Here is a 113,101-nt window from a genome sequence, read left to right as displayed (position 1 = left end):
CCACCTGAATCCGCTGAAACTCGCGCTCGGCCTCGCGCAGACGATCGAGCGCGCGGGCGGCCGCATCTTCGAGCAGAGCCGCGTGCTCGACTGTCGTGAGACGCCCGGCGGCCACATCGCCCGGACGGCGCGCGGCGAAGTGCGCGCGGACGTGCTCGTACTTGCCTGCAATGCGTACGTCGACCGGCTCGATCGCGACCTGGCACGCCGGCTGCTGCCGGTCGGCACGTACCAGGTCGCGACCGCGCCGCTCGCGCCCGACGTCGCGCGTGCGCTGCTGCCGCAGAACAGTTGCGTGATCGACAACCAGTTCGTGCCCGACTACTTCCGGCTGAGCCCCGACCACCGGCTGCTGTTCGGCGGAGGCTGCACGTATCTCGGCGGCATCCCGGCCGATATCGCGGCGGCGACGCGCCCGCACCTCGAGCGCGTGTTCCCGCAACTGGCCGGCGTGCCGCTCGATTACGCGTGGGGCGGCCATATCGACATCAGCATGCGCCGCACGCCGGACATCGGCCGCCACGGGCAGCGTTTCTGGCTGCAGGGTTTCTCGGGGCACGGCGTGCTGCCGACGCTCGCCGGTGCGCGCGCGGTCGCCGACGCCGTGCTCGGCGACGAGCGCCTGCTCGCGCAGTACCAGCGCATCCGCAACCCGCGCTTCCCCGGCGGCGACCGGCTCGCCGCGCCGCTGGAAGCGATCGGCAAGGCCTGGTACCGTTTGCGCGACACCGTTTGACCGTATCGGAACCCATCATGAACGAACAGGAAGAGATAGAAAGTCTGGCGATCCTGATCCGCGATCTGCGCAAGCATCGCAAGGTCACGCTGAACGACCTCGCCGAGCGGATCGGCCGCTCGGTCGGCTTTCTGTCGCAGGTCGAGCGCGGGCTGTCGCGCCCGACGGTCGCGGATCTGACCGCGATCGGCGAGGCGCTCGGCGTGCCGACCACGTATTTCTACAGCCTGAGCAAGCCGCGTAGCGTGCCGTGGGTCACGCGGCCCGACGAGCGGCGCACCGTGTATTACGCGGCCGGCATTACCGACATCCTCGTGTCGCCGAACATGCGCTCGCGTTTCTCGATCCTCGAAAGCCATCTCGCGCCGGGCGCGAGCAGCGGCGAGCGACCTGTCGACGACAGCGACGAGCAGGGCGGCTTCGTGCTCGAAGGAGAACTGACGATCTGGATCGACGGCGACGACACACCCGTCACGCTCGGCGCGAACGATGCGTTCCAGCTTCCCGCGCACAAGCGGTTCCGTTATGCCAACCTGACCGACGCGCCGACGCGCGTGATCTGGGTGTTCACCTGAGTTGTCGGCGGGGCGGGCGGTGTCGCAGGCCGCCGCGCCGCGCAGCATGTTTGCAGTACTGATTGAAATGCGGCATGGGTTGCCCGGTGTGCCGCATGAATCCGGTTCGCCGCGCTGCGGCACCGCCATACAAGACATGGAAAGGATGAGACATGGCTGACGTCGTTCCCGCGCTGGTCGATGAAGTCCGCGCATTCCGGCAGGCGCATCCCGAGATCCGTTATGTCGACCTGATCTGCCTCGACCTGCCCGGGCACTTCTACGGCAAGCGCTATCCGATCGATGCGCTCGAGAAGGTTGCGACGGGCTCGCTGCTGAAGCTGCCGCAGAACTGCGTGCTGCTCGGCACACAGGGCGGCCTCTACAAGATCGGCGACTACTGTTTCAACGACGGCGACCCCGACGCGCCGCGCCGCCTGATCCCCGGCACGCTGAAGCCCGTGCGCTGGGAGCGGCAGCCGCTCGCGCAGATGCTGATCAGCTCCGACGGCACGGATGCGCCGATCGAGTTCGAGCCGCGCGAGGTGCTCGCGCGTGTGCTGCGGCGTTTCGCGGCGCGCGGCATCCGGCCGGTCGTCGCGTTCGAGCTCGAGTTCTACCTGTTCGCCGCGCAGCTCGCGGAAGGGATGCCGCAGTATCCGCGCGACCGGTTGAGCGACGACCGCGACGATCAGCCGAACATGCATATCGAGCGCCTGTCGCGCTTCTCCGACGTGCTGCACGAGATGGTCGAGGCCGCGTGCGAACAGGGCGTCGATGCGACCGTGATCACGGCCGAGCTCGGGCCCGGCCAGTTCGAGATCAATTTCGGCCATACCGACGACGCGTTGCGCGCGGCCGACTGGTCGGCGCTGTTTTGCCGCAGCACGCGCGGCGTCGCGTTGCAGCACGGCTATCGCGCGAGCTTCATGGGCAAGCCTTACCTGCATGCGCCGGGCAGCGGGATGCACGTGCACGTGAGCCTGTACGACGACGCGGGGCGCAACCTGCTCGCGGCGGACGGGCAGCGGCCGCTGCGGCACGCGGTGGCAGGGTGTCTCGCGCTGCTGCCGCATTGCATGCCGGTGTTCGCGCCGAATCACAATGCGTTCCGGCGCTACGGGTCGATGGTGAACGCGGCGAGCCGCGCAAGCTGGGGTTTCGAGGATCGGGATGCGTGCATCCGGATTCCCGAATCGGATGCGCGCAACCTGCGGATCGAACACCGGCTCGCGAGCGCGGATGCGAATCCGTACCTGGTGCTCGCGGCGATTCTCTCGGGGATGGAGCACGGGCTCGATGCACGGATCGAACCGATCGCGCCGCTCAACGAGGATCGCGGCAGCGGGATCGATTTTCCGAAGGAGATGCTGTCGGCCGTCGCGGCGATGCAGGATCATCCGGCCGTGCGCGAAGGGCTCGGCAGCGAGTTCGTGATGGTGTATTGCGAGAACAAGCGGCAGGAGGAGCTGGATTTTCGTAACGAAATCAGCGCGCGGGAGTATCGGTGGTTTCTGTGATTACGGGAGTGCACGCCAATAGCACACTTCCTCGATTGGCGTGCCGTCGATCTCGAAGGTCTTGATGTCGTTTTCGGCGACGAAGCCCTCGCGTTCATAGAACGCTCTCGCACGGCGGTTTTCGACGAGCACCCAGAGCGATACCCATGCATGGCCCGCGTCGTGCAGCGATCGGCATGCATGGTCGACCAGCGCCGTGCCGATGCCTTGCCCGCAATGCGACGGATGCAGATAGATCGCTTCGATTTCTCCCCACGTGCGATCCTTGTCGGTGTCGCGTGTCGGACCGTAGGCGATCCAGCCTGCTGCGTCGTTGCCCGTGAATGCGAGCGCGACGCGCGGGCGGCCGACGTCGAGCGCACAGCGCCAGAAGGTCGTGCGCTTTTCGACCGAGAGACCGGCGAGGAACGGGGCCGGCATGATGTTCGTGTAGGTTGCCTGCCACGACGCGACGTGGATGTCGGCGATCACTGCGGCGTCGGCGGACGTGGCAGCGCGGATGTCGATCGTCATCGTATTCGGTGCCATGTGTGGTCCGCCCGATCGGTTGTTGACTGTCGCGGTGCCGCAGCGGACGGATCGCAAGTGCACACCGTACCGTGCCGCGAAACGCTTCGCGGCACGGCATCTTCGAAGCGCTTACTCGCCGAGCTTCGCCGCCACGCACCCCGTGCTCGTGCATTCACGCTCGCGCTCGCGCAGGAACGACAGTCGCGACGCCGTCATATCGGTCGCGCACTGGAGATCCACGAGGTAGCCGTTGTTGCGGGTTTCGCTGCACTGCGCGTCGCGCTGTTTCAGCCACGCGAGCTGGCCGGCCTTCAGCGTCGCCTGCTGGTCGCCGCTCAGTTGCTTGCGCAGGCGGCCGTATTCGTCGTTGAGTTCGCGGTCGGTCTGGGAGAACTGCGTGCTGCTGCAGTACACCTGATCGAACGCGCTGTGCGGCTTCGCACAGCCGGCCGCGTGCGCGGCGAACGGAACGGCAAGCGCGAGCAGCGCGCAGGATGCGAACAGCGTCTTCTTTTTCATTTTGATGCTCCTGACTGGGTGAAAACCGTTGGGCCCGATGGGCGATACCGTCATTTCGGCGCCGTGCATGCGTCGACTCCGCCCGCAATCGCGGCGGACAGGCGCTGGATCGTCTCGCGCCGCGCGAGCCGCGCTTCTTCGTCCGGATTGACGATCACGCCGGCCTCGACGAGCACGGCCGGAATCGGCGCGGTGCGCAGCACGACGAGATCGTCGAAGCGATGGATGCCGAGTTGCGGGTCGATCAGCGGGCGATTCTCGCCGCGAATCGGCTGCGCGTGATACAGCGACGGCCGTTCGCCGGCCGCGACTAGCCGCTCGGCGATCGCCTTCGCGCAACGCAGGCTTTCCGCGTAGTGCGGATTGCGCTCCGACACGAACACCGAGAAGCCGCGGAATTCGCGCTGCCGGCCCGCATCGATGAACTGCTGCTGCATCGAGTCGTGATGGATCGACACGAACAGGTTCGCGTCGGGCGCCTGCGTCGAGCGCTGGTCGAGCGCGATCTCGCGGCCGTCTGCCGACGTGCGCAGCACGCGGTCGCCGTGCGCGGCGAGCCTTTCCGCAACTGCGGTGGACAGGTCGAGGTTGTACAGGTATTCGACGCGGCCGCTCGCGCCGGTGGAGCCCGGGTGCGCGGGCGTATGGCCGGTGTCGACGACGATGTAGCGCGCGGATGCGGGCTCGGTGCTGGTGCCGGCGGTGTCGGCCGCATGCAGCGCGAGCGGTGCGCCGAGCAGCGGGGCGCACGCGAGCACGCGCGCGGCGGCGCGCACGAACGGGCGAAGGCGTCGGATGGTTCGGTTCGTCATTGTTGTTGTCGAGGAGGGCATACGGCGCGTCGAATCGCACGGCACCGTCGGCCTGCTCAATGCAGTCGGAATGTCGCGCGATTATAGCGGGCGACGGCGGCGCCGCAATGACGCATGGCGACAACGCCCGACGACGCGGCCGTGGCGCGTTCGAACGCATCTGGAAGGAGGTAACGCTGACACACCGGACCGCGCGGGCCGCGCGCCAGTGCGTGTCAACGCGGCAGCGCTTCGGCTTCGGCCCAGCGCTTGAACGAATCGAGACGCCGGCGCGTCTGCACGAGATAGAACGCGCCGATCAGCGGTTCGAGCAGCCAGCGCAGCCACGACGGCTGAACGCGGAAGTTGTACGTGAACTTCACTTCGGTCGAACCCGGCGTGTGTTCGGTGAAGTTCCAGCTACCGCTGAAGCGTTCGAGCACCTTCGGCCCTTCGACCATTTCGACGGCGGCGACCTGCGGCGGACGGTACGAGATATAGCGCGACACCATCGTCGCGCCCGACTGGCTGCGGCAGAACGCGTCAACGCCGACGTCGGCAGTCGTTTCGTCGAGCAGATAGGCGTCGGTGAGGAAGCTGTCCCACACGAGCCGCCGCGCGTAGTCCTGCGACCACGTGAAGAGGCGTCTGCGATCGACGCCGACGGTCCGGCTGACAGAGATCCTCATGATGGCGGGCGCCGTGGCGCGGATTGGGATGAAATCGAGTGTAACCCGCCAATGCCGCGCATTTCTTCAGACTTGGTCAAGTCGAGCGTGTGCTCGATTGACGCACTCCGGGATTTCCCCTAGGATTCAATCCAACCCTTCGGGAAAGACCCGAAGCGTTTCAATCTCTTGAGGGAGCCTCATGAGTACGCAACAGAACCGGCGCTTCGACGCGCTCGTTTTCATTGGTCGTTTCCAGCCCCCGCATCGTGGTCACCTGAACGTGTTGAAGTCGGCACTGAGCCGGGCCGAACGCGTGTGCGTGCTGATCGGGTCGACCGACAAGCCCCGCACCATCAAGGATCCGTTCTCGTTCGACGAGCGCCGCCAGATGCTGACTTCGCTGTTCGACGCGTCCGAGCGCGACCGCGTGACGATCGCGCCGTTGCAGGATTCGACGTACAACGACGGCGACTGGGTGCGCTGGGTGCAGGACGCCGTCGCGTCCGCGCTCGGCGACGTCGCGCAGCGCAAGGTCGGGCTGATCGGCCACGAGAAGGACGCCACGTCGTATTACCTGCGGATGTTCCCGCAATGGGAGCTCGTCGACGTCGATGCGACCGAAGACATTTCCGCCACCGAGATTCGCGACCAGTATTTCGCCGAACGCACCAACAGCTTCGTGCAGTGGGCCGTGCCGGAACCCGTGTTCGGCTGGCTCGAGCGTTTCCGCACGCAGCCGGAATTCGCGCAACTGAAGTCGGAAGCCGAATTCATCGCCGCGTATCGCAAGGCGTGGGCGGCCGCACCGTATCCCGTCACGTTCGTGACGGTCGACGCGGTGGTCGTGCACTCGGGCCATATCCTGCTGGTGCGCCGCCGCAGCGAACCGGGTCGCGGCCTGTGGGCGCTGCCGGGCGGGTTCGTGAACCAGGACGAGCGGCTCGACGCGGCCTGCATCCGCGAGTTGCGCGAGGAAACCGGCCTGAAGCTGCCGGAGCCCGTGCTGCGCGGGTCGATCAAGGATCGCCAGGTGTTCGATCACCCGACCCGCTCGCTGCGCGGCCGCACGATCACGCATGCGTGCCTGTTCAACTTCCCGACCGGCGAGCTGCCGCGCGTGAAGGGCAGCGACGACGCCGACAAGGCGCGCTGGGTGCCGCTCAACGAATTCGCGCAGATGCGCAACGTGATGTTCGAGGATCACTTCGACATCGCGTATCACTTCCTGGGGAAGCTGTGATCCGCTGATTCTCCGCATTCCGGTCCGCCGCGACAGACGCGGCGGCACGTCAACGGCCTAGAGGAGCTCTAGCCATGCAAAACGATCCCGGCGGCTTTGCCGCGGTTCTCGCCAATCCGATCCTCAACACGGATTCGTACAAGGCTTCCCACTTCCTGCAATATCCGCCCGACGCGTCGGCGATGTTCTCGTACGTCGAATCGCGCGGCGGCCGCTACGACCGCACGCTGTTCTTCGGCCTGCAGATGCTGCTGAAGGAATATCTGTGCAAGCCGGTCACGCACGCGATGATCGACGATGCGCGCGATTTCTTCACGGTGCACGGCGAGCCGTTCAACGAAGCAGGGTGGCGTTATATCGTCGAACGCTACGACGGTTATCTGCCGGTGAAGATCCGCGCGGTGCCCGAGGGTTCGGTCGTGCCGGTGCACAACGTGCTGATGACCGTCGAATGCGACGACCCGCAGGTGTTTTGGCTCGCGTCGTATCTCGAGACGATGCTGCTGCGCGTCTGGTATCCGGTGACGGTCGCGACGCGAAGCTGGCACCTGCGGCAGACGATCCGCCGCTTCCTCGAAAGGACCGACGACGATCTCGCGCAACTGCCGTTCAAGCTGCACGACTTCGGCGCGCGCGGCGTGTCGAGCGCGGAGTCGGCCGCGATCGGCGGCGCGGCGCACCTCGTAAGCTTCATGGGTTCGGACACGGTGCTCGGCGTGCTGGCCGCGAACCGCTTCTATCGCGAGCCGATGGCTGCGTACTCGGTGCCGGCGGCCGAGCACAGCACGATCACATCGTGGGGGCGCGAAGGCGAGGCCGATGCGTACCGGAACATGATCCGCCGCTTCGGGATGCCCGGCGCGATCGTGTCGGTCGTGTCGGACTCCTACGATCTGTTCGCCGCGCTCGATTTGTGGGGCGGCGAACTGCGGCAGGCCGTAATCGATTCGGGCGCGACGCTCGTCGTGCGACCCGATTCGGGCGACCCCGTGAAGATCGTGATGCAGACCGTGCGCGCGCTCGACGCGTCGTTCGGCTCGACCGTGAACGGCAAGGGGCGGCGCGTGCTGAACCGCGTGCGCGTGATCCAGGGCGATGGGGTCGACGAGCTGTCGATCGACGCGATTCTTTCCGCCCTCGACGACGCGGGTTATGCGGCCGGCAATGTCGTGTTCGGCATGGGCGGCGCGTTGCTGCAGCAGGTGAACCGCGATACGCAGCGCTTTGCGATGAAGTGCTCGGCGATCCGGCGTGGCGGCGTGTGGCACGACGTTCGCAAGGACCCGGTCACCGATCAGGGCAAGCGCTCGAAGAAGGGGCGGCTCACGCTGCTTCGCAATCGCCGCACCGGCGAGTACCGGACGACGACGCTGCCCGTTGCGTGGGACGATCGTGCGCTGGAAGGCGAATGGGACGAGGCGCTCGAGACGGTGTTCGATACGGGGCGGTTGCTGGTCGATGCGTCGTTTGCCGAAGTGCGGGCGAGGGCGCACGCGGGGGAGGGTTGAGGTAGGCGACAGGCGCGAACGGGGCGGCAGTGCGCGACGCCACCGCCCCGTTCGCGCTCAGGCGGCGCGGGTGACGAGCGTGCGAAGCACGGCGTCCACCTCGATTTCCCCTTTCAGTACATCCGCGCGTGCCGACGCGAAATCGATCCAGCCTTCATTGAAGCCGTCGAGCATGCACATGCGCGGTTCGGGGTAACGCATCCGTTGCGAATCGAACAGGGCTGCCCATGTGTCGCGCGGTACGGCTTCGGCGTGGACGGCGTGCCCGAGCACGCGGGCGAACGCGGCCGCAAGGTCGTTCGGGCTGACACGACGAGGCCCTTCGAGCTCGACAATGCGTGCGCCGGTCCATTCTTCCTGGAGCAGCGCGGCGGCTACGCGGCCGACGTCTTCGGTGGCGACCATCGGCACCGGTCTGTCGAGCGGCTGGAGAAAGCTGCGGATGACGCCGTCGTCGCGTGCCGTCGCGACGTCCCATGCGGCGTTTTCGACGAACCACGCGGGGCGCAGGAACGCGATGGGCATGGGCAGGTCGCCGAACGCCTGCTCGATCATCGTCAATTGCGTCAGCAGGTTCACCTGCGTCGCCTGCGCGCCGATCGTCGACAGACAGACAACCTTGCGCGGCCGCGCGGCTCGCAACGCTGCGCCGACTGCGTCGATCACGGCGCGTGTTTCGGGAAATCCGGGGGAGGGATCGAAGCACGGCGGCAGCAGGACGAATACGCCGGCCGAGTTCGAGAAAGCCGTCGTCAGTGCGGTGGTGTCGGTCATGTCAGCGAGTGCAACGTCGCAGTTGCGCGCGGCCCAGGGCGCAGCGCGCTCCGCGGTGCGCGCGACGGCCCGCACGCGCTGGCCAGATGCGAGCAGCGTTCGGGCGAGCGCGCCACCGACCTGTCCGGTGATGCCGGTAATGGCGTACATGGTTCGAAATCCTCATCGAAAAATTGGAGGGGCGCGCGCCGGAACAGCCGGGTGGCGGATCTGCCTGTCGTATTCGGCATGCCGCCGGTGGGGCTTGCCGTCGCGATGCATCGGGTTGCATGATAGGGAACGGCGATTCCTGATGGAATCGAATCCATGTCATTTGATTGGTGATTTTTTGTCATGAGTGAAATCATGGGCATCGACGGGCGGATTCTGGCGAACGTGGGCGTGCTGGCCGCGATCGTCGAGGGCGGCAGCTTCGCGCGCGCGGCCGACGCACTCGGCATGTCGCCGTCCGGCGTCAGCCGGGCCGTGGGCCGGCTCGAGGCGCGTGTCGGCGTGCGGCTGCTCGATCGCACGACGCGGTCGGTGACGCTGACGGACGAAGGGCGGAGCCTGTATGAGGACATCGGCCCGCTGCTCGCCGGCATCGGCGACGCGGTCACGCTGGCCGCCGACTCGGTCGCGACCGTGCGGGGCAGGTTGCGCGTGAATGTCGACGCCTATTTTTCGCGGCGGGTGCTGGCGCCGCATCTCCCCGCGTTTCTTGCACGCCATCCCGACCTGTCGCTGGAATTGGCGGCACGCGAGCAACTCGGCGATCTGGTCGCCGAGGGATTCGACATCGCGGTGCGGTTCGGCGAACCGCCGTCATCGTCGCTGGTGGCGCGCAAACTTCTGGAGACGCGTGCGGTGACGGTCGCCGCGCCCGAATACGTGAAACGGCACGGGCGTCCCGAGACGCCTGCCGATCTTGTCGATCATGCATGCATTCAGATGCGCAACACGCTGACCGGCCAGCCGCTCGACTGGGTCTATCAGCTTGGCCGCAAGCGCGTGCCCGTGAAGACGACCGGCAGGCTGCTCGTCAACGACGCCGGCACGATGCTCGGCGCATGCCTGGCCGGTGCGGGCGTCGCGCGCTTCAAGGCGAGCGGGGTAGCGGGGCTGATCGAGCAGGGGCGGCTGGTCGAGCTGCTCGCGGATTGGCGCGGTGAGGCGTTCCCGCTATTTGCGTACTATCCGTCGCGACACCTGCCACCCGCAAAGGTGCGGGCGTTCATCGATTTCGTGGCCGAGATCGTGGCGATCGGTAGTTAGCGCGATCGCCTGCGACTACGGTTCGCCTGCGAGTGCGCGCGTTCCCGCGTCCGCCTGCACGCCGCCACGCTCCGCCGCCCGCACCGCCTCCATCGCCCGCGCCAGCGCATCGAACACCGCCGGCCCCTTGCAGCGCGACACGTTGAACCGCAGGTACGACGTCGCGCTATGCGACGCGCTGAACACATTGCCGGGCGCGAGCACGACGTCATGGTCCAGCGCGTGGCGCGCGACGCGCGCGGCGTCGAGCCCGTCCGGCAGTTGCGCCCACACGAACAGGCCGCCGCGCGGCTCCGTCCAGATCCCGAGCCCGGCGCGCGAGAGGCGCCGGATCGTCTCGCCCATCGCATCCGCGAGGCGCGCGCGCATGCTGTCGAGGTGACGCCGGTACGTGCCGTCGACAAGCAGCCGGTGCACGACGTTCGCGCCGATCTGCGCGTTGCCGAACGAAGTCGCGAGCTTCAGGTCGACGAGCGCCTCGATCCATTCCGGGCGCGCGGCGACGTAGCCGCAGCGGATCGCGGCCGACAGCGTCTTCGAGAAGCTGCCGATCGAGATGACACGCGACAGCCCGTCGAACGCCGCGAGGCGCGGCGCGGGCGTGCTTTCGAAATCCGCGAAGATGTCGTCCTCGACGATCAGCAGGCCGTGCTCGGCCGCGAGCGTCAGCAGCCGGTGCGCGACGGGCGGCGCGAGCGTCGCGCCAGTCGGGTTGTGCAGCGCCGCGTTGGTGATGTACAGGCGCGGCCGGTGCTCGGCGAGCACCTGCTCGAAGCGCGCGAGATCGGGCCCGTTCGGCGTGTACGGGACGCTGACGATCCGCGCGCGGTGCGCGCGCAGTAGCGCCTGGAAGTTGAAGTAGCACGGATCGTCGAGCACGACCGTGTCGCCCGGCTCCAGCAGCAGGCGGCACACGAGGTCGAGCGCGTGCGTGCCGCCGTCGGTCAGCATGATCTGCGCGGGTTCCGCGTGGACGCCGTGCTGCGCGAGCCGCCATGCGAGCTGCTGGCGCAGCGCGGGCAGGCCGAGCGGTGTCGCGTAGTCGGTCAGCGCGTCCGATTCGTCGCGCGACACGGCGCGCAGCGCGCGGCGCAGGCTCTCGTCCGGCAGCCACGACGACGGCAGCCATCCACAGCCGGGCTTCACGGTCGTCGGCGCCGCCTCGAGCGACTGGCGCGACAGCCACAGCGGATCGAGTTCGCGGTCGAGGCGCGGGCCAAGATCGGCGAGCGCGAGCGGCGGCGCGTGGCCCGACACGTAGAAGCCCGAGCCGCGCCGCGCGACGAGCACGCCTTCGCTCGCGAGCCGCTCGTACGCATCGACGACCGTCGATTTCGACACGCCGAGCGCGTCAGCCATCATCCGGATCGACGGCACACGCGCGCCAGGCATCAGCGCGCGGCTCGCGATCCGCGCGCGCAAGGTATCCATCACGGTTTCGACGCGCGTGCGCGACGGGGCGGGCGGAACGGGAATCGGGGCGATATCGCTCATCGTGAATTGAACTGTACGGCCGGTTGTCCAATACAGTTTGTCCAGATTGTATTGGGCTGTAGCTTACGCGCTTTTCGCGGGCGGCGGATCATCGGTCATCCACTTTCCCCGTTCAGGATTTCCCGTGCAAAAGACGACCGACGGATGGCTCAGCGGCTTGCTGGGCGTGATCATCTTCAGTGGCTCGCTGCCTGCGACGCGTGTCGCGGTGCAGGGGCTCGACCCGCTGTTCCTCACGTTCGCGCGCGCGACGATCGCCGGCGCGCTCGGCCTGCTGCTGCTGGTCGTGCTGAAGCAGAGGCGGCCGACGCGCGCCGAGGCCGTGTCGCTGGCGATCGTCGCGCTCGGGGTCGTGGTCGGCTTTCCGTTGCTGACGGCGCTTGCGCTGAAGCATGTGACGTCCGCGCACGCGATCGTGTTCGTCGGGCTGCTGCCGCTCGCGACCGCATTGTTCGGCGTGTGGCGCGGCGGCGAACGGCCGCGGCTGCCGTTCTGGATCTTCTCGATCGTCGGCAGCGGCGCGGTGGCCGCGTTTGCGCTGCGTAACGGCGGGCAGGCATCGGTGGTCGGCGATGCGCTGATGCTGGCTGCAATCGTCGCGTGCGGGCTCGGCTACGCGGAAGGCGCGCGGCTGTCGCGGCAGCTCGGCGGCTGGCAGGTGATCTCGTGGGCGCTCGTGCTGTCGCTGCCGCTGATGCTGCCGCTCACGTGGCTTACGTGGCCTGCGTCGTTCGACGGCGTGGATGCCGCCGCGCTGTGGGGGCTCGCATACGTGTCGCTGTTCAGCATGCTGATCGGTTTCGTGTTCTGGTATCGCGGGCTTGCGCTCGGCGGGATCGCGGGCGTCGGCCAGTTGCAGCTGCTGCAGCCGTTCTTCGGCTTCCTGCTGGCGGCCGGGCTGCTGCACGAGACGGTGCCGCGGTCGATGGTCGTCGTGACGATCGTCGTGGTCGGCTGCGTGGCGGGCGCGAAGTACTTCTCGAAAATGGCGCCCGTGCAGCGCGCGGGGTGACCCGCGTTCCGGTCCGTGCCGTCGCTCGACGGCACGGACCGGCCCGCTTACGCGACGTGCGCCACGTCGTACTGCGAGGACAGATATCGCCGGATATCGGCCGGTGAATCGATGAAGCGCCGGCCGTTGTGCTCGCGAATCGCGAGTGCGCCGTCCTTCGGTGCATGCCCGTCGCCGAGCACGAGCACGGGCGCCGACTGGTTGTCCGCGCCGATCAGCGCGACGATCGGCTGGCGCGGCCGCGGTGCGTCGATGTATTCGACGTCGACGGCCTCGCGAAGCTGCGGGTAGAAGCTCAGCAACCCTTCGACGGAAACGGAATCGCCGCAGTAGAACGGACCTTCGGAGTCCTTGAAAAAACCGGGGCGAAGAATGAACAGCGTGTCTTTCATGATTGTCTCGCTATGAGAGAGGGACGAACGTTGAAGAAAACGTGATGCGGGGTGGCGTGTGCGACGTCGCCGGATTTCAGGCTTCCGCGAGTGCGGCGGCGCGCATCCTCGCGAAACCGGCGGTGAGGTCGGCGATCATGTCGTCGGGATGCTCGAGCCCCGCGTGAATCCGCAGCAGCGGGCCGGCCGCCGTCCATTGCGTGGCGGTGCGATGGCGCGACGGATTGGACGGGACGATCAGGCTTTCGAAGCCGCCCCAGCTATACCCCATGCCGAAGCATGTCATCCCGTCGAGCAGCGCGCGCACCGCCTCGTCGGGCTGCGGATGCAGCACGATGCCGAACAGGCCACAAGCACCGGTGAAATCGCGCTGCCACAGCGCATGGCCAGGGTCGCCGGGCCGCGCCGGATACAGGATCTGCGCGACTTCCGGCTGTTGCGCGAGCCATTCGGTCAGCACGTGTGCGTTGCGCTGGTGCCGCTCGAGCCGGACCGACAGCGTGCGCAGGCCGCGCAGTGCGAGATACGCGTCGTCGCCGCTGACGGTCATCCCGAGTTGGCGGTAGAAGCGCGTGACCTTCGGCGCGAGCGCCTCGGTCGTCAGGATCGCCCCCATCAGCACGTCGGAGTGTCCGGCGATGTATTTCGTGGCGGCATGAATCGACACGTCGACGCCATGCGAAAACGACCGGAAATTCAGCGGCGTGCCCCACGTGTTGTCGAGCAGCACGACCGCGCCGTGCCGGTGCGCGACGCGGCTGATGGCCGGGATGTCCTGCACTTCGAAGGTCAGCGAACCGGGCGATTCGGCAAAGACCGCGCGCGTGTTCGGCCGCATCAGCGATGCGATGCCTGCGCCGATCGCGGGATCGTAGTACGTCGTCTCGATGCCGAGGCGCGCGAGCGTCTCGTCGCAGAACGAGCGGGTCGGGTCGTACACGGAATCGGCCATCAGCAGATGGTCGCCGGGATTCAGCACCGCGAGCAGCGCGGTCGTGATCGCGCTGAGGCCGCTCGGTGTCAGCAGCGCGGCGTGCGCGCCTTCGAGGCGCGCGAGCGCCTTCTCGAGCGCGCGCGTGGTCGGGCTGCCGTGACGTCCGTATGCGAGCGGCGTGCCGCGCACCGCGTCGAGCGCGTCGGTGCCGTGAAAGAGCAGCGTCGATTGGCGGTACACGGGCGGGTTCACGGGCGAACCGGGCTGGCCGTGCGAGCGGCCTTCGTGGGCGAGAACGGTGTCGGTCGAATGCAGGTGGTTCAAGATATCGTCCTTTGAGGGGCAATCAATCGAAGCAATTCAATGCGGCCGCCGCGCGGTCAATGCAGGATCTTGTCGAGGAAGTCGCGTGCGCGTTCGGAGCGCGGCGCGGCGAAGAACCTGTCGCTGGCCGCGTCCTCGACCACCGCGCCCTGGTCCATGAAGATCACGCGATGCGCGACCTTCCGCGCGAAGCCCATTTCATGCGTGACGCAGACCATCGTCATCCCGTCGCGCGCGAGCTCGACCATCACGTCGAGCACTTCGTTGATCATCTCCGGGTCGAGCGCCGAGGTCGGCTCGTCGAACAGCATCGCGACCGGGTTCATCGACAGCGCGCGTGCGATCGCGACGCGCTGCTGCTGACCGCCGGACAACTGCCCCGGATACTTGTGCGCGTGCGCCCTCAGGCCGACGCGATCGAGCAGCTTCATGCCGTTCTCGACGGCCTCGTCCTTGCGGCGGCCGAGCACCTTGATCTGCGCGAGCGTCAGGTTCTCGGTGATCGACAGGTGCGGAAACAGCTCGAAGTGCTGGAACACCATGCCGACGCGGGCGCGCAATTGCGCGAGTTTCGCGCCGGGATCGCCGAGCCGCGTGCCGTCGACGGTGATGCTGCCTTTCTGGAACGGCTCGAGACCGTTGATCGTCTTGATCAGTGTCGACTTGCCGGAGCCCGACGGCCCGCACACGACGACCACTTCGCCTTTCGAGACCGCCGCGCTGCATGCCGAGAGGACCTGATGCTTGCCATACCATTTGGATACATTGTCGAGCGTAATCATGTTCTGTCCGTCGTTGAGGTTCGGGATGAAAGTCCGGCACGCGCTCAATGCGTGGACGGCAGCGAAAGGCGTGTCTCGACGCGGCCCTGAAGCCGCGTGAGCAGCGTGCTCAGCACCCAGTAGATCGCTGCGGCGGCGAGATAGAGCGGCAGCGGCTGGAACGTCGCGGCGATCACTTCCTGCGTCGAGCGCAGCAATTCGGTGACGGTGATCACCGAGACCAGCGACGTGTCCTTGATCAGGCTGATCAGCGTGTTGCCGAGGCTCGGCACCGCGAGGCGCAGCGCTTGCGGGCAGACGATGTGGCGCAGCGTCTGCATGTGCGTGAGGCCGAGGCTGTGCGCGGCCGCCCATTGCCCGCGGCCGATGCCGAGAATCGCGCCGCGCATGCTCTCCGACAGATAGGCGCCCGCGTTGAGCGTCAGCGTGAAGATGCCGGCCGTCGTCGGATCGAGCGTGATGCCGAGATCGGGCAGCCCGTAGTAGACGACGAACATCTGCACGAGCAGCGGCGTGCCGCGCATCAGGCTGACGTAGCCCTGCGCAAGCCCGGCCGCGAGCCGGTTGCTGCCGATGCGCATGATCGCGATCACGAGCCCGACGACGAGGCCGAGCGCCATCGACGCCACGGCGAACTTCAGCGTGAGCACCGCGCCCTTGACCATCACGGGCAGGGTATGAACGACCAGTTCGAGTGCTTCCATCACGTGTCTCCTGATTGTGTGCCGGACGGCCCGCGCGTTCGTGCGCGCGGGCTCGGGGCGGGCTGCGTTATTGCGTCACCGGCTTGGTCGTATCCGTGCCGAACCACTGCATCGAGATCTTCTTCAGCGTGCCGTCCTGCTGCAGCGACGCGACCGCATCGTCGATCGCCTTCGCGAACTTCGGGTTGCCCTTGCGGAACGGGATGCCCATCCGGTCCTCGCCACCCGCGAGCACGGAGCCGGGGCGCAGCGGCAGGTGCGAGTTCTTGATCAGGTAGCTGAGCATCAGGCGATCGTTGACCGCCGCGTCGATACGGCCCGCCGCGAGGTCGCGCAGGTTTTCCGGCGTGCCCGGGTAGACCTGCAGGTCGACTGCGGGCACGGTCTTGACGAGATCGACGTAGTTGCTGCCCATCGTCACGCCGACCTTCTTGCCCTTCAGTTCGTCGAGCGACTTGAATGCGCGCGTGTCGTTCTGCCGTTGCAGCAGTTGCGCGGACGAATACACATACGGTGCGCTGAAGTCGAGCGCCTGTTGTCGTGACGGCGTGATCGCGACCTGGTTGACGATCACGTCGAACTTGCCGGCCTGCAGGCCGGCGAGGATCCCGCTCCATTCGGTCGTGACGAATTGCGGCTTCACGCCGAGGCGCGCGGCGACGGCCTTCGCGACGTCGACGTCGAAGCCTTCGAGCTGGCCGTCGGCATTGCGGTAGTCGAACGGCGGGTAGGTGCCTTCCAGCGCGATCTTCAGGACTCCGGCCTGCTTGACGGTGTCGAGCAGGTCCGCCGCGTGCGACGTCGTGGCCACGATGCAGAGGAGGGCGGCGGCGATGCCTTGCTTGAGCGTCGGGGTGAAGTGCTTCATGGTTGTCTCCGTGGTTGTTGTCGAAAATTCAGGGTGTGCGAAGCCGCGGCGACGGGCGGCGTCGCCGTGAGCGGGAAGTCGGTGGAGCGTGTGGCGGCGTGTGTCGTTAGCCGCCGTGCGTGATGCCGTGCGTTACGGCATGCGTTCGCGTGCGATGGTGGATCGGCGCGAGTGCGGATGAAGGCGCGAGAAGCGCGAGCGGTCGCAGCGTGACGCGTGAGCGGGCCGCGTGGCATACGTGTCGAACGTGTTCCGGTGTGCGGCGAAGAGTTCAAGCATGCTGTTCATGATTGCCCGTGCAGCGTTGCGAGAGTGGTAGGCCGGTGCATCGTCGATGCGTATCCGGCGACAAGAATGCTGTGCGACTGAGGGCAATCTTAGGTTTATCAAAAAGGAATGTGTTTCCAAAGATGCACGCACTTTCTACGCGCTGTGGAATGTTTTTCTCTGCGTGCGAAAGGTGGCGCAAGCGATCTGCTGCGGTTGCGCGCCATGCGAAGCATCAGGTGCTACGGTGCGGCCGGGCGGTTGCTCCAGACCGTGAGCCGGTGCCCCTGCGGCGTGCCGAAAAGCAAAACGGCCAGGCTGCCGGTAGCGGCAAGCCTGGCCGTTGGCCTTCGTATCGACGAAAGCGTGTTACTCGAACGTCTCGAGCGCGAGCAGTTCGTCGATCGTCTGCCGGCGGCGGATCAGCCGCGGCGTGCCGCGATCGACGAGCACTTCCGGCGCGAGCGGCCGGCTGTTGTAGTTCGAGGACATCGACGCGCCGTACGCGCCCGCGTCGTGCAGGAACAGCAGGTCGCCGATCTGCGGCTGCGCTAGCTTGCGGTGCGTGACCACGCCGCCCGCGTCCTGCGTGAACACGTCGCCCGATTCGCACAGCGGCCCCGCGATCGCGAGGTCGACGAGCGGCCGGCCCGCGGGCAATTCGCCGTCGTGCGTGTGCACGGATACCGCGTGGTAGCTGCCGTACATCGACGGGCGCATCAGGTCGTTGAAACCCGCGTCGATCAGCACGAAATCGTGCTTCGGCCGGCGGTTGACGGCCTGCACTTCGGTGACGAGCGTGCCGGCTTCGGCGACGAGGAAGCGGCCCGGTTCGATCTCGATGCGCACCGGGTGGCCGAGATGCCGTTCGATCCGCTTGCGCGCGGCGTCCCACTGGCTGAAGTAGTGGCCGACGTCGACGCGCGGTTCGCCGTCGCGATACGGGATCGACAGGCCGCCGCCGGCCGAGATCGCGTCGATGTCATGGCCGAGCGACGTGACGAGATCGACCATTGCGTCGCACACCTGCGACAGGTGGTCGTAGTCGACGCCCGAACCGATGTGCATGTGGATGCCGACGAGCTTGAGCCCGTACTGGCGCACGATCTCGATTGCGCGCGGCACGTCGTCGATCCAGATGCCGTGCTTGCTTTGCGGGCCGCCGGTGTTGGTCTTGTTGCTGTGGCCGTGCCCGAAACCGGGGTTGACGCGCAGCCACACGCGGTGGCCCGGCGCGTGTTCGCCGATGCGCGCGAGCATGTCGAGCGAACCCGCGTTCACGGTCACGCCGTGCTTCAGCACGGCTGCGAGCGTCGGGCGGTCGATCAGGTCGGCCGTGAACACGACGCCTTCCGGCTCGCCGGCTGGACTGAACCCGGCCGCGAGGCTGCGCTCGATCTCGCCGAGCGACACCGCGTCGACGCACGCGCCTTCCTCGCGCATCAGCTTCAGGATATGGATGTTCGAGTTTGCCTTCTGCGCATAGCGGATCACGTCGAACTGGCGAAGTTGGGCGATGCGGTCGCGGATGACGTCGGCGTCGTACACCCACAGCGGGGTGCCGTATTGCTGCGCGAGCGTCGCGAGCTGGCGGGAATCGAGGGACATGGCGGATGAATCAGGTCGAATGAACGGATAGCGTGAATGATGCGCCTGTTCGGCTATACAGTAAAATGCCTGTTATTCGACATTCGATTCATTCCTGATATAGAAGATCATGCTCACGCATCGTCATATCGAGGTCTTTCGCGCGCTGATGGTCACCGGCAGCACGACGCGCGCGGCCGAGATGCTCTATACGTCGCAACCGACGATCAGCCGCGAGCTCGCGCGGATGGAGCAGGTCGTTGGTTTCGCGCTGTTCGAACGCACGCACGGTCGGCTGCGGCCGACGATGGCCGCGCTCACGCTGTTCGACGACGTGCGGCTCGCCTATGTGGGGCTCGAACGCGTCGCGGCGACGGCCGCGCGCCTGCGCGAGTTTCGCGACGGCCAGCTTTCGGTGATTGCGCTGCCGGCGTTCTCGCACGCGATCCTGCCCGGCGCGTGCCGGCGTTTCCACGAAGCGCACGCGGGCGTCAGCGTGTCGGTCGCGACGCAGGAGTCGCCGGTGCTCGAGGAGTGGCTGACCGCGCAACGTTACGACCTCGGGCTGACCGAGCACGACGTCGCGCCGGCCGGCACCGTGCTTACGCCGCTGCTCGAAGTCGACGAAGTGTGCGTGCTGCCCGACGGCCATCCGCTGCTCGCGCAGGACGCGATCGATCTGCCGGATCTCGCCGATCGCCCGTTCGTGAGCCTGTCGCTGAACGATCCTTACCGCATCCTGATCGACGAGGCGTTTGCGCAACTCGGCGTCGCGCCGCGCTCGGTCGTCGAAACGCCGTCGGCCGTGTCGGTGTGCGCGTTCGTGCGGCAGGGGCTCGGCGCCGCGATCGTCAATCCGCTGACGGCGCTCGATTTCGTCGGGCGCGACCTGCACGTGCGGCCGCTCACGCGGTCCTTCCCGTACCGGGTCAGCATGATCGTGCCCGAGCACCGGCCGAAGAACCTGCTCGTCGATGCGTTTGCCGATGCGCTGCGTGGCGAGGCAAAGGCGATCCGTCGCCGGCTCGCCGCACACCTCGGTTAACCGCGCCGTATGATGGCCGTTTCGCCGCCATCGTCCTCACTTTCCGGAAATCCGTCATGACCGACGCTTCATCTTCCGTCGAACAACCGACCCTCACCGGCGCGCGTGTCGAACTGCGGCCGCTCGAAGCATCCGACCGGCAGGCGCTGCTCGATGCCGCCGCGGACGGCCAGTTGTGGAACCTGAAGGTCACGGTCGTGCCGGGTGCGGAGACGATCGACGCGTACATCGATACCGCATTGCAGGGGCGCGCGGCCGGCACCGTGATGCCGTTTGCGATCGTCGATCGCGCATCGGGCCGCGTGATCGGCAGCACGCGTTTCTGGAAGATCGACCGCAAGAATCGCAAGCTCGAGATCGGACATACGTGGCTGAGCGAATCGGCGCAGCGCACGCGTGCGAATACCGAAGCGAAGTGGCTGTTGCTGACCTATGCGTTCGATACGCTGCACTGCGTGCGCGTGCAGTTCACGACCGACGAGCTGAACGAGAAATCGCGCGCGGCGATTCTGCGGCTCGGCGCGAAGCAGGAAGGAATCGTGCGTCACGAACGGATCATGCCGGACGGCCGCAAGCGCAATTCGGTGCGCTTCAGCATCATCGACGAAGAATGGCCGGACGTGCGTGCGGGGTTGATGGCGAAGCTCGCGACGTAACGCATAGCGCGTGACGGGCAGCGCGCGCGTTCGCGGAGCGGATGATCAGACGTGCATCGCGCCACCGGCAAGGGGGCGGCTGCGCGACGAGAGGGGAAAGCGGTGCGCCGCGCACGTGGCGCGGCGCTGCATCGTTATTGCGCCGATGCGAGGTGGTGACGCTCCGCGAGTTTCTGCGCGTCCGCGTAGTGCTTCTGCAGGATCGGCAGCGACTGGCGTGCGACTTCCTTCAGCTTCGTGTCGCGGCCCGATGCGATTTCGGCCTGGAAAGCCGAGATCGTCTTCTGCTCGCCGGCGAGCGCGACCTGCTCGATATACGCCTTGTCGAACTCGGCGCCGCGCAGGCTCTTGATGCTGTTCAGCACGGCCGTGTCGGGGTCGTTGGCCGGCACGTCGACGCCGCGCGGGCTTGCCGCGCGCATCGCCTGGATGATCTTTTCGTCGTCGGCCGACACGCGTTGCGCGAAGGCCTTCACCTGGCTGTCCGACGTGCGCGCATCGGCGATGCGTGCCGCGTCGTGCTGCGTCGACACGGTTTTCGTGCCGTCCGTGATGAAGGCCTGGTCGGCTTCGTGAATGCGCGTCGCGGCGGCGGCCGGCGCGGCGGGTGCCGGTTGCGCGGTTTGTGCGGTCGCCGTCACGGCGACGAGAAGCAGGCCAGCGGCAGACAAGGCAAGGCGCGAGATGTGGGGAAAGCGGTTCATGGGACCTCCTTTCGAGCGGGGCTCTGGTTAAAAGACGGATGACGTGATCCGTAGCTGTGCGAGAGACCGGGCGCGCCCGGGCCGGATTCGACCGCCGCTCTGCCGCGGCGCCGGTCGAAGTGTTTCCCGGCCCGACTGATTCTAGGAGAGCGGTCGGGTAGCAGGTGCAACCGTGCTGTGGTTTGTGTAACGGTTGGTAAGACGAATCGATGAGCAGGTCTGCGTACCGGTATTGCGTACCTGGTGCACGCGCGGCGGCGGCAATTTTTGCGTGTGTGCGGCGTGCGGGATGCACGTGCGTGTCATCTGTATTTCATCGTTGTGCCGCTGTTGCCGTGTCGTGCGCGCCGAGCGACGTGCGGACTCGCGCGTGCAATGCGCTGAAGGCGTCACACGCGATCGAGCAGTGCATCGAGGCGCGACAGCAACGGCGTCGCGCAATGCGCCTGCAACGCGTCGGGTGCGGTGTAGCCCCACGCGACCCCCTGGAATGCGATGTGCGCGCGTCGTGCCGCGTCGGCATCGCGGATTTCGTCGCCGACGTACAGCACCTCATCGGCGCGCACGCCGGCCTCGCGAACGAGCGCGCGCAGGCGACGTGCCTTGCCGAACAGCGGAATGCCGCACGCGAAGGTGTCGACGCGGCCGCTGGCGCGCGGGCCGAGGCGGTCGCGCACGATGTCCTCGCTGTTCGACGTTGCGATCGCGATGCGGATGCCGCGCGCGGCCAGCGCGTCGAACGTGTCGTCGACGCCGGGGAACAGCATCACTTGCGCGACGCGCGGCCGCATCAGGCGGCGCATGTCGATCGTCACGCGCGGCACTTTCCACATCGGCACGTCAAGCGCGCGGATGATGTCGCGCGCCGACATGCCGCGCAGCGCCGGGCGCAACTCGGGCGTGGCGTCGCGAAAGCCGTGCAGGCGCGACGCTTCCGACAGCGCCGCGAGAAAGCTGTCGAGCGAATCGGCGAGCGTGCCGTCGAAGTCGAATGCGATGAGGCGGTAGGGCATGACGCGGTGTGGCGGGTTTATTGGGTGGGCGACATTGTCACCGAACCTTGATCGGCCGGTCGAGCGCGTAGCCGACCATGATCAGCACGTCGGCTTTCTCGCCGCGCGCGAGGCGGTTCGGAATCGCTTCCTTCGACTGGCCCATCGACGGGCCGGAGATCATCACGCGCGGCTCGGTCGCTTCGACCGGCAGCGCGGCGGACGCGAGTGCGACGGCGGCGAGCCAGAATGCGGCGCGGCGGGGGAAGGGGCGGTGAGTGCAGCGCGGTTGCGCATCGAGGTGTCTCCTTCCTGTCCGTCGTTGGCAGCGTGCGCGGTTGTGAAAGGCCGGCACGGGCTACATCATCCACCGAAATGCGTGTATGGGTAAGCGGGTAAGTGCGACGCGCGTTGCTGGCCGGGGCGATGATGAAAGCCCGGCCGCTTCGGCTGAAGCGTTGCAAAGGCTGATCGCGCATTGCCGGCGCCGTGAGGAGGAGAGGGCGATGCGCGGGACTCGGCGCTACTCGTAGTGATAGCGGCAGGACACGATGCTGATCTGAAGGTCGTCAGCCTCGTAGACCAGGCGGTTCGTGTCGTCGATACGGCGCGACCAGAAGCCGGAGAGATTGGCCTTCAACGGTTCGGGTTTGCCGATGCCTTCGAACGGCGTTCGCTGGGCTTCGCGAATGAGCTGGTTGATGCGCTTGAGCGTCTTGCGATCCTGCCCTTGCCAATAGACATAGTCGTCCCACGCGTCGGAAGTAAAGAGCACGCGGCGTACGCTCATTCATCATCCTCTGCGAGCTTGTGTTCTTTCGCCTTGCCCTTGCGCAGTTGCGCGATCGAACGTTCGAGATGGGCGACGTTGGCCGGCGAGCGCAGCAAGTGAACCGTCTCCATCAGGCTGTCGTAGTAGTCCTGCGACATGATGACGGCGTTCGGTGCATCGCGCCGCGTGATGAGCGTCACGTCCGCATCGTCGACGACCTGGTCGATGACGGTCTTCAGATTGCCGCGGGCATCCGAAAAATGAATCGTGCGCATGATTTGCCTCACTTGTACATATAATCGTACAAGTATAGCACGGTAGATGAATATGTACGGGTTATCGTACAAGTTGTTCGGTGAGTGTATGTGGTTGCACGCCACCGTCCGGCAAGAGGATTCTCACCTGTCGTGCAGCAGCGGCGTGGTGGTGCTGCTTGTAGCCCGCCCCACAGCGCGGTATCGTCGATGCTCCGCCTTCCGCCCCCCACCGGAGAACAGACGTGCCCGCAGCCACCCCCGCCACGCTGAGATTTTCCACCGACAAGCGCGAACTCGACATCGACGCGATTTTCGACTTCCTGCATCGCGACGCATACTGGTCGCAGGGCATTCCGCGTGATGTGGTCGAGCGTGCGATCGAGGGTTCGCTGTGTTTCGGTGCGTATGTCGGCGACCGGCTCGTCGGGTTCGCGCGGCTTGTCACCGATCACGCGACGTTCGCGTACCTGTGCGACGTGTTCGTGCTGCCGGCCGAACGCGGCAACGGCTACGGACGCGCGCTGATCGATCACGTGTTCGCGCAGGAGATGGTGCAGCGCCTGCGCCGCATCATGCTCGTGACGACCGACGCGCACGAGTTGTACCGGCCGGTCGGCTTCGGGCCGTTCGCGAATCCGGAGCGGCTGATGGAGATCCGCCGTCCCGACATCTACGCGAAACGCTGACGCGCGACGCAGCGCATACAATACGCGCTTTCCGTTTTTGCCGAAGAGAAACTCATCATGACCGAACAGGAAGCCGAACAGCTCGCGACGCACCGCCACTACAAGGGCGGTTTGTACCGCTACATCGGCGTGGCCCGCCATTCCGAAACCGAGGAATCGGTGGTCGTGTACGAGCATCTGTGGCCGCATGCGCGCGGGCTGTGGGTGCGGCCGGAGGCGATGTTCAACGGCAATCTCGAAGACGGCACGCCGCGTTTTCGCAAGCTGCGCGACTGAGCGGGCGGCACCGGAGCCGGTGTCTAGCCGGCGCCGCCCGGCTTGTCGTGCGACGCCGGTTGCCGCAGCGCCATCGTGAAGAAGCGCCGGATTTCATCCATCAGTTCCGCGCGGGCCGACGCGAAATCGAACGCGCGCCGGTTTTCGTGCGCGTAGCGCCGGCGCCAGTCGTCGGCCGCATGCCGCGCTTCGCGTGCGCGCAGATCGTCGAGTTCGGGCGTGCGCAGCGCGTGGTCGGCGATCAGTGTCACGCCGTCGCGGCTGACCTCCAGCACGCCGCCCGCGACGAGGAGGCGGCGATGCTCGCCGGTCGACGCATCGACGAGCGTCACGACGCCGGGCCGGATCCTCGTGAGCAGCGGCGCATGGTGCGGGTAGATCCCCAGTTCTCCGCTTTCGCCCGGGACGACGACGAAATGCGCGTCGCCGGCATACAGCACCGCTTCCACGCTCACGATGTCGAGCCTCATCGACGTCTTCATGCGCACTCCTTCAGACCGCCGCCGCGCCGGCGACGATTTCGCACAGCTCGGTGGTGATCTGCGCCTGTCGCGTCTTCTGGTACAGGTGCCGCAGTTCGCGCAACACGCGGTCGGCGTTGTCCGTCGCGGTCTGCATGCTGAACATCCGCGCGCATTGCTCGCACGCATAGTTCTCGACGACGGCCTGATAGAGCGTTGCCTCGACGTAGCGCAGCAGCAAAGTATCCACGACCGGTTTGGGTGCGGGTTCGTACAGATAGTCGGATGCCTCCGCGCCGTCGGCCGGCGCGCCGGTGTCGAGCCCCGCGATCGGCAGCATCGCATCGATGCGCGGCTCGTACGCGAGCGGGCTCGTCAGCCGGTTGTAGGCGACGTGCACTTCGTCGAGCTCGCCGTTGACGAACGCGGTCAGCGGGACGAGCAGCGCGCCGAGCAACTGTTCGAAGTGCGGTTCGGCGGCCAGGCCGCTCGCGCGCGCCGTGATGGTCGCGCCGTGGCGCATCAGCGGCGCGATGCCGCGCGCACCGATCACGCTCAGTTCGCACGCGACGCCGGTGCGGTCCCAGCGTTCGAGCGCATCCACGCATTCGACGAGCAGCCGTGCATTGAGCGGGCCGCACAGCCCGCGATCGGTGCTGACGACGATCAGGCCGACACGGCGCACGGGATCGCGTCGCGCCATCAGCGCGGACACGTGGTCGGGGCGGTCGCGCAGCACGCGTTCGGCCATGGCCCCGATGCGCGCCGCATACGGCCGGAACTCGCGCGCGCGGCGCTGCGCGCTCGCCATCTTGGTGCGCGCCATCATCTCCATCGCCTTGGTGATCTTGCGCGTGGACGACGTACTGGCAATCTTCGAGCGGATTTCGCGTATGTGCATGTCAGCGGGGCGTCGCGGCCATCCGGATGTCATCGTGTGGCTTCATGCTATCGGGACTTCACCTGAAACGATTGACGAGAGTCAAACGATTTCGCCCGGTCTCGCACCAGAATCCGTTCACGTGATTCTCGCGAAGGGGTATTCGATGACCGATTTCCGCCCGCACCAGAAGTACGACGCGCTGATTGCGCGTTGCCGCTCGCTACGCCCGGTGACGGTCGCGGTCGCGCATCCTTGCGACGAGGTATCGCTGCACGCGGCCGTCGCCGCCGCTCGGGCCGGGATCGCCGTGCCCGTGCTGGTCGGCCCGGTGGCGCGCATCGCGGCGCTTGCCGCGACGCTCGGCGTCGACCTGTCCGGCTACCGGCTCGTCGATGCGCCGCACAGCCATGCGTCGGCTGCGCGCGCCGTCGAGTTGGTGCGCGCGGGCGACGCGCAGGTGCTGATGAAGGGCAGCCTGCATACCGACGAGTTGCTGGAGGAAGTGGTGCGCGCCGATACGGGGCTGCGCACCGGGCGGCGCCTGAGCCACGTGTTCATCATGGACGTGCCGACTTATCACAAGCCGCTTTTTATCACTGACGCGGCCGTCAATATCCGTCCGACGCTCGAGCAGAAGGCCGACATCGTGCAGAACGCGATCGACCTCGCGCACGCGCTCGGCATCCGCCAGCCGAAGGTCGCGATCCTGTCGGCGGTCGAGACGGTCAGCTCGAAGCTGCCGTCGACGCTCGATGCGGCCGCGCTGTGCAAGATGGCCGAGCGCGGCCAGATCACCGGCGCGCTGCTCGACGGGCCGCTCGCGCTCGACAACGCGATCAGCCCCGAAGCCGCGCGGCTCAAGCATCTCGGTTCCGCGGTCGCGGGCGATGCGGACATCCTCCTCGCGCCCGACCTCGAGGCGGGCAACATGCTCGCGAAGGAGCTGACGTTCCTCGCGAACGCCGATGCGGCCGGCATCGTGCTCGGCGCGCGCGTGCCGGTGATCCTGACGAGTCGCGCCGACAGCGAACGCACGCGCCTCGCGAGCTGTGCGGTCGCGGCGCTCGTCGCGGAGGCGGCGCGCGCCACGGCGGCGCCGTCGGCCGCACCGGCCGTTGCGGCCGATGCGGCCGATGCACGCTGACGGGGCCGCGATGCGACATCCCGTACTGGTACTCAATGCCGGCTCGTCGAGCCTCAAGTTCTCGGTCTACGACACGCGCGAGGATCGCTCGCTCGATGCGGGCCTGCACGGGCAGGTCGAGAACCTGCATGGCACCCCGCATCTGTTCGTGGCCGATGCGCACGGCGCGACACTCGCCGACAACCCCGTCGCACGACCCGGACATCAAGGCGCGATCGAAGCGCTGCACGCGTGGTTCGCGGCTCACGTCGGGCGGGAGGCCGCGTTCGACGGCGTCGGGCACCGGGTCGTGCACGGCGGTCCGTATTTCACCGCGCCGGTGCGGATCGACGCGCGCGTGCTCGATGCGATAGCGTCGCTTTCGCCGCTCGCGCCGCTGCACCAGCCGCATCACGTCGACGCGATTCGCGCGGTCGCCGCGGTTGCGCCGAACCTGCCGCAGGTCGCATGTTTCGACACCGCGTTCCATTCGACGGTGCCGGCGCTCGAACGGGAGTTCGCGCTGCCGCGCGCGCTGACCGGGCAGGGGATCGTGCGCTACGGTTTCCACGGGCTGTCGTACGAGTACATCGCGACGGCGCTCGCGGGGCTCGATCCGTCGTGGGCGCAGCGCCGGACCGTCGTTGCGCACCTCGGCAACGGCGCGAGCCTGTGCGCGCTCGCGAACGGCCGCAGCGTGGCGACGACGATGGGATTCACGGCCGTGGACGGGCTGCCGATGGGCACGCGCACCGGCGCGCTGGACCCGGGCGTGATTCTTTACCTGCAGCGTCACGAGGGCCGGTCGCTCGACGAGGTCGAGCATCTGATCTACGAGGAATCGGGCTTGCTCGGCGTGTCCGGCGTGTCGAGCGACATGCGCACGCTGCTCGCGAGCGACGCACCGTCGGCCGCGCATGCGATCGAGCTGTTCGCCTATCGCGCGGCCCGCGAACTCGCCGCGCTGGCCGGCGTGCTCGGCGGTCTCGACACGCTCGTGTTTACAGCGGGCATCGGCGAGCACGCGCCGCGCGTGCGTGAACGAATCTGCAGCCGCGCGGCGTGGCTCGGCATCGCGCTCGACGACGCGGCGAACGCCGCCGGCCTGCCGGTGATGTCGAGCGACGCGTCGCGCGTGACGGTGCGGGTGATCCCGACCGACGAGAACCTGATGATCGCGCGGCACACGCGCCGCGTGCTGGACGACGCGATCCCTTCCACGCCGTATCCGACCCGGTGAGACCTTCGATGACAGCAAGCCACACGTCTTCCCCTGCCGTCAGCGCCCCCGCGCTGCCGATTTTCTGGCCGATGGCCGCCGCCACGGCGTGGTTCGCGGCCGGTTCCGAGATCGCGGCGCGCAATCTCCGCTTTCTCGCGGAAGAGGAGAAGCTCCATTTCGAAGCACACCCGGCGCTGGCCTCGACGAACCGGCCGTTGCTGGAACTGCGGACGATGACGTTTCGCGATTATTCGGCCGCGCCGGCGCACGGGCTGCCGACGATCGTCGATGCACCGTATGCGGGGCACAGCGCGATGATCGCCGACTACCAGCCGGGGCAAAGCCTGATGCAGACGCTGCGCGAGCACGGCGTGACGCGTCTGTACCTGACCGACTGGCGTTCGGCCACCGAGGACATGAAGGACCTCGAGATCGACCAGTATCTGGCCGAGCTGAACGTGTGCGTCGACGAACTCGGCGGCCGCGTGAATCTCGTCGGGCTGTGCCAGGGCGGCTGGATGTCCGCGATGTATGCGGGGCGTTTCCCGCACAAGGTCGCGAGCCTCGTGCTGGCGGGTTCGCCGATCGACACCGACGCGGGCGACGGCCCGATCAGGGGGATGGTGCACACGTATCCGACGTCGTTCTACGAGGAGCTCGTTGCGATGGGCGGCGGGCTGATGCGCGGGCGCTTCATGCTGCGCGGCTGGAAGAACATGCATCCCGACCAGCACTATCTCGCCGAGCACGTCGACCTGTACGAGCATCTCGACGATCCCGAATACCTGCGCAAGCGCGAGGTGTTCGCGAACTGGTACGAAAGCCCGATCGACCTGCCGGGACGCTGGTACCTGCAGGCGATCGTGCAGATCTTCAAGGAGAACCGGCTCGCGAAGGGCACGTTCGTCGCGCTCGGGCGCACGCTCGACCTGAAGGACGTCGCGTGCCCGGTCTATCTGCTCGCCGGCGAGGCCGACGACATCACGACGCCGGAGCAGGTGTTCGGGGCGCGCGACCGTCTCGGCACGCCCGCGTCGCGGATCGAGAGCCGGCTCGTGCCGGGCGGCCATATTGGCCTGTTCATGGGGTCGCGCACGCTGAAGACGGTGTGGCCGGACATCGCGCGCTGGATTGCGGCGCAGCGCTAGGCCGGCGCGGATCGACACGGGGGGCGGCATGACGTTGCGACACAAGCGGGGGCTCGTCGTCGGCATCGCGAACGAGCAGAGCATCGCGTGGGGATGCGCGCGTGCGTTTTGCCGGGCGGGTGCCACGCTCGCGGTGACCTGGCAGTCGGAGAAGACCTTGCCGCACGTCGAGCCGCTGTTCGCGCAACTCGATGCGCCGATCCGGATGCCGCTCGACGTCGGGCGGCCCGACCAGATGGCGGCGGTGTTCGACGCGATCGCGGTGCAATGGGGCGCGATCGATTTCGTGCTGCATTCGGTTGCGTATGCACCGAAGGCCGATCTGCACGGCCGCGTGGTCGACAGTTCGCCGGAAGGCTTTTCGTTGGCGATGGATACCTCGTGCCATTCGTTCATCCGGATGGCGAGGCTTGCCGAGCCGCTGATGACGCGAGGCGGGAGCCTGATGGCGATGAGCTATCTCGGCGCGGAGCAGGTCGTCGCGAACTACGGGGTGATGGGGCCGGTCAAGGCCGCGCTCGAATCGAGCGTGCGGTACCTGGCGGCCGAACTCGGCGGCAGCGGCATTCGCGTCAACGCGATTTCGCCGGGCGTGCTGCCGACGCGCGCGGCATCGGGCCTGCCGGACTTCGACCGGCTGCTCGACGACACCGCGCGCCGGGCGCCGCTGCATCACGCGCTGGACATCGACGACGTCGGTGCGTTCTGCGCGTTCCTGGCGAGCGACGGCGCAAGGGCGATCACGGGCGGCACGCACTATATCGACGCCGGCATGCACATGCTCGGCTAGCGTGCCGGCGGCACGCGGCGTCAGGTGCGCGCGAATGCCTGCACGAGGGCCGGCGGCGCGTGCGCGACCGCGACCTCCGGCGTGCCGTGCCACGCCGCGAGCTTCTTCACGGCCTTCGCGACGTCGGCCGCGAGCCCCGTGCCGAACCGCACGCCCGGCTCGACATGCACGGCCTTCAGTTCGAACGTGCCGAGCGTGCGGTGCGCTTTCGCGTCGACGCGGCCGACCAGCCGGCCGCGATGCAGCACGGGCAGGCAGAAATAGCCGTAGCGCCGCTTGTGCCCGGGCGTATAGCACTCGATCGTGTAGTCGAAACCGAACAGCGTCGATGCGCGCCGCCGGTCCCATACGACGGGGTCGAACGGCGACAGCAGCGTCGTGACCGTCGAGCGCAACGTGTCGGCAGCGGCCGCCGGCAGCAGCGCATCGAGCGAGCGGTGCACGTAGGCCGGTTCCTTCCAGTCGCCGATCTCGACCGGAATCAGGTCGCCCGCCTCGGCGAGCCGCTCGAGTTCCGCGCGATACGAACGGCGCGGCAGCCGGTAGTAGTCGGCGACCCAGTCCGCGCGGACGACCCCAAGCGCGCGACACGTGTAATCGAGCAGCGCGGGCAGCACGGCTTCGCGCGGCGGCAGGTCGCGCGTGTCGTCCCAGCCGGGCAGCACGCGCTCGCGCACGTCGTACACGCGCTGGAAATTGCGGCGTTCCGACACCATCAGGTCGCCCGTCGTGAACAGCACTTCCAGGTGACGCTTCTCCGGCTTGCGGTCCCACCAGCCGTTGCCTTTCGCGCCGTCCTCGCGGACGAAGTCCGCCGATCGCACCGGGCCTTCGTTGCGAATCCGCGCGAGCAGACGCTCGATCTCGTCGCGATTCTGCGCGTGCCAGTCGGCCGCGTATTTCCAGCCCATCCCCGACGGATCGAGCATCTTGTAGCGCATCAGGCCGAACTGCTCGACCGGCAGGAAACACGCTTCGTGCGACCAGTATTCGAACAGGCGCGCCTCGGCGAGATGTTCGTCGAGCCACTGCGGCGAGAAATCGCCGAGCCGGCTGAACAGCACGAGATACGGGCTGCGCGCGACGACATGAATGGTGTCGATCTGCAACTGCGCCATCCGGCGGATCGTGTCGAGCACGTCGGCCTTGGTTGCCTTGCGGCGGGGCGGCGTCAGTAGGCCCTGCGCGGCGAGATGCAGTGCGCGGGCGGCGGCGGGCGAGAGCGTAAGCATCGGAATGGCGGCTGAGGGTGACGATCGGCGACCACTTTAGCGCGAAAGCGGCGCGCGCGTGCGACGCGCCGATGCAACGTGTCTGACAATGGTTGACAGATGCATTTCGCAAGTTTCCCTATAGTGCAGAGCATGGCGCGACGATAAGTGCGCGCAACGATTCCGCTTCCGACGCACATACGTCAATGGCACGCAGGAAGCGAAGCCGGGATTCTCAACCCCCATCGGGAGACCCGGAGCCCTGAGCGGACATCCATGCGGCTGTGCACCGGCCCCGTGTGGATGTCCGCTGATTTTTTTTGTATTTCCGTTTTTTCGCCTGCTGCCGCGCGACGCGTCATGGTGCGGCACGCGTTTCCCCGGGCCGCAGCGCGCGGGACAGATCGCCGTGTTTTGCCACGCCGCAACGCGGCGAACCGACGTGCTTGCCGCGTGTTGCCGCCTATTGCCGCTTGCCGCGCGCGACTTCGTCGCCGGCGCCGGGCGGCAGCCGCCGCGTGATCGGAATCGACGCGAACGAGCACAGCCCGACCACGACGAACGCGGGCCAGAAATCCGACCACACCATTGTCTGGTGGCCCTGCAGCCAGTGCGACACGTGCAGCACGATGCCGGCGACCGTCACACCGAGCCCGAGCGACATCTGCTGCACGACGCTGCCGAGGCTCGTGGCACGCCCCGCGTCGCGCGGCGAGATGTCCGCGTAGATCATCGAGTTCAGGCTCGTGAACTGCAGCGCGGGGAAGAGGCCGCCGACGAGCACGATCAGCCAGATCGCCCAGGTTGCCATGCCGGGATGGAACACGCCATAGGCGGCGATCGCAAGCCCCGCGAATGCCGCGTTGTAGATCAGCACCGTGCGAAAGCCGAAGCGGCGCAGCGTATGCGTGGCCGTCGAGCGGCTCACCGCGCCGCCGAACGCGGACGCGCACGTGATCAGCCCCGAATGGAACGCGCTCATGCCGAGCCCTTCCTGCAGCGCGAGCGGCAGCAGGAACGGCACCGCGCCGAGGCCGATGCGGAACAGCGACCCGCCGACGACGCTCGCGTGGTAGGTCGGGATCTTCAGGAAGCTGAGGTCGAGCACCGGGCGCTCCTTGCGGCGCGCGTACGGCACGTAGAGCGCGAGCAGCGCGGTGCCGGCCACGCACATCACGATCGCGTTCGAGCGCGACGTGAGCGAGCCGTCGAGCAGCGTGAGGCCCATCAGCAGCGACGCGGCGCCGCTTGCCGACAGCAGGAAGCCGAACCAGTCGAGCGGGCCGGGATCGGGCTCGTGCGTATTCGCGATGTGCTTGCTCGCGAGATAGATCCCGTAGATGCCGATCGGCACGTTGATGAAGAAGATCATCCGCCAGTGCAGGTAGGTCGTGATGAAGCCGCCGACGAGCGGCCCGACCGTGGGCCCGAACAGCGCGGGAATCGCGAGGTAGTTCATCGCGCGCACAAGATCTGAGCGCGGCACCGCGCGGAAGATGATGATGCGGCCGACGGGCACCATCATCGCGCCGCCGACGCCTTGTATGAAGCGCGCGAACGTGAGCACGCCGAGGGAATTGGAGGCCGCGCACATCAGCGAGCCGACGACGAAGATGCCGATCGCGGTGCGGAAGACGGAGCGCGCGCCGAAACGGTCGGCGAGCCAGCCGCAGATCGGGATGAACACGCCGAGCCCGACCACGTAGGCCGTGATCGCAATGTTCAGTGTGACGGGGTTGTGCCCGAAGTCCCTTGCCATCGCGGGCAGCGCGGTGACGATGATGTTCGCGTCGACGCTTTCCATGAACAACGCACAGGCAACGATGAGCGGTGCTAGAAAGACGGGCGACATGGGCTGGGCGCGCGGTAAAGGTGCCATTATGCCCACAATGTGGTCATTGCGTCACGTGCGACACCGGTCGTTCCGCATGTTGCGACAGTCGTTCCTGTTTCCGCGCACGCAAGAAGAGACGACTGCCGCGCCGGCTGCGGCGCGTGACATGACACATGACATCGACCCGTTGCAGCGGCCGCGAAACTTGCGTGCGGTGCGCGTTTCGTGCGACAGTCGGACCCACTCGCAACACTACACATGACGCGCATCGATCGAGGGCCATCGAGACGAGCGCGCGCGAACGAGACCTCGTGCCGGGCCACTCACCATCGAAAGGAGGGGACACGTCATGACGTCACGTCGTGCCGCATCGATTGCATCTCGCTTCCCGCGTCATCACGCACCGCGCCGCGCATCACCTGCGCCGCGTCTTCGCTGGGCCGCCGCACTGGCCGTCGCGTATCTCGCCGTCGCCGGCTGCGCCGCGCAGGCCGACAATGCGAACCAGGCCGCCGCGCAAGCGGCCGCCCAGTCAGCGGCGCCGGCCGCGGCTGCGATTGCCGGCCCCGCGTCGGCCACGCTGCTGCCGCCGCCGAGCCAGCTCTACGGCGACCTGTTCGTCGCGGTGCAGACCGCACAGATCTATCCCGACCAGAAGACTTTCGTCGACGCGACGCCCGATACCGATCCCGCGACGATCGTGCAGTTGTATCAGCAACAGAAATCGCAGCCGGGCTTTTCGCTGAAGGCGTTCGTCGGCCAGCACTTCACGCCGCCCCCGGAAGGCGGCGTGACGCCGCCGCCGAACCAGACGCTGCGCCAGCACATCGACTGGCTGTGGCCGCAGCTCACGCGCACGAGCGTGACGGTGCCGCAGTACGGTTCGCTGATTCCGATGCCGAAGCCGTACGTCGTGCCGGGCGGCCGCTTCCGCGAAGGCTACTACTGGGATACCTATTTCACGATGCTCGGGCTGCAGGTGTCGGGGCGTGAGGATCTCGTGGACGACATGCTCGACAACTTCGCGCATCTGATCGACACGATCGGGCACATCCCGAACGGCAACCGCACGTACTACGTGAGCCGCTCGCAGCCGCCGTTCTTCGCGTACATGGTCACGCTCGCCGCGCAGGCCGAAGGCGACAAGGTCTACCAGAAATATCTGCCCCAACTGCGCAAGGAACATGCGTACTGGATGCAGGGCGAAACCACGACGCCGCGCGGGCAGGCCGCCCGCAACGTGGTCGCGATGCCCGACGGCGCGGTGCTGAACCGCTACTGGGATGCGAGCGACACGCCGCGCGACGAGTCGTATCTCGAGGACGTGACGACCGCGAAGTCGGCGCCCGGCCGTCCGGCGAACGACGTGTACCGCGACCTGCGCGCGGGCGCCGAAAGCGGCTGGGACTACAGCTCGCGCTGGTTCGGCGACGGCAAGACGCTCGCGACGATCCGCACGACGTCGATCGTGCCGGTCGACCTGAACAGTTTGATGTTCCATCTCGAGACGACGATCGTGAAGGGCTGCACGGTCACGCGCGATGTCGCGTGCGTGACCGATTTTTCAGGGCGCGCGGCGCGGCGCGCGGCCGCGATCAACCACTATTTGTGGAACCGCCGCGGCTATTACGGCGACTACGACTGGCAGTTGCGCAAGCCGCGCGACGCCGTAACGGCGGCCGCGCTGTATCCGCTGTTCGCGGGCGTCGCGTGGCCCGAGCGCGCGAAGGCGACCGCGCGCGAGGTACGCAAGACGCTGCTGCAGCCGGGCGGCCTCGCGACGACGACCGAGAATACGGGCCAGCAGTGGGACGCGCCGAACGGCTGGGCGCCGCTGCAGTGGATCGCGATCGACGGGCTGCGTCGTTATGGCGAACCGGCGCTCGCGAAGGACATCGGCACGCGTTTCCTGTCCGACGTGAAGCATGTGTACGCAACCGAAGGCAAGCTCGTCGAGAAATACGTGGTCGAAGGCGCGGGTACGGGCGGCGGCGGTGGCGGCGAATATCCGCTGCAGGACGGCTTCGGCTGGACCAACGGCGTGACGCTGAAACTGCTCGGGCTGTACGGCGAGTGACGCGCGGCGCCCGCGGCGTGTTGAGCGCGCTGCAGGCGAACGCACGGGCCGGACTGTCGCGCAAGCGGCCGTCCGGCCCGTTTTCGTTTCCGTTTTCGTATGCGGCTTGCGTCAGAACGTGATCGTCGTGCGCACGCCGACCACGGTTTCGTCGCCGATGCGCGCACCGGCTGCGTTCGGGTTCGGGATGCCGCCGCCCGGACGGAAGAAGTGCTGCAGGTCGGCCTGCAGTTGCCACCACGGCGTGACCTGGTACTGGTAGGTCGCCTCGACGACGGTTTCCGCGCGGCGCACCGGATAGCCAGGCGTCGTATAGGTGCCGGTGTCGCCGTCGAAGCCGCGCGCATGCGAACCGATCTTCGCGTAGCCGACCGCGATGCCCGCGACGTCGTTGTCGCGTCCCTTGAACGGCGCCTTCAGCGTCACGCCTGCATTGGCAGCGAAATCGACGATATTGCGATCGCCCGGCGCGCCCATCACGCGCGCGAACACGCCGACCGAGCGCGGGCTGTCGGCCGACGGCCGCCAGACCATCTGGTCCGCGACTGCATAGAACCCGTAGTTGCCGCGATGCGTAGCCGGAATGCCGTTGCTTGCCGGATTCGCGAGCGACAGGCCGTCGGTGCCGTAGCGCGGATCGTTCGCATGCTGCGACTGATACCAGAAGCCGAGCTTGTAGGTGCCCGGCAGGCCGGCCGGTTGCGGCGCCTTCGGGTCGGCCGGCGGCGCGTTCAGCGCGTACTGCACTTCGCCGATCACGAACGCACCGCTGCGCAGGTTGAAGTTGGTGCCGTGCGCGTTCAGCACCTGCACGTCGCCGTCGGTGCGGCCGGCCGGGTTGCCGTCGAATACACCCACCATCGCGGTCCATGCGTCGGCCGGCTTCACGCGCAGCCGCACGCCGAGCGACGACAGCGGATACGCGGGGCCGCCGGCCGGCAGGTCGGTGGACGGCAGCACGGGCCAGCCGAACGTGGCGTTCATGAAGGTCGCTGCGTTCTGGCTCACCATGAACTCCTGGTCGACGCTCTGCTGGCCGACCTTCACGTCGACCTTGCCGTCGAGCAACGACTGCTGATACCAGAGTTCCCACAGGCGCGTGGTCGAATTCGCTTCGATGCCGGTCGCGGTCTGCAGCGTCTGCAGGTAGCGCTGCGTGAGGTTGGTGCCGTGGATCTGCAGCGCCGACACGTTGAACGTGCCGCCCGGCAGCCCGATCGCCTTGCCCGTGTCGACGTTGAAGCCGAATTGCGTGAGCCCCTGGTACGCGCCGCCGCGCTTCGTGCCGCCGGACGTGTTGTACAGGTACTCGCTGGTTTCCTGCAGGCTCAGCGTGACGCCGCGATCGCCGAGCAGGTCGCGCAGGCCGCCCATGTTGCCGAGCAGGTTCGAGCGCTCCCAGAAGCCGGTGGGGGCGGGCGCGGCAGCATCGGCGGCCTGTTGTGCGGGGGCGGCGGCGTCGCTCGCGCCGGCCGCCGGTTCGGCCGAGGCGGGCGACGACGATTGCGCGAACGCGGGCACGGCGGCGAGCGACAGTAGCAGCGCGGCGAGCGCATTGAGGCGCGGCTTGCGCGGAACGGGTTCGAGGTAGTGCTTCATGTGGGTTCCGTTGGCGATTTGATTAGTTAGACTGAAGAAACGAAAACGTGACGCGGGAAGCGTGGCGAGGCGGTCGCGCGGCGGCACATGGTGCGTGGCACCGCTGCGCGACGACGGACTTACGGCAGCCAGCCGCCGACGCGCCACACCTGCGCGAAACCGAGGCGTGAAGCGGACGTGCACAGCAGCGCGGCGAGCGCGACCGCGGCCGCCATCGCGACGACCAGCACGCAGTCGAGCGGGCGAGGTGCCGCCGGCACATGGGCGAGTGCCGCGCCGCGCCAGTTGCCGAGCGCGTGGGCGAGCGGCGAGAGGCAGGAAACGAACGAGCGGTCGCACGCGACGTGCACGATGCGCTTGAGTCTGACCGCGAACGATTGAAAGAACATGACGCTGCCTCCGTCCGGTCCGGCGGATGCCGGACGACGTGATCGAGCGCGGGCGCATGACGCGGCCTGCGATCGGAGGGTGGAACGTAACGGAGCGTGCGACTGACGAACCGGCGATGGCCGGCCCGGAAGGAAGCGCGCTAACCCGACGAATGCGAGTTAGCGGCGAAAGACATGCGTCTGGCTGCTATCTCGCGATGGCTTGGCCGGCCTGGACCGGCATCGAACTGCAACTAGAGCATGTGTCCACGGAGGGACTCCCTTGATGAATTGGGGCGGATTGTAGTCGCGACTTTTGCTGCGGTGCAAGTAAAAAACGCATAAAAAGCGATGTGTGTGGTGTGCGCGTCGCGGCGGGCCGCTGCGACGCGGCAGCGGCCCGGGACAGGTATGAAGAGACGATCGCGGGGCGCCGCGTCGTTGTTCATACACATCGGCAGGTGAGCGCGTCGTGACGCGCTGAAAGGTTTCGTCACGCCATTTCAAGGGCAAATCTTTCAGTGCCGCGAGACGGGAAATTTATTTCGGGAAATGGGGTTTCGAGGGGTTGACTTCACTTTCGGGCGGTTCATAGAATTCGGCATCTTCACTCTTGGGGCCGCCGCCTTGGACGCCTGCAGTAGTCGATCTTCGAACGAAATCTCCGCCTGAGCGACCGACGTCCGCGCCTCATCGAAGCCGCCGTTTGTCTCCCAGGCAAACGGTGCGCGCAGCAGTACTCCGCAGTAATTCCCTACGTGCACCCTGATTCGCGCCGGTTAGCGTGATGCGTTTTCGCATGCGCCGTCCGGTTTCTCCGCCGCCTGGCAGGCGGCCGTGTTCGCGCATGCGTCGTTGACGCTCGCGAATGTCGGCCCGCAAGCCGGACGGCGGTCAATCGTGTTCCCCGGAACACCGCACAGGAGCCGCCATGAACGACAGTGACAGTTGTCCCTTATGCCCGTTGCACGCACAGACCCTTTTGAACCCGGGTCGCAGGGACACTCCGGCCGACTAGCCTGACACGTCGTTCAGGCCCCCGGACTGGCCCCGCACCCATTACGCGGCCGGCACGCCTGCCGTTGCCGCACGGAGCCAGACCATGAACTTCGGCCTTCTGCTGTCGAACCTTCCGCACGTCACGGAATCGCGCAATCAGTACGACGCGATGCTGACGCTCGACGCCCATCCGCGGGTGTTCTCCCGCCTGTTGAACCAGTTGAAATCGTTGATCCGCTGAAAGAAGCGCCGAGCGCGCCTCGGCATGCGCACGCGCGGCCACCAACGAGCGGCCGCCCCGCGCGCATTCCAAGGTCACACGCTTATTAGATAACCATTAGCCGTACGGAACGAATCATGTCCACGCCATCCAACGTCTCTCCACCGATCGCCGCAGAACGCAGCGCCGTGCTCGACGAAGCCCACGTCGGCGACATCCGCGGCGCGCTCGGCACGATCGCGCATCACGACACCGCCGCGCGCGGCACATGGTGGGCGCGGCTGCGCACGCTGCTCGCGATCATCGGCCCGGGCCTCATCGTGATGGTCGGCGACAACGACGCCGGCGCCTTCGGCACCTACACGCAGGCCGGCCAGAACTACGGCACGACGCTGCTGTGGACGCTGCTGCTGCTCGTGCCCGTGCTGTACGTGAACCAGGAAATGGTGCTGCGCCTGGGCGCGGTCACGGGCGTTGGCCATGCTCGCCTGATCTTCGAGCGCTTCGGCAAGTTCTGGGGTGCGTTCAGCGTGATCGACCTGTTCCTGCTCAATGCGCTGACGATCGTCACCGAGTTCATCGGCATCACGTTCGTGCTGGAATTCTTCGGGCTGCCGAAGGTGGCCGGCGTGTGCGTGGCCGCCGCGCTGACGATGGCCGCGGTGAGTACCGGCGATTTCAGGCGCTTCGAGCGGTTCGCGATCGGGCTGTGCGTGCTGAGCCTGCTGCTCGTGCCGGTGCTCGTGTCGATCCATCCGCCCGTTTCGCAGATGACGCGCGATTTCTTCGTGCCGAACTGGCCCGCGCACGCGAAGCTGTCGGACGTGATGCTGCTCGTGATCGGCATCGTCGGCACGACGGTCGCGCCGTGGCAACTGTTCTTCCAGCAGAGCTACGTGATCGACAAGCGCATCACGCCGCGCTTCATGAAGTATGAGAAGGCCGACCTGTGGATCGGCATCGCCTTCGTGCTGGTCGGCGCGGTCGCGATGATCGGCTTCAGCGCCGCGCTGTTCAACGGTCATCCGGAAGCCGGCAACTTCACCGACGCGGGCGGCATCATCGCGGGCCTCGAGAAATATGCGGGCCGTACCGGCGCGACGCTGTTCGCGGTGGCGCTGCTCGACGCGTGCATCATCGGCGCGGCGGCCGTGTCGCTGTCGACCGCGTATGCGATCGGCGACGTGTTCAAGATCCGCCACTCGCTGCACCGCGGCGTGTCCGATGCGAAGGGCTTCTATCTCGTGTACTTCGGCATCGTCGCGGCCGCGGCGACGCTCGTGCTGATCCCGGGCAGCCCGCTCGGCCTGCTGACCGAGGCCGTGCAGACGCTCGCGGGCGTGCTGCTGCCGAGCGCGACGGTGTTCCTGCTCGTGCTGTGCAACGACCGCCAGGTGCTTGGGCCCTGGGTCAACTCGACGAAGCTCAACGTGTTTACGGGCGCGGTGATCTGGGTGCTCGTGCTGCTGTCGATCATCCTGACCGCATCGGTGATGTATCCGGACATCAGCGGCGAAGCGATCGTCGACGTGCTGGTGGGCGGCACCGTGCTCGCGATTACCGGCTATCTCGCGACGGTGCTGATTCGCCGCCACAAGCGCGTCGTCGAACCGGCGCTCGATCGCTCGCTGCGCGACACGTGGCGCATGCCGCCGCTCGACGCGCTCGAGCCGCAGAACATGACGCTCGCGACGCGGATCTGGATGGCCGTGCTGCGCGGCTATCTGGTGATCGCGGTCGGTCTCGTGATCGTCAAGGTCGTGCAGATGACGCTGCTGAAGTAACGCGGATCGTCTGCCAGGATGCGGCGCCGGACCCGGCACCGCGCCGCAACCCGCCCATGCCGGCCCGCGAGGCCGGCATGTGCGTTTACACGTTGCACGTTCGCTCGTCGCAAGCGCCGAGCTGCCGTCAGATCAGTTCGAGCTTCGACGTCAGGTACGTGAGCTGGATCCGGTTCGCGACGCCGAAGCGCTTGCGCAGTTTGCGCAGGTGATAGTCGACGTTGTGCGCGCTGGTGTCGAGGCGCCGGCCGATCTCCTTGTCGGATGCGCCTTCGGCGATGCCGAGCAGCAGTTCCTGCTCGAACGGCGTGAGCCCGTTGACCGTACGCTCGCGCGACGTCGCGATCAGTTGCGGCGATGCGAACTTGTGCACCGACAGCCCGATCGACAGCGCCTGCTCGATCGTCGCCGGCGTGATCCATTCGCGCGTGCGGCGCGGCGCGGTGAAGCTCATGAACGCGTGCAGTCGCGTGCCGGGCACGGCCATCGAATACATGATGCCGCTGCACATCCCGTCGTCCTGCATCGTCTGCAGGAAACCGTCGAGCGCGGCCGGCGTCACGCACGGGCCGTCGTCGCGCTCACGGTGTTCGCGGCGCAACTGCTGCAGGTCCCACACGATCGGCATGTTGCATACGCGCGCGCCGAGCGTGCGCGGATCGATGTCGTGATGGTTGTGCCGCACGTAGTCGCCGCGATAGGTGGCCGGCGTGAATGCTTCATGAAGGTAGAGACTTTCGACACGCTCGCGTTTGAATTCGAGCGCGAAGTACGCGAACGTCGAGAAGCCTGTCAGGTGCAGCAGGCTCGTGACGATCCGGTTGCGCTCGGCCGTGCTCTGCGCGAGCGCGAGCGTATCGGCGACGCCGAGCTTCGGCGCGTGCGGCTGCGTAACGTCGCCGCGCTTCACGTCGTCGCACCAGACGACCTTCACCGCACGCTCCCGCAGTGCGTCCGCGCATGCGCTCAGCCCGCGCGACGGGCGGGAAATGGTTGGGGCGACCGCTTCTTCTTGCAATGCAATTTCGGACATGAGCCATCCCTCGGAATCGACGCGCATCGCCTGGCGGCGGCCGTATCGTGTACGGCATTCGCGGCGGTGCGATCGAGCATCGTTTTTGATATGCGCCGATCGTCATCCCTGACGAAACGCGGGGGCATTGTACAAAAATGCCCGTGTATGCGTAATATGCCGTAATACGAATGGCGGCGAAAGGTTCATATTCGCGCGCATATAACGACGACCAGAAAATCATAAAGAAAAGACCAGATCGTGACGGGGCGCAGTTTCACATATTGGGAAAGGGCGGGCTCCTCATGACATATGCTGACGGCGCACCACGCGTCGAGTGGTTTTCACAAGCCGATATAGCGGCCGCTGCTGCTTATTCGAACGAATATCAGGCAATCGAGCGTGACGTTTTTACCGGCATTCAAATTGCACCCGGTAAAAGCGACCTTGCTCCGGTCGATTTCGCGCAATGCCATGCGCGATTGCGGCAAATCGGATTCAGTACGCTCGGTTACGGCGCCTACGAAATGATCGGGCGGCGCGTCCTGTGCGCGCATCTGCTGCGCGACCTCGCGCCGGCGACGTTCATGCAGCCGTTTATGGAAGGGATGCTGTACGACAGCGACCCGCGGTTCGCGCAGGTGCGGCAGAGCGGCTTTCCGGTCGCGTGGCAACTCGACGAGATCGAGTCGGCCGCGCAGGGCAGCGGCGACCGCAAGGTGCTGGCGCTCGCCGGCCATCTGCGCGCGCACGCGATGAACAGCGGCGTGATCTTCAGCCTGTCGGCGCCGCGCCTCGACCTGCGCGTCGCGGTAACCGTGACGTCGGAGACGCACGGCACCGAATGGATCGACGATCGCGTGATCGGCGGCGCGCTGTCGGTCAGCCTTGCCGTGCATCGCGTCGCGCTGCCGTTCCTCGAGGCGCGCATCGCGCGCATGCGCGGCTTCGCGCTCGGCGACGAACAGCAGCAGGTGCTCGACCGTCTCGTGCACGGGCTGTCCGACCAGGAAATCGCGAGCGCGCTGCGCACATCGCTGCACAAGGTCGGCCACCACATCCGCTCGCTCGAAAAAATCTTCAACGTGCAGAACCGTGCGCAGCTCGCGTACCTCGCCGCGCGGCGCCTGCAGCCCTGACGTGATGCACGCGCCGGCGGCCCGGCGCGGGATGGAAGCGGTTCCGGCGGCGTGTTCCCGAACGCGCCGCCGGGTTTCGTAGTCCGATCCGACCGTCGCCGGAAAACGCGCTTTCACGCTACGAGGTACATCCCTTTTTCCATCGATCCGCATCGCTACACTCGTCCCATTCAACGGTCCGCGCGGGACGGGGCAGGGTTGCCCGTGCCAGCCGGCGATAACGACGACAGGACAACGGCACGATGGCAGAACCGAAGGCGCTCCCCCGCGACTGGCAGCGGTTGTTTTCCGCTGGCCGCGGCGTGTCCGGACGGCGTCTCGGGGGCGCTTCGCCGCGCGCCGACCTGTTCATCGCCGCGTTCATCGTCGCGGTCGTCGCGCTGTTCATCCTGCCGCTGCCGCAGGCCGCGCTCGACGGGATGATCTCGCTGAATCTCGCCGTGAGCGTGGTGCTTCTGACGGTATCGACCTACGTGCCGTCGGCCGTCAGCTTCTCGTCGTTTCCCGCACTGCTGCTGTTTACGACGCTGTTCCGGCTCGCGCTGAACATCGCGTCGTGCAAGCTGATCCTGCTGCATGCGAACGCCGGCCACGTGATCGACGCGTTCGGGCGGCTCGTCGTCGGCAACAACGTCGTGGTGGGCGGCGTGGTGTTCCTCGTGATCGCCGTCGTGCAGTTCATCGTGATCGCGAAAGGATCGGAGCGGGTGGCCGAAGTCGGCGCGCGCTTTTCGCTCGACGCGATGCCGGGCAAGCAGATGAGCATCGACGCGGACCTGCGCGCGGGCATCATCAGCGCGGACGAAGCGCGCGAGCGCCGCGAGAAGCTCGAGCAGGAATCGCAGATGCATGGCGCGATGGACGGCGCGATGAAGTTCGTGAAGGGCGACGCGATTGCGGGCCTCGTGATCGCGTTCATCAACATCGTCGCGGGGATCGCGGTCGGCACGCTGATGCACGGGATGGATATCGGCGCGGCGCTGCAACGCTACGCGATCCTGACGGTCGGCGACGGGATGGCGTCGCAGATTCCGTCGCTGCTCGTGTCGATCGCGGCGGGCATCGTGACGACGCGCGTCGCGACGCGCGATGCGCGGCAGCGCCAGCTCGGCGAACAGCTCGGCGAGCAACTGGGCGCACATCCGCGCGCGCTGCTGATCGCGGCGCTGGTGCTGGCCGGTTTTCTCGTCGTACCCGGTTTTCCGAAGTGGTCGTTCGCGCTGATCGCGCTCGGCCTCGGCGCGTTCGCGTTCTCGCAGATGAAGCACAAGACGACCGCGCCGAGCTTCAACCTGATTCAGATCGCGGGGCGCGTCGGCACGGCCGACGACGGCCAGCCCGCGAAGGTGTCGCACGCGGCGGGCGTCACGTCGCTGATCGCGGTATCGCTGTCCGACGACCTGCGCACGAGCCTGAACCTCGCGCAACTGCAGGCCGCGCTGTCGAGCGCGAAGGCGCGCGTCGACGCGGACATCGGCACGGTGTTTCCGCGCATCACGCTGAACGACGATGAAGGTGCGACGGCCGGCACGTACCGGATCTACCTGCAGGACGTGCTCGCCGCGCACGGCGCGCTGAAGCCGGGCTGGCTGCTGTGGGACGGCGTCGCGCCGCTGCCCGAGCGCGCGGAGCGCCAGCCGGCCGAGGCGTTCGGCCCGTTCGCGACCGCGCTGTGGATCAAGCACGACGGCGCCGCGCCGGACGGCAAATGGCTGTCGAGCGAAAGCGCGCTTGCCGCGCACGTCGAGCAGATCGTGCGCCAGCATGCGGACGAATTGCTGGGGATCCAGGAGACGCAGGCGCTCGTGCATCTCGTGCGCCGCGAACACCCCGAACTCGTGGGCGAGCTGACGCGGCTCGTGCCGCTGCAGCGCGTGACCGAAGTGCTGCGCCGGCTGCTCGCCGAACAGGTGCCGATCCGCAACCTGCGCGTGATTTTCGAGAGCCTGATCACGTGGGCGCCGAACGAACCCGACGACGTGATCGCGCTGGTCGAACTCGTGCGCGTCGACCTGCGCCGGATGATCACCGACCGCCATGCGGGCACGACGCGCCAGCTGCGGGTCGTGCTGTTCGAGCAGAACCTGCAGGAGCGGATCGAGAGCGCGGTGATGCGCACGAAGCAGGGCAATTTCCTCGCGCTGTCGAGCGCGATCAAGCAGGACATCGGCGAGCAGGTGCGGGCGATCGTGCAGGCCGCGCAGGCGGCCGGCCCCGGCGGCCACGGCAACGCACAGGGCGCGGCGCGGCTCGCGGTGATGGTCGCGCTCGGCGCGCGCCGCTACGTGAAGACGATCCTGCAGCCGGTGCTGCCCGAACTGGCGGTGCTGTCGTACCAGGAGGTCGAGGAGGACGTGCAGCTGCACACGGTCGGCTGGGTGAAGAACCCGCCGGACGACGGCTCGGTCGGCGCGGGCGCCGACGTGCGCGTGCCGGGAGCCGTGTTATGACGAGCTCGACGATCCTCGACCTGACGCGCCAGGCGCTGATGCTCGTGCTGCTGCTGTCGCTGCCGATCGTGCTGATCGCCACCGTCACGGGCTTGATCGTCGCGATCCTGCAGGCCGTCACACAGGTGCAGGACGCCAACATCGGCATCGCGGTGCGGCTGATCGCGGTGATGGTCGCACTCGTGCTGCTGTCGGGCTGGCTCGGCGGCGAAGTGCTGCGCTTCGCGCAGCAGGCGCTGGAACGCATGTTCGTTTCTTCCACTGGAGTTTTTTGATGCATCGACGCGTCGCCCCGATCCGGTTTCAACCGCGCAGCCTGCAACGGGCCGCGCTTGCCCTGTGCGCGACCGCGCTGCTCACGGCGTCGCTGTGCATGGCGCCCGCGCAGCCGGCCCGCGCCGCGGACCTGCGCTGGCGCAACAAGCCGTTCACGATCGTCGCGAACGGCAAGAAGATCGGCGACTTCATTCGCGAACTCGCATCGTCGCAGGGCGTGACGGCGGTGATCGACCCGAAGGTCGACGGCGTGATCAGCGGCCGCTTCTCGGGCACGCCGCAGCAAACGCTCGACACGATCTGCTCGACCTACGGGCTCACGTGGTACTACGACGGCTCGTTCCTGTACGTCGATCCGGCCGACCAGTCGCAGACGCAGATGATCCCGATTCCGCCGAATGCATCCGGCGAAATCGGCCGCGCGCTGCAGGCGATGCAGATTCCCGACAAGCGCTACACGCTCGTGATCAACGATCGCGCGAACAGCGTGTACGTGGCCGGCCCGCGCCGCTACGTCGAGCTCGTGCGGCAGGCGGTCGGCTCGGTCGGCGATCCGTCCGCGAACGGCGCGCATGCGGATATCCGTGCGTTCCGGCTGAAGTACGGCTGGGCGTCGGACTTCACGATCAACCGCTCGGGCAAGGAAGTGACGGTGCCGGGCGTCGCGACGATCCTGCGGAAGCTGTTCGGCAAGGACGGCGGCACGAATGCGCTGCCGTCGAGCACGCCGCTCGGGCAGGCCGCGCGCCAGGTGAAGCTCGGCTCGGGGCTGACGATCGCGGTGCCGCGCCTCGATTTTCCCGATATCTCCGGCGGCCCGCGTTCGGGCGGCTATTCCGGCGACGGCAGCGCGACCAGCGGGTTCTCGCCGTTCTCGAACGGCGGCGGGGGCGACACGCTGCCGCAGATCGTCGCCGATCCGGCGATCAACGCGGTGATCGTGCGCGACCTGCCGGAGAACATGTATCGCTACCAGTCGCTGATCAACCAACTCGACGAGCGGCCGCGCATCGTCGAGATCAACGTGACGATCATCGACATCAACGAGGATTCGCTCGACAGCCTCGGGATCGACTGGCGCCTGCACACGACGCACGGCGACGTGCAGATCGGCAACGGCGCGAATCCGCTGACCGGCAACACGCAGTACAACGGCGTCGGCAATCCGCCGCTGACGTTCGGCATCGGCACGTCGGAAACCGGGCAGACGGGCACCTTCCTGCCGACGGGCATCGCGCTGACCGCATCGATCGGCGGCTCGCTGCGCAACTACCTGCTGACGCGCGTGAACGCGCTCGCGCAGAAGGGGCAGGCGCAGTTGCGTTCGAAGCCGAAGGTGCTCGCGCTCGACAACACCGAGGCGATCCTCGAGAACCTCACGCAGTTCTACGTGCAGGTGCCGGGCTACCAGGATTCGTCGCTGTACAGCGTGACGACCGGCACGAGCATCAAGGTGACGCCGATGATCGTCAACGAGGCGATCCGCAACGCGGCCGCCGTGTCCGGCAACCCCGAGAGCGTGATGATGTCGATCGACATCCAGGACGGCAACATCGTGCAGGGGCAGGCCGTGTCGAACATTCCGGTGATCCAGCAGCGCAACATCGTCACCAAGACGATGATCGACGAAGGCAAGAGCCTGCTGATCGCCGGCTTCAACGACGACGAGGTGAAGCTGAACAAGAGCGGCGTGCCCTGGCTGTCCGACATTCCGCTGATCGGCAACCTGTTCAAGTACACCGACAAGTCGGGCAACCACATGGAGCGGTTCTACCTGCTGACGCCGCGCGTGGTGACGAACGCGTCGATGTACGCGCCGGACGGCTCGCCCGTGAACCCGGGCGCCGACGGGCCGGCGAATCAGGAAGGCATGTCGATGTATCGTCCGCCGGACAACGACGTCGCGGTGCCGCTGACGCCGAAGCCGCTGCCCGGCACGAAGTTCGGCCCGCCCGCGCTGCCTCCGCCGCCGAAGGATGCGGCGTCGCAGCCGGCGGCGACGACCGCAGGAGCCACCCCCCATGTCGACGACCATCATTGACCCGCACGGCGACGGCGCATTGCCCGGCGGCGCGGGAGCCGCGGGGGCCGGTGCGGCCGCGCTCGCGTCGCCGTGGAACCTGTGCTTCCTGAGCGGGCCGATGTACGGCCGCACGATGTCGCTCGCACGCGGCGCGAACTGGGTCGGCACGGCGGCCGATTGCGAAGTGATCCTGCCCGATCGCGAGATCGGTGCGAAACAGGTGTGCCTGCAGGTCGGCGCGCTCGCGGTGACCGTGCAGAACCACGGCGGCGACGCCGGCGCGCCGGTGCTGTTCAACGACGAACCGCTCGGCGCGGGCCGCCGCTCGATGACGCCGCACGACGTCGTGACGGTCGGTTCGATCCGGCTCGGCATCGCGCGGCACGCGCAGGCGAGCGTCGCCGTGCCCGACGAAACCGACGCGCCGGATGCGGCGCGCGAAGCCGCGTGGCTCGGCTGGCTCACGGGCGGGCTGCGCCGCCTCGGCAGCCGGCGCCTCGTGATCGCGCTGGTCGCGCTGTGGATCGGCGTATTGCTCGGTGCGCTCGGCTACGGCTTCGTCGCGTGGTCGGGGCGCTTGCCGTGGCAGCACGAATCGGTGCTCGCGCGCACGCACCGGCTGCAGCAACTGCTGCACGCATATCCGGAGCTGGCCGTCGCGCCGCGCGACGACGGCGTGATCGTGTCGGGCTACGTGAGCGACCCGGCCGCGCGCGAACGCGTCGCGCAGATCGTCGCGGGCGTCGACAACGCGGCGCTCGGCAACCTCTACGTGGTCAGCGACCTGGTCGCGACCGCGCAGACCTATTTCAGCGATACGGCGCTGACGGTCGCGTATCTCGGCCGCGGCCGGATCGAGCTGACCGGTGCGGCCGCGCGTGCGCAGATCGAGCCGCGCATCCGCAACTACATGAAGGACGCGCGCCCGGCGCTCGAGGTGGTCGATCACGTGCGCGATGCCGATCCGGCCGCGCCGCGCACGACGACGACGCTCGGCGGGATGGCCGGCATTCCGGAGATCACGACCGTGTTTGCCGGCGACGGCGACCAGCGCTACATCGAGACGGCCGACGGCAGCCGCTATTTCGAGGGCGCACGGCTGAAGGACGGGCCGACCGTCGTGTCGATCGGCCCGGACGAAGTCGTGTTCGAACGCAACGGCCAGCGCATCACGATGCCGCTCGGCGGCGCGCCGGCGAACGCGCCCGAGCAGGCGCCGGCGCCGCGCGTGGCGCCGCTCGCGAGCGGCGCGGCGGCCGGGGTCGCGCAGCCGGTGCCGGGGCCGACGCTGTTGCCGGACGCGCCGCAAGCGGGTGCCGCGGCGGCCGGTGCATCGACGAAGGAGGCGGCGCACTAGCGCCGCGAGACAGGTCATGCGCATCGCGCGACGCGCGGTGCGCGCATGAACGCGGGACGTCGCACACGTGCGGCGGCTCACGTCGCCGGCGGGGCATGGGGCTGCCGCCGGAAGGTGAATGAAGTTCACGTTAAGGAGCGAAACATGGGTGCCTCGGCAGCAGGTGGTGCAACCAACACGAACCAGGTCCAGCAGCAGGCCGACGACCTGACCAAGACGCAGCTCGAACTGACGAAGATCAACTTCCAGGTCCAGCAGTCGACCGCGACGTTCGAAACCAGCAACGCAGTGACCGCGCAGGAAGGGACGGCGAACGCCCAGGTTGCGCAACACCTGAGCTCGGCCGGCCGCGCATGACGCCGGTCGCCGGCCGCGCCGCGCGACGGCGCGCGCCGAGCCTGCCCGCAAAGGGGGCCCGGCCGTGGATGCGCGCGTGCCGGCCGGCCTGTTCCGGGCGGGCCCGACCGATCCGGTCCGGCGCCTGCCAGCCAAGGAGGGCATGGATATGTCAGTGACAGGCGTAGGCGCGGCGCCGCCGGGCGCGGCCGCGCTCGCGGGTGCCGTGCAGCAGACGGGCTCGGCGTCCGATCCGGCGCAGGTGCGCCAGTTCGATGCGCTGATGCAGCCGGGTGCATCGCCGGCCGCGTCGTCTTCGTCGGGCGTCGCGATGTCGCGCGCGCCGGCGGACGCGGCGCCGGCCGTGCAGATGACGCCCGCGCAGGCGAACCAGTCGTCGCTCGTCGAGCGGTTGCGCACCTACGGCAACGATCTCGACACGCGGTACGCGAACATCGACAAGCATCGCAGCGAAATGCTGACGTCGATGGCCGACAGCCGCAGCGATCCGATGATGACGATGGTGAAGGCGATGGATTTCCAGTGGACGGCGACCACCACGATTTCGGAATACCAGTTGAGCCTGTCGGTCGCGCAGGCGGCGAACGGCTTCACGCACACCGTGCTGAAGACGCAGGAGTGAAAGCGTGCGCGTGGACCGGATACGGCCTCGCGCACCCTGAAGCGGACAAACGATGACGACGATCGATTCGACGCCGCGCGCGCATGCGTGGCGCAGCCGGGCAGCGCGCGCGCTGCTCGCGGGGCTGCTCGTGCTGCTGGCCGGGTGCCAGAAGGAGCTGTACTCGGGCCTGTCGGAGCGCGATGCGAACCAGATGGTCGCGGTGCTCGGCGACGCGGGCATCAGCGCGTCGAAGGACAACGACGCGCGCGACACGTCGGACCGCAATGCCTGGCTGGTCAGCGTCGCGGACGGCGACATGCAGTCGGCGCTCACGGTGCTGCAGGCGAACGGGCTGCCGAAGCCGAGCTATGCGAGCCTCGGCGAGCTGTTCCAGAAGCAGGGCCTCGTGTCGACGCCGGCCGAGGAACGCGTGCGCTATCTGTACGGCGTATCGCAGGACTTGTCGCGCACGCTGCAGGACATCGAAGGCGTGGTCGTCGCGCGCGTGCAGGTCGTGATTCCGGAGAACGATCCGCTCGCGGACAAGATCAAGCCGTCGTCGGCGGCCGTGTACATCCGTTACCGGCCGGGTGTCGACCTGCGCGCGATGGCGCCGATGGTCAAGGATCTCGTCGCGCACAGCATCGAAGGGCTGCAGTACGACAACGTGGCGCTGTTCCTGCAGCCGGCCGCCGCGCAAGCGACGCGCGTGGACGGGATCGGCAGCGCGGTGACCGACATCGTGCGGCTGCGCTCGCCGCTCGGCTGGCTCGTGTTCGCGCTGATCCTGCTGACCGGCGCGGTGATCGCGCTGTCGGCCGCGCGGCGCGGGATGTTCGGCGCGCGGCTTGCCGGCCTGCTCGGCGCGCCGCGCGGGGCGAATGGCGGGAATGGAGCATACGGGCAGCCGGCATCCGGGCATCCGGCATACGGGCAGCCGGGGTCCGGGCAGCCGGAATCCGGGCGGCCGGCATCCGCGCAGTCGGCCGGCGGCGGGCTGCGCACGCCGGACGGCGCGCGCGACGGCGCATGAGCGATCCGCATGCGCTGCCGCCGGGCGACGGGCCCGACGCCGTGCCGCTGCCGTGGCTGCAGCCGCTCGCGCCGCCGCCCGCCGCGCGCCGTGCCGCGTTTCATGCGCTCGTCTGCGATTTCAACCTGCGGCCCGACCGTTATCTGCACGTGACGCGCGTGCCGGCCGACTGGCCCGCACGCTACCGCTCGCCGGACGCGTTCGGCGCGGCCGGCCGCAAGCTGCTCGCGCGGCACCTGCTCGATGCGAACGGCGTGGCCGACCGGCACGACTTCGACGTCGCGAATGCGTGCGCGCGGCTCGCGCTGCTGCCGGGCGCGGCGCTCGAGCAACTGGCGGCGTATGCGGGGCTGCTGCTGCATCGCACGTGGCTGCGCGATGCGCTGACCGTCCGGCGCATCCGCGCGGAAGTCGCGGCCCGGCTCGGCGGCGACGCGCTGGAACTCGCGCTCGAACGCGCGCCGGAATTCGGCGCGCTCGCCGACACGCTCGAGCCGTGGCGCGCCGATCCCGCCGCGCTGCCCGTGGTAATTCGCGCACGCGGCGGGCGGCTGCTCGCGGATTTCATCGGCGTGGCCGGCGATGCGGTCGCGCGGCGCGCACGGCTGAAGTTCAACCGCGCGATCGACGACGAAGCGCCTTACTGGCTGAACCGCGCGCAGCGCGACCAGTTCGGCGAACTGCTGTTCCTGTTTCTGATTCCCGAGAGGCTTGCGTCATGGGACTGGCTTTTCTGATCACGAGCGACAACCTGCAGCTGCTGTCGGAGCGCAAGGTGCTCAAGGAGCGCGAATACGCGGCGCTGCTCGACGCGTCCGCGGTGATCGCGACCGCGCACGACGAGGCCGCGCGCATCGTCGACGACGCGCAGCGCGAATTCGACAAGCGGCAGGCGGCCGGCTACGACGAAGGGATGCGCCGCGCGCAGCGCGAGCAGGCCGCGCACGCATACACGCAGGCGCTCGCGGCCGCGCGCACGATGGAGACGATGAAGGACGCGATGGCCGATATCGTCGTGAAGGCCGTGCGCGCGATCGTCGGCGAGATGAGCACGCAGAAGCTGTACGAGGCCGCGCTGGCGCGGATCGCGCCGCTCGTGCGCGACGAGGCGTTCCTGGTCGTGCATGTCGCGCCCGGCCGCAAGGACGAAATGCGCGACGCGCTCGACGGCGCATTCGCGGGGCAATCGAACCGGCAGAAGATCCGCATCGTCGAGGATGCGCAACTCGAACGCCATGCGTGCACGGTCGAGACGCCGTCAGGCCGCATCGACGCGAGCCTCGATTTGCAGATCGACGCGCTGCGCCAGGCGATCCGCCGCGACGCGCTGAAGGGCGCCGCGCGATGAACGCGCCGCTCGACGATATGCAGCCGTTCGGCAGCGGCGACGACGACAGCACGCCGTTCGATCGCGGCCGCCTCGTCGGCGAACTCGACGCGGGGCTCGCGTTTTTCTCGCCGGTGTCGGTGCAGGGCCGCGTCAATCACGCGGTCGGGCAGATCCTGAACGCGACGGGCATCCGCGCGCGGCTCGGCGAGATCTGCGAACTGCGCACGCCTAATCAGCCGACGCTGCTCGCCGAGGTGGTCGGGTTTTCGCGGCAGACGACGCTGCTCACGCCGCTCGGCGACGTGGCCGGGCTGTCGCCGGAGACGATCGTCGTGCCGTCCGGGCGCGAGCATGTGTTTCCGGTGGGCGAAGGGCTGTTCGGCCGCGTGCTCGACGGGCTCGGCCGTCCGCTCGACGATCGCGGGCCGGTGACGGGCGCCGCGTGGGTGTCGACGCAGCAGGACCCACCGAACCCGCTCGCGCGCCAGATGATCGACACGCCGTTTCCGACCGGCGTGCGCGTGATCGACGGGCTGATGACGCTCGGCATCGGGCAGCGCGTCGGCATCTTCGCACCGTCGGGCGTCGGCAAGAGCACGCTGCTCGGGATGATCGCGCGCGGCGCGCAGGCCGACGTCAACGTGATCGCGCTGGTCGGCGAACGCGGACGCGAGGTGCGCGAATTCATCGAGCACAGCCTGTCGCCCGAGGTGCGCGCGCGTTCGATCGTCGTCGTGTCGACGTCCGATCGCCCGGCGATGGAGCGCGTGAAATCCGCGCTCGTCGCGACCGCGATTGCCGAGCACTTCCGCGATGCGGGCAAGCGCGTGCTGCTGCTCGTCGATTCGCTGACGCGCTTCGCGCGCGCGCAGCGCGAAGTCGGCCTCGCGAGCGGCGAGCCGCCGACGCGGCGCAGCTTCCCGCCGTCGACGTTCGCGGTGCTGCCGCGCCTGCTCGAACGCGCGGGGCAGGGCGCGAACGGGTCGATCACCGCGCTCTACACGGTGCTCGTCGAAGGCGACGAGGAATCGGACCCGATCGCCGAGGAAGTGCGCTCGATCCTCGACGGCCATATCGTGCTGTCGCGCAAGATCGCGCTCGCGAACCGCTATCCGGCGATCGACGTGCTCGCGAGCCTGTCGCGCGTGATGCCGCTCGTCGCGAGCCGCGCGCACCAGCATGCGGCCGCGCGCGTGCGCGAGTTGATGGCGAAGTATCAGGAGATCGAACTGCTCGTGCAGATCGGCGAGTATCGCGAAGGCAGCGACCGGCTCGGCGATCTCGCGCTGCGCGCGCGCGACGCGATCGGCGCGTTCTGCGCGCAGGCATCGCATGAGGACGTGCACTTCGACGCGCTGCTCGCGAAGCTGACGAAGCTGGCGAACGATCATGTCTGAAGCCGACGACCGCCTCGTGCTCGCCACGCTTGCGCGCCTGAAGTGCGTGCGCGAGATGCGCAGCCAGATCGCGCGCGTCGCGGCCGCGCGCCAGCAAGGCATCGCTGCGCAAAGCCGCCGCGCGCTCGAGGCCGCGCATGCGCAGCTTGCGCAGCAGGTCGCCGCGAAGGCCGCGATCCAGACGCGGCTCGCCGACGACGTGCGCGAGGCGCGCGCGCTGCAGAACGCGGCGGCCGACACGCGCACGTTCGACCGGCACATCGGCACCGCGAACGTGTCGGTGAGCAAGGCCGCGCACGTGCATCGCGGGCACGAGGCGACGCTTGCCGACCTGCAGCGCGCCGCGCGCAAGGCGAAGGCCGCCGAGGACAAGCTCGACAAGGCCGGCGAGAAGGCGCTGCATGCGCGCGCCGCGCGGGTCGAGCGCGATGCCGACGAAGTCGCGGACGGCTACGCGGTGCGGCGCTTCGCGACGGCCGGGGTATGGGCAAGCGCGGCGGGCGATGTGGCCGGTCACGCGGCCGCGCAGCCGGAAGCGGCCGCCGCGTTCGACGCGGAGATGGCCGCGCAGCCGGCCGATGCGGAAGCCGGCGCGGCCGACGTGACTGCCTCAACCGCCTCAGCTGCCTCAGCTGCCTTAACCGCCTCAGCTGCCTCAACTGCCTCAACTGCCTCAATTGCTTCAACTGCTTCAACTGCCTCAACCACCTCGGCAGCCCCGGCAGCCCCGGCCGACGCCGCCGCACCGCCCGCCGCCGCCGCGGAGCGCCGATGCTAGACCAGGCCGCGGGTTTCAACGACGTCGCGGGCACGCTGCGACCGCTGCTCTACGTGATGCCGCGCCTGTTGCCGATCATGTTCGTCGTGCCGGTATTCAACGAGCAGATCATCACGGGCCTCGTGCGCAATGGAATCGCCGTCGTGATCGCCGCGTTCGTCGCGCCGGCGATCGATTCCGCGCAGGTGGCCGCGCTGCCGTTCCTGATGTGGTGCCTGCTCGTCGCGAAGGAAGCGGTGGTCGGCATGCTGCTCGCGGGCGCGTTCAGCGCGGTGCTGTTCGCGATCCAGGGCGTCGGCTACCTGATCGACTTCCAGACGGGCAGCGGCAGCGCCGCGTTCTTCGATCCGATGGGCGGGCACGAGGGCGGCCCGACCTCGGGCTTCCTCAATTTCGTCGCGATCGCGCTGTTCGTCACGGCCGGCGGCCTGCAGGTACTCGTGCAACTGTTCGCGCAGTCGTACGCGTGGTGGCCGATCGGCTCGCTCGGCCCCGATTTCTCGTCGATGCTGCAGACCTTCATCGTGCGGCAGACCGACACGATCTTCGAATGGATGGTGAAGCTCGCCGCGCCGGTGACGATCGTGCTGGTGCTCGTCGAGCTCGGCATCGGCCTCGTCGGGCGCGCGGTGCCGCAGCTCAACATCTTCGTGTTCTCGCAGCCGCTGAAGAGCGCGCTCGCGCTGCTGATGATGGTGCTGTTCCTGCCGGTGGTGTACGCGGCGCTGCATTCGCTGCTGAGCCCCGACAGCGGGCTGATGGCGTTGCTGCGCGCGTTGTTCGCCGCGCACGGCGGCGCGTGAGCGCGCGACGGAGCCGACATGGCCGAAAAGGACCAGAAGCCGACCGCGAAGCGCGTGCGCGAGGCGCGCGAGAAAGGCGATGTACCGAAGAGCGCGGAGACGATTTCGTCGGCGTTCTTCGTCGGCGTGTGCGTCGCGCTCGCGGTGGGAATCGGCACGCTGTTCGCACGGCTGCAGGCGCTGTTCCGGCTCGTGTTCGACGCAGTCGGCGCGGCCGACCCGTCCGCGCGGATCGCGGTGCTGATCGACGGCGCCGCGCGCGACTGGGCGACGCTGTCCGCGCAGATCGTCGCGGCCGGGCTGCTGGCGGGCCTGCTCGCGGGTTTCGTGCAGGTCGGCGGCGTGATGGCGTGGAGCCGCCTCGTGCCGCAGCTGTCGCGGCTCAATCCGGCCGAGGGGCTGAAGAACCTGTGGTCGATGCGCAACCTCGTCAATCTCGTGAAGATGCTGCTGAAGACGGTGCTGCTCGTCGCGACGCTCGGCTGGCTGATCGTCGAGTCGCTCGATCCTTCCGTGCAGTCGGGCTTCACGCGGCCGATCTCGATCCTCGCGCTGATCGTGAAGCTGCTGATGCTGCTGTTCGGCTGGGCTGCGCTGATCTATATCGTGATGGCGCTAATCGACATCGTGCATCAGCGCCACGAGTTCAACCAGAAGATGAAGATGTCGATCGACGAGGTGCGGCGCGAGCACAAGGAGGACGAGGGCGACCCGCACATCGAGGCGAAGCGCCGGCAGCTCGCGCGCGAAGCGCAGTTCGCGTCGCTGCCCGACCGGATCGATTTCGCGTCGGTGGTCGTCTATTCGCCGCGCGTCGCGGTCGCGCTCTACTACGGCGGGATCGGCACGTTGCCGTGGGTGCTCGCGCGCGGCGAAGGCGAGGCGGCAGAGCGGATCGTGCGGCTCGCGCGCGACGCGCTGCGCCCGACGCTCGCGAACGTCGGGCTCGCGCAGGCGCTGTACGAGACGACACCCGAGAACGGCACGATCCAGCAGCAGCATTTCCGCGAGGTCGCGCAGTTGCTGAAATGGGCGACCGGCGCGACTTGACGCACGCCGCGGCGGGCCACGACAGACGCGGCGGCATGCCGCCCCTTTTTCTCGGTCCGCGGGCCTGCGCAGCGGTCCGTTCCGATTCGATATGGCCCTTTGCGCGGTCATGCGCGCGCGGCGCTTGACGCTATTTTTTTTCCGGTCGTCACCGGAATTCATCGGTGAATTATTGCTGAATTATTTCTTCGTACTATGGCTCGACCGTCACGCCTGACGGCGGGCCGCGAGGTTGCGCCACGCGTGACGGAACAGGTCAATAGGGGCGAATAAATCAAATGTGTGGAATCGACGGCTTTCTGAATACCGTCGCCATCGATGAGGAGACAGCGCGCGGCACGCTCGCGCGAATGACGGCGAGCCTCGCGCATCGTGGGCCGGACGGGCAGGGCATCTGGGTCGATCCGGAAGCCGGTATCGCGCTCGGCCACCGGCGGCTGGCGATCGTCGACCTGTCGGTGCATGGCCGACAGCCGATGGCATCCGCGTGCGGCCGCTACGTCATGGTCTTCAACGGCGAAATCTACAACCATCGCGAACTGCGCGCGGAGCTCGAACGCGCGGGTCGCGCACCGGCGTGGCGCGGCCACTCCGACAGCGAGGTGCTGATCGCGGCGATCGTCGCGTGGGGTGTCGAGGCGACGCTGCGGCGCGCGACCGGCATGTTCGCGTTCGCGCTGTGGAATCGCGCGTCGCGGGTGCTGACGCTCGCGCGCGACCGGATCGGCGAGAAGCCGCTCTACTACGGCCGGATCGGCGACGCGCTCGTGTTCGCGTCGGAGCTGAAGGCGCTGCGCGGCTATCCGGGCTTCGACGGCACGGTCGACCGCGACGCGCTGTGCCTGTACCTGCGCCAGTCGAGCGTGCCCGCGCCGTACACGATCTATCGCGGCATCCACAAGCTGCCGCCCGGCACGTATATCCAGTTCGAGCATGCGCGCGACACGCCGCGCGTGCGCGCGTACTGGACGCTCGAACAGGCGATCGAGAGCGGCCGCGAGCAGCCGTTCGAGGGCAGTGCCGGCGAGGCCGTCGGCCAGCTCGACGCGATCCTGCGCCAGGCCGTCGCGCGGCAGATGGACGCCGACGTGCCGCTCGGCGCGTTCCTGTCGGGCGGCGTCGATTCGTCGGCGATCGTCGCGCTGATGCAGGCGCAATCGGCGACGCCGGTCGATACGTTTACGATCGGCTTCCATGAAGCCGGCTACGACGAAGCCGGTTACGCGAAGGCCGTCGCGCGCCATCTCGGCACGCGGCATACCGAGCTCTACGTGACGGCCGACCATGCGCTCGGCGTCGTGCCGAAGCTGCCGTCGATCTACGACGAGCCGTTCGCCGATGCCTCGCAGATCCCGACCTTTCTCGTGTCGGAGCTGACGCGCCGGCATGTGAAGGTGAGCCTGTCCGGCGACGGCGGCGACGAGTTGTTCGGCGGCTATACGCGCTACTTCCTGACGCCGCGCCTGTGGCGCAAGCTGCATCGCGTGCCGGCCGCCGTGCGCGCGCGGATCGCGGCCGCGCTGCATGCGCTGCGGCCCGATCACGCGGACCAGCTTGCGGCCATCGCGCAGGGCGCGTGGGGCGGCGTGGAGGCGCGCGATTCGGCGTCGCGCATCGGCGACCGCCTGCACAAGCTCGGTCACGTGATGACGGCCGAGAGCCGCATCGGGCTGTACCGGCTGCTGATGTCGTCGGTGCATCATCCCGAGCGCATCGCGCTGTCGGGGCAGGAGCCGCCGACGCCGCTCGACACGGCGTCCGCATGGCCCGCGCACCTGAGCTTCGCGGAGCAGGCGATGGCGATCGATACGCTCACGTATTTGCCGACCGACATCCTCGCGAAGGTCGACCGCGCGTCGATGGCGGTGAGCCTCGAGACGCGCATGCCGTTCCTCGACCATCACGTCGTCGAATTCGCGTGGCGCGTGCCGGCGTCGGTGCGCTTGCCGGAAGGGCAGTCGAAGGCGCTGCTGCGCCGGCTGCTCGACCAGTACGTGCCATCGGCGCTGATCGACCGGCCGAAGCAGGGCTTCTGCGCGCCCGTCGATCACTGGCTGCGCGGCGCGCTGCGCGACTGGGCCGAGGCGTTGCTGCGGCCGTCGCGATTGCGCGAAGAGGGTTTCTTCGATGCGGCCGCGGTCGAGCGTCTGTGGCGGCAGCACCAGACGGGGCGGATGAACTGGCAGCACCCGTTGTGGACGGTGCTGATGTTCCAGGCGTGGCTGGGGGCGCAGCGCGCGGGGTGACGCGGCGCGCTGCGCGGCCGGGTTTCCTTCCGGCCGCCGGGCTGAACGTCAGCCGACGTTCAGCGGCGTGCCGATCGCGAGGCTGCCCGGATTGCCGGCGGCCGCCGAATTGAGCTGCAGGATCTCGTTCAGCGCGCGCGCATCCTGCTCGCCGCGCGTCATCGCCTGCTGGTCGGCGCGCGACACGTGCGCGGCGTCGAGCAGCGACTGGCGATGCTGGTCCGCGATCACCCAGAGCGAATCGCCGGCGACGACGATGTAGGGCTGCGGCGAATTCGACGGCGAACTCGACGGCGTGCCCTGCGATGGCTGCGGCTGCGTGGGCGTCGTGCTTGCCGGCGGCGACGCCGTGGCGGACGGCGATGCGCTCGGCGACGCACTGGGCGATGCACTGGCCGACGCACTCGGCGATGCACCCGGCGCGAGATTCGATTGCGACGGCGTATTGCCGGACGACGGCCCCGACGAACCGAACACCCAGTTGAACACGCCGCCGATCACCGGTGCGAGACCGAGGCCGATGATGAACTTGTAGCTGAACGCGGCGACCGGAACGATGACCAGTGCGGTCGGGATCTTCTTGACGAACGGCATCGCGTTCGGGTAGTGCGTGTTGATGCGCCCTGCGAGCAGCAGCGCGGCCGACGTGCCGGTTGCGATCGCGAGATCGTACTGGCCCTGGCCCAGTTGCGCCGCGGTCGAGAAGCCGCCGAGCGCGACCGACGCGAAGTCGCCCGCCGAATCGAACAGGCGCACTGTGCGGCTGCGCTTGTCCGGGTTCACGCGATGCGCGCTGATCGCATAGGAGAGCCCCGCGTAGGCGGTGCCCAGCACGCCGCTGGCAATGCCGGCCGACCCGGCGGCGAGGTTGAACAGGTCTTTTGCGTCGAGCACCTTGCCGAGGCCGCTCGCGAACGTCGCGGCCGACGCGACCGTGACGCCCGCCCGCCCCGCGATCCCGAACAGCCGGCGCGGATTGCCCGAATGCAGTTGCTGCAGCGACGTCCCGCCGACCACCCCCTGCATCTGCGAGAGCACGTCGGCGCCGAGCGCCTTGATATTGGCCGTGGCGTCCTCGAAGGTCATCAACCCGAGCTGGTGCAGCGCGACGTACTGCGCGGCCATCGCACGGGCCTCGTTCGATGCCGCCTGGAGCTGGGTCAGCCGGTGCTCGCCGTACTCGTGCGCGCCGGCCCGGAGCTGTTTCGTGAGCGTCACTTCGAGCCGCGTGAGCACGGCCTGCGCGGCATCCGGGTTGCCGGACTGCAGGCTGCGGATCGCGCCCTGATGCATGACCTGGAACACACGCCCGAGACGCGATGCGAGGAGGAACGACGAGGTCGCGTTGTTCAATGCGGTCTTGTCCAGCCAGTGCGTGCCGAACGTGTCGATGAAGACGAGCGAACTCGCGCCCGCGACGATCGCGGTGGACGTGATCGATTTCACGAAGTCGAGCGGCCGGGACGACGGCCGGTGCACGCGCAACGCCTTCAGTTGCGCGGATGCCGGGTCCATCGTGGGGGCGCCGGTCTCTTCCGGTTGCGCGACCGCCTTGCGATTCGCGCCGATCGGATGCGATCCGTCGTTCTGCAGCGCTTTCTGGCTGATGACCGACTGCCAATACGTATGGCTGTCGGAGGCATTCCACGGGGCGACGGGCGGCCGCTCGGGCACGCCGCCGCCGACGCGGCCGAGCCATTCCAGGCTGGCGATGCGTGCCCGCGTCTCGGTCTTGCCCGACGGCGGATTGTCCTTGTTGTCCCACCCTTTTTCCACGGCGTCGATCGTCGCGCGGCGCGCCTGATTCAGCAGCGCCGACGTGTTGCCTTCGTACAGGTCGCCGCGCAGCTTCGCGAGCTGCGCGTCCGACAGGCCTTTCGCCTTGCCGATGCGCGCGATTTCGGCGAACAGGATCTGCTGCTGGTTCGCGAACGTGTCGGTGCCCAGCGGATCGTAGACGCGTGTGAGCGCGTCGCCGCCGTGCAGCCGGGCGAGCTTGCTGGGGGCATTGGGGTTGTCGCGCGCGTCGAGCGCGTAGTCGACGATCTTCGCCGCCAGCGCGCGCGTGAGGTCGGGATTCGCGACGAAATCGGCGCCGTGCGTGCCCCACGACAGGCCGACATGGAGCCCGGCGAGCGGTTCGCGATCGAGGATGGCTTCCAGCAGCTTCACGTGCCCTTCGCCCGGGACCGGTTCGAGCACCGCGTCCCAGCCGTGGAAGGTCAGCATCACGAGCGGTGTCGGCTCGCCGGCATGGTCGCGCATCCACGATTCGATGGATTCGCCCACGCGCCGGATTTCCGCGTAGCTGTTGTTGGTGCCGGCCATCGCATGACCGTCCTCGAGCGACACGAGCGGGCGTGACGGCGCGGTTTCGAGCCGCAGCAGGAAACCGTATTTCGAGGCCGCATCGAGCCACTTGTGCAGGTGCGCGAGATCGTCGAGCTCGAGCGTGTGCTGCGTGCCGTCCGGGTTCGTGCGCGTGATCGTCGCGGTGTTCTCGTCGAAGCGGGCGTCTTTCGGCGAACCGAAATCGTTCGCGCGCTGAATGAACCCCGGGTCCTGCTTGCCGCCGCCCGCCGCCGCCAGCGTATACGGATCGACCGCGATCGTGACGGCCGGCATCGCGCCGCCGAACCGCTTGACGTAGCGCGCCATCCGCTCCGGATCATCGCGCAGCGAGAACGAGCGCGACATCGGCGCGAGGCGGTCCTGGATCTCGGCGGGCAATTTGAGGAACGCCTTGATCATCTTCCGGTCGGCGACGCGTGCGATGTTGGTGCGCTTCGCAAGACGTTGCGCCATGCGCACCGGCCGGTAGCGGCTGCCTTCCGGATGCGCGAGCACGCCGCGCGGATTGAGGCTCGACGGCTCGCGCCACATGCCCAGCGTCGTGAAGATCGATTTCCACATCGGTGCGTCGGCCATGATCGTCTGCGGTTCGTCGCCGAGCTTCAGCCCACCCGCGTCGGGTTGCCCCTTGCGCCCCGCGTAGGCCTTCAGGTGCTCGACGGTCGACGCGAAATCGGCGGCCTTCGCCTTTCCGTAGCGTGTGACCGTTTCGATGATCGTGCCCGACGACAGCCCCGGCTGGAACGGCGCGAGCGCGAGTGGCTTCGCGGCCGGCACCGCTGGCTGGTTCGCTGCCTGGGCGGCCTTCTGCCGGTTCTTTTTGCCCTTGACGCGCGGCGCCTTTGCGGGCTTCGTGCCTTGCGGCGCGCCGGCCGAAGCCGGCTGCGCGGCCTCCCGCGTGGCGGCCGCACGCGGCGCGAAGGCGTCGGGCGCGAGCGTGGACAGCAGGAAGTGCTGGTCTGCGCCGTACGGGCCGCCGCCGATCTTCGTCTGGTCGAGCGGCCGGCCGTTGTCGGCGTTGCCGAGCTGATTCGCTTCGTCGTACCACAGGGCCTTGCCGTTGGCCACTTCGATGATGCCGGCGGGCGAGCCTTGCAGCGCGTCGGTGACCGGCCCTTCGTGCCGATACACGTACACGTAGTGCCCGTCGGGGACGTCGCCCATTTCGAGCGCGCGTATCAGGCGCGGCGCGTGCGTGCCGTTGAAGCCGACCACCGCGTCGCCGTTCTCCGGCAGCAGGTTCGGCATGCGCGACGGGGAGGGTGCCTGCGCGATTTCGCCGGTCTTGCGCCGCACCGCGGGGCTGAGCTTCGCGAGCCCGCGCTGCACATAGGGCCCCGGCTTCGGCATCGGCTTCTTCTCGTCGCCAAGCGCGCGGCGCGATTCGGTCGGTGCGAAGCCGCCATAACCTTCGACCACGTCGTGCGGGATGTCGGACACGACGAACCGGACGCCGCGCCGCCCGCCGGACAGCGAATGCGCACGGCGACGGAACGCGTCGCCGAGCTTGCGCGGCTCGATCGTCGCGTCGCCGAGCGACGTCGATTCATGGTAGGTCCACTGGTGCGCGGCGTCGCGGGTCGCGTAGCCGAGTACCTTGCCGGTCTTGTGCTCGATCGCATAGAGCGTCGTGGTGCCGCCGGTGTGCGTGCGCGCGGCTTTTTCGGCCTGTTTCGGCCGACGGAAGCGCGGCGCGTCGGCGAGCGACTGCGCGTTGGCGACGACGTCCGCGCCGGGGCCCGTCGCGGACGGTTCGGCTTCCCAGACGCGGCCGTCGCTGCCTGCCTCGATGCGTGCCGCGCCGCCGAAATCGAGCAGCTCGGCAAGCGGCACCGGCGAGACGTAGAAATCGAACGCCGCGCGTTCGTCGACGGCCCCGCTCTTCAGCGCACGATTGACCTCCTGCGGCATCGGCGCATTCGGATCGGCCGGATCGTTCCCGGCCCGGTCGACGAACGCGCCCTGGTCGTCGGTCCGCATGCTCGCGACGAACGCCGGCTGCGGATGCGGCGCATCGAACCGGTCGGCCGGGCGATCCGCGTGCGTGGCGATCAGCACATGCGCGTTCTTGCCGAACGCGTCGCGCATCTGCTGGTGATCGCGCAGTTGCGCGCCCTCGACGCGGATCAGGTCACGCTTGCCGTGCGCGGCGAGGTGGTCGAGCGCGTGCTGCGCCTGCTCGGCGTCAGGTATCGCGGCACTGGCGGGGCTGGCGGGCACCGGTGCGTTCGACGCCGGTTGCGGCGCCGGCGCCGGCATTTCGCGCGGCACGCCGTTCGCGTGCATGTCGGCGGCCTGGCTGGCGTAGTAGTCGCGATAGGTCGCGTGGCCCGGCACCGACGGCGCGGCGTCGCCGAACGCGGCCGCGAGCCGGCGCAGGCCCGCTTCGTCGCCGGGCATCACGTGGTCGGCTTCGCGCGCGATCGCCTCGGGCAGGTGCGCGTCCTTTGCGATGTCGATGCCCGCGTCGTCGATGAGCTCGCGGCGCACCGCGAACGCGTTCGCCTGCGCACGCGCCTCGGCCATCAGCGCGCTGTCGGTCAGCGCGTCGGGCGACGCGTGGTCGAGCGCCAGCCGTCCGGTGATCGTCTCGACCGCGTGCTGGGCTTCGTGCGCGAGCGCGTACACGAGCGTGCCCGCGCCGTGCAGCCGCCCGTCGAGCACGATGCGCTGCTTGGCGGTATCGACGCGGCTGCCGCGTCCGGGGCGGCCGACCACGACTTTCCAGCCGGCGTCGCGCGCGAGCGCGATCTGTCCGCTCAGCAGCGTCGACCGATCGACGAGCGCGAGCGCTTCCTTCGACAGCGGCGCACCGCCGAACCACATGCGGATCCGCGTGATGATCGACGGCTTCTGCACGAACGCGTCGGGCGGCAGGTGCTCGGTCACTTCCGGGTGCGCGAGCTCGATCGCGCCGCGCGCGATGCCGTCCTCGAGCACGACGCGCAGCGCGCGGATGTCGCGCACGATGCCGTCGACGTTCAGTCGCGGCGCATCGACCGTGATGGACGACGGGTCGCTCAGGTAGAAGTCGCCGTGCGTGTCGAACACGCCTTCGAAATCGTAGTAGAGGCCATGCCGTTCGGTGACCTCGCTCGCGCGATCGAGCTGCGCGAACGCATCGAGCGTGACCCGCTCCGGCAGCACGCCGGCGGTCACGTCGTGGCTGCTGAGCGATGCGAACGGCTCGTACATCACGGCCACGCGGTCGAACGCCGCGAACGGGCCGCCGATCGTCAGCGTCTTCAGCCCGTGCGCGCGCAGCGCGGCAAGGCCTTCCTGCTCGTGCCGGATCGAATCGATGTGACCGATGATCGCGCGGTTGTCGGTGCCGAGGTAGATCCCGATCGCATTGCGGCGGCCGAGTTCGAACACGGTCTTTTCGATGCCCGCACCGGTCGCCGCGCCCATGACGCGCTCGACCGGCAGCCGCGCGGACGGGTCGCCGCTCGCATGGATGCCGTTGCCGTCCACCGCGAGTGGGCCGAGATCGGGCCGCTCGTGCGGCGCCGGGTCGTAGCGCAGCCACGCGCGCGTGGGGCTCAGCACGGCTTCGGCGCCGAAGCCGACGGCGATCGTCGGCGGCACATGCACGGGCCGTTGCCACACGTTCGCGAGCCACGCGCCCGCGTCGCGGCCGTTGCGCGCGGCGAGGATGATCGCGGCGCCCGGGAAACCGAGCACGGAGCGGTGCGCGAGCGTGAACTCGACCGGCGACCACGGGCGGCCGTCGGCGTCGACGAGGCGGCCCTGCGCATCGGTCGTCCCGCGGACGATCACGATGCCGGCTTCACGGTCGTACGACAGCCCGTCCGAATGCAGCAGGCGCAGGTCGTCCACGCCCGCGACGCCGCGCCCGTCGAACGGCGATGCCTTGACGGGCCGCGCGCGCGACCAGGCCGTTTCGGCGGCGAGCGCCGCGGCCGCGTCGTGTTCGGGGGCGGGCATCGTTGCGCGCCCGGGCTGCGCGGCCTGCGCTTGCCGGCGGTACAGCTCGCCATAGCTGATGCCGCCGCCGAGCGAGGTCGGCGCGTGTTCGAACGCGTCGGCGAGACGCGCGATCGACGCGGCATCGTCGGGCCGCGCGCGGCCGTATTCGTTTGCGATCGCCTCGGGCAGCGCGACGTAGCGGCCGATGTCGACGCCGGCGTTCGCGCGGATCTCGTCGCGGATCGCGAACGCGTTCGCCTGCGCGCGGGCCTCGGCCAGCAGCGCGGAGCGCACATAGCGTTGCGTCGACCCGTAGTCGAGCCCGAGCGTGCCGGTCGCGGCCTCGACCGCATGGCCCGTTTCGTGCGCGAGCACATAGACCATCGAGCCGGTCGAGCGCAGGCCGCCGTCGATCGTGATGCGGCGCCGCTTCGTGTCGATCTTGCTGCCGTCGCCGGGCTTGCCGCGCACGACTTTCCAGCCCGCGTCGCGGACGAGCCGCAACTGCTGCGACAGCACGCTCGACGCGTCGATCAGGCGATAGGCATCCTTCGGCAACGGCGCGCCGCCGAAACGCATCCGCACGCGCGTGATGACCGACGGCTTCTGCACGAACGCATCGGGCGCGGGCGTCTCCGCGAGCTGCGGATGCGCGAGTTCGATCTCGCCGCGTTCGAGGCCGCTCGTCAGCGCGCGCTCCATCAGCGCGAGCCGCTGCAGCGCGGTGAAATGCTCGCCCGCACCCATGCCGATCGGGCCGGGGTCGCTCAGCAGGAAATCGCCGTCGTGCGTAAACAACCCCTGCAGGTCGAAGCCGATGCCCGTGCTTTCGACGACGGCGCGAATTTGCCGGATATGTTCGAGCGCCGCGCGCGACACCACGCGCGGCAGCGCCCCCGTCTCGAAGCTGAAGCTGTGGAACACGCCGAGCGGCCGGTACAGCACCGCGACACGGTTGAGCGCGGAGAACGGGCCGCTCAGCGTCAGGGTTTTCAGGCCATAGGCGGCGAGATCGTCGAGCGCGATGCTTTCGTCGATCGCCGCGTCGATCTGGCGGGATTCAGACGTATGCGGGCCGGTGTCGTAGACCGCGAGCGCCGCATCGTGACCGAGCGCGAACACGGTTTTCTCGCCGCCCGAGCCGAGCAGCTCGCCGACGTGGCGATCGACGTCGATCCGCTCGGCCGGACGGCCTTCGACGTGCACGCCTTCGGCGTCGGCCGTCAGCGGGCCGAGGTCGTGCGGCGCCGCGGGCGCCGGGTCGAAGCGGCGGAACACGCCGGTGTCGAGCAGCGCCGCGCGTTCGCCGACGGCGCGCGCGGGTGGCGCATACACCGGCCGCTGCCACAGGTTCGCGAGCTGCGCGGCGGCGGCTTCGCCGCCATGCCTTGCGGACAGCACGATCGAATAGCCGTCCTTGATCAGGAACGCGGGCGCCTGGTCGAGCGCGTACTCGTGCACGCCGACCGGCCGGTCGCCGGCGAGCAGCGTGCCGTCCGGCAGCGTGTCGGCGTGCAGCATCATCACGCCGGCATCCTGCATCACCGTGAAATGGCGGTTGCGGGCCGCCTGCAGCTCGGACACGGTGGGCACCGGCCCTTCGCCGAACGGCGACGCGTATTCGGCATGCGCGCGGCTCCACGCGACGCGTTCGTCGAAGCTGCGCACGCCGCGCGGCGCGTCGCCGGCCTCGCGGGTCTGCGGCGCCGGCATCCGGCGCGGAACGCCGCCGCGCCGCTTCTGGCGCGCCCACACGTCGTGATAGAAGTCGCGGTAAGTCTCGCCGTCGCGGCCCGATACGGGGGCGTCGGCGAATGCGTCGACCAGCCGGCCGACCGTGCCCGCATAGTCGTGCGACGGCGCGCGCCACGCGTTGCCTTCGTGCTCGATCGCATCGGGCAGCCGCACGTGCGCGGCGATATCGCCGCCGCCCGCGAGCTGGATCTCGTAGCGTGCCTCGAACGCGTTGATCTGCGCGCGCGCCTCGGCTTCGAGCGCCTTGCGCGTGAAGCGGCTGCGGTTGCCGTAGTCGAGATTCAGCACGCCGGCCATCGCCTCGACCGCATGCCGCGCTTCGTGCGCGAGCGTGTACGCGATGCTGCCCGGATGCTGGAGGCTGCCGTCGATCGTCACGCGGCGCTTGCGCGGATCGATGCGGCTGCCGCCGCCGCGCTTGCCGAGCGTCACGCGCCAGCCGGCGTCCTGCAGCATGCGCAACTGCGTCGCAAGCGTGCCCGACTGCATGGCAAGCGCCTGTGCGGCTTCGGGCAGCGCCGCGCCGCCGAAGCGCATCTGCATCCGCGTGATCCAGCCGGGGTTCGACGCGGCATGATCGGGCGGCGGGGTTTCCGTCGTCTCCGGATGGGCGGCCGCGAGCCCGGTGTCGTCGTTCGCGGCGGCCGGCCGGTCGCCGGCGGCGTTCTTGCGCGCGGTCGTGCCGTCGGCGGTTTCGCCGGCCGCGTTGCCGGCGGTCTTGTCGGTGCCCGTGTCGCGCACCGCCGCGCGTTCGGCGGTGGCGGGGCGCTCCGGCTTGACGAGCACGAGCACGCGGTTCGGCGCGCTGAATACGCCGTCGAGTGCGCTGACGGGTTCGGCCGTCGCGGCGGGGCGCGGCATCGCCGGTTCGTTCGGACCGCGCTTGCCGGCGAGCACGATCACCGTGTCGTCGGCGGCAGCCGGGCGGGGAGCCGCCGGCGGCGCTTCCTCGGCTGCGGCGCCCGGCAAGCCGGCTTCGGCCGCGGTGGCTTCCGGCGTGGCTTCCGGCGCGGGATCGAAGCGCAGCACGCGCGCGTCCGCGCGCAGCTGGCCGTCGGCGCCGAACGCGTCGGGTGCTGCCGCGTAGACGGGTTTTTGCCAGCGGTTCGCGAGTTCGGGCGCAAGCGCCGCGTCGTGCTCGCCGGCCACGACGATCACGGGCTCGTCGAGGTCCTGCGGGCGCGGCGCGGCCGGCCGCGCGCCGGGCGCGTCCGGCGTCGCGCCGTTGCGCACGACATAGACCGTGCGGTCGCCGACCTCCATCGGTTCGGCGCTCGGCCCGCGCGGCACCGCGATGCCGGCCGGATCGGAGGTGGCCGGCCGCGTGGCGGGCGCCTCGTCCGTCAGGTCGATGACCTTCGCAGTGACGCGTGGCGGCGTGCCGTCTGCTGTCGTTGTCGTGCGCGTGCCGGGGCCGGCCGGCTCCTCGATGTCGACGGGCCGTGCGCGCAGTGCCTGCGCATCCGCGCTGCGCCGGTCGCTGCGCGCAGCGGCCGTGCGGCCCACGTCGGCTTCGTCGTGCTGCTGATCGGTGCGCGCGCGTTCCTGGCTCGTGCGCTGCGTGCTGCGGGCGTTGGTCGCGGTGCTCGCCGTTTCGCCGTCGGCGGCCGTTTGCGCGAGGCTGCGCGGCGCCTGCCCGGCGGCGGCGTTCGCCTGCTCGATCGCGTCGCGCATTTGCGCCATCGCGTGATCCAGCAGTTCGAGCTGTGGCTTCGCGACGACGTTCGACGTCGTGCTCATCTCGCCGTCCGGGCCGAACGACAGGCGCTCGCCGGTACCCTTCACGTCGTCGATGCGCGTGCCGTTGGTCCATGCCTTCGGCGATGCCGACACGACGGACAGCGTGCCGTCTTCGCCGAGCACCACCGACTCGCCGGGCGGCATCCGCTTGCTCGATGCCTGGTCGAGTACGCGGATCGGCTTGTTGTCGTAGGTCAGGATCTTGTCGCCGGCCATCAGCCTGCCGTCCGGCAAGACCTTCACGGCTTCGCCGTCGAGCGTCGCGCGGGTGCGGCCGTACGCGAGCGACGACGTGTCGCCCTTGTTCAGGATCTGGCCGAGCATCTTGCTGTCGACGGTGACGGTGTCGCCGTCGGTCGTGCGGATCGGCACCGGCCGGCCCGAGCGGATACGCTGCGACGTGACCGCGCGCTCCTTCAGGCCGCCCGCGGCCATCAGCGCGACGTTGGTGAGCCCGGACTTGAGTTCCTCGCCGGCCGCTTTCCTGTTGCCCGTGAAATAGTCGACCCCGGCTTCGCCGAACGCCTCGACCGCGCCGCCGACGCCGGTCACGATCGCGGTCGCCTTCGCGCCCGTGTTGAGCAGCGCCGCGACTTTCGGCGTGCGCGTGAGCGCCGTCACCGCGCGCGTGAACAGCTTGCTGCCGGCGAGCTTCGCGGCGCCCGCCGCGCCCATCGGCACGAGATTGATGAAGTCGCCGCGCGCGCCCGCGTCGGTGAACGGGTTGATGCTGCGGCCGTGTTCCATGCGCGTCGCGATGTCGAGCCCGGCGCTCGTCATCGACGCGCCGATCGCGGTGTACATCATCCCCGCGCCGAGCACGTTCAGCGGTACGCCGATGACCGCGCCGATGCCGGTGCCGTCGAGCAGCCCGCCGATGCCTTCGATCGCCATCCCGCCGACCATCATCCCGATGTTCAGGCCGGTGCTGGTCAGCGTGCCGAGGAAGCTGTCGAAGCCGCTTTCGTGATGCGCGGCCTTCGACACGAGCTGCAGCGTGCCGTCCGCGTTATGGCCGGTCGCGATGTCGACGGTGCCGTCCGACGACAGCTCGTTGTTGTTGATGTAATCGTTGATGTCGTCGTAGTTGCTGCCCGTCTCGTCGACGTATTGCGTGCCGTCCTTGCCGGTGACCTTGAAGATCGCGCTGGTGGTCATGCCGGCATCCTTCGCCGCATAGACCATCGGCAGCACGCTGACCTGCGCGTTCGCGCCGCCGCCGAACTTCAGCAGCTTGTCGCGCACGGTGTTGATCGTCGACAGCTTGTCCTTGTCGGTGAAGCGCGCGACGTCGTCGCTCGTGGGCGATACGGGATCCGAACCATCGCTCGTCGTTGCATTGTTCGGCACGTCGGGCTGTATCCCGAGCGCGACGCCGATCAGGTTGCGCTGCTCGTTGTCGGTCAGCTTGCCGAAGGCGATCGTGTTGCCGTTCTGCGTGCTCGCGCTCGCCGCATCGAGCAGCGAGTTCGACAGCTCGCCGCGATGCGCCTCATAGAAATCGTGCAGCGCCTTCTTGTAGTCGTTCCCGGCGTCCGAATCGGGCGCCGCGTAGCGCAGCCGCTCGTCGAGCCCCGCGTCGAACTGGTCCATCAGCACCTGCTGGTGCGACGTCTCGCCCAGCAACTGCAGGCGCTGCACCGCGTTGTCCGCCTGCGTGACGGCCGCCTTCGCCTTGTCGAGCTGGCCCTGATACAGGTTCGGGCGCGGCGTCGACGGCGCCGGGATCATGTCGTCGCCCGCGACCTGGCGGAAACGCACGGGCGGCGGATTCGCGGCCGCCCAATCGTCGTATTGCTTCTGCACCGTCGCGAGCGTGCTTTTCGCCCCCGTCTGCTGGATGCGCGCCTGCGACAGCGCCGCGTTGGTCGCGCGTTCGTTGACCGCATCCGACAGCCGGCTGTCGGCCGCGCGGATGGCGCCCGCGACGACCTGCAGACGCTTCGCGTCGAGCATCGTCGGGCCTGTCGGTGTGGCCGGCGCGGCCGGCGTTTGCGGCAGCGCGAACGGATTGGTGGACGAAGGCGACAATCCGCCATTCGCGGTCGACGACGGCGGCGCCGGCAACGGTGACGACGTCGGCAGCGTCGGCGTGCCGGTGGGTGCGGCCGTCGCGGCGGTCGCGGAGGTCGACAGCGATGGCGCGGGCAGGGCCTGGGTCGGCAAGTCATTCGCAGTCGACAGCGACGGCGCAAGGAGCGGCGGCTGGACCGCCGGCTTCACGAACGCCGAGCGCGCGTTCACCTGCGCCTGGATCTGCGACGCCTGATCGTCGTACTGCTGCGCGAGCGTCGCGCCGTAGGTGGCGGTGAAGCCGTCCTTCGCGATGCTCGCCTGCTGCTGCGCCTGCGACAGTTTCGCGTACGCGTCGCCGAGATCGAGGTCGACCTGCGGATCCTTCAGCATCGAATGCGGGTTGGCCTTGTGCCAGTCGTCGGATGCCTGCTGCTTCTTCGTGTAATCGGCCTGCAGCGCGTCGACCTGCTGCTGCGCGGACAGCATCTGCAGATAGCCGCCGCTCGTGTTCGCGGCCGTCTGCGCGCGGGCGAGCGCGGTCTTCGCGTCCGACACCGCATTCGCGACGACGACCGTCGGGCCTTCCTTGCCGCTGGCCGAATCGTATTGCTGCTGCGCGTTCGTGAGCGTCAGGCTGTCGTTCGCTGCGCCGACCGCGGCATTCGCGTAGTTCGCATCCTTCGCGGCCGTCGTGACGGCCTGCTGCGCGGCGTCCTTCGAATCCGGCGCGTCGGGCACCGTGACCACCAGCTCCAGCGGCTGGAGCGCATCGTTCAGCCGGCCGACGCCCGCATCGACCGCGCTCTTGTAGTCCGGATCGGCGAGATACGACTGGAACTGCGTGTACGCGAGGTTCGAGTTCGCGACGTCGGCGTAGTACTTCGACGCGCCGACGGCGGCCGTCGCACTGGCGGTCTGCCAGTCGTCGTAGAGCTTGATCTGCAGCGGATTCTTGCAGTCGCTTGCCTGCGGCACCCAGTTCGGATCGTTCGCATGATCGGGAAATGCGGCCAGCAGCGTCTTGAACTGCTGGTCGGCGGCGTGCTGCGCGTCACCCGGATCGGTCACCTTGCCGGAGTCGTCGATCTTCATCCCGGCCGGCATGTCGGCGTTCGCCTGTTCGCCATACAGGATCATGTAGCCCGCGTCGGTCGTCACGTTCAGGTCGCGCTGCGCGCTGTCGGCGGCGGTGCGCGCCTTTGCATAGTTATCCTGCGCGGCCTTGCGGTCGTCGGCCGTCGATTCGGGATCGCGGTTCGTGAGGCGCAGCACGTTCTGCGCGCCCTGCAGCGATTGCGACGCGTTGTCGTATTGCGTCTGCGCGTCCTGGATCGCCTTCTGCACGGCGCGCGTCTTGTCGTTCTCGACCGTAATGTCGGGCGGCGGCGCCGTGTACTGCGCGGCCATGCTCTGAACCAGCGACGTCGCCGACGCGATCTCGGCGTTGGTCGGCTTCGACGGGTCGGTGGACGGTGTGGCCGTCACGGGAATCGGCGGCGACACGGTCGGGTTCGCGGGGCCGGCCGACGGATCGTCCTTCTTCGGCGGCGGAGGCGGCGGGGGCGGCGGTGCGACGAGCGGGTTCAGCGTGTCCGACAGGAAGCGCTGCCAGTTGACGCCCAGTCCCAATCCGTCGATCGACAGCATGCTCCTCTCCCTTGAACCGCGCGATTCGCGCAATGCATGGCGCCGTGCGCGCCACGACGCGATCCGACGAGTGTAGGGACCCGGGTTGCGGCCGGATCGCCGCTGTTTCGTAGCGCCGCGGCGCGGCCGGCGCGCACGTGCGCCGTACGCTACGAGATGCGTGCGGCCACGTGGCGGCCGGGCGCCGCGTGGCGTGCCGGCGACGTTTGCGCCCCTGAAAACGGGCCATGCGCCGTCACTGATCGAGACACCGCACGCACAGCCGCTTCGCCTGGTTCGCCGGCAGCCCGCGGCACATCATCACGACCGGACGCGCATGACACGAAGGCGCATCGGCGGACGCGGCGGGTGACGCGAGCCGCCGCGCGCGTTCCGGCGGCGTGGTGGTGGCCGCATCCATGCGGCGCCGGCGCTCGGGCGGCGGCGTGTCGCTCACGACGGGAATCGGTTCGACGCCGCCTTCGCGCGCGTTGCGCTGCGCGCTCGCGACGACGCGGCTCACGTAGCCGCTCGAGAAGCCGGTCGTGAAGTTGCCGCTGTAGTAGCACGACAGCGCCGCGCGCAACGCGGCCTGCGAGGCGCGGCCGGTGCCCGACGAACGCGCGAAGCATTCGGTCAGGATCGCGCCGCCGGCCTGCAGGTTGCGGCACGGCTCGAACATCGTTGCTGCGTCGAGCCCGTATTTCGCGAAATTTCGTTCGTTCACCTGCGCGAGGCCGACGCTGTAGCTGAAGCCGCGCGACGCAAGTTCGTGCGCGGTCGCGCGTGCCTCGTCGAGCGACGCGGGCTGGCGCGCCAGGTGGCCGCCGACCACGCCGATCGCATACGGATTGAAGCCCGATTCGGTGCGTACGAGCGCGGCGAGCGTGTCGGGATCGACGTTCGGCGCACACGTGCGCGCGAGTTGCGCGAAGCCCGCGCCGCTGGCCGCGTGCGCGATGCGCGGTTGCATTCCGGCGAACCCGAGCGCGAGCAGCCCGACCAGCGCGCACAGCCACGCGGCGGCGGTTCGCGGGCCGTGCGCGTTCATCCCGCGCCTGCCACGCGATACGACAGCACGAGCCCCTGCACGAGCAGCGACCAGCCGTCGAGCGCGACGAACAGCAGCAGCTTGAATGGCACCGAGATCGTCGTCGGCGAGATCATCTGCATCCCGAGCGCGAGCAGGATGTTCGCGACCAGCAGGTCGACGACGATGAACACGATATAGATCACGAAGCCGATCTGGAATGCCTTCGTCAGTTCGGCGAGCGTGAAGCTCGGCACCAGCACGAGCAGGTCGTCGTCCTTGAGGCCGTCCGCGCGGTTCTTCGGCCAGACCGACGTCGCGGTGCGCACGAAGAATTCGCGGTCGCGCTGGCGCGTGTGCGACACGAGGAAATCCTTGATTGGCGGCAGCGCGGCATCGGCGAGCGCGCCGACGTCGGCGGTCGACAGCTGCCCCGACGCATCGAAGTGGCGTGCCTGCAGCGCGTCGCGGATCGACATCCCGACCGGCGCCATGATGAACAGCGACAGGATCAGCGCGATGCCGTTCAGCACGAGGTTCGGTGGCACCTGCTGGATCCCCAGCGCGGAGCGCAAGAGGCCGAGCACGACCACGAGCTTCGTGTAGCTCGTCACCATCAGCGCCGCGAACGGCGCGATGCCGAGCGCGGCGATCACCGCGATCAGCGCGACCGGATTCGGCAGGTTGCCCATCGCTCAGCGCTCGCGCGGCGCGGGTTGCGTCAGCGTGACGACACGCACGCCGAGTTTCTGGCCGACCGCGATCAGGTGGCCGGTGCCGATCAGCATCCCGTTCGCGACCAGATGGATCACGCTCTGGTTGATCCCTTGCTGCAGCTCGATCACGGCGCCCGGCTGCAGCGCGCTCAACTCGCCGAGCGGCATCGACGTGGGCGGCAGCTCGAAGCGCAGGTCGACTGCGAGGCCGTCGAGCGTGCGCGGCGCATCGCCGGGCGGCGCGTCGTGCGCCGTCGCGGGCGCGGTATCGGTGCGGGTCGGTTCCAAAGGCATCTCCCTGATTCGTTCGACGGTCAGCCGGTTGCCCGACGGCCGTCCGGTGATCTCCCACGCCGGCGCGGCCGGCAGCCGCGCGACGCACAGCAGGTTCTGCTCGTGAGCCTGCCAGCGCTCGATCGCGATGATGTCGCCGCCGACGACGTCGGCCAGTTCGGCTGTCGTCAGCTCGGTGCGGCCGATCTCGAACACGAGCGGCACGGGCAGGTTCGCGTAGGCCGCGCGCGTGCCGGCGAGCGCGGCCGGCGCGGCCGCGAAGAACACGGCCAGCGCATCGGGCGCGTCGAACAGCAGCGCGCCATGGCAGCGCCATGCGCCGTCGGCGCGCCGCAGCTCGAAGCGCAGCGCGGCCGGCAGCGCACGCCACGCGGGCGCGCTCGCGGGCGGCGGCAGCAGTTCCACGCGCTGCCGCGTTGCGGCTTGCAGCACGGCCGTGAGCGGCGCGCACAGGTCGGCGAGCAGCGCCGCGCGGATCACGGCCGGCACGGCCGGGTCGGCCGCATCGCCGAGCCATTCCGTTTCCGCGACCGGATCGATCCACAGCGTGCCGGTGGCGGGGCCGACGACGAAGCGGTATGCGTGCGCATCGGCGGCCGGCTCGGCGTCGACGCGCCAGCGCACCTCGTACGCATGCTCGCCGAGCGTGACCGGAACGGCGCCGGTCGCGCAGTACGCGTGCGACAGCCCGCGCGCGGCGGCGGCGGACAGGCGCGGCAGGTAGGGCGACGCGTCGAGCGCGACCGGCGCAGCGGCGGGCGGCGCGGAATCGGTGGGCATGGCCCGGAACGCGGCGTCGCCGGCGTCGGCATTCGTCAGGAACTGCGCAGGCACGGCGGGATCGGGGCGGATTCGGCGTTGGTTCGACGGGTTGTGATGGGGCCGGTGGCGCGGACGGGCACGCGGCTGCTGCGTCGATTGTAGGGATGGCCATGGCCGCGTGCCGCGCCGGAATCCGTAGTCGCGTGCATCGCGCGGCGGCGGGGAGCGCGGGGCGCTACGAAGCGCGCCGCAGCGCGCTGGAATGCGACGAAGCTTGGAATGCGACGAAGCGTGGAGGGCGACGAAGCGTGGAGGGCGACGGCGGGCGGCAAAAAGCAACCGCCGCCCGGAGGCGGCGGTCGGGTCGCGACTGGCTGGCGGGCCGGGCGGCCTGCAGGCCGCATCCGGCGGGCAGGACGCGAAGCGCTGCGAACCTGCACAGCGCGGTGGGGGGAGTGTTGCTGGCGCGCCGCGAGCGGGCGGCGCGCGGGTGAATCGTTATGCGTAGTCGGCGGCCATTACGGCCGGCGGCGCGGCACGCAGGATCGGCGCCGCGTCGTGACGCTCGACGTGCGTCATTGCCGCACCGAACAGCACGAGACGATAGCCGACCGCATAGATCGGGATGATCCGCAGGTTCTTGTCGTACTCGAGTTGCAGCTTCGAACGGATCCGCGAGATATGGGTATCCAGCGTGCGCGACGACACGCCGAGTTCACGGCCCCATACGGCTTCCTGGATTGCCTGCCGCGGCACGATCTTGTTCATGTTGTCGAGCAGGAATTCGACGACGTCGAATTCGCGCGGCGTAACGTCAACGACTTTGTTGTCGATTTCGATCGTGCGGCGCACGAAGTTGATTTTTATGTTGTCGATGTACAGGTATTTGCAATCCATGGTGGCCCTCGCATGTCCATAAAGGAGTGTTTGCGGGTCATGTACTGCAACTTCCGGGCCAGGGAAGGAACGTCGGGCGTCGGCGGGTGAATGCGCGGAGGTGGGTGCCGTGACAGCCTTGAATTTAAAAGAATTTTTAACGCGGGGCGCGGGGTGGGCCTGCAAGGGGTCTGAGCAATAGTGAAGGATTGTTACGTAGCATCGACGGGCGACGTTACGGGCGTTACGTCTGACGTAACGTGCGGGGGAGGCGGGAAATGGCGGGGGGAACGCGCCCGCAGCCTGGACACGGAGCGGGCACGACAAACCCTACATGGAACCCTACATTGAACCCTACGTGGTTTGAGTGAAAATCTATATAAATCAGTGGCATAAGTACCTATAATTGCCGACATCAAACCCTACATGGAACCCGACAAGGAAGCATGACGACCGTCGCTACCTTCGAACCGTTGTTTCCCGAGGATCGTGTACTCGATCCTCTGCTCGAGCAGGCAGCAGAACTCGTTGACTCGTCGCAGCGGTTGCTGGCCGTATGCGATACCCCGCTGGCCAGCGCGCTCGTGCCGCAGTTGCGCGCCATGAATTCGTACTACACGAACAAGATCGAAGGCCAGCACACGACACCCGCAAAGATCGAGGCTGCGCTGCATCGGGATTATTCAACCGATATTGTCGAGCGCAAGAAGCAACGCTTCGCGGTTGCGCATATCGCAACTGAAGCGGCGCTAGAGGAAGAGTGGCGCGCGCTTCCGGTTGCCGCGCTATTCGAACCGGCACGCATTTCGGCCATTCATGATCGCTTCTTTTCCTGCTTGCCCGACGATGAGCGAGCCGCCGGTGAGGGGGAAATCATCGTTCCCGGTGAATTTCGGCGGTTGGATGTGACGGTTGGGCGTCATCTGGCACCGGAACCGGAGATGATCGAACCGTTGCTTCAGGCCTGGTCCGCACGTTATGCCCGCATTCGCGCCAAGGAATATCAACTGATCGGTATCGCCTGTTCGCATCACCGTCTGACCTGGGTGCACCCGTTCATGGATGGTAATGGTCGAGTGGCACGTCTGCATTCGCATCTCGGATTACGCGCTGCCGATCTGACCCATGGTCTCTGGTCGCCGCTTCGAGGGTTGGCGCGAGAGCACGAGCAGTATTACGCCCGGCTAAGCGAGGCCGACCAGACACGGCGTAACGATCTGGACGGTCGGGGCAATCTATCCCAGGAAGGGCTGGTCAAGTTCGCGCGGTTCTTTCTCGACTGCTGCCAGGACCAGGTCAGTTTCATGGTGCATATGACGGAGTTCGACGGGGTCACGGGGCGTTTGCTCGATTTGCTGCGATATCTTGAGGCCAATCCGTGGACCATCCGCTCGGAAAAATCGGTCGTCAAACCGGAAGCCGCGGCGCTAGCGATGGAGTTTGTGGCACTGCGCCGAACCGTAACGCGGGCGGAATTCGCTCAGATGCTGGGCGTAAGCGATGTACTGGCGCGCCGAATCGTTCGATCGCTGCTGGATTGCGGGCTGCTGACTTCGCCTTCGCATCGAGGCGAACTTTCCTTTGGATTGCCGCTGAGTGGCCTCCGGTTTCTCTTTCCGAGGCTTTGGCCGGAGGTCGAGCAGGAGTGAATGCGGCTGGCGAAGGATGTCGTGAGGCTTCGGCTCGGGCGGGCATGATGTCTTCGGCGAGGCGTTGAAAAGCGCTGGCCGCAGGGCAGCTTTCGCCCCGCGGCCAGCGTCGCCACCCACCCATCAAGCCTTCGCGCTATCCGCCGAATCGAACGGCAGCACGTAATGCCGCTTGCCCGTCGCCGCGAAGATCGCGTTCGCGACCGCCGGCCCGATCGGCGCGACGCCCGGCTCGCCGACCCCGGTCGGCGCTTCCGCCGACGGCACGATATGCACCTCGACCTTCGGCATCTCGGCCATCCGCAGCACGTTGTAGCCGTCGAAGTTGCGCTGTTCGACCCGGCCGTCCTTCAGCGTGATCGCGCTGTGCAGCGCCGCGCCGAGCCCGAAGCCGATGCCGCCTTCCATCTGCGCGGCGACGATGTCGGGATTGATCGCCGTCCCGCAATCCACCGCGCACACCACGCGCTCGACCTTCACCTTGCCGTCCGCGTCGACCGACACCTCGGCCACCTGCGCGACATAGCTCTTGAACGCCTCGGCGACCGCGATCCCGCGCCCGCGGCCCTTCGGCAGTGGCTTGGCCGGATCCCAGCCGGCCTTCTGCGCGGCCAGCTCCAGCACCGCAAGCATGCGCGGCTCCTTCGCGAGCAGGTCGCGGCGGAATGCGTACGGATCCTTGCCGGCGGTGTGCGCGGCTTCGTCGATGAACGCCTCGACCGCATAGGCCGTGTGCGAGCTGCCGACCACGCGCCACCACAGCACGGGCACGCCCGTCTTCGCGGTGGTGAGCTCGACCGACACGTTCGGCACCGCGTACGGCAGGTTCGCCGCACCCTCGACCGACGTCGCGTCGATGCCGTTCTTGACCATGAACGCCTCGAACGGCGTGCCGGCGAGGATCGACTGGCCGACGATCCGGTGGCGCCAGCCGACCAGCCGGCCGTCCGCGGTCAGGCCCGCGTCGAGCTTGTGGAAGTACATCGGCCGGTAGAAGCCGCCCTGGATGTCGTCCTCGCGCGTCCACTGCAGTTTGACCGGCTTGCCGTCCGCGCCGAGCGCCTTCGCGATCGACACGGCCTCGACCACATAGTCCGACCACGCATTCGCGCGCCGGCCGAAGCTGCCGCCCGCGTACAGCGTGTGGATCTGCACCTGCTCGGGCTTCAGGCCCGCGACCCTGGCCGCGTTGGCCTGGTCGACCGTCTGGAACTGGTCGCCGGCCCAGATCTCGCAACCGTTGGCCGTCAGCTTGACGACCGCGTCGAGCGGCTCCATCGGCGCGTGCGCGAGATACGGGAATTCGTACGTCGCGCTGATCTTGCGCGCCGCGCCCGCGATCGCCGCGTCGGCATCGCCGTCCTTGCGCGCCGACGTGCCCGGCTTGTCGGCGAGCTGCCGGTATTCGCGCATGATCTCGTCCGAGCCGCGCTTCTCGGCGTTCGCTTCGTCCCATTCGACCTTCAGCGCGTCGCGGCCCTGTTTCGCGGCCCAGAAGCCGTTCGCGACGACCGCGACGCCGCCCGGCACCTGCACGACCGACACGACGCCCGGCACGGCCTTCGCGGCCGTCGCGTCGAACGATTTCACGGTCGCGCCGAAGCGCGGCGGGCGCTGCAGCAGCGCGACGCGTATGCCGGGGAACGTCGTGTCGAGCGTGAAATGCGCGGTGCCGTTCGATTTCGCCGATGCATCGACGCGCGGAATCCGCTGGCCGATCAGCTTGAAATCGGCCGGCTGCTTCAGCGTGACCTTGTCCGGCACGGGCAGCTTCGACGCATCGGCGACGAGCGTGCCGTACGCGGCCGTCTTGCCGCTCTTCGCGTGCGTGACGACGCCATTGGCCGTTGTCAGCTCGCCGGCCGGCACTTTCCAGCGGGCCGCGGCGGCCGACACGAGCATCGCGCGGGCCTTGCCGCCTGCTTCGCGCAGTTGCTGCCATGAGTTCGCCATCGCCGAGCTGCCGCCCGTGCCCTGCATCGTGCCGAACGCGAGGTTCGCATAACGCTTCGCATCGGCCGGCGCGCTTTCGACGCGCACGCTCGACCAGTTGGCGTCGAGCTCCTCGGCGACGATCGTCGCGATGCCTGTGTACGCGCCCTGGCCCATTTCGACGTGCTTCGCGACGACCGTGACGGCGCCGTCGGGCGTGATGCGCAGGAACGCATTCGGCGCGAAGTCGGCGGCGGGCGCGGTCGCCGCGAGCGCGCGGCGGCCGAGGCCGGCCCATTCGAAGCCGATGGTCAGGCTGACGGCGGCCGCGGCGCCCGCGGCCTTCAGGAACGTGCGGCGCGACGGACGCACCGAACCGGTGTTGTCGAGTTCGATCGTCATGGTCAGGCTCCCAGCGTCGTGGCTGCGTCGTGGATCGCGGCCCGAATGCGGGCGTAGGTCGCACAGCGGCACAGGTTGCCGTTCATCGCGGCGTCGATGTCCGCGTCGGTCGGCTTCGGATTCTGTTCGAGCAAGGCGGTGGCCGACATGATCTGGCCGGACTGGCAATAGCCGCATTGCGGAACCTGCAGCTTGACCCACGCGGCCTGCACGGCCTGCGCGGGCTTGCTTTGCAGGCCTTCGATCGTCGTGATGTGCTTGCCCGCGATACCGGCGAGCGGCAGCACGCACGAGCGGACGGCCTGGCCTTCGAGATGCACCGTGCACGCGCCGCACTGCGCCATGCCGCAGCCGAACTTCGTGCCGGTCAGTCCCGCGTGTTCGCGAATCGCCCAGAGGACGGGCATCGACGGATCGGCGTCGAGCGTGACGTTCTTGCCGTTGAGGACAAACGAGGTAGGCATTGTGTATGTCTCCATGGGGAAAACCCGGCATGCGCCCGGTTAGCGGGGAGTGTGCGCGAGCAGCCGGTTTTTGCGTCTACCCAATCCTGCAAATTTATTGAACAATCCTGCAAATCCCGGGCGCGCCGCGGGCCGTTTCGCTATGCTCCCGCGACATGGGGAAATCAATCGAGGATTCGTCATGGACATGACCGATATCGCGGCGTCGCGCGAATCCGGGCGGCGCGAGCTGGCGTCGCTGATCGGCCGCTTCGCGCCGGCGGATGGCTCGCATTCGACCGCCGTGCCGGGCCTGATGCTGCATCGGCACACGCGCCCGGTCGATCTCGGCTGCGGCGTGTCGCGTGCCGCGCTCGTGATCGCCGCGCAGGGCGCGAAGCGCGTGATCGTGGCCGGCCAGGCTTACGAATACGACACGCAGAATTGCCTGATTACGTCGATCGACTTGCCGATCCTGTCGCGTGTCACGCGCGCGTCGCCGGATGAGCCGTACCTGTGCCTGTCGCTGACGCTCGATCCGCAGCGGATCGTCGAGCTCGCGGCCGAGATGCGGCTGCCCGAGCCCGACGCGGGCCCCGAAGGCGAGGGGATCGCGCTCGCCGAGCTGACGCCGCCGCTGCTCGACGCCGCGCTGCGGCTGTTGCGGCTGCTCGATACGCCGGCCGATATTCCGGTGGTCGCGCCGCTGATCGAAAAGGAACTGCTGTACCGGCTGATGACGAGCGGGCAGGGCACGCGGCTGCGGCACATGGCGATCGCGGGCAGCCAGACGCACCGGATCGCGCGCGCGATCGAATGGATCCGCGATCACTACGCGGAGCCGATGCGCGTCGAGTCGCTCGCGCAGGCGGTCAACATGAGCGTGTCGTCGCTACACCATCATTTCAAGAACGTGACGACGCTGAGCCCGCTGCAGTACCAGAAGCAGTTGCGGCTGCACGAGGCACGGCGGCTGTTGCTGCGGCAGGGCGGCGATGTCGGGTCGGTGGCTGCTGTCGTCGGTTACGAGAGCGCGTCGCAGTTCAGCCGCGAATACAGCCGGTTGTTCGGCGCGCCGCCGATGCGCGACGTCGTGCACCTGCGGAAGAAGGAACTGCTCGGCTGACGCGGCGGCGGCCGGCCCGAACGCGCGGCCGATGCGCTGTCGGGCGGTGGCGTCGGTCGTCGCTCAGCGGTCAGCGAGCATCGATTACCAGGTGGGCGGCGACGCCCCGCACGCGAGATTCCAGATCTCGTCCACCTGCAGTTGCGGCAGGTCGAGCGATACTTCGCCCTTCACGAACTCGAACCGACCGGACGCAATCAGGTCGGCGACGTTGAGCTTGCGCCCGGTCAGCAGGCTGTCGATGCATGTGACGGACGCACCTTCCATGACCAGGCGCTCGCACACGCCGCTGCCGAGAAAGCCGGCGCCGCCCGTGACGAGGACGCGCTGACCGGCGCGTGTCGATCGCGCCCCTGTCATTCATGGCTTTCTTCTTCGTCGAGCATCTCCAGGAATCCCGCGTCGATTTGCTCGACGGCGGCGCGTATGCGTTCCATTCCGCTGCACGGGAATCGTTTCGGCAAGCGCCGGTCCGCATGTGCGGATGTCGACGAAGCGCCACGACAGGCGCTCCGGTTCCGCTGACAACCCCGTTGATGCTTGAACGACGCGAGCGTCGATCGATCGGTGGTGATCTTCATCGCCTTTCCCCGACACGCTGATTGACGAGCGGGCCGCCACCCTTGATCTGTGTGCCGTGGCGTGCCGCTCGATGAGAGCCGGACATCAGGCAATCGGCATGCCATGGACGACGCAGTCCGGCTGTGCGCGGGCGAGGGCGCGCAATTGCCGTGCAATATGCGCGCTTTTGTTTCACGCGTGAATCGTGGGGACAGGAAAATACCCCGGACGATGGCCGGATCGATGCGATTCGATACGACGAAACTCGCTATGAATCAGGCTTTTGTGGAATTCTTGACGAAGAATCGGTGTTGAATCGGCATGTTTCAATGGTGAGAATCAGGCGGATAAATGCTTGAAAACGTTTCTCCGGTTTATCGCCCGTATGGTGGCTCCAGGTGTGAAAGGGGAGTCGAATGAAAATGAAAAGCTGATGTGCATGTTTCGGTCAATATTACGCGTTTTCATTTGTTTTAATTCTTACGCCGGTAATATTTTCAATAACAACATCATCGTCGTGTGATCGTGTCGGTATTTTCACGGATGAATCAAATTCGTTTCGTCCGTCGGGACGCGTGCGCGTCGCCGACGCATCGGAGGCTGCCGAACCGTGCTGGCAGAACAGGGCGCCGCACGCTTCGATTCCCGTTCGTCAGAGCATTGGAGGGCGGTTGCACACGCCGCGCCGTGTGGTTCGGCAGCGAAAAGACGGGTGCCGCCGTCCCCGCACGGCGGTGCACTTCTCAAGTTTGAAACACCCGTTCATCTGGCCATTCGGCGAGGGTCCACGGGCCGGATTCGTCCGTCAAATCGCGGGATTGCTTCGCGACGCTCAACGATCGCCGCGTGTGCCCGACCGTTGCCGCGATACATTCCTGAAACAAAAAATGTCGTTTCCGGCGATTCGTGCCGGCGCGGCGGCCGTTCGGCGCGCGCAATGAACGGCGGAATAACGCGTGGCATGTTGCTTGCGACATTGGACGCACCGGCGAGCGGTCGACACGTTGCAACAACGATGTGGGGGCGACCAGCGCGTCAATAAGCCAGTCGGGGAAACGGCGATGAAGACCATAAGCAGTGGCTTGATCCGCGCGTTCTTTGCGCACCATAGGGGTAGTCGGAAACATCGGGGTAGTGCTTGCGACGCAGTGCCAGCGTCGCGGGTCTTTCCTTGCCGGTTTCCCGCGCTCCACGCGCTGGGGCGGTTGTCGCTCCGCGCGGCCACCAGGCGACAGCGGTGCTCGCCTTCAGTCAGTTCACCCGGATGGATCAACCTGTTCGTGCCGGACAGCGTGATGCCGATTCGTCTTCGACCGTGCAGGGCAGTATCGATCGCGCCGGGCCAGTACCGGCTCCGGCCGGATTAGATCGAACGCCTGTCGGCCGGATTATCCGGAAATCATTCGTTGCTAGCTCAGGGAGCAGACATGCCGTCAGGCTGTCATGCAGGCTCGTTATCGCTTGGTTAAAAAGCGCATTTTGAGCGGGGTTGCATTTTGCGGTGGTAAATATATTCGCGCATTTTCGATTTCGGAAGCGGATGCCAGTGCCGGCATCCGTTTGCGGCGGGGTGTCGAAAATCGCGGACCGGAAAGATGTGCGCGTCATTCCGGTTGATCTAATTATGGTGTTTTCGTGACATATTAAATAATCATAAAAATAATAGAAAACACCAATTCATAAATTTTGGACAACTGATAAACGAAAAAATAGAATTCGGCTGTCAAAAAATTAAAAGAACATCAAATTAACGGCCATAAATAATTTCTTGATTTGATAGTGATCCTTATTTTTAAGGATTGCTCGAGGCAGGAAGATTGATGGCGTGCGATCTTCCTTGCTCATTCCATCCACGCCGTTTTGGAGTCGACCATGAAGAAGCTTCTGATTGCAGCAGCAGTGCTGGCGGTTTCGGGTGCAGCTTTCGCCGCTAGCGGCACGGTGTCGGGCAGCAATTCGACGAGTGGCGGTTCGACGATGGCCGGGGTTGCCGGGTTCGGTCATTTCACCGCGACCGATTCCGGCTCGGCACTCGGCGCAGCCGGTGCGGTTGCCGGCGGCCCGGGCAGCGGTTCGATCTCGTACACGAACCACACGCAAACGTCGTCGGTCGGCGGCTTCGGCTTCGGGGGTGCACAGGCGGGTGGCACGAGCGGCGCCAATGCCGGCTCGATCGGCTGGACGTTCCACCACTAAGCCGCGGCGCGTAGCGTTCGTCATTGGCTGGCGGTACGGATGCCGGGTTTCGCCCGACGCGGGCGGGCCCGGCTCCGCCACCGCCGAACTTCCTCACAGCAAGGGATTGCTATGAAAGCCAACGTCATATTAGCGACCGCGCTCACCGTCATATCGTCGGCTGCATTGGCAGCCGGTTCGTCCACGACCAACCAGACGCAATCCGTTGCAGCAGGCGTTTCCGGTTCGGTACTGGTCGGCTCCGGCAGCTATACCAGCAATTCGAATTCGACGGCGGGCGCGAATGCAGGAAGTACCGTGACACCCGCTGGTTCCGCCGGCACGGCATCCGCCTTTCACAACTCGACCTCGACGGCCAGCGGTTCGGGCACGAACGGGGGCGCGTTCGCGGCAGGCGGCGGTATCGGTGCCGCAGGCTCGTTCGGTGGAAACGGCAGCACGAACGAGAACGCGAATGCGCTGTCGGGAGGCGTGACCGCCACGATCGTACTCGGCGCGAACCACTACACGGCTACGGGCGGGAACGACCAGGGCACTGCCAACGCGGGTGCTGTCGGGCTGACGGGCAGTGGCGGTTCAGGCGCGATCGCGGGTTCGAATCACTACAACTCGTCGACCGTATGGAGTACCGGTCCGGCCGGCTCGCCGTCCGCATCGGGCGGAAGCCAGGGAAGTTCCAGCGCGACCGGAAGCAGTCATTAGTCAGGTGTGGGGGGGACCAGTTTCCCAGCGACGCTGGTCTCTTTTCCCGCATTGTTGTCACGTAAGGAGTTGGCATGAAGCAGAAACTGATTGCCGCCGCTCTGATGCTCGCGTCCCTGACGGCGTATGGCGCTGACCGTGCCGCCGATGGTGTGCAATCGAATATGCAGACGTCAAACAACCCTGACCAGACAATCAAACCGTCAGAGCAACAAACGCTTTCGTCGGGCAGTGCCATCGGCGGACCGGACGCCCAGCAGTGGCAGGGCATGTCGGCCGGCTCGTGGTCCCAGCTGGGCAGCGGCTGGAAGCAGTTCGGGGAAGCAGCAAAAACTGAAGTCATTCAGGGGAATTAGTACGGTTGCCTGGGTGGGAGGTCAAACCTCGTCCGGAGAGTGAAATGAACAGCAACAAGATCAAGGTGGCATGCGCGGCAATGTTCGCGATGTCCACGATCGGTGCCCAGGCACAAACCGCCGACTCGACTTCGAGCGCGCAGTCCTCGACGTCGTCGACGGCCATCAGCCAGGGCGGCGGCTCGAGCATGAACACGAACACGAGCAACACGAGCTCGCGCGGCGGCAATGCCACCAGCAGCAGCGGCGTTCGCGGCAGCGGCAATTCGAGCGTGAATGTGAACGTGACGTTGCCCTCCAGCACGAGCGGCGGCTCGAACGTGACGCCGCAGAGCGTGAGCGCTCTCCAGTCGCCCGGCTCGCCCGGTACCAACCCGTTCAACACCCAGACATCGGAAAACGTCAATTACTCGGGTACGCAGACGATCAAGACGAACCCGGCCATCCAGGCGCCCGGCCTCACGACCACGCTGTCCGACACCTGCATGGGGTCGGTGAGCGTCGGCGTGTCGTTCCCGGGGTTCGGCGCGACGGGCGGCACGACGCTGGTCGACCAGGCCTGCGTCCGTCGTCTCGATGCGCGTGAATTCCGCGCGATGGGCCTGACCGACGTGGCGCTCGCGCTGCTCTGCCAGAGCGACGCGAACCGGCGCGCGGTGGAAGCGACCGGGCACCTGTGCCCGGGCACGACCGCGCCGCTCGCGCGTTCGAATGTCGCACCCAGCGCCGAAGCGACCGTCGCCGACGACGTGAAGTATCACGATCCGATCGTGCGCAACCGTATGGGCCTGCCGCCACTCGACGCAGCCGCGCCGGCGCAGACCCGTCCGGTGGCGACGACCGCGGTGCGGGCGGCACCCGCCCCGGTGCCCGTGCCCGTCCCCGTCCCGGCGATCGCGCCGGTTGCCGCAACACCGGCAGTCGCGGCGCCGGCGGTTGCCGCAGCCGCACCGGCGGTTGCAGCTGCAGCGCTGGTTGTCGCAGCCGCTGCACCGGCGGCCGCCGCCGTGCCTGCGGTTGCTGCTGCACCGGCTGTCGCAGCAGCAGCTGCACCCGCACCCGCGGTCGTAGCGGCAGCTGCGGTCGCACCGGCAGCTGCGATGGCAGCCGTGCCGGCTGCTGCCGTCATCGCCGCACCGGCCGTTGCCGACAAGGCACCCGAGCCCGCACCGGTGGTTGCCGACAAGGCACCCGAGCCCGCACCGGTGGTTGCCGACAAGGCACCCGAGCCCGCACCGGTGGTTGCTGACAAGGCACCCGAGCCTGCACCGGCTGTTGCCGACAAGGCACCCGAGCCCGCACCGGTGGTTGCCGACAAGGCGCCCGAGCCCGCACCGGCTGTTGCCGACAAGGCACCCGAGCCCGCACCGGCCGTTGCCGACAAGGCGCCCGAGCCTGCGCCGGCTGTCGCCGACAAGGCGCCGGAGCCGAGGCCGGCCGCGACCGACAACGCAGCGCAGGCCGCTGCGGCGCCGGGTGCCGAACCGACGCCGGCTGCCGCCGTCGTCGCGGCATCCGCGGCCGATGCGAAGGCCGTCGAGCCGGCGCCGCAAGCCGCCGCCGAAGCGCCCGCACCGGAAGCCGCGCAGCCTGTCGCTGCCGCGCCTGCGGCCGACATGCCGGCAGCCGACGCAAAGGTGCCGGACGCGGCCGAATCCGCGGCCGCACCTGCGCCTGCCGCCGACATGCCCGCGTTGACCGATCCGGCGCAGGCGTTGCCGCCGGCGTCGATCGACCAGCAGGCCGCACCGGCTGCACCGGTCGTGCCGGCGCCGGCTGTCATCTCGACGAGCACGTCGTCGTAAGCACGCGGGTCGGGCAGCCGTGCGACTGGAGCGCCGGTCGCACGGCTGCCGCTCGGACCCGATGCGCGACGGTCGTTCCCGGTTTGACGGGTGTTGGTCCCATCCCCGAGGTCAACACCTCTTTTTGCCTGACGAGGATGCAAGGAGGCCTCAATCATGAGGATCTTTTTGGTCGCTTTGCTGCTGGTCAGCATGCAAGCCGCTGCGCAGTCGGTTTTCCAGAATCCCGCGGTCTTCGTCATCCTGAACGAGCAGACTGCCGCGAACGCCGTGAGCGTCCAGCAGGCGCTGACGACGCTCGGCCGCTCCGACAACACGGCATGCGCGCCGATGATGATGATCGGCGACCCGCAGATGATTTACATGATGCCCGAGCAAGGCCACGCGCCATCGTGGCAATCGCCGGTGTACGGCCGCGGTGCGCCGTTCGAGGCGCAGAAAGGGCCGACGTCGACGGGCAAGACGGTCGGCGCGATGCAGCATGCCGAGGACATGCAGACGCAGCCGTGGAGCGACGGCAGCGCGATCACGCAGAAGATCGCCGGCGAGTCGAGCATGTCGGCGGCGGACCGGGTGAACGAGTGGCAGCGCAACGGGCTCGACAAGGTCGAGACGGCTCGCGCGACGGACGTAACGGTGAACGGCAAGACCTACCGTGCCTATCGCGACGATCTCAACCGGTCGGCGAAGCCGGTCATCGAGCCGCAGATCTACACGCAACGCGTCGTTTTCTGCCGATGACGAAACGTCAATCCGAGGACAGGCCAGCGCCGCGCCGCGGGACTACGAGATCCCGTTACACGCGACTCGGCAACGGCCGTTCCGATATACAACCCTAAGCGGCGAGGCCATCGTGAACTATTGCTGCCAGATCAGGGTGTCAGGCCCGCAGGATGTCGAACGGGAGGCCGGCACGATGCCGTTCCTCGCCATCCGACACAACCATGTCTCGCCGTCGCGGCCGCTCGTCTACCTGTCGCAGCAGCACGATGCCGCGCTCGTCGACTGTCTCGAGTTGCGCGGCTGGGACGTGTGGCGCGCGAAAACCGTTGCGGACGCACTGAATCTCGTCAAGGTAAACCGCCCGCATGCGGGCATCGTCGATTTCGGCAGCTTCGTGTCGCCCGACGTCGCGTCGTTCGAGGTGCTGCTGCGCGACCCGCGCGTCGGCTGGGTCGCGCTCGCCGACGGAGAGCGGCTGCGCGACATGTCCATCGCGCGCCTGATCCGCCACTGCTGTTTCGACTACGTGCGCAATGCGACGGCCTACACGACGATCGGCTATCTCGTCGGCCATGCGTACGGGATGCTGAAGCTCGCGGACGGTGACCCGATCGCGGATGCGGTGCCGGCGGGCGGCACGATGATCGGTTCGTGCGACGCGATGCGCCGGCTGTTCGCGACGATCCGCAAGGTCGCGAACACGGATGCCACCGTGTTCATCGCCGGGGAATCGGGCACCGGCAAGGAACTGACGGCGGCGGCGATCCACCAGCAGTCGGCGCGCGCCGATGCGCCGTTCGTCGCCGTGAACTGCGCGGCCATCCCGCCGACGCTGCTGCAGGCCGAACTGTTCGGCCACGAGCGCGGCGCGTTCACGGGCGCGCACCAGCGCAAGATCGGCCGCATCGAGGCCGCGCATGGCGGCACGCTGTTTCTCGACGAAATCGGCGACATGCCGTTCGAGAGCCAGGCGAGCCTGCTGCGGTTCCTGCAGGAAGGCAAGATCGAACGGCTCGGCGGGCACACGTCGATTCCGGTGGACGTGCGGATCGTGTCGGCGACCCACGTCGATCTCGAGGCCGCGATGCAGGCGGGGCGATTCCGCGCCGACCTGTACTACCGCCTGTGCGTGCTGCGCATCGACGAGCCGCCGCTGCGCATGCGTGGCCGCGACATCATGGTGCTCGCCGATTACATGCTGCGGCGCTATCGCGGTGACAGTTCGCATCGGATCCGCGGCTTCATGCCGTGCGCGGTCGAGGCGATCCACAACTATCCGTGGCCCGGCAACGTGCGCGAGCTGATCAACCGGATCCGGTTCGCGGTCGTGATGACGAACGGCCCGATGATCTCGGCCGCCGATCTCGAACTGCACACGTACACGTCGCGGCGGCCGACGACGCTCGCCGAGGCGCGCCGGCAGGCCGAGCGGCACGCGATCGAGGAAACGCTGATGCGTCACCGTCACCAGCATGCGGACGTTGCGGCGGAACTGGGCATTTCGCGGGCGACGCTGTACCGCCTGATGACCTCGCACGGGCTGCACGCCTGACGCGCGATTGCGCGCGTGAGCTCAAGACCGTGCGACTGCGGCCGTTAAAGCATGAAATGGCCCGTCCGGACCGCCGGCGCTTCGATGCGTGCGCGGCCGGCGCGAGGCGTATCACGCTTATCCGGGGTTATCGTGGCAGAGTGCAGTCACTGCGGCAGGACGTTCCTGGTCGGGGGGCAGTCGATCGACGGCCGCCGCTATTGCAGTCCGGCGTGCGCGCACGCGCATCCGATCGTCGTCGAGGCCGAACGGGTGCCTGACGCGAAGGTCAGGCAGTACGTCGACGACTGGCGGTATGGGCCGTGCCCGATCTGCCTGCGCGAAGGGCATCCGGTCGACGTCCACGCGTCGCATCGCGTCGTATCGCTGGTGTTCGTCACGCGCTGGGCGACGCGGCGCCACGTGTGCTGCCGCCGCTGCGGCCGCAAGAAGCAGGCGGTCGCGCTGCTTGCATCGGCCACGCTCGGCTGGTGGGGGCTGCCGTGGGGCATCGTGCTGACGCCGATCCAGCTCGTGCGCAAAGCGCTCGGGCTGGCCGCGCGCGATCCGGAGGTCGCGACCCGGCAATTCGAGGAGTTCGTGCGGCGCAAGCTGGCGGCGCGCCGGCTGCAGCGCGCGCGGCAGGGCGCCGGCACCTGATCGGGCGCCGCCACCCGGTCAGGCCGGCCGCTCGAAGCCCGATGCGACCCAGCGCTCGGCGCTGGCCTTGCTGAGCTTGAATCCGGCCGATACCTTCGCGTCGGCCAGCAGCTCGCCGTACGGATCGAACGCCTTGAGCTGCGCGTACGGCTCGAACTCGTCCGGCACGATGTCGAGCGTCACCGACACATCCTGCCCGGCTTCGTCCTGGATCGTCACTTCCTTGTGCAGCATCGCGCGCCGCTGCTGCTCGTGCCGCATCAGCACCTCGGTCGCGGTCTTCACGAGCGTGCGGAACGCGTTCGCGTCCATCGGCTTCGGGTTCTTCTTGTCGCGGCCCATGGTCCACGGCCCGACGAGCGCGGGTTCGGACTCGCCGTCCTTGATCATCTCGACGGCCCAGCCGTCGTCGTCTTCGTTCTTGATGATGCGGGCGGTCCAGCCGTTGTCGCGCCAGAGGCCGTCTTCGTGGATGGAGGTGTCGTCGGATTGCAGGTCGGATTCGGTCATGGGGAAAGCGGGGAGTACGGGCAGCCGGCATACGGGCAGCCGGCAAAAGGGCGGCGGCGCGCGGCCGTCATCGGCGCGTCGCCTGCCGCCGGGTGCCCGGAGTGGCATGCAAAGGCCGCAATTTTACCTGCTGGCGGGCCGCAAGGCCCGAGCGCCGCGCGAAACCGGCCGTCCGGCCGATGCCGGGCGCCCGAACCGGCGCAAATATCAAACTTGTATTACGTCCCCGACGGCCAATCCCGATGCCGTCCGATATCCGGCCCGCGCGCGGCTTCATAGAATCGACCTTCGGGCTAAAAATATCCCGAACGCCCTTTCAACGCCAAATCGGCCGCGCGCGTTCCGCGCCGCGCGGCCGGTGAACCACCTGGAACTGCGCATGAGGAAATTCAATGTTCGCATCGTCTTCGCGTACGACTGGCCGTTGACGCTGGCCGGCATCGAGCAGATCGCCGGCAGCGCCTGCGCAATCGAACTCGTCGCGGTCTATCGGAGCGCGGCCGAGCTGGTCGCGTCGCTCGGCGGCGTCGACTGCGACATCGTGCTGGTCGACTATTCGATCCGCGGCAACGAGCAGATGGACGGCCTCGCGCTGTTCGACTGGCTGCGGCGCACGCGCCCGAACGCGGGGATCGTCGTGCTGGTCGGGAACGAGAATCCGTTGATCTTCCGGTCGATCCTCGCGATCGGCGGCGTGAGCATCGTCAGCAAGTTCGACGAAGTCGGCCATATCGTCACGGCGATCCATTCGAGCTACAGCGGCGGGCGCTACCTGTCGCCGTGTGTCAGGCGCGCGGTCGATTCGATCGGTGAGCGCGGCGAGGCGCCCGTGAAGCTGTCGGCGCGCGAGATCGAGGTGATTCGCCTGTATCTGGCGGGCGTGCCGATCAAGACGATCGCGCAGCGCCTGAGCAAGGGCAAGCAGACGGTCAGCGCGCAGAAGATCAGCGCGATGAAGAAGCTCGGCGCGAACAACGACGTCGAGCTGATCCAGCGCGCGGCCGGGCTGGGGCTCGGCACCGGTGCGGCCGCGCCGCGGGCCGGCGGCGCGGCGTGAGTTGGCGCGTGCGGTGTCGTGCCCGCGCCGTCAGGCCGGCAACGCGAACCTTGTGACGGCATCGCGCAGCGCTTCGGCCTGATCGCGCAGCGAATGCGCGGCAGCTGCCGCCTGTTCGACGAGCGCCGCGTTCTGCTGCGTGACCTGGTCCATCTCGCCCACCGCGCGATTGACCTGCTCGATCCCGGCGCTTTGCTCGCGCGACGCATGGCTGATTTCGTCGAGGATCTCGTTCACGCGCCGCACCGACTGCACGAGCTCGGCCATCGTCTCGCCTGCGTGCGTGACGAGCGTCGCGCCGTGCTCGACGGTCTCGTTCGACGACACGATCAACGACTTGATCTCCTTGGCGGCCGTCGCCGAGCGTTGCGCGAGCGAGCGCACCTCGGCCGCGACCACCGCGAAGCCGCGGCCCTGTTCGCCCGCGCGCGCGGCTTCGACGGCCGCGTTCAGCGCGAGGATGTTGGTCTGGAACGCGATGCCGTCGATCACGCCGATGATGTCGCCGATCTTGTGCGAGCGGCCGGTGATCTCGTTCATCGTGCGCACGACGTCGTCGACCACCGCGCTGCCGCGCGTCGCGACCTGCGCAGCCTGGCCGGCGAGCGATGCGGCCTGCGCGGCGCTGTCCGCGTTCTGCTTCACGTTCGCGGTCATCTGGTCCATGCTCGATGCGGTCTGCACGAGCGCGGCCGCTTGTTCCTCGGTGCGCTGCGACAGGTCGGTGTTGCCGGACGCGATCTCGCTCGCGCCGACGTTGATGTTCTCGGTGCCCATCCGCACGCGCGACACCATGTCGATCAGCCCGCCCTGCATCGTGTGCAGCGCATGCAGCAGGCTGCCGCGATCGTCGTGCTTCACGGTCATGCGCGCGGTCAGGTCGCCCTGCGCGATGCGTTGCGCGGCGTCGAGCGCAACCTCGAGTTCGCCGCCGAGGCTTGCGCGCACGCTTTTCAGCACCAGCACCATCACGGCGGTCGCGATCGCGCCGAGCACGGCCGTCATCGCGAGCCAGCGGCCGATGCTGGCGAGCACGGCCGAGTGCACGTCGTTCATGTACATGCCCGTCACCAGATACCAGTCCCACGGCGCGAAGCGCTGCACGGCGCTGGTTTTTTCCTGCGGCTTGTCGGCGCCCGGCTTCGGCCACAGATACTCGACGAAGCCCTTGCCGCCTTCCAGGTTGCCGGCCTTCACGATCTCGACGAACAGGTGCTTGCCGTTCGGATCGGTGAAATTCGACACGTCCTTGCCGTTGAGCTCGGCCTTGATCGGATGCATCACGATTGCGGGCTTCGAGTCGTTGATGGAGACGTAGCCGTCGGCGCCGTGGCGCATCGCGGCGATCGCTTCGAGCGCCTTCTGCTTCGCGTCGGCTTCCGGCATCGCGTTCTGCTGCGACAGCTTGTAGAAATGGTCGGTCACGCTCGCGGCCTGCGCGACCAGCGCGGCAAGCTGATCGCGGCGGTCTTCGATCATCGATGCGCGCGTCTGCCACGCGCCAAGCCCGGCGATCACGAGCAGGCCGAGCCACAGGATGACGATCATCGAGGCGAGTTTCTGATTCAGGGAAAGGTTGCGCATGGTGTGTGGTCGGTCAGTCGAGGAGCTCGCCGGAGCGGCGTGACGGGATAAGTATCTTGTCGGCGCGCAACGCGCGTTGCCGTAGACGGGTAATCCCTAAGAAGCGACCGGATGCCGACCCCGGCGCCAATGCCTTCGATGCCGATACGGGTATCTATGCATATGCATAAACGGGGTCGCTATACTGTCGGGGCAATTGCGCGCGCCGGGCGCCCGGGTTGGCGGCGGCGCGGCGCCGAATGAAACCGAAAGGAGGCAACGATGCGAATTCTGGTGGTAGGAGCCGGCGCGGTCGGCGGATACTTCGGCGGCCGGCTGGTCGCGGCGGGGCGCGACGTGACGTTCCTGGTGCGCGACGGCCGCGCGGCCGCGCTGGCGCGCGACGGGCTGCTGATCCGCAGCCCGCGCGGCGACCTGACGCTCGCGAACGTGCAGACCGTGCGCGCGGGCGATGCCGGCGCCGGGGTTGCGCCGTTCGACCTCGTGCTGCTGAGCTGCAAGGCGTACAGCCTCGACGACGCGATCGCGTCGTTCGCGCCGTTCGTCGGGCCGCAGACGCTGATCCTGCCGATGCTCAACGGGATGCGACATCTCGACGTGCTGCGCGACCGGTTCGGCGCCGCGCAGGTGCTCGGCGGGCTGTGCGTGATCGCGGCGACGCTCGATCGCGAGCAGCGCATCGTGCACCTGAACGACACGCACGGCGTGTCGTTCGGCGAACTCGCCGGCGGCGAATCGCCGCGCGTGCGCGCGGTGGCCGACGTGCTCGGCGGCGCGGGCTTCGACGCGACGCTCAGCGACGACATCGCCGCACGGATGTGGGAGAAGTGGGTATTCCTCGCGACGCTCGCCGCGAGCACCTCGCTGTTCCGCGGCTCGGTCGGCGACATTCTCGCCGCGCCGGACGGCCGCCGCCTGCTCGAGACGATGCTCGGCGAATGCAGCGCGATCGCCGAACACAACGGCCACCGGCCCGACCCGGCGGCGATCGAGCGGATGCAGCGGATGGTGCTGACGCCGTCGCCGCTGACCGCGTCGATGCTGCGCGACGTCGAGAACCATGCGCGCGTCGAAGCCGATCACGTGATCGGCGATCTGCTCGCGCGCCGCGATCCGCAGGCGGACGATGCGCTGTCGCTGCTGCGGATCGCGTACAACCACCTGAAGGCGTACGAAGTGCGCACCGCACGCGAGCACGCGGCTGCGTAATCGCCGGCATCGGCATCGGCATCGGCACCGGCACCGGCATCGGCGCATCGTCCGGGCCGTCGCGCCGGTGCGTTCCGCGCTGCACAAATTTGCCGTCTGGCGCCGTTTGCGGCCGGAAAGCGCAAAAAAGTATCGAAAATCAGGCGTAAAGTTGGTGGAGCCGCGCGCTCGATCGACCTACATTGCTTCCCATGCGACCGGTCGCGTCGCCGCGCGAAACACGCGGCGCACGCGCGAACAGCCGAACAGGCCGGCCAGCGAGTCATGGGAATGGAGACGCCAAGATGATGCACCCCGATCTCGAAGTGGTCGAAGTGCGACGCGACGAGTCGTTCAAGGTCTGGTCGCACGGCTATCCGTATCGCACGATCCGCTGGCATTTCCATCCCGAATTCGAACTGCACCTGATCGTCGCGACCAGCGGCAAGTATTTCGTCGGCGATCACATCGGCTCGTTCGGCCCCGGCCACCTCGTGCTGCTCGGCCCGAACCTGCCGCACAACTGGGTCAGCGACATGGCCGAAGGCGAAACCGTCGAGCGCCGCAACCTCGTGATCCAGTTCGCCCCGGCATTCGTGCGCCGCTGCATGGACGCGTTTCCCGAATGCCGCGATGCGCAGGCGCTGCTCGACGACGCGCGGCGCGGCGTCGGCTTCGACGAAGCGACCAGCGCCGCGATCGCGCCGCTGTTCGACGACCTGCTGGCGGCGCGCGGCATGCGCCGCATCGCGCTGTTCATGACGATCCTCGAACGGCTTTGCGGCGCCGACGAGCGCGCGCTGCTCGCGAGCCCCGCGTACGACCAGGCCGATGTCACGCCCACGCGGCTCAGCCATGCGCTGTCGTATATCGGCAAGAACCTCGCATCCGAGTTGCGCGAGTCCGAACTCGCGCAACTGACCGGGCAGAGCGTCAGCGCATTCTCGCGCGCGTTCCATCGCCAGACGGGCATGCCGTTCGTCCAGTACGTGAACCGGCTGCGGATCGAATCCGCGTGCCAGATGCTGCTTGCCGACGACGCGAGCATCACCGACATCTGCTTCCAGGCCGGCTTCAACAACGTATCGAACTTCAACCGCCAGTTCCGCGCGGTGAAGGGGATGGCGCCGTCCGAATTCCGTGCGCTGCAGCGCCTGAACGCGCGCAGCCGCGAGCTTGCGCTGCATGCGGCGCCCACCGGCAACCCGATGCCGCCGCGCGTGCTGACGCCCGGCGCGCCCGAACTCGCGCCGCAGCCCGGATGATCGCCGGGCCGTCGCCCGCCTGACTTTTCCACGCCGTTTCACCCAGCCGATCGCGTCGCTCACGTCGCGAGGGGCTCGTTCAACCACGAAAAAGCCGCACACCGCGGCTCACATAGCGCCGGAGCAAGCGCTGACGCGCAAACGCCGGCCGACCATGGAGACACCGTCATGACGAAAGCATCGCCCGCTTCATCCCCCCGCCGCGCCGCACGCGTGACGGCCTTCGCCGCGCTCGCCGTCGCGGCCTTGCTGCCCGCCGTCGCGCATGCCGCGCCGCTGCGGATCGGCATGACGTTCCAGGAGCTGAACAACCCGTATTTCGTGACGATGCAGAAGGCGCTGAACGATGCGGCCACAACGATCGGCGCGCAGGTCGTCGTCACCGACGCGCATCACGACGTCAGCAAGCAGGTGAGCGACGTCGAGGACATGCTGCAGAAGAAGATCGACATCCTGCTCGTGAACCCGACCGATTCGACCGGGATCCAGTCGGCGATCACACAGGCGAAGAAGGCCGGCGCGGTGGTCGTCGCCGTCGATGCGAATGCGAACGGGCCGGTCGATTCGTTCGTCGGCTCGAAGAATTATGACGCGGGCGTGATGTCGTGCGAATACCTCGCGAAGGCGATCGGCGGCAGCGGCGAGGTCGCGATCCTCGACGGCATTCCGGTCGTGCCGATCCTCGAACGCGTGCGCGGCTGCAAGGCCGGGCTCGCGAAATTCCCGAACGTGAAGCTCGTCGACACGCAGAACGGCAAGCAGGAGCGCGCGACCGCGCTGTCGGTCACCGAAAACATGATCTCCGCGCGTCCGAACCTGAAGGGCATCTTCAGCGTGAACGACGGCGGCTCGATGGGCGCGCTCGCGGCGATCGAGGGCTCCGGCAAGGACATCAAGCTGACGAGCGTCGACGGCGCGCCCGAGGCGATCGCCGCGATCCAGAAGCCGAACTCGAAGTTCATCGAGACGACCGCGCAGTTCCCGGCCGACCAGGTGCGCATCGCGCTCGGCATCGCGATCGCGCGCAAGTGGGGCGCGACGGTGCCGAAGGCGATCCCGGTCGACGTGAAGGTCGTCGATCGCAGCAATGCGAAGGGCTTCAGCTGGTGAACGACGTGCGATGCGACGCGAAGGGCGGCGGCATGGCCGACGCCTTTCGCACGGAGAAGCCGATGGAAACGATACTCAGGCTCAGCCACATCACGAAAAGCTTTCCGGGCGTGAAGGCGCTGTCCGACATTCATCTCGAGATCGCGCGCGGCGAGATCCATGCGCTGCTCGGCGAGAATGGTGCGGGCAAGTCGACGCTGATGAAGATCCTGTGCGGCATCCATCAACCGGATGCCGGCACGATCGAAATCGACGGCACCGCACGCCGTTTCGCGAACTATCACGAGGCGGTCGCGGCGGGCGTCGGCATCGTGTTCCAGGAATTCAGCCTGATCCCGCACCTGGACGCCGTCGACAACCTGTTTCTCGGCCGCGAGCTGCGCACGCGCTGGGGCGCGCGCGACCGCACGCGGATGCGCCGCGCGGCGGCCGTCATTTTCGCGCGGCTCGGCGTGTCGATCGATCTCGACGCGCCGATTCGTGTGCTGTCGGTCGCGCAGCAGCAGTTCGTCGAGATCGGCAAGGCGCTGTCGCTCGATGCGCGCATCCTGATCCTCGACGAACCGACCGCCACGCTCACGCCGGCCGAGGCCGAGCACCTGTTCGCGATCATGCGCGAGCTGAAGCGGCAGGGCGTCGCGATGATCTTCATCTCGCATCACCTCGACGAGATCTTCACGGTGTGCGACCGCATCACGGTGCTGCGCGACGGCCAGTACGTCGCGACGACCGACGTCGCGCACACGGACGTCGAACAGCTCGTGCGGATGATGGTCGGCCGCCGGATCGAGAGCAGCTTTCCGCCGAAGCCCGCGCTGCCGACCGACACGCCGGCCGTGCTCGAAGTCGATGCGCTGCAGATCGAGCGCGACGGCCCGGTGAACCGCTTCGCGCTGCGGGCCGGCGAGATCCTCGGCTTCGCCGGGCTCGTCGGGTCGGGCCGCACGGAAACCGCGCTCGCGGTGATCGGCGCGACGCGTGCGCACCGCAAGGACGTGCGCGTGCGCGGCGCGGCGGCGAAGCTCGCCGATCCGGCCGACGCGCTGCGCGCGGGCATCGGCATCCTGCCGGAAAGTCGCAAGACGGAAGGGCTCGTCACGTCGTTCTCGATCCGCGACAACATCTCGCTGAACAACCTCGGCAAGTACCGGTCGATGCGCTGGCTGATCGACCGTCGCAGCGAGGCGCGCGCGACGCACGACGTGATGCGGCGCGTCGGCGTGAAGGCGCCGTCGATCCATACCGAAGTCGCGACGCTGTCCGGCGGCAACCAGCAGAAGGTCGTGATCGCGCGCTGGCTGAACCATCACACGTCGGTGCTGATCTTCGACGAGCCGACGCGCGGCATCGACGTCGGCGCGAAAGCCGAAATCTACGGGCTGATGCGCGAACTCACCGCGCGCGGCTACGCCATCATCATGATCTCGTCCGAGCTGCCGGAAATCGTCGGCATGTGCGATCGCGTCGCCGTGTTCCGGCAGGGCCGCATCGAGGCGACGCTCGAAGGCGACGAGATCGATCCCGACACGGTCATGACCCATGCCACGGCCGGCACGCGAGGAGCGACCCATGAACCTGCCTGATTCTTCTTCCACGCCTTCCACGACGCTCGCGGCCGCAGCCGGCGATGCGCCGCCGCCCCGCGCGATGTGGGCGCAGCTGCGGCGCTCGACGCTGTTCTATCCGCTCGTCGGCCTCGTCGTCGTGTGCATCGCGATGATGGTCGCGAGCCCGAGCTTTCTGTCCGCCACGAACCTCGAAAACGTGCTGCGCCAGGTGTCGATCAACGCGATCATCGCGGTCGGCATGACCTGCGTGATCCTGACGGGCGGGATCGACCTGTCGGTCGGCTCGGTGATGGCGCTGTCCGGCACGCTTGCGGCCGGGCTGATGGTCGCGGGCGTCAACGCAGTCGCCGCGCTCGCGATCGGCATTGCGGTCGGCTTCGGGTTCGGCTTCCTGAACGGCGTGTTCGTCGCGTTCGCGGGGATGCCGCCGATCATCGTCACGCTCGCGACGATGGGCATCGCGCGCGGCCTCGCGCTGATCTACACCGGCGGCTATCCGATCGACGGGCTGCCCGACTGGGTCGCGTTCTTCGGTAGCGGCAAGGTGCTCGGCATCCAGGCGCCCGTGCTGATCATGCTGGTGGTCTATGCGATCGCGTGGCTGCTGCTCGACCGCATGCCGTTCGGCCGCTACGTGTATGCGATCGGCGGCAACGAGCAGGCGACGCGGCTCACCGGCGTGCGCGTCGCACGCGTGAAGCTGATCGTCTACACGCTGGCCGGGCTCACGTCGGCGCTCGCCGCGATCGTGCTGACGGGCCGGCTGATGAGCGGGCAGCCGAACGCGGGCGTGGGCTTCGAACTCGACGCGATCGCGGCCGTCGTGATGGGCGGCACGTCGATCTCCGGCGGGCGCGGCGCGATCCTCGGCACGCTGGTCGGTGCGCTGCTGCTCGGCGTGCTCAACAACGGGCTGAACATGATCGGCGTGAACCCGTATGTGCAGAACGTGATCAAGGGCGGAATCATCCTGCTCGCGATCTATATCAGCCGAGAACGATCGCGGTAACGAGCGATCGATCAGCTATCCGAATCATCAACGAAAGAGACAACTCATGACGACACCCGAAGCCCAGCCGCGGATGACCGCGGTCGTCTGCCACGGCCCCGAGGACTATCGCGTCGAACAGGTCGCGAAGCCGCACCCCGGCGCGAACGAGCTCGTGATCCGCATCGCCGCGTGCGGAATCTGTGCGAGCGACTGCAAGTGCTATACGGGCGCGAAGATGTTCTGGGGCGGCCCGAACCCGTGGGTGAAGGCGCCCGTGATTCCCGGCCATGAATTTTTCGGCTACGTCGAAGTGCTCGGCGACGGCGCGGCCGGGCATTTCGGCGTGGCGTTGGGCGACCGCGTGATCGCCGAGCAGATCGTGCCGTGCGGCAAGTGCCGCTATTGCAAGTCGGGGCAGTACTGGATGTGCGAAGTGCACAACATCTTCGGCTTCCAGCGCGAGGTCGCCGACGGCGGGATGGCCGAATACATGCGCATTCCGCCGACCGCGCTCGTCCACAAGATCCCGCTCGGCGTATCGCTGGAAGATGCCGCGATCATCGAGCCGCTGTCGTGTGCGATCCATACGGTGAACCGCGGCGACGTCCAGCTCGACGACGTCGTCGTGATCGCGGGCGCGGGCCCGCTCGGGCTGATGATGACGCAGGTCGCGCACCTGAAGACGCCGAAGAAACTCGTCGTGATCGACCTGATCGACGAGCGGCTCGAACTCGCGCGCGAGTACGGCGCCGACGTGACGATCAACCCGCAGCGCGACGATGCGCGCGCGATCGTCCGCGCGCTGACCGATGGCTACGGCTGCGACGTCTACATCGAAACGACCGGCGCGCCGGTCGGCGTGAACCAGGGGCTCGACCTGATCCGCAAGCTCGGCCGCTTCGTCGAATTCAGCGTGTTCGGGGAGGATGCGACCGTCGACTGGTCGATCATCGGCGATCGCAAGGAACTCGACGTGCGCGGCGCGCACCTCGGGCCATACTGTTATCCGGTCGCGATCGACCTGCTTGCGCGCGGGCTCGTCACGTCGAAAGGCATCGTCACGCACGGTTTCGCGCTCGAGGACTGGGACGACGCGATCCGCGTCGCGAAATCGCCCGAATCGATCAAGGTGCTGCTGAAGCCGGCCCGCTGATGGCCGGCGTGCGCCTCACCGGAGACATCATGGAATACGTCATAGGCGTCGACATCGGCACGCAGAGCACCAAGGCGCTGCTCGTCGACCGGCACGGCGCGATCGTCGCGCGGCGCTCGGCCGGCTACCAGCCCGATACGCCGCGCCCGCTGTGGGCCGAGCAGTGGCCGCAGGTATGGTTCGACGCGGTGCTCGAATGCATCGCGGGCTGCGTGAGCGATGCGCGCGCGCAGGGCGTGCCGGCCGATGCGATCCGCGCGGTGTGCGTGAGCAGCCTGTACGGCGGCTCGGGCATTCCGGTCGACAGCGACATGCGGCCGCTCCATCCATGCCTGATCTGGATGGACCGGCGCGCGACCGCGCAAGTCGACTGGGTCAGCACGCACGTGAACGTCGAGCGGCTGCGCGTGATCACGGGCAACGGCGTCGACAGCTACTACGGCTTCACGAAGATGCTGTGGCTGCGCGACCAGCGGCCGGACGTGTGGGCGAACGTGCGCTATTTCCTGCCGCCGAACGCGTACGTGATCTACCTGCTGACCGGCGAAGTCGCGGTCGATCACAGTTCGGCCGGCAACATCGGCGGCGTGTACGACGTCGCGCGCCGCGAGTGGTCCGACGACGCACTCGACATGCTCGGCATTCCGGCGACGATGATGCCCGAGCGGCTCGTCGATTCGACGGAGATCGTCGGCGGGTTGCTGTCGCAATGGACCGAGCAGCTCGGGCTGCCGGCCGGCACGCCTGTCGTCGCGGGCGGCGTCGATGCGGCCGTCGCGACCTTCGCGGCCGGTGCGACGCGCACCGGGCAGCATGTCGCGATGATCGGCACCAGCATGTGCTGGGGCTACGTGAACCGGCACGTCGATGCGCGGCACGGGCTCGTCAGCATGCCGCACGTATTCGACGGTCAGCGCGACCTGTACGTGTTCGGCGGTGCGATCACGGCCGGCGCATCGGTCGCGTGGTTTCGCGACCAGTTCTGTCATGCCGAAATCGATGCGGCACGCCTGCTGCCGCACGGCGATCCGCACGTGTTGCTCGAGGAAGCGGCCGAAAGCGTGCCGGCCGGTGCCGACGGCGTGCTGTTCCTGCCGTACCTGATGGGCGAGCGCAGCCCGGTGTGGGATGCGAAGGCGAGCGGCGCATTCGTCGGGCTGAGTTTCGCGCATACGCGGGCGCACCTTTATCGCGCGGTGCTCGAAGGCGTCGCGTTCGCGCTGCGGCACAACATCGAGGCCGGCCGCCGCGGGGCGGTGGCGCTGGACAACCGGCTGATCGTCGTCGGCGGTGCCGCGCATTCGGCGCTGTGGATGCAGATCATCGCGGACGTGACGGGCTTTCCGGTGTGGACGATCGAGCAGGATGTCGAAGCCGCGATGGGTGCCGCGCTGCTCGCGGGTGTCGGGGCAGGGCTCGTGTCGCACGACGACGCGCAGGGCGGTTGGGTCACGCTCGTCGAGCGCGCGCGGCCCGATGCCGAACGTGCGCAAGCGTATACGGCGCGCTTCGCGCTCTATACAGCGCTGTATCCGGCGCTCAAGGCGATCATGCACGGGTTGCACACGCCATCATGAAGACACGATTCGATTTCAGCGGTTTGCGGGTGCTCGTCACGGGTGCATCGAGCGGCATTGGGCGCGCGTGCGCGGTCGCACTGGCGCAGGCGGGCGCGCGGGTCGTCGCGGCAGGGCGCGACCTGGCCGCGCTCGATGCGCTTGCCGGCGAGACTGCGTGCGATACGTTGCGCATCGATGTCGGCGGCGACGAACACGCGATCGATGCCGCGCTCGCTGCTCACGATGCGTTCGACGGCCTCGTCAATTGTGCAGGGATCGCGTCGCTCGAAGCGGCGCTCGAGGTCAGCGCCGGGCATTTCGACCGCGTGATGGCCGTCAATGCGCGGGGCGCGGCGCTCGTCGCGCGGGCGGTGGCACGGAAGATGATCGCGCGCGACGGACGCGGCGCCGGGCATGTACGGGGCAGCATCGTCAACGTATCGAGTCAGGCCGCGCTCGTCGGCTTGCCCGCGCATCTGAGCTATTGCGCGTCGAAGGCGGCGATGGACGCGATCACGCGCGTGCTGTGCATCGAACTCGGGCCGCACGGCATTCGTGTGAACAGCGTGAACCCGACGGTCACGCTCACGCCGATGGCGCAGTTCGCGTGGAGCGAACCGGAGAAGCGCGCGCCGATGCTGGCGGCGATTCCGCTCGGGCGATTTGCGGAGCCGGGCGAGGTCGTCGAGCCGATCCTGTTTTTGCTGAGCGATGCGGCGTCGATGATCAGCGGCGTGTCGTTGCCGATCGACGGCGGGTATACGGCGCGATAGGCCACGTCATGCGGTGACGGGTGACGGGTGACGGGCGACGGGCGGCCGGCTGCCGTCGACCGCGCATGACGGGAAATAGGGGCGAATGTGCGGAGCAGCCGACGCGCGGCTAGACCGGGTCTTTGCTCGGCGGTCCGTCCGGTTGCTGCGGGTTGTCGTGGTGATGACCCGGCGGCGGCGACAGCGGGTCGTCTTCCGGATCGCGGTTCGGGTCGGCCGGTGGCTCGGGTGTCGGGGTCGTGTGATCGGTCATGGAGGGCTCGCGCAATGCGTGACGGCGGCGGCGCGGAGGGCGCGCCTCGTCTTCGTTATAGCCAATCGGGCGAGCATTTGCAGCGGGATTCTTGCGGCGGGTTGTCGGTCGTCGGCGAAATTCGTGAAGCGGCGATTATCGAATGGGATCCTGCAACGCAACGTGCATTGCGTTGAGTGATCCGCGCGATCGCGGTCAGCGCAGATCCTGCGGCGTGTCGACGTCGCGCAGGATGCCGGGATCGTCGACGTCGAGCAGTTTCACCGGCGCGCTGGCGAACAGCGCGCGAGCGCCCATGTCGCCGTCGAGGGCGGCGAGCGCATCGAAGTGGTGCGCGGCGAAGCCGACCGGGTGGCCCCGCACGCCGCGATGCGCGGGTGCGACGATCGACGCATCGTCGGCATCGAGCGCGCGCGTGACGGCTTCGTAGGTCGATGCCGCGATCCACGGCATGTCGCCGAGCGCGACGAGCCAGCCGTTCGAATCGGGCGTGGCGCGCACGCCGGCCGCGAGGCTCGCGCCCATCCCGCGCGACGCGTCGGGCGCATAGACGACCTGGCAGCCGGCTTCGTTCAGCAGAATCGCGAGTTTTTCGGCGCCGGGACGGACGACGGCGATCACGTCGGCCGTGGCCGCCGCGAGATGGCGGGCGGCCGCGACCGCGACCGGCGTGCCGTCGGGAAGCAGCGCGAGCAGCTTGCTGTGCAGGCCGCTCGGGTCGAAGCGTTGACCGAGGCCGCCGGCGAGCAGGACGCCGGTGACGAGTGACGCATAGGACATCGGCGCGGGGGGAGTGAGACAGGTGCTGCGATTGTGCGGGAGCGGGCGGGGATCGGCAAGTGAGGATGTCACCGGGTCGCGCCTGTCAGATCGGAAAGACCGCCGTCACGCACCTTCGTCGAGCATGTTTTCGTCGACGGGGCCGTAAATCGCGTGCGATTCACGCTGCATGACGGCCCAATAGCGGTCGCCGAACGACCAATGCCACCATTCGGACGGGTAATTCGTGAAGCCGGCGCCGGTCAGCGCGGCGATCAGCACGTGGCGATTGCGCGCGGCCGTACGGCTGATGAATACGTTGTGCGTATAGCACGCGCCGGACGATTCCTGGTCGGTGGCGTCGAGTACGCAGCCCATGTCGAGCTCGGCGCCGCCGGCGGACATCAACGTCAGGTCGACGGCAGCGCCGGTCGGATGGCCCGCGACTTCGGGTGGCGCGACGTAGTGGCTCGCGAGTTCGTACAGCGCGTCGTCGGACGGCGGCGGATTCAGCGTCGCACGCAATTGCGCGAGATGGCTGGTGAAGTATTCGCGCTGAAGTGCGAGCGGACGATAGCCTTCCTTGACGTACAGGCGCAGGCCGTCGGGGAGCGCGTGCGCGGCGGCAACCAGCCGTTCGGCGACACCGCTGCGTACCTTCAGGAAATGCGGACTCGGGTTCGAAACGACGCTGCGCGAGAGGTCGACGGCGATGCGTTCATCGAACGTGGCGAGATCGACGAACCCTTCGTGCGACTCCATCAGGGCGATCGACCGGACGACGGGATCGGAGAGCGGTATCACGATGGCGGGCGGGGTGGCGCGATGACGGTTGCGGGCCGTGAGCGGGCCGCCCGGGATTCGTGCTCCGTCGCGGGTGGCCGATCCTGGTCGTTTTGATCAGACGAATCGCCAATATGCCAGAGTCCGGCGGAGGACGTGCTGCGGTTTGGCAGGTGGGCGGGCGACGCTTACCAGAGCGTCTTCACGTGCGCGTAAGCGCGGATTTTTTCGTCGCGAGTGACGAGCGGTGCGCCGAGCCGCCGCGCGGTGGCGACGATCATGCGGTCGGCCGGATCCTTGTGGAACGTGCCGGGCAGGGTGGTGGATTTCGCGGCGATGTCGGCATCGACGGGCACGAAGCGCATGCCGTCGATCTGCGCGACCGTGGCGAGCCACGCGTCGACATCCATCGTCAGTACGAGGCGGTCGTTGCGCACCAGCATCGCAATCTCCCACGCGGAGATCGCGGATGCGGCGAGCGCGCCTTCGCTGCGCGCGCGATCGATTGCGCTTCGCGCTTTCTTGCTGAGCGAAGCATCGCCCGCCACCCACCACACCAACGCATGCGTATCCAGCACGATCACCGCGACGCCTCCCAATCATCTTCCGCAATCGGATCGAGAGGATTGTCGTAGCGCATGACCGAGCCGCGCAATATGTCCAACGGCTGAGCCTCGCGTGCGTGATACGGCCGGATCTCGAGCGTCGGCTTGCCGTGATCGGTGACGATCAGGCTTTCGCCGGACGACTCGACGAGCCGGAAGTATTCGAGTGCGCGAGCCTTGAAATCGGATTTCGAAACGGGAGCGTGCGGCATCATGATATGGACATGGTCATGTGACGATAGTCATTTTATGACGGTGCGGCGGAGGGAGGCAAGTCGCGACGGTCAGGTGTCACAGGATGCATGCAAAGCGCGACAGCGTGTGGCGATGCCGGGGGCCGGAAGACGGAAGACGCTGCGGGCCTTGCTCACGTGCTTGCTGTGATCTAGATTTTTTCTATCCGGGTTCTCAGGCGGGAGGGACTGCCATGGAACTGAGCGTAGAACGTGTCGATGTCTGGGCGGCAACCATCGACGACAAGCCGGGCGGCCTCGCGGCAGTATTAGGCGCCCTGCGGACTGCCGGTGCAGACTTGCAGTTCATCATCGCACGCCGCACAGCGGAGGCGCCGGGCAAGGGCGTCGTGTTTGTCGCGCCATTGCAGGGCGACGCGGTGATTCGCGCGGCCACGCAGGTGGGGTTCAGCGTCACCCCGAGCGTTCACTCCGTCCGCGTAATGGGTCTGGATCAAATGGGCATCATCGGGCAACTGACCCAGATGCTCGCGGACGGCTCGATCAATCTTCGTGGCGTCTCGGCCGCCGTGCTGGGTTCCCAGTTCATTGCCTATTTCGCGGTCGATTCGGTGGACGATGCAGACAAGGCGATCGATATCCTGCAGCGGGCATAAGGCGGCTGCGCTGGACGGTGGACTGGCTTGGCCGGATGGGGGCACGCGTTTCAGGACGTTGCGGGGCCCCGCCGCATGGCTCAGGTATCCGCCCACCGTCTCAGCAGGTTGTGATAGATCCCGGTGAGCGCGATCACGCCCCGGTCGTGCGCCCCTTTGTCCGCAGAGAGCTGCTGAATTTGCGTATCGAGCTGGAACAGCAGCGTGCGGTCGGCATCGTCGCGCACCATGCTCTGGATCCAGAAGAACGACGCGACGCGCTCGCCGCGCGTCACGGGCGTCACGTGATGCAGGCTCGACGCCGGATACAGCACGAGATCGCCCGCCGGCAACTTGGCGCGATGCACGCCGTACGTATCCTCGACACACAGCTCGCCGCCGTCGTACGCATCGGGTTCCGCGAGAAACAGCGTTGCCGACAGATCGCTGCGCACGCGGAAATCCGTGCCGCGCAGCAGCCTGATCGCATTGTCGACGTGCGTGCCGAACGTCTCGCCGCCTTCATAGCGGTTGAACAGCGGCGGAAACACCTTGAGCGGCAGCGCCGCCGAAAAGAACAGCGGATGGCGCGCGAGCGCATCCTGGATCGCGTCGCCGACCGCGCGGGCAACCGGCGAGCCTTCCGGCAATTGCCGGTTGCGTTTGGCAAGCGCCGACTGCGCGCCGGATGTCACGTTGCCGTCGACCCATTCGGCTGCATCGAGCAGGTCGCGGCATTGCGCGACCTGCGCTTTGGTCAATACACCGGGGACTTGAAGCATCATGATGCGGATTCCATAACGTGCGGCGCCAGTTGCATTGCCGCCGAGCGAAACGCGTCGATCGGCGACGACGCGAGATACGCGCGCATCTTTGCGATAAACGCGGGCGTTGCGGTGGCTGGCACGCGCGCGAGCCAGACGAGCGCTTCGTCGATGCGCCCGCGCGCGGCAAGCAGCCGTGCAAAGTTGAACTGGCCGCGGAAGTCGCCGGCAACGGCTGCGCGGCGATAGTGGTCGAACGCGGCGTCGGTGTCGACGGACACGACCCAGCCGTCCTCGTAGAAGCCGCCGATCAGGTTGATCGATTTCGCATGGCCGAGCGCGGCCGCGCGGCGGAACCAGTCGAGTGCGTCGGCGCGATTCTCGTCGACGCCGTTGCCGAGCGCGAGCGCCGTCGCGAAGTTGTACATGCCCCAGTCGAGCCCCGCCTGCGCGGCGAGCCGGTACCAGTACACGGCGACCGGCGCGCACGCGGCCGTGCCCCAGCCGAACTCGTAGCAGCGGCCGAGCATGTTCATCGCCATCGGATGGCCGGCCCGCGCGGCGTGCCGGAACCAGTTGAACGCAGCGGCCGGATCGCGCGCGACGCCGTGCCCGTCGAGCAGGTACTGCCCGTAGACGGCCTGCGCATCGACGATGCCGTTGTCGGCCGCCGCCGCGACCCACGCGGCGGCGCGCTCGGGCGGCCCGGCCAGGATGTCGGCGAACTCGCGCGGCGATACCGACGCGAGCGCCTTCAGTGACACGGCTTCCATCGATCAGTAGCGCGCGTTCAGCGTGACGAATGCCGAGCGGCCCGGTGCGATCGACGCGTAGTGCGCCGGATACGCCTGATCGAAGTACGTGCGGTTGAACAGGTTGTTCACGTTCAACTGCAGGTCGAGCTTCTTGTTGATCCGGTACTGCGCCATTGCATCGAAGCGCCAGTACGACGGCACGGCGCGCAGGTTCGCGGGATCGCCGAACACTTCCGACATATAGAACGCGCCGCCGCCGACCGTGAACTTCGGCGTCACGTCGTAGTTCGACCACATCGTGAGGCTGTGCTTCGGCGTGTTCGGGAAGCGGTTGCCGTTGTTCGCCGCGTCCTTGCCGTTGTCGCGCAGCGCGCTCTTCATGTACGTGTAGCCGCCGAACACCTGCCACTGCTTCGTGATCTGCCCTGCGACACCGAGTTCGAGACCTTGCACGCGCTTGTTGCCGACCATCGCGTACTGGTTGTTCGGCAGCGTCACGCGCGCGTTCGTCGTGTCGATCTGGAACAGCGCGGCGGTCAGCGCGAGCTTGTCGTTCAGCACGTTCCACTTCGTGCCGAGCTCGATGCTGCGGTTCTTCTCGGGAGACAGTTGATCGGCGTTCGGACCGACGCCGCCACGGCCCGGCGTGAGCGACTGCGTCTCGCTGCCTTCGCCGAGCAGCATGCCGGCCGGCGTCGACGACGTCGCATACGACGCGTAGATGCTGCCGTTCTGCGCGGGCTTGAACACGAGGCCGGCCTGCCAGTTCACGAGCGTGTCGTCGCGCGTATAGGTTTTGCCGCCGTTGGCCTTGGTGTCGGTGAAGCGGGTCGAGTAGTCGTCGACGCGCACGCCGGCATTGACCTGCCAGCGCGGCGTGATCTCGATCGTGTCGAAGCCGTAGATCGACTTGGTCGTGGTGCGCGCATGCGCGAAGTCGTTGTTGCGCGTGATCGAGCCGGCCCACGGATCGTTCGGGTTCGGCGACCACAGGCTCGTGCAGTTGTAGCCCGACGCCGCACCGATGCCTTTCTGGCAGATCTTGCCGGTGTCGGTCGCCACCGTGTACGAATCGCGCTTGCCCCATTCGCGCGACAGCTCGATGCCGGTCGTGAAGCTGTGCTTGAACGGGCCCGTGCGGAATTCGCCGAACAACTCGGTCAGGTTCGCGAGGCTGTTGATCGAGCTGTTGCGGTTGTTGTTGCGGCGCCAGACCTTGCCGTTGACCACGTTGCCCTGGCTGTCGTCCGGCTGCGTCCAGATGTAGTCCTGTGTCGATTCCGTATAGCGCGTGGTGTTGCGGATCGTCAGCGACGACGTGATGTCGTGCTCGATCTTGATCGTGCTGATGTCCGACGTGGTCTTGCGGAAGTCGCGGTCGATCAGGCCGTAGAAGTTGTGGCGGTCGACGGGCGCCGGATAGATCGTGCCGACGTTAGCGGGCTTGTTCGACGTCGTATAGAAATACGGGATGCCGCCGTCGGGCATGTCGTCGGTCGACAGGTGGTAGTAGCTTGCGGTCACGCGCGTCGGCGTGCCGAGGCCGAACGCGATTGACGGGGCGACGCCCCAGCGCTCGTTGTTGACGGCGTCGCGGCCGGCGACGTCGTTGTTGTGGCTCATCAGGTTCAGGCGGAATGCGGCGTGATCGGCGAATTGCCAGTTGCCGTCGGCCGTGAAGCGGCGATAGCGGTCGGTGCCGAGGCCCGCGCTCGCGCTGGCCGTCGTGCCGAGGTGCGGGGCTTTCGTGATTAGGTTGATGCTGCCGCCGGCGCCGCCGCGGCCGCCGTATGCGCCGTCGGAACCCTTGGTGATCTCGACGCGTTCGGTGTTGAAGATCTCGCGCGTCGTGGCGCCCGTGTCGCGCATGCCGTCGACGAACATGCTGCCCTGCGTGTCGTAGCCGCGGATGAACGGACGGTCGCCTAGCGGGTTGCCGCCTTCGCCGGCGCCGAACGTGATGCCGGGCACGGTGCGCAGCGCTTCGGTCAGCGTCGACGCGCCGCTGTTCCGGATCAGTTCCTGCGGGATCACGGTGACGGATTTCGGCGTGTCGACGAGCGGCGCGGTGAATTTCGCGGAAGCGGAAAAGTCGGCCTTGTAGCTGTGCTCGGTCTTGCCCTGGATCTCGATCGGCGCGAGATGGCCTTCGGTGCTGGACGGGGCCGGCGGCGGCGTGCCGTCGGCGAATGCAGGGCTCGCGGCGAGCACGCTGCACAGGGTGGTGAATTTGCCGAGCTTCAACTCGTCGGAACGGGACTTCATGGTGCGCTTCGACCTCGCGATGTGACCCCGGAGGCTGGGTGCTACGGAAAGGTGCACACCGCCGGGAATTATTACGATTTGTTTTCAGCCGGCATTCTATGTAATTTTCCGTTAAATGAGAAGCGTTCTTGTTCTCGTTTGTAAGGGGATTGTTGACGAATGTTACGAGGCGGATGGGCGGGGAAGATTGGCCGATTGGCCAGATGTGACGGGCTTGTCGGGCCGGGTAGAGTGGCTGTGTCGTGATTGACTCGGTATGACAGCAAGGTGCTGATATGACTGCATTGAAAGCAATTCTAGTGAGGCGCGTCATGCCGGTGATCACCGTTCGAAATTTGCCCGATGAAGTGCATCGCGCACTTCGGATTCGCGCGGCCCAGCATGGGCGCAGCACCGAGGCCGAGGTGCGTGACATTCTCGAGCAGGCCGTCCTGCCAGGCGGGCGGCTCAAGCTGGGAACGTTGCTGGCGGAAATCGGGCGGGAGGCTGGGGGAGTCGATTTCGACGTCCAGCGCGACAAGATGCCAACCAATCCGATGAGCTTCGAATGATCCTTGTTGATACGAATGTCATTGCCGAACCGCTGCGACGCGAGCCGAGTGCGGCCGTGATCGAGTGGCTCGATGCCCAGAACGCCGAGACGCTGTTTCTCGCCGCGATCAGTCTCGCCGAAATTCGATTCAGCGTTGCGACGTTGCCGGAAGGGCGAAGGCGGGAACAGCTGCATCAGCGCATCGAGCAGCGTGTGCTGTCGCTGTTTCGAGGCCGGATCCTGCCGTTCGACGATGCGGCGAGCAAAGCGTATGCGAGCCTTTGGGCGCGAGCCCGTGCCGCAGGTAATGCGATCGCGCCTGTCGATGCTTTTGTCGCCGCCACGGCCGAGGCGAACGGCCTGATTGTGGCCACGCGCGACGTCGCGCCGTTCGAGGCGGTGGGGCTTCGCGTGATCGATCCGTGGGCGCGGTAGTTCGCGGTTACCAGGCGCCATAAACTGCGCCGAAACTGAAAACGCGCCGTGCAACACGGCGCGTTCCGCGTCAGGCATGCGCGCCCGGCCCATGAAGCAATGGCAGGCGGGCGCGAGACCTCCGATACAACTCAATCGACCCCGTGAAACACCGCATCCTCCGGCCCGAGGTATGCGGGCGGGCGCCACGTCGCGTCGCGCATCGAATGCTGGACGAGGTTCTCGACGCCGAGCAGCACCGCGAAGATCGCCATCCGCACCGGAATGCCGTTGTCGGTCTGCCGGAAGATCGCGAGGCGCGGGTCGCGGTTCAGGTCGACCGACAGGTCGTTCGCGCCGGGCCGGCTGTCGCGCGGCAGCGGGTGCATGATCAGCGTGTCGGGTTTGCAGACCGAGTCGACGAGCGCCTGGTTGATCTGGAAGTCCGGCGTGTAGCCCTCGAACGATTCGTCGGTGAAGCGCTCTTTCTGGATCCGCGTCGCGTAGACGACGTCCGCGCCGCGCAGCCCGGCCGCGAGGTCGGTCGTCTGCTCGATCACATGGCCGTTCGTCGAGATCTGGTCGATGATGTAGGCGGGCATCTCGAGCATCGGCGGCGACACGAGCGTGAACTTGAGCCCGCGGTACAGCGCGAGCAGCTTGACGAGCGAGTGCACGGTGCGGCCGTACTTGAGATCGCCGACCAGCGCGATGTGCGCGCCGTCGACGATCTTGCCGAGCCGCGAGAACTCGCGCTGGATCGTATAGAGATCGAGCAGCGCCTGGCTCGGGTGTTCGCCGGGGCCGTCGCCGCCGTTGATCACCGGCAGGTTGGTCGCACGCGCGAACTCGGCCACCGAGCCTTTCTCCGGGTGGCGGATCACGAGCGCGTCGACGTAGCCGGCCATCACGCGGCTCGTATCGTAGATCGATTCGCCCTTGGCCATCGACGAGAACGTGAAGCCCGTCGTGTCGCACACCGAGCCGCCGAGCCGGCAGAACGCCGCGCCGAACGACACGCGCGTGCGCGTGCTGGCCTCGAAGAACAGGTTGCCGAGCACGGCGCCTTCCAGCACACGCGAAATCTTGTGGCGCCGCGCGATCGGCTGCATCACGTCGGCCACGCGGAACAGCGCTTCGACCGACTCCCGCGAGAACTGGTCGACCGACAGCAGTTGCGGCTTGCCTTCGAACAGGAACTGCTTCGCGAGCCCGTGATTGTCTACGCTTTGCGTATAGCCCCCGCCTTCCGGTGCCGAACGCTCGACGATTTCCGACACGAAGCGCTCAACGATCTCGGGCATCCCGCGCGATTCCTGCGAATCATCGGGCAGCAGCCACGTATCCAGCGCGCGCCGGCTGACGCCGATGCGATTGGCGAACGCTTCGCGGGTCATGTTGAGGCGGCGCATCGCGTCGCGGAGGAAGGCTTGCTGGGGAACGGTCATCGGCGGCTCCTGACGAAAAATATACGCGGTGCGTATATTAGTTCGTGGCGCAGTGAAGTCAAGGAAAATCTGCGTGATCGGGCCGTGTGGCGCGTGTGACATTCGACGGGCTCGTACTGGCGCGCGGCATTCGTCTCCGTATAATCAGGTCAGGCCCCGTGCCCTGCATCGGCAGGGCGCCATGCCGCAAACGATTCGCCCGGTCGGGCTTGTTGATTCGAAGGAGAATGAGAATGACGCGTACGATTGCTGCAATGTTGCTGGTGGTGACCGCCGCGCTCGCCGGCTGCAATACGGTCGCCGGCATGGGCCAGGACATTTCGAAGGGCGGCCAGGCGATCAGCGATACGGCCGAAAAGGCCAAGTAAGGCAACCGGTTCCGGAATGCAGAAGGCGCTGGGCCGTCCTGCGATTGCGGGGCGGCCCGGCGCCTTTTTTTCGGGGGGGTGGCGTTGACGCCGGTGGCGTCAGGCGTGTTCCACGAACGCGTAGCGGCCTTCGACTTTGCGCGGCGTGAACCAGCCGTAGTCGGGGAACAGTCGGTTGCGCACGAACCAGACGTAGCCCACCAGCACCAGCGTGACCGCGAGGCCCGGCAGCGCGGTCGACGGATCGCGTCCGAGCTCGGCGATGGTCTTCGGCAACTGCAGCAGCGACAGCAGGATGAACGCGTGGTACGCGCCGACGCGATGGGTCGCGAAGCCCCAGATGAACAGCAGCGACAGCGGCACGGTCAGCGCGAGGAACACCACGACGAGGCCATTGCCGAGCGTGCCCGACACGCCAAGGTCGCCGGCGGCGGAGAAGTAATACGCGAGCATGAGGCTGATCGCCAGCTGGAGGGTGCCGAGTGCGATCAGGATCCAGGTGTGCACCTTGTTCTTGCGACAGCGTTCCGGATCGGGGCGCGACGCGATCAGGCTTGCGATCGCGCGATCCTTGAGCCCCTGCCCGGACAGCTCGGCCAGCACGTCGGCCTTCCTCGTTCCCGCGGACAGCAGCACCGCGATTCTCGTTTTGGCTTCCTTCCTGTTCATTGCGTGGCGGATTGTCATTCGATGGTTGTCAAAGGTTCCGGCCACGCGAATATTGCATCTTGCGCGGTGGTGCGCAACGGTTTTGCAGCGCGCGGACACATTCCTACAACTGCCGCCGACGTCGCGGAAACGCGGGAGATCGATCGGCCTGCGTTTCTTCAACAACGCGATCAGCGCGAGTTCGGATCAGTCGGCGGCGGTTTGCGCCGGCGGCGCGGGACTGGCTGGCTGTATCGGTTTCGCCGGCTGCGCATCGCGTGCGCGCGCGGGCGGTTCGCGCCGCCGCGTCGCGCCGACGAGCATGCCTGCGACGACGAGCGCGATGCCGGCGACACGCGTGCCGGTCAGCGTCTCGCCGAACAGTGCGATCGCGAACAGCACGGCCGAGACCGGCGCGACCGCCGTGAATAGCGCGGCCTCGGTGCCGCTCGTGCGCGCGGAGCCCGCATACCAGCACAGGTAGCCGAGCACGGTCGGCACCAGCGCGTAGTAGGCGATCGCCGACACGGCGCCGACGGTCCAGCCGTTTGCCACCGCGCGCCATTCGAACGCGGCCGGTACGAGGGCGAGCACGAAGCCGAGGCCCGACATCGCGGTGGACAGCGCGAGGGGCGGAAACGGTGCGGCAAGCCGCCGGTTGAGCAGGATGAAGACGGCTTCGCACGCGACGGCAGCCAGCACCAGCGCATCGCCGGCGAGCGTCTGGAGTGATGGCATCGTCTGGCCGGGCGCGAACGTGCCGAACAGCACGCCGGCCGTGGCGAGCGCGGCGGCCACCCAGTCGCGCGGCGTCTGCCGCTCGCGCAGCACGACGGCTGCGATCAGCGTCGACATCGCCGGCAGCGTGCCGAGCATCACGCCCGCATCGAGCGGCGACGACAGCTTCGTGCCGCTGATCAGCAGCACCGTATAACCGACGCCGCCCGCTGCGGCCTGGATGACGAGCAGCACGGCGTCGCGCGCGGAAATGCGCGGCCAGCGCATTCGCTGCGCGCGCATCAGCGCGAACAGCAGCGGTGTCGCGATCAGGAAGCGCAGCGTCGTGGCCGCGAACGGCGGCAGGCCGCCGGCCGCGAGACGGCTCGCGATGACGGTGCTGCCGACGCCCGCCATCGCGGCGGCGAGGTAGAGATAACCAATCAGTCGTGTCTTCATGCGCCGCATCGTCGCGTACGGCGGCGGTGTGCGTCTTGAACGAAATTGCAGCGGGCGCGTGGGGTGGCGAGTGCGGTGCGCGGGGCCTGGCGTGCCTGCAACGGTGGCATCGGCGCTGCAGTCGCAATCGCAGTCGCAATCGCAATCGCAATCGCAAT

104 protein-coding genes (1 of these 104 cut by a window edge) are annotated in these 113,101 nt (G+C 67.8%); 56 read left to right on the top strand and 48 right to left on the bottom strand.

Annotated elements, in window-relative coordinates:
- The 3 genes from R9B84_RS29775 to R9B84_RS29765 all read left to right on the top strand — a co-directional run.
- On the top strand, positions 1-736 hold the 3' portion of the coding sequence (locus tag R9B84_RS29775; RefSeq protein ID WP_423761060.1) for an NAD(P)/FAD-dependent oxidoreductase. The gene continues 554 nt to the left of window position 1, outside the view; 736 of the gene's 1,290 nt are visible here — the last part of the coding sequence; the start codon falls outside the window, past its left edge; its stop codon occupies positions 734-736.
- 17 nt (positions 737-753) lie between these two features.
- A complete protein-coding gene (locus R9B84_RS29770) occupies positions 754-1,311 on the top strand; it encodes a helix-turn-helix domain-containing protein (protein WP_060193345.1) in 558 nt (185 codons plus the stop codon).
- 152 nt (positions 1,312-1,463) lie between these two features.
- Positions 1,464-2,810 (top strand): glutamine synthetase family protein, encoded by a 1,347-nt coding sequence (locus R9B84_RS29765; protein WP_423761059.1) that lies wholly within the window; start codon positions 1,464-1,466, stop codon positions 2,808-2,810.
- Here R9B84_RS29765 and R9B84_RS29760 read toward each other — a convergent pair whose 3' ends face one another.
- From R9B84_RS29760 to R9B84_RS29745, 4 genes are all read right to left on the bottom strand, one after another.
- A complete protein-coding gene (locus R9B84_RS29760; protein ID WP_423761058.1) occupies positions 2,811-3,338 on the bottom strand; it encodes a GNAT family N-acetyltransferase in 528 nt (175 codons plus the stop codon).
- A gap of 111 nt (positions 3,339-3,449) precedes the next feature.
- On the bottom strand, positions 3,450-3,839 hold the full coding sequence (locus R9B84_RS29755; protein ID WP_423761057.1) for a lysozyme inhibitor LprI family protein: 390 nt from the start codon (positions 3,837-3,839) through the stop codon (positions 3,450-3,452).
- Positions 3,840-3,889: 50 nt separating this feature from the next.
- Positions 3,890-4,651, bottom strand: a complete 762-nt coding sequence (locus tag R9B84_RS29750) for an N-acetylmuramoyl-L-alanine amidase family protein (protein WP_423761056.1) — start codon at positions 4,649-4,651, stop codon at positions 3,890-3,892.
- A gap of 215 nt (positions 4,652-4,866) precedes the next feature.
- Complete coding sequence (locus R9B84_RS29745; protein WP_069748780.1) at positions 4,867-5,319, bottom strand: type II toxin-antitoxin system RatA family toxin; 453 nt, start codon at positions 5,317-5,319, stop codon at positions 4,867-4,869.
- Positions 5,320-5,500: 181 nt separating this feature from the next.
- Here R9B84_RS29745 and R9B84_RS29740 point away from each other — a divergent pair, with 181 nt between their 5' ends.
- The gene (locus R9B84_RS29740; RefSeq protein ID WP_423761055.1) at positions 5,501-6,541 is read left to right on the top strand and encodes a bifunctional nicotinamide-nucleotide adenylyltransferase/Nudix hydroxylase; all 1,041 of its coding nucleotides are present in this window, start codon (positions 5,501-5,503) and stop codon (positions 6,539-6,541) included.
- Positions 6,542-6,615: 74 nt separating this feature from the next.
- The gene (locus R9B84_RS29735; RefSeq protein ID WP_423761054.1) at positions 6,616-8,049 is read left to right on the top strand and encodes a nicotinate phosphoribosyltransferase; all 1,434 of its coding nucleotides are present in this window, start codon (positions 6,616-6,618) and stop codon (positions 8,047-8,049) included.
- Between the two features lie 57 nt (positions 8,050-8,106).
- On the opposite strand, the gene R9B84_RS29730 is transcribed toward R9B84_RS29735, so the two are convergent.
- Entirely contained in the window at positions 8,107-8,973 is an 867-nt protein-coding gene (locus R9B84_RS29730) for an NAD(P)H-binding protein (protein WP_423761053.1), read from the bottom strand.
- Positions 8,974-9,168: 195 nt separating this feature from the next.
- On the opposite strand from R9B84_RS29730, the gene R9B84_RS29725 reads away from it, so the two are divergent.
- Positions 9,169-10,077: a LysR family transcriptional regulator gene (locus R9B84_RS29725; RefSeq protein WP_423763512.1), complete on the top strand. Its 909-nt coding sequence runs from the start codon at positions 9,169-9,171 to the stop codon at positions 10,075-10,077.
- A gap of 15 nt (positions 10,078-10,092) precedes the next feature.
- On the opposite strand, the gene R9B84_RS29720 is transcribed toward R9B84_RS29725, so the two are convergent.
- Positions 10,093-11,571, bottom strand: a complete 1,479-nt coding sequence (locus R9B84_RS29720) for a PLP-dependent aminotransferase family protein (RefSeq protein WP_423761052.1) — start codon at positions 11,569-11,571, stop codon at positions 10,093-10,095.
- Between the two features lie 124 nt (positions 11,572-11,695).
- On the opposite strand from R9B84_RS29720, the gene R9B84_RS29715 reads away from it, so the two are divergent.
- The gene (locus R9B84_RS29715; protein ID WP_423761051.1) at positions 11,696-12,583 is read left to right on the top strand and encodes a DMT family transporter; all 888 of its coding nucleotides are present in this window, start codon (positions 11,696-11,698) and stop codon (positions 12,581-12,583) included.
- Between the two features lie 47 nt (positions 12,584-12,630).
- Here the strand turns inward: R9B84_RS29715 and R9B84_RS29710 are convergent, their stop codons facing one another.
- The 6 genes from R9B84_RS29710 to lysA form a co-directional block, all read right to left on the bottom strand.
- Positions 12,631-12,975 (bottom strand): DUF3088 domain-containing protein, encoded by a 345-nt coding sequence (locus R9B84_RS29710; RefSeq protein ID WP_423761050.1) that lies wholly within the window; start codon positions 12,973-12,975, stop codon positions 12,631-12,633.
- A 76-nt stretch (positions 12,976-13,051) separates the two neighbouring features.
- Positions 13,052-14,233, bottom strand: a complete 1,182-nt coding sequence (metC, locus tag R9B84_RS29705; RefSeq protein WP_423761049.1) for a cystathionine beta-lyase — start codon at positions 14,231-14,233, stop codon at positions 13,052-13,054.
- A 56-nt stretch (positions 14,234-14,289) separates the two neighbouring features.
- The gene (locus R9B84_RS29700; RefSeq protein WP_423761048.1) at positions 14,290-15,015 is read right to left on the bottom strand and encodes an amino acid ABC transporter ATP-binding protein; all 726 of its coding nucleotides are present in this window, start codon (positions 15,013-15,015) and stop codon (positions 14,290-14,292) included.
- A gap of 44 nt (positions 15,016-15,059) precedes the next feature.
- Complete coding sequence (locus R9B84_RS29695) at positions 15,060-15,719, bottom strand: amino acid ABC transporter permease (protein WP_423761047.1); 660 nt, start codon at positions 15,717-15,719, stop codon at positions 15,060-15,062.
- A gap of 67 nt (positions 15,720-15,786) precedes the next feature.
- Entirely contained in the window at positions 15,787-16,587 is an 801-nt protein-coding gene (locus tag R9B84_RS29690; protein ID WP_423761046.1) for a transporter substrate-binding domain-containing protein, read from the bottom strand.
- A gap of 636 nt (positions 16,588-17,223) precedes the next feature.
- The gene (gene lysA / locus R9B84_RS29685; RefSeq protein ID WP_423761045.1) at positions 17,224-18,462 is read right to left on the bottom strand and encodes a diaminopimelate decarboxylase; all 1,239 of its coding nucleotides are present in this window, start codon (positions 18,460-18,462) and stop codon (positions 17,224-17,226) included.
- Positions 18,463-18,571: 109 nt separating this feature from the next.
- Here lysA and R9B84_RS29680 point away from each other — a divergent pair, with 109 nt between their 5' ends.
- Positions 18,572-19,486 carry a LysR family transcriptional regulator gene (locus R9B84_RS29680; RefSeq protein ID WP_423761044.1) on the top strand — a complete coding sequence of 305 codons (915 nt, stop codon included), beginning with the start codon at positions 18,572-18,574 and terminating at the stop codon, positions 19,484-19,486.
- A gap of 56 nt (positions 19,487-19,542) precedes the next feature.
- Complete coding sequence (locus R9B84_RS29675; RefSeq protein ID WP_423761043.1) at positions 19,543-20,142, top strand: GNAT family N-acetyltransferase; 600 nt, start codon at positions 19,543-19,545, stop codon at positions 20,140-20,142.
- A 134-nt stretch (positions 20,143-20,276) separates the two neighbouring features.
- Here the strand turns inward: R9B84_RS29675 and R9B84_RS29670 are convergent, their stop codons facing one another.
- The 5 genes from R9B84_RS29670 to R9B84_RS29650 form a co-directional block, all read right to left on the bottom strand.
- Positions 20,277-20,846, bottom strand: coding sequence for a DUF4142 domain-containing protein (locus tag R9B84_RS29670; protein ID WP_423761042.1), 570 nt, complete (start codon positions 20,844-20,846; stop codon positions 20,277-20,279).
- A gap of 389 nt (positions 20,847-21,235) precedes the next feature.
- The gene (locus R9B84_RS29665) at positions 21,236-21,859 is read right to left on the bottom strand and encodes an HAD hydrolase-like protein (RefSeq protein ID WP_047902758.1); all 624 of its coding nucleotides are present in this window, start codon (positions 21,857-21,859) and stop codon (positions 21,236-21,238) included.
- A 37-nt stretch (positions 21,860-21,896) separates the two neighbouring features.
- A complete protein-coding gene (locus R9B84_RS29660) occupies positions 21,897-22,025 on the bottom strand; it encodes a hypothetical protein (RefSeq protein ID WP_423763583.1) in 129 nt (42 codons plus the stop codon).
- Between the two features lie 336 nt (positions 22,026-22,361).
- Entirely contained in the window at positions 22,362-22,628 is a 267-nt protein-coding gene (locus R9B84_RS29655; protein WP_011354451.1) for a Txe/YoeB family addiction module toxin, read from the bottom strand.
- The gene (locus tag R9B84_RS29650) at positions 22,625-22,885 is read right to left on the bottom strand and encodes a type II toxin-antitoxin system Phd/YefM family antitoxin (protein ID WP_011547275.1); all 261 of its coding nucleotides are present in this window, start codon (positions 22,883-22,885) and stop codon (positions 22,625-22,627) included. The genes R9B84_RS29655 and R9B84_RS29650 overlap by 4 nt, the downstream gene beginning before the upstream one ends.
- A 224-nt stretch (positions 22,886-23,109) precedes the next feature.
- Between R9B84_RS29650 and R9B84_RS29645 the strand changes: the two genes are divergently transcribed.
- Positions 23,110-23,553, top strand: a complete 444-nt coding sequence (locus R9B84_RS29645; protein ID WP_423761041.1) for a GNAT family N-acetyltransferase — start codon at positions 23,110-23,112, stop codon at positions 23,551-23,553.
- A gap of 57 nt (positions 23,554-23,610) precedes the next feature.
- On the top strand, positions 23,611-23,829 hold the full coding sequence (locus R9B84_RS29640; protein ID WP_006480837.1) for a DUF1653 domain-containing protein: 219 nt from the start codon (positions 23,611-23,613) through the stop codon (positions 23,827-23,829).
- A 23-nt stretch (positions 23,830-23,852) separates the two neighbouring features.
- Here R9B84_RS29640 and atpC read toward each other — a convergent pair whose 3' ends face one another.
- Both atpC and atpG read right to left on the bottom strand, forming a co-directional pair.
- Positions 23,853-24,311 carry an ATP synthase F1 subunit epsilon gene (atpC, locus tag R9B84_RS29635; RefSeq protein ID WP_423763498.1) on the bottom strand — a complete coding sequence of 153 codons (459 nt, stop codon included), beginning with the start codon at positions 24,309-24,311 and terminating at the stop codon, positions 23,853-23,855.
- A gap of 10 nt (positions 24,312-24,321) precedes the next feature.
- A complete protein-coding gene (atpG, locus tag R9B84_RS29630; protein WP_423763497.1) occupies positions 24,322-25,191 on the bottom strand; it encodes an ATP synthase F1 subunit gamma in 870 nt (289 codons plus the stop codon).
- A 145-nt stretch (positions 25,192-25,336) separates the two neighbouring features.
- Here atpG and R9B84_RS29625 point away from each other — a divergent pair, with 145 nt between their 5' ends.
- The 4 genes from R9B84_RS29625 to fabI are packed head-to-tail and all read left to right on the top strand — an operon-like array spanning position 25,337 to position 29,456.
- Positions 25,337-26,317: a phosphate acetyltransferase gene (locus tag R9B84_RS29625; RefSeq protein WP_423763496.1), complete on the top strand. Its 981-nt coding sequence runs from the start codon at positions 25,337-25,339 to the stop codon at positions 26,315-26,317.
- Between the two features lie 10 nt (positions 26,318-26,327).
- Positions 26,328-27,536: an acetate/propionate family kinase gene (locus R9B84_RS29620; RefSeq protein WP_423763495.1), complete on the top strand. Its 1,209-nt coding sequence runs from the start codon at positions 26,328-26,330 to the stop codon at positions 27,534-27,536.
- A gap of 8 nt (positions 27,537-27,544) precedes the next feature.
- Positions 27,545-28,666, top strand: coding sequence for an alpha/beta fold hydrolase (locus R9B84_RS29615; protein WP_423763494.1), 1,122 nt, complete (start codon positions 27,545-27,547; stop codon positions 28,664-28,666).
- 28 nt (positions 28,667-28,694) lie between these two features.
- Positions 28,695-29,456: an enoyl-ACP reductase FabI gene (fabI, locus tag R9B84_RS29610; RefSeq protein ID WP_423763493.1), complete on the top strand. Its 762-nt coding sequence runs from the start codon at positions 28,695-28,697 to the stop codon at positions 29,454-29,456.
- 20 nt (positions 29,457-29,476) lie between these two features.
- Here fabI and R9B84_RS29605 read toward each other — a convergent pair whose 3' ends face one another.
- On the bottom strand, positions 29,477-30,688 hold the full coding sequence (locus tag R9B84_RS29605) for a winged helix-turn-helix domain-containing protein (RefSeq protein WP_423763492.1): 1,212 nt from the start codon (positions 30,686-30,688) through the stop codon (positions 29,477-29,479).
- A 442-nt stretch (positions 30,689-31,130) separates the two neighbouring features.
- Positions 31,131-32,519 carry an MFS transporter gene (locus tag R9B84_RS29600; protein WP_047902768.1) on the bottom strand — a complete coding sequence of 463 codons (1,389 nt, stop codon included), beginning with the start codon at positions 32,517-32,519 and terminating at the stop codon, positions 31,131-31,133.
- A 331-nt stretch (positions 32,520-32,850) separates the two neighbouring features.
- Here R9B84_RS29600 and treA point away from each other — a divergent pair, with 331 nt between their 5' ends.
- Positions 32,851-34,578, top strand: a complete 1,728-nt coding sequence (gene treA / locus R9B84_RS29595; protein ID WP_423763491.1) for an alpha,alpha-trehalase TreA — start codon at positions 32,851-32,853, stop codon at positions 34,576-34,578.
- A gap of 111 nt (positions 34,579-34,689) precedes the next feature.
- On the opposite strand, the gene R9B84_RS29590 is transcribed toward treA, so the two are convergent.
- Both R9B84_RS29590 and R9B84_RS29585 read right to left on the bottom strand, forming a co-directional pair.
- Positions 34,690-36,177, bottom strand: a complete 1,488-nt coding sequence (locus tag R9B84_RS29590) for a carbohydrate porin (RefSeq protein ID WP_423763490.1) — start codon at positions 36,175-36,177, stop codon at positions 34,690-34,692.
- A 119-nt stretch (positions 36,178-36,296) separates the two neighbouring features.
- Positions 36,297-36,566, bottom strand: coding sequence for a hypothetical protein (locus R9B84_RS29585; RefSeq protein WP_423763489.1), 270 nt, complete (start codon positions 36,564-36,566; stop codon positions 36,297-36,299).
- Between the two features lie 1,081 nt (positions 36,567-37,647).
- Between R9B84_RS29585 and R9B84_RS29580 the strand changes: the two genes are divergently transcribed.
- Together R9B84_RS29580 and R9B84_RS29575 are read left to right on the top strand one after the other, a co-directional pair.
- A complete protein-coding gene (locus R9B84_RS29580) occupies positions 37,648-37,785 on the top strand; it encodes a hypothetical protein (RefSeq protein WP_423763488.1) in 138 nt (45 codons plus the stop codon).
- Positions 37,786-37,901: 116 nt separating this feature from the next.
- Positions 37,902-39,548 (top strand): Nramp family divalent metal transporter, encoded by a 1,647-nt coding sequence (locus R9B84_RS29575; protein WP_423763487.1) that lies wholly within the window; start codon positions 37,902-37,904, stop codon positions 39,546-39,548.
- Between the two features lie 127 nt (positions 39,549-39,675).
- Here the strand turns inward: R9B84_RS29575 and R9B84_RS29570 are convergent, their stop codons facing one another.
- Positions 39,676-40,581 carry an autoinducer binding domain-containing protein gene (locus R9B84_RS29570; RefSeq protein WP_423763486.1) on the bottom strand — a complete coding sequence of 302 codons (906 nt, stop codon included), beginning with the start codon at positions 40,579-40,581 and terminating at the stop codon, positions 39,676-39,678.
- 284 nt (positions 40,582-40,865) lie between these two features.
- Between R9B84_RS29570 and R9B84_RS29565 the strand changes: the two genes are divergently transcribed.
- The 15 genes from R9B84_RS29565 to asnB all read left to right on the top strand — a co-directional run bounded on the left by R9B84_RS29565 (position 40,866) and on the right by asnB (position 57,403).
- Positions 40,866-41,699, top strand: coding sequence for a helix-turn-helix transcriptional regulator (locus R9B84_RS29565; protein WP_423763485.1), 834 nt, complete (start codon positions 40,866-40,868; stop codon positions 41,697-41,699).
- Positions 41,700-41,941: 242 nt separating this feature from the next.
- Complete coding sequence (gene sctV / locus R9B84_RS29560; protein ID WP_423763484.1) at positions 41,942-44,149, top strand: type III secretion system export apparatus subunit SctV; 2,208 nt, start codon at positions 41,942-41,944, stop codon at positions 44,147-44,149.
- On the top strand, positions 44,146-44,424 hold the full coding sequence (gene sctS / locus R9B84_RS29555) for a type III secretion system export apparatus subunit SctS (protein WP_262545406.1): 279 nt from the start codon (positions 44,146-44,148) through the stop codon (positions 44,422-44,424). Before sctV ends, sctS begins: the two co-directional genes overlap by 4 nt.
- Positions 44,424-46,466, top strand: a complete 2,043-nt coding sequence (gene sctC, locus R9B84_RS29550; RefSeq protein WP_423763483.1) for a type III secretion system outer membrane ring subunit SctC — start codon at positions 44,424-44,426, stop codon at positions 46,464-46,466. The genes sctS and sctC overlap by 1 nt, the downstream gene beginning before the upstream one ends.
- Entirely contained in the window at positions 46,447-47,805 is a 1,359-nt protein-coding gene (gene sctD, locus R9B84_RS29545) for a type III secretion system inner membrane ring subunit SctD (RefSeq protein WP_423763482.1), read from the top strand. Before sctC ends, sctD begins: the two co-directional genes overlap by 20 nt.
- A 144-nt stretch (positions 47,806-47,949) precedes the next feature.
- Entirely contained in the window at positions 47,950-48,162 is a 213-nt protein-coding gene (locus tag R9B84_RS29540; RefSeq protein ID WP_152856904.1) for a hypothetical protein, read from the top strand.
- 148 nt (positions 48,163-48,310) lie between these two features.
- Positions 48,311-48,784: a hypothetical protein gene (locus R9B84_RS29535; protein WP_034180983.1), complete on the top strand. Its 474-nt coding sequence runs from the start codon at positions 48,311-48,313 to the stop codon at positions 48,782-48,784.
- 52 nt (positions 48,785-48,836) lie between these two features.
- Complete coding sequence (sctJ, locus tag R9B84_RS29530; RefSeq protein WP_423763481.1) at positions 48,837-49,799, top strand: type III secretion system inner membrane ring lipoprotein SctJ; 963 nt, start codon at positions 48,837-48,839, stop codon at positions 49,797-49,799.
- Entirely contained in the window at positions 49,796-50,536 is a 741-nt protein-coding gene (locus R9B84_RS29525; RefSeq protein ID WP_423763480.1) for a SctK family type III secretion system sorting platform protein, read from the top strand. The genes sctJ and R9B84_RS29525 overlap by 4 nt, the downstream gene beginning before the upstream one ends.
- On the top strand, positions 50,518-51,147 hold the full coding sequence (gene sctL / locus R9B84_RS29520; protein ID WP_423763479.1) for a type III secretion system stator protein SctL: 630 nt from the start codon (positions 50,518-50,520) through the stop codon (positions 51,145-51,147). Before R9B84_RS29525 ends, sctL begins: the two co-directional genes overlap by 19 nt.
- Positions 51,144-52,526, top strand: coding sequence for a type III secretion system ATPase SctN (gene sctN / locus R9B84_RS29515; RefSeq protein ID WP_423763478.1), 1,383 nt, complete (start codon positions 51,144-51,146; stop codon positions 52,524-52,526). The genes sctL and sctN overlap by 4 nt, the downstream gene beginning before the upstream one ends.
- Positions 52,519-53,304, top strand: a complete 786-nt coding sequence (locus tag R9B84_RS29510) for a hypothetical protein (RefSeq protein ID WP_423763477.1) — start codon at positions 52,519-52,521, stop codon at positions 53,302-53,304. Before sctN ends, R9B84_RS29510 begins: the two co-directional genes overlap by 8 nt.
- On the top strand, positions 53,298-54,107 hold the full coding sequence (gene sctT / locus R9B84_RS29505; RefSeq protein WP_034180505.1) for a type III secretion system export apparatus subunit SctT: 810 nt from the start codon (positions 53,298-53,300) through the stop codon (positions 54,105-54,107). The genes R9B84_RS29510 and sctT overlap by 7 nt, the downstream gene beginning before the upstream one ends.
- Positions 54,108-54,125: 18 nt before the next feature.
- Positions 54,126-55,157, top strand: coding sequence for an EscU/YscU/HrcU family type III secretion system export apparatus switch protein (locus tag R9B84_RS29500; protein WP_423763476.1), 1,032 nt, complete (start codon positions 54,126-54,128; stop codon positions 55,155-55,157).
- 278 nt (positions 55,158-55,435) lie between these two features.
- On the top strand, positions 55,436-57,403 hold the full coding sequence (gene asnB / locus R9B84_RS29495; RefSeq protein ID WP_423763475.1) for an asparagine synthase (glutamine-hydrolyzing): 1,968 nt from the start codon (positions 55,436-55,438) through the stop codon (positions 57,401-57,403).
- A 48-nt stretch (positions 57,404-57,451) separates the two neighbouring features.
- Here the strand turns inward: asnB and R9B84_RS29490 are convergent, their stop codons facing one another.
- The 5 genes from R9B84_RS29490 to R9B84_RS29470 all read right to left on the bottom strand — a co-directional run bounded on the left by R9B84_RS29490 (position 57,452) and on the right by R9B84_RS29470 (position 74,521).
- Complete coding sequence (locus R9B84_RS29490) at positions 57,452-70,843, bottom strand: LWXIA domain-containing protein (protein ID WP_423763474.1); 13,392 nt, start codon at positions 70,841-70,843, stop codon at positions 57,452-57,454.
- Positions 70,844-71,078: 235 nt separating this feature from the next.
- The gene (locus tag R9B84_RS29485; RefSeq protein WP_423763473.1) at positions 71,079-71,873 is read right to left on the bottom strand and encodes a lytic transglycosylase domain-containing protein; all 795 of its coding nucleotides are present in this window, start codon (positions 71,871-71,873) and stop codon (positions 71,079-71,081) included.
- Positions 71,870-72,544 (bottom strand): type III secretion system export apparatus subunit SctR, encoded by a 675-nt coding sequence (gene sctR, locus R9B84_RS29480; RefSeq protein WP_423763472.1) that lies wholly within the window; start codon positions 72,542-72,544, stop codon positions 71,870-71,872. Before sctR ends, R9B84_RS29485 begins: the two co-directional genes overlap by 4 nt.
- A 3-nt stretch (positions 72,545-72,547) precedes the next feature.
- Positions 72,548-73,696, bottom strand: coding sequence for a type III secretion system cytoplasmic ring protein SctQ (gene sctQ / locus R9B84_RS29475; protein WP_423763471.1), 1,149 nt, complete (start codon positions 73,694-73,696; stop codon positions 72,548-72,550).
- 426 nt (positions 73,697-74,122) lie between these two features.
- Complete coding sequence (locus R9B84_RS29470) at positions 74,123-74,521, bottom strand: winged helix-turn-helix domain-containing protein (protein ID WP_423763470.1); 399 nt, start codon at positions 74,519-74,521, stop codon at positions 74,123-74,125.
- A 425-nt stretch (positions 74,522-74,946) separates the two neighbouring features.
- Between R9B84_RS29470 and R9B84_RS29465 the strand changes: the two genes are divergently transcribed.
- Complete coding sequence (locus R9B84_RS29465) at positions 74,947-76,149, top strand: Fic family protein (RefSeq protein WP_423763469.1); 1,203 nt, start codon at positions 74,947-74,949, stop codon at positions 76,147-76,149.
- Positions 76,150-76,272: 123 nt separating this feature from the next.
- On the opposite strand, the gene R9B84_RS29460 is transcribed toward R9B84_RS29465, so the two are convergent.
- Together R9B84_RS29460 and R9B84_RS29455 are read right to left on the bottom strand one after the other, a co-directional pair.
- Positions 76,273-78,483, bottom strand: coding sequence for a molybdopterin cofactor-binding domain-containing protein (locus R9B84_RS29460; protein WP_423763468.1), 2,211 nt, complete (start codon positions 78,481-78,483; stop codon positions 76,273-76,275).
- Between the two features lie 2 nt (positions 78,484-78,485).
- Positions 78,486-78,947, bottom strand: a complete 462-nt coding sequence (locus R9B84_RS29455) for a (2Fe-2S)-binding protein (RefSeq protein WP_048245609.1) — start codon at positions 78,945-78,947, stop codon at positions 78,486-78,488.
- Positions 78,948-79,128: 181 nt separating this feature from the next.
- On the opposite strand from R9B84_RS29455, the gene R9B84_RS29450 reads away from it, so the two are divergent.
- A complete protein-coding gene (locus R9B84_RS29450) occupies positions 79,129-80,052 on the top strand; it encodes an AraC family transcriptional regulator N-terminal domain-containing protein (RefSeq protein ID WP_423763467.1) in 924 nt (307 codons plus the stop codon).
- 84 nt (positions 80,053-80,136) lie between these two features.
- Here the strand turns inward: R9B84_RS29450 and R9B84_RS29445 are convergent, their stop codons facing one another.
- The 3 genes from R9B84_RS29445 to R9B84_RS29435 form a co-directional block, all read right to left on the bottom strand.
- A complete protein-coding gene (locus R9B84_RS29445) occupies positions 80,137-80,412 on the bottom strand; it encodes an NAD-dependent epimerase/dehydratase family protein (RefSeq protein ID WP_423763466.1) in 276 nt (91 codons plus the stop codon).
- Positions 80,409-80,633, bottom strand: coding sequence for a hypothetical protein (locus tag R9B84_RS29440; RefSeq protein ID WP_423763465.1), 225 nt, complete (start codon positions 80,631-80,633; stop codon positions 80,409-80,411). The genes R9B84_RS29445 and R9B84_RS29440 overlap by 4 nt, the downstream gene beginning before the upstream one ends.
- A 723-nt stretch (positions 80,634-81,356) precedes the next feature.
- Positions 81,357-81,722, bottom strand: a complete 366-nt coding sequence (locus tag R9B84_RS29435) for a hypothetical protein (RefSeq protein WP_423763464.1) — start codon at positions 81,720-81,722, stop codon at positions 81,357-81,359.
- A gap of 763 nt (positions 81,723-82,485) precedes the next feature.
- Here R9B84_RS29435 and R9B84_RS29430 point away from each other — a divergent pair.
- The 3 genes from R9B84_RS29430 (at position 82,486) to R9B84_RS29420 (ending at position 83,867) form a co-directional block, all read left to right on the top strand.
- Positions 82,486-82,809, top strand: a complete 324-nt coding sequence (locus tag R9B84_RS29430; RefSeq protein WP_423763463.1) for a hypothetical protein — start codon at positions 82,486-82,488, stop codon at positions 82,807-82,809.
- A gap of 111 nt (positions 82,810-82,920) precedes the next feature.
- On the top strand, positions 82,921-83,511 hold the full coding sequence (locus tag R9B84_RS29425) for a hypothetical protein (RefSeq protein ID WP_423763462.1): 591 nt from the start codon (positions 82,921-82,923) through the stop codon (positions 83,509-83,511).
- Positions 83,512-83,585: 74 nt separating this feature from the next.
- Positions 83,586-83,867 (top strand): hypothetical protein, encoded by a 282-nt coding sequence (locus R9B84_RS29420; RefSeq protein WP_423763461.1) that lies wholly within the window; start codon positions 83,586-83,588, stop codon positions 83,865-83,867.
- On the opposite strand, the gene R9B84_RS29415 is transcribed toward R9B84_RS29420, so the two are convergent.
- Positions 83,851-84,171, bottom strand: a complete 321-nt coding sequence (locus R9B84_RS29415) for a hypothetical protein (RefSeq protein ID WP_423763460.1) — start codon at positions 84,169-84,171, stop codon at positions 83,851-83,853. The two genes, R9B84_RS29420 and R9B84_RS29415, sit on opposite strands and share 17 nt — an antisense overlap.
- Between R9B84_RS29415 and R9B84_RS29410 the strand changes: the two genes are divergently transcribed.
- The 4 genes from R9B84_RS29410 (at position 84,152) to R9B84_RS29395 (ending at position 88,586) form a co-directional block, all read left to right on the top strand.
- The gene (locus tag R9B84_RS29410; protein ID WP_423763459.1) at positions 84,152-85,672 is read left to right on the top strand and encodes a chemotaxis protein CheA; all 1,521 of its coding nucleotides are present in this window, start codon (positions 84,152-84,154) and stop codon (positions 85,670-85,672) included. The genes R9B84_RS29415 and R9B84_RS29410 overlap by 20 nt on opposite strands.
- Before the next feature lie 156 nt (positions 85,673-85,828).
- Positions 85,829-86,413, top strand: coding sequence for a hypothetical protein (locus R9B84_RS29405; protein ID WP_423763458.1), 585 nt, complete (start codon positions 85,829-85,831; stop codon positions 86,411-86,413).
- A 112-nt stretch (positions 86,414-86,525) separates the two neighbouring features.
- The gene (locus R9B84_RS29400) at positions 86,526-87,947 is read left to right on the top strand and encodes a sigma 54-interacting transcriptional regulator (RefSeq protein ID WP_423763457.1); all 1,422 of its coding nucleotides are present in this window, start codon (positions 86,526-86,528) and stop codon (positions 87,945-87,947) included.
- 132 nt (positions 87,948-88,079) lie between these two features.
- A complete protein-coding gene (locus R9B84_RS29395; protein WP_423763456.1) occupies positions 88,080-88,586 on the top strand; it encodes a hypothetical protein in 507 nt (168 codons plus the stop codon).
- 18 nt (positions 88,587-88,604) lie between these two features.
- Here R9B84_RS29395 and R9B84_RS29390 read toward each other — a convergent pair whose 3' ends face one another.
- Positions 88,605-89,096: a hypothetical protein gene (locus R9B84_RS29390; protein WP_096473838.1), complete on the bottom strand. Its 492-nt coding sequence runs from the start codon at positions 89,094-89,096 to the stop codon at positions 88,605-88,607.
- A gap of 379 nt (positions 89,097-89,475) precedes the next feature.
- On the opposite strand from R9B84_RS29390, the gene R9B84_RS29385 reads away from it, so the two are divergent.
- Positions 89,476-90,153, top strand: coding sequence for a LuxR C-terminal-related transcriptional regulator (locus tag R9B84_RS29385; protein WP_423763455.1), 678 nt, complete (start codon positions 89,476-89,478; stop codon positions 90,151-90,153).
- 30 nt (positions 90,154-90,183) lie between these two features.
- Here R9B84_RS29385 and R9B84_RS29380 read toward each other — a convergent pair whose 3' ends face one another.
- Entirely contained in the window at positions 90,184-91,737 is a 1,554-nt protein-coding gene (locus tag R9B84_RS29380; protein WP_423763454.1) for a methyl-accepting chemotaxis protein, read from the bottom strand.
- Positions 91,738-91,998: 261 nt separating this feature from the next.
- On the opposite strand from R9B84_RS29380, the gene panE reads away from it, so the two are divergent.
- The 8 genes from panE (at position 91,999) to R9B84_RS29340 (ending at position 101,344) form a co-directional block, all read left to right on the top strand.
- Positions 91,999-92,946 (top strand): 2-dehydropantoate 2-reductase, encoded by a 948-nt coding sequence (gene panE / locus R9B84_RS29375; protein WP_423763453.1) that lies wholly within the window; start codon positions 91,999-92,001, stop codon positions 92,944-92,946.
- A gap of 284 nt (positions 92,947-93,230) precedes the next feature.
- Positions 93,231-94,190, top strand: coding sequence for an AraC family transcriptional regulator (locus R9B84_RS29370; RefSeq protein WP_423763452.1), 960 nt, complete (start codon positions 93,231-93,233; stop codon positions 94,188-94,190).
- A 168-nt stretch (positions 94,191-94,358) separates the two neighbouring features.
- Positions 94,359-95,300 carry a substrate-binding domain-containing protein gene (locus R9B84_RS29365; RefSeq protein ID WP_423763451.1) on the top strand — a complete coding sequence of 314 codons (942 nt, stop codon included), beginning with the start codon at positions 94,359-94,361 and terminating at the stop codon, positions 95,298-95,300.
- 62 nt (positions 95,301-95,362) lie between these two features.
- Positions 95,363-96,883, top strand: a complete 1,521-nt coding sequence (locus R9B84_RS29360; RefSeq protein WP_423763450.1) for a sugar ABC transporter ATP-binding protein — start codon at positions 95,363-95,365, stop codon at positions 96,881-96,883.
- Complete coding sequence (locus R9B84_RS29355) at positions 96,870-97,877, top strand: ABC transporter permease (protein ID WP_423763449.1); 1,008 nt, start codon at positions 96,870-96,872, stop codon at positions 97,875-97,877. The genes R9B84_RS29360 and R9B84_RS29355 overlap by 14 nt, the downstream gene beginning before the upstream one ends.
- A gap of 46 nt (positions 97,878-97,923) precedes the next feature.
- A complete protein-coding gene (locus tag R9B84_RS29350; RefSeq protein WP_423763448.1) occupies positions 97,924-99,012 on the top strand; it encodes an alcohol dehydrogenase catalytic domain-containing protein in 1,089 nt (362 codons plus the stop codon).
- Positions 99,013-99,041: 29 nt separating this feature from the next.
- A complete protein-coding gene (locus R9B84_RS29345) occupies positions 99,042-100,589 on the top strand; it encodes an FGGY-family carbohydrate kinase (RefSeq protein ID WP_423763447.1) in 1,548 nt (515 codons plus the stop codon).
- Complete coding sequence (locus R9B84_RS29340) at positions 100,586-101,344, top strand: SDR family oxidoreductase (RefSeq protein WP_423763446.1); 759 nt, start codon at positions 100,586-100,588, stop codon at positions 101,342-101,344. The genes R9B84_RS29345 and R9B84_RS29340 overlap by 4 nt, the downstream gene beginning before the upstream one ends.
- A 109-nt stretch (positions 101,345-101,453) precedes the next feature.
- On the opposite strand, the gene R9B84_RS29335 is transcribed toward R9B84_RS29340, so the two are convergent.
- Complete coding sequence (locus R9B84_RS29335; protein WP_164992046.1) at positions 101,454-101,597, bottom strand: hypothetical protein; 144 nt, start codon at positions 101,595-101,597, stop codon at positions 101,454-101,456.
- 14 nt (positions 101,598-101,611) lie between these two features.
- Here R9B84_RS29335 and R9B84_RS29330 point away from each other — a divergent pair, with 14 nt between their 5' ends.
- Entirely contained in the window at positions 101,612-101,773 is a 162-nt protein-coding gene (locus tag R9B84_RS29330) for a hypothetical protein (protein WP_423763445.1), read from the top strand.
- Positions 101,774-101,792: 19 nt separating this feature from the next.
- Here the strand turns inward: R9B84_RS29330 and R9B84_RS29325 are convergent, their stop codons facing one another.
- The 4 genes from R9B84_RS29325 to R9B84_RS29310 all read right to left on the bottom strand — a co-directional run bounded on the left by R9B84_RS29325 (position 101,793) and on the right by R9B84_RS29310 (position 103,959).
- Positions 101,793-102,377 (bottom strand): nucleotidyltransferase family protein, encoded by a 585-nt coding sequence (locus R9B84_RS29325; protein ID WP_423763444.1) that lies wholly within the window; start codon positions 102,375-102,377, stop codon positions 101,793-101,795.
- A gap of 105 nt (positions 102,378-102,482) precedes the next feature.
- Entirely contained in the window at positions 102,483-103,118 is a 636-nt protein-coding gene (locus tag R9B84_RS29320; RefSeq protein ID WP_423763443.1) for a M15 family metallopeptidase, read from the bottom strand.
- Positions 103,119-103,327: 209 nt separating this feature from the next.
- Positions 103,328-103,723 carry a type II toxin-antitoxin system VapC family toxin gene (locus R9B84_RS29315; protein ID WP_423763511.1) on the bottom strand — a complete coding sequence of 132 codons (396 nt, stop codon included), beginning with the start codon at positions 103,721-103,723 and terminating at the stop codon, positions 103,328-103,330.
- A complete protein-coding gene (locus R9B84_RS29310; protein WP_047902809.1) occupies positions 103,720-103,959 on the bottom strand; it encodes a type II toxin-antitoxin system Phd/YefM family antitoxin in 240 nt (79 codons plus the stop codon). Before R9B84_RS29310 ends, R9B84_RS29315 begins: the two co-directional genes overlap by 4 nt.
- A gap of 212 nt (positions 103,960-104,171) precedes the next feature.
- On the opposite strand from R9B84_RS29310, the gene R9B84_RS29305 reads away from it, so the two are divergent.
- Positions 104,172-104,594, top strand: coding sequence for an amino acid-binding protein (locus R9B84_RS29305; protein ID WP_423763442.1), 423 nt, complete (start codon positions 104,172-104,174; stop codon positions 104,592-104,594).
- Positions 104,595-104,674: 80 nt separating this feature from the next.
- Here the strand turns inward: R9B84_RS29305 and R9B84_RS29300 are convergent, their stop codons facing one another.
- From R9B84_RS29300 to R9B84_RS29290, 3 genes are read right to left on the bottom strand one after another with little or no spacing between them, the layout of a single operon-like run.
- Positions 104,675-105,358: a Fe2+-dependent dioxygenase gene (locus R9B84_RS29300; RefSeq protein WP_423763441.1), complete on the bottom strand. Its 684-nt coding sequence runs from the start codon at positions 105,356-105,358 to the stop codon at positions 104,675-104,677.
- Positions 105,355-106,110: a tetratricopeptide repeat protein gene (locus tag R9B84_RS29295; protein ID WP_423763440.1), complete on the bottom strand. Its 756-nt coding sequence runs from the start codon at positions 106,108-106,110 to the stop codon at positions 105,355-105,357. The genes R9B84_RS29300 and R9B84_RS29295 overlap by 4 nt, the downstream gene beginning before the upstream one ends.
- 3 nt (positions 106,111-106,113) lie before the next feature.
- Positions 106,114-108,357 (bottom strand): TonB-dependent receptor, encoded by a 2,244-nt coding sequence (locus tag R9B84_RS29290; RefSeq protein WP_423763439.1) that lies wholly within the window; start codon positions 108,355-108,357, stop codon positions 106,114-106,116.
- 311 nt (positions 108,358-108,668) lie between these two features.
- Between R9B84_RS29290 and R9B84_RS29285 the strand changes: the two genes are divergently transcribed.
- Positions 108,669-108,908: a FitA-like ribbon-helix-helix domain-containing protein gene (locus R9B84_RS29285; protein WP_423763510.1), complete on the top strand. Its 240-nt coding sequence runs from the start codon at positions 108,669-108,671 to the stop codon at positions 108,906-108,908.
- Positions 108,905-109,324 carry a type II toxin-antitoxin system VapC family toxin gene (locus tag R9B84_RS29280; RefSeq protein ID WP_423763438.1) on the top strand — a complete coding sequence of 140 codons (420 nt, stop codon included), beginning with the start codon at positions 108,905-108,907 and terminating at the stop codon, positions 109,322-109,324. Before R9B84_RS29285 ends, R9B84_RS29280 begins: the two co-directional genes overlap by 4 nt.
- A gap of 131 nt (positions 109,325-109,455) precedes the next feature.
- On the opposite strand, the gene R9B84_RS29275 is transcribed toward R9B84_RS29280, so the two are convergent.
- Entirely contained in the window at positions 109,456-110,751 is a 1,296-nt protein-coding gene (locus R9B84_RS29275; RefSeq protein WP_423763437.1) for an aspartate carbamoyltransferase, read from the bottom strand.
- 233 nt (positions 110,752-110,984) lie between these two features.
- On the opposite strand from R9B84_RS29275, the gene R9B84_RS29270 reads away from it, so the two are divergent.
- Positions 110,985-111,119 carry an entericidin A/B family lipoprotein gene (locus R9B84_RS29270; RefSeq protein WP_009688930.1) on the top strand — a complete coding sequence of 45 codons (135 nt, stop codon included), beginning with the start codon at positions 110,985-110,987 and terminating at the stop codon, positions 111,117-111,119.
- 99 nt (positions 111,120-111,218) lie between these two features.
- On the opposite strand, the gene R9B84_RS29265 is transcribed toward R9B84_RS29270, so the two are convergent.
- Both R9B84_RS29265 and R9B84_RS29260 read right to left on the bottom strand, forming a co-directional pair.
- Complete coding sequence (locus R9B84_RS29265) at positions 111,219-111,788, bottom strand: permease (protein ID WP_423763436.1); 570 nt, start codon at positions 111,786-111,788, stop codon at positions 111,219-111,221.
- Positions 111,789-111,974: 186 nt separating this feature from the next.
- Entirely contained in the window at positions 111,975-112,943 is a 969-nt protein-coding gene (locus R9B84_RS29260; RefSeq protein ID WP_423763435.1) for a DMT family transporter, read from the bottom strand.
- Positions 112,944-113,101: the final 158 nt, after the last annotated feature.

Origin of the sequence: Burkholderia sp. NLJ2, from assembly GCF_049487195.1 — a bacterium.
In the GTDB taxonomy this organism is placed as follows: Bacteria; Pseudomonadota; Gammaproteobacteria; order Burkholderiales; family Burkholderiaceae; genus Burkholderia; species Burkholderia pyrrocinia.
Note: the sequence above shows the minus strand (reverse complement) of the source record. Positions and strands in the feature narration are given on the sequence as shown.

Excerpts from the sequence above, each read along its gene's own strand:
- R9B84_RS29770 (WP_060193345.1), top strand. The coding sequence starts at position 754 with ATGAACGAACAGGAAGAGATAGAAAGTCTGGCGATCCTGATCCGCGAT.
- R9B84_RS29765 (WP_423761059.1), top strand. The coding sequence starts at position 1,464 with ATGGCTGACGTCGTTCCCGCGCTGGTCGATGAAGTCCGCGCATTCCGG.
- R9B84_RS29760 (WP_423761058.1), bottom strand. The coding sequence starts at position 3,338 with ATGGCACCGAATACGATGACGATCGACATCCGCGCTGCCACGTCCGCC.
- R9B84_RS29755 (WP_423761057.1), bottom strand. The coding sequence starts at position 3,839 with ATGAAAAAGAAGACGCTGTTCGCATCCTGCGCGCTGCTCGCGCTTGCC.
- R9B84_RS29750 (WP_423761056.1), bottom strand. The coding sequence starts at position 4,651 with ATGACGAACCGAACCATCCGACGCCTTCGCCCGTTCGTGCGCGCCGCC.
- R9B84_RS29745 (WP_069748780.1), bottom strand. The coding sequence starts at position 5,319 with ATGAGGATCTCTGTCAGCCGGACCGTCGGCGTCGATCGCAGACGCCTC.
- R9B84_RS29740 (WP_423761055.1), top strand. The coding sequence starts at position 5,501 with ATGAGTACGCAACAGAACCGGCGCTTCGACGCGCTCGTTTTCATTGGT.
- R9B84_RS29735 (WP_423761054.1), top strand. The coding sequence starts at position 6,616 with ATGCAAAACGATCCCGGCGGCTTTGCCGCGGTTCTCGCCAATCCGATC.
- R9B84_RS29730 (WP_423761053.1), bottom strand. The coding sequence starts at position 8,973 with ATGTACGCCATTACCGGCATCACCGGACAGGTCGGTGGCGCGCTCGCC.
- R9B84_RS29725 (WP_423763512.1), top strand. The coding sequence starts at position 9,169 with ATGGGCATCGACGGGCGGATTCTGGCGAACGTGGGCGTGCTGGCCGCG.
- R9B84_RS29720 (WP_423761052.1), bottom strand. The coding sequence starts at position 11,571 with ATGAGCGATATCGCCCCGATTCCCGTTCCGCCCGCCCCGTCGCGCACG.
- R9B84_RS29710 (WP_423761050.1), bottom strand. The coding sequence starts at position 12,975 with ATGAAAGACACGCTGTTCATTCTTCGCCCCGGTTTTTTCAAGGACTCC.
- R9B84_RS29700 (WP_423761048.1), bottom strand. The coding sequence starts at position 15,015 with ATGATTACGCTCGACAATGTATCCAAATGGTATGGCAAGCATCAGGTC.
- R9B84_RS29695 (WP_423761047.1), bottom strand. The coding sequence starts at position 15,719 with ATGGAAGCACTCGAACTGGTCGTTCATACCCTGCCCGTGATGGTCAAG.
- R9B84_RS29690 (WP_423761046.1), bottom strand. The coding sequence starts at position 16,587 with ATGAAGCACTTCACCCCGACGCTCAAGCAAGGCATCGCCGCCGCCCTC.
- lysA (WP_423761045.1), bottom strand. The coding sequence starts at position 18,462 with ATGTCCCTCGATTCCCGCCAGCTCGCGACGCTCGCGCAGCAATACGGC.
- R9B84_RS29680 (WP_423761044.1), top strand. The coding sequence starts at position 18,572 with ATGCTCACGCATCGTCATATCGAGGTCTTTCGCGCGCTGATGGTCACC.
- R9B84_RS29675 (WP_423761043.1), top strand. The coding sequence starts at position 19,543 with ATGACCGACGCTTCATCTTCCGTCGAACAACCGACCCTCACCGGCGCG.
- R9B84_RS29670 (WP_423761042.1), bottom strand. The coding sequence starts at position 20,846 with ATGAACCGCTTTCCCCACATCTCGCGCCTTGCCTTGTCTGCCGCTGGC.
- R9B84_RS29665 (WP_047902758.1), bottom strand. The coding sequence starts at position 21,859 with ATGCCCTACCGCCTCATCGCATTCGACTTCGACGGCACGCTCGCCGAT.
- R9B84_RS29655 (WP_011354451.1), bottom strand. The coding sequence starts at position 22,628 with ATGAGCGTACGCCGCGTGCTCTTTACTTCCGACGCGTGGGACGACTAT.
- R9B84_RS29650 (WP_011547275.1), bottom strand. The coding sequence starts at position 22,885 with ATGCGCACGATTCATTTTTCGGATGCCCGCGGCAATCTGAAGACCGTC.
- R9B84_RS29640 (WP_006480837.1), top strand. The coding sequence starts at position 23,611 with ATGACCGAACAGGAAGCCGAACAGCTCGCGACGCACCGCCACTACAAG.
- atpC (WP_423763498.1), bottom strand. The coding sequence starts at position 24,311 with ATGAAGACGTCGATGAGGCTCGACATCGTGAGCGTGGAAGCGGTGCTG.
- atpG (WP_423763497.1), bottom strand. The coding sequence starts at position 25,191 with ATGCACATACGCGAAATCCGCTCGAAGATTGCCAGTACGTCGTCCACG.
- R9B84_RS29625 (WP_423763496.1), top strand. The coding sequence starts at position 25,337 with ATGACCGATTTCCGCCCGCACCAGAAGTACGACGCGCTGATTGCGCGT.
- R9B84_RS29620 (WP_423763495.1), top strand. The coding sequence starts at position 26,328 with ATGCGACATCCCGTACTGGTACTCAATGCCGGCTCGTCGAGCCTCAAG.
- R9B84_RS29615 (WP_423763494.1), top strand. The coding sequence starts at position 27,545 with ATGACAGCAAGCCACACGTCTTCCCCTGCCGTCAGCGCCCCCGCGCTG.
- fabI (WP_423763493.1), top strand. The coding sequence starts at position 28,695 with ATGACGTTGCGACACAAGCGGGGGCTCGTCGTCGGCATCGCGAACGAG.
- R9B84_RS29605 (WP_423763492.1), bottom strand. The coding sequence starts at position 30,688 with ATGCTTACGCTCTCGCCCGCCGCCGCCCGCGCACTGCATCTCGCCGCG.
- R9B84_RS29600 (WP_047902768.1), bottom strand. The coding sequence starts at position 32,519 with ATGTCGCCCGTCTTTCTAGCACCGCTCATCGTTGCCTGTGCGTTGTTC.
- treA (WP_423763491.1), top strand. The coding sequence starts at position 32,851 with ATGACGTCACGTCGTGCCGCATCGATTGCATCTCGCTTCCCGCGTCAT.
- R9B84_RS29590 (WP_423763490.1), bottom strand. The coding sequence starts at position 36,177 with ATGAAGCACTACCTCGAACCCGTTCCGCGCAAGCCGCGCCTCAATGCG.
- R9B84_RS29585 (WP_423763489.1), bottom strand. The coding sequence starts at position 36,566 with ATGTTCTTTCAATCGTTCGCGGTCAGACTCAAGCGCATCGTGCACGTC.
- R9B84_RS29580 (WP_423763488.1), top strand. The coding sequence starts at position 37,648 with ATGAACTTCGGCCTTCTGCTGTCGAACCTTCCGCACGTCACGGAATCG.
- R9B84_RS29575 (WP_423763487.1), top strand. The coding sequence starts at position 37,902 with ATGTCCACGCCATCCAACGTCTCTCCACCGATCGCCGCAGAACGCAGC.
- R9B84_RS29570 (WP_423763486.1), bottom strand. The coding sequence starts at position 40,581 with ATGTCCGAAATTGCATTGCAAGAAGAAGCGGTCGCCCCAACCATTTCC.
- R9B84_RS29565 (WP_423763485.1), top strand. The coding sequence starts at position 40,866 with ATGACATATGCTGACGGCGCACCACGCGTCGAGTGGTTTTCACAAGCC.
- sctV (WP_423763484.1), top strand. The coding sequence starts at position 41,942 with ATGGCAGAACCGAAGGCGCTCCCCCGCGACTGGCAGCGGTTGTTTTCC.
- sctS (WP_262545406.1), top strand. The coding sequence starts at position 44,146 with ATGACGAGCTCGACGATCCTCGACCTGACGCGCCAGGCGCTGATGCTC.
- sctC (WP_423763483.1), top strand. The coding sequence starts at position 44,424 with ATGCATCGACGCGTCGCCCCGATCCGGTTTCAACCGCGCAGCCTGCAA.
- sctD (WP_423763482.1), top strand. The coding sequence starts at position 46,447 with ATGTCGACGACCATCATTGACCCGCACGGCGACGGCGCATTGCCCGGC.
- R9B84_RS29540 (WP_152856904.1), top strand. The coding sequence starts at position 47,950 with ATGGGTGCCTCGGCAGCAGGTGGTGCAACCAACACGAACCAGGTCCAG.
- R9B84_RS29535 (WP_034180983.1), top strand. The coding sequence starts at position 48,311 with ATGTCAGTGACAGGCGTAGGCGCGGCGCCGCCGGGCGCGGCCGCGCTC.
- sctJ (WP_423763481.1), top strand. The coding sequence starts at position 48,837 with ATGACGACGATCGATTCGACGCCGCGCGCGCATGCGTGGCGCAGCCGG.
- R9B84_RS29525 (WP_423763480.1), top strand. The coding sequence starts at position 49,796 with ATGAGCGATCCGCATGCGCTGCCGCCGGGCGACGGGCCCGACGCCGTG.
- sctL (WP_423763479.1), top strand. The coding sequence starts at position 50,518 with ATGGGACTGGCTTTTCTGATCACGAGCGACAACCTGCAGCTGCTGTCG.
- sctN (WP_423763478.1), top strand. The coding sequence starts at position 51,144 with ATGAACGCGCCGCTCGACGATATGCAGCCGTTCGGCAGCGGCGACGAC.
- R9B84_RS29510 (WP_423763477.1), top strand. The coding sequence starts at position 52,519 with ATGTCTGAAGCCGACGACCGCCTCGTGCTCGCCACGCTTGCGCGCCTG.
- sctT (WP_034180505.1), top strand. The coding sequence starts at position 53,298 with ATGCTAGACCAGGCCGCGGGTTTCAACGACGTCGCGGGCACGCTGCGA.
- R9B84_RS29500 (WP_423763476.1), top strand. The coding sequence starts at position 54,126 with ATGGCCGAAAAGGACCAGAAGCCGACCGCGAAGCGCGTGCGCGAGGCG.
- asnB (WP_423763475.1), top strand. The coding sequence starts at position 55,436 with ATGTGTGGAATCGACGGCTTTCTGAATACCGTCGCCATCGATGAGGAG.
- R9B84_RS29490 (WP_423763474.1), bottom strand. The coding sequence starts at position 70,843 with ATGCTGTCGATCGACGGATTGGGACTGGGCGTCAACTGGCAGCGCTTC.
- R9B84_RS29485 (WP_423763473.1), bottom strand. The coding sequence starts at position 71,873 with ATGAACGCGCACGGCCCGCGAACCGCCGCCGCGTGGCTGTGCGCGCTG.
- sctR (WP_423763472.1), bottom strand. The coding sequence starts at position 72,544 with ATGGGCAACCTGCCGAATCCGGTCGCGCTGATCGCGGTGATCGCCGCG.
- R9B84_RS29470 (WP_423763470.1), bottom strand. The coding sequence starts at position 74,521 with ATGGATTGCAAATACCTGTACATCGACAACATAAAAATCAACTTCGTG.
- R9B84_RS29465 (WP_423763469.1), top strand. The coding sequence starts at position 74,947 with ATGACGACCGTCGCTACCTTCGAACCGTTGTTTCCCGAGGATCGTGTA.
- R9B84_RS29460 (WP_423763468.1), bottom strand. The coding sequence starts at position 78,483 with ATGACGATCGAACTCGACAACACCGGTTCGGTGCGTCCGTCGCGCCGC.
- R9B84_RS29455 (WP_048245609.1), bottom strand. The coding sequence starts at position 78,947 with ATGCCTACCTCGTTTGTCCTCAACGGCAAGAACGTCACGCTCGACGCC.
- R9B84_RS29450 (WP_423763467.1), top strand. The coding sequence starts at position 79,129 with ATGGACATGACCGATATCGCGGCGTCGCGCGAATCCGGGCGGCGCGAG.
- R9B84_RS29445 (WP_423763466.1), bottom strand. The coding sequence starts at position 80,412 with ATGACAGGGGCGCGATCGACACGCGCCGGTCAGCGCGTCCTCGTCACG.
- R9B84_RS29440 (WP_423763465.1), bottom strand. The coding sequence starts at position 80,633 with ATGAAGATCACCACCGATCGATCGACGCTCGCGTCGTTCAAGCATCAA.
- R9B84_RS29435 (WP_423763464.1), bottom strand. The coding sequence starts at position 81,722 with ATGGTGCGCAAAGAACGCGCGGATCAAGCCACTGCTTATGGTCTTCAT.
- R9B84_RS29430 (WP_423763463.1), top strand. The coding sequence starts at position 82,486 with ATGAAGAAGCTTCTGATTGCAGCAGCAGTGCTGGCGGTTTCGGGTGCA.
- R9B84_RS29425 (WP_423763462.1), top strand. The coding sequence starts at position 82,921 with ATGAAAGCCAACGTCATATTAGCGACCGCGCTCACCGTCATATCGTCG.
- R9B84_RS29420 (WP_423763461.1), top strand. The coding sequence starts at position 83,586 with ATGAAGCAGAAACTGATTGCCGCCGCTCTGATGCTCGCGTCCCTGACG.
- R9B84_RS29405 (WP_423763458.1), top strand. The coding sequence starts at position 85,829 with ATGAGGATCTTTTTGGTCGCTTTGCTGCTGGTCAGCATGCAAGCCGCT.
- R9B84_RS29390 (WP_096473838.1), bottom strand. The coding sequence starts at position 89,096 with ATGACCGAATCCGACCTGCAATCCGACGACACCTCCATCCACGAAGAC.
- R9B84_RS29385 (WP_423763455.1), top strand. The coding sequence starts at position 89,476 with ATGAGGAAATTCAATGTTCGCATCGTCTTCGCGTACGACTGGCCGTTG.
- R9B84_RS29380 (WP_423763454.1), bottom strand. The coding sequence starts at position 91,737 with ATGCGCAACCTTTCCCTGAATCAGAAACTCGCCTCGATGATCGTCATC.
- panE (WP_423763453.1), top strand. The coding sequence starts at position 91,999 with ATGCGAATTCTGGTGGTAGGAGCCGGCGCGGTCGGCGGATACTTCGGC.
- R9B84_RS29370 (WP_423763452.1), top strand. The coding sequence starts at position 93,231 with ATGATGCACCCCGATCTCGAAGTGGTCGAAGTGCGACGCGACGAGTCG.
- R9B84_RS29365 (WP_423763451.1), top strand. The coding sequence starts at position 94,359 with ATGACGAAAGCATCGCCCGCTTCATCCCCCCGCCGCGCCGCACGCGTG.
- R9B84_RS29360 (WP_423763450.1), top strand. The coding sequence starts at position 95,363 with ATGGAAACGATACTCAGGCTCAGCCACATCACGAAAAGCTTTCCGGGC.
- R9B84_RS29355 (WP_423763449.1), top strand. The coding sequence starts at position 96,870 with ATGAACCTGCCTGATTCTTCTTCCACGCCTTCCACGACGCTCGCGGCC.
- R9B84_RS29350 (WP_423763448.1), top strand. The coding sequence starts at position 97,924 with ATGACGACACCCGAAGCCCAGCCGCGGATGACCGCGGTCGTCTGCCAC.
- R9B84_RS29345 (WP_423763447.1), top strand. The coding sequence starts at position 99,042 with ATGGAATACGTCATAGGCGTCGACATCGGCACGCAGAGCACCAAGGCG.
- R9B84_RS29340 (WP_423763446.1), top strand. The coding sequence starts at position 100,586 with ATGAAGACACGATTCGATTTCAGCGGTTTGCGGGTGCTCGTCACGGGT.
- R9B84_RS29335 (WP_164992046.1), bottom strand. The coding sequence starts at position 101,597 with ATGACCGATCACACGACCCCGACACCCGAGCCACCGGCCGACCCGAAC.
- R9B84_RS29330 (WP_423763445.1), top strand. The coding sequence starts at position 101,612 with ATGCGTGACGGCGGCGGCGCGGAGGGCGCGCCTCGTCTTCGTTATAGC.
- R9B84_RS29325 (WP_423763444.1), bottom strand. The coding sequence starts at position 102,377 with ATGTCCTATGCGTCACTCGTCACCGGCGTCCTGCTCGCCGGCGGCCTC.
- R9B84_RS29320 (WP_423763443.1), bottom strand. The coding sequence starts at position 103,118 with ATGGAGTCGCACGAAGGGTTCGTCGATCTCGCCACGTTCGATGAACGC.
- R9B84_RS29310 (WP_047902809.1), bottom strand. The coding sequence starts at position 103,959 with ATGATGCCGCACGCTCCCGTTTCGAAATCCGATTTCAAGGCTCGCGCA.
- R9B84_RS29305 (WP_423763442.1), top strand. The coding sequence starts at position 104,172 with ATGGAACTGAGCGTAGAACGTGTCGATGTCTGGGCGGCAACCATCGAC.
- R9B84_RS29300 (WP_423763441.1), bottom strand. The coding sequence starts at position 105,358 with ATGATGCTTCAAGTCCCCGGTGTATTGACCAAAGCGCAGGTCGCGCAA.
- R9B84_RS29295 (WP_423763440.1), bottom strand. The coding sequence starts at position 106,110 with ATGGAAGCCGTGTCACTGAAGGCGCTCGCGTCGGTATCGCCGCGCGAG.
- R9B84_RS29290 (WP_423763439.1), bottom strand. The coding sequence starts at position 108,357 with ATGAAGTCCCGTTCCGACGAGTTGAAGCTCGGCAAATTCACCACCCTG.
- R9B84_RS29285 (WP_423763510.1), top strand. The coding sequence starts at position 108,669 with ATGCCGGTGATCACCGTTCGAAATTTGCCCGATGAAGTGCATCGCGCA.
- R9B84_RS29280 (WP_423763438.1), top strand. The coding sequence starts at position 108,905 with ATGATCCTTGTTGATACGAATGTCATTGCCGAACCGCTGCGACGCGAG.
- R9B84_RS29275 (WP_423763437.1), bottom strand. The coding sequence starts at position 110,751 with ATGACCGTTCCCCAGCAAGCCTTCCTCCGCGACGCGATGCGCCGCCTC.
- R9B84_RS29270 (WP_009688930.1), top strand. The coding sequence starts at position 110,985 with ATGACGCGTACGATTGCTGCAATGTTGCTGGTGGTGACCGCCGCGCTC.
- R9B84_RS29265 (WP_423763436.1), bottom strand. The coding sequence starts at position 111,788 with ATGAACAGGAAGGAAGCCAAAACGAGAATCGCGGTGCTGCTGTCCGCG.
- R9B84_RS29260 (WP_423763435.1), bottom strand. The coding sequence starts at position 112,943 with ATGAAGACACGACTGATTGGTTATCTCTACCTCGCCGCCGCGATGGCG.